The organism is Embleya sp. NPDC020886 (genome assembly GCF_044333915.1).
Lineage (GTDB): Bacteria > Actinomycetota > Actinomycetes > Streptomycetales > Streptomycetaceae > Embleya.
This window is the reverse complement of sequence record NZ_JBIRRX010000003.1, coordinates 461,373-576,163: the sequence shown is the minus strand read 5'-3', so window position 1 is coordinate 576,163 and position 114,791 is coordinate 461,373. Positions and strand designations below refer to the sequence as shown.

Genomic DNA, 114,791 nt, shown 5'->3' with positions numbered 1-114,791 from the left:
GAGGCGGGACAGCCTCCGGGCACGCACCACCGGGTCGCAGGACGCGGCCCGGACACGAGACCGAGAGGCGACAGCCGATGTGCCGATGGCTTGCCTACACGGGAACGCCCGTACTACTCGACAACATCCTGTACAAACCGACGCACTCGCTGATCGACCAGAGTCTGCACTCTCGGTTGGGCGTCGAGACCACCAACGGCGACGGGTTCGGCGTCGGGTGGTACGTGCCCGGCATCGACGCTCCCGCGCTCGTCCGGGACACCGGTCCGGCGTGGAGCAGCCGTACTCTCCGGGAGATCGCCGAGCACGTCAGCTCTCCGCTGATCTTCGCTCACATACGGGCGTCGACCGGGACCGCGGTGCAACAAAGCAACTGTCATCCGTTCCGACACGGGCGCTGGATGTGGATGCACAACGGCGCCATCGCCGATTTCCACCGCGTGAAGCGGGACCTCGCCCTGGCCGTCGATCCGCAACTCTTCCCGGACATCGAGGGATCCACGGACTCCGAGCTGATGTTCTTCCTGGCCCTGACACACGGCTTGGAGCAGGACCCGCCGGGGGCCGTCGCGCGGATGGCCGGTCTGGTGGAACGCATCGGTCACCGGCACGACGTGGAGTTCCCGCTGCAGATGACGGTCGCGCTGAGCGACGGACAACGGTTGTGGACCTTCCGCTACTCCAGCCGAAAAGCCTCACGCTCGCTTTTCTACAGCACTCGCGTGGAAACGTTGCGAGCGTTGCACCCCGATACCGGGTTCCTGCGCGGAATATCCGACGATACTCGCCTGGTCGTGTCGGAACCGCCCGGCGATCTGCCCGGGGCGTGGAACGAGGTCCCCGACGGCAGTTGCGGCATCGTGCAGCCCGGAACGGATGAACTGCTCGAATTCACACCCCTGCCCGCATAGCGTCCACCGCTTCCACCACCAGCGGCGGGCGCGGCCGGGATCGCTACGTCCGCGCCGAGCGGGGTTGGGTCGTGGGGATGCGCCCGGTGAAGAACAGGGCGAGGAGAGCGCTGAGGGCGAGGACGGCGAGCGCGGCCCGCAGGCCGTCGAGTCTGGCTGCCTGGTTCTCCTCGATGGCGGCCTGTTTCACCTCCGGCGTCAGGTGGGCCTTGTCGAGGGCGGAGTCGAGTTGCTCGTCCGACAGGAAGGGCGCGCCGCCTTCGAGTTCCACGGTCGCCCGGCTCGTGACCGACGCCGGAATCGCCGGGTTCCGCTCGATGGCGGCCAGGAACGACGAGGTCATGGCGGCGATCAGCAACGACCCGGCGAGCGCCGTGCCGATCGAGGCGCCGAGGTTGGTGACCGCGTTCTGCACGCCGCCGACCTCCGCGCTCCGTTCGTCCGGGAGCGCGGATACCGTGACCGATCCGAGCTGCGACGCCAACGCGCCCATGCCGAGTCCGATCAGCAGGAGCGGCACGGTGACGATCTCGGGGCCGGCGTCCGCGTCGAGCGCGGCCATCATGGCGACCGCCCCCGCGAGCAGTGCCAGGACGCCGAGTCGCACCACGCGTCGCGGCGAGACGTCCGGGAGGAAGCGCGGGATCAGGATCGCGGCGGCCAACAGCGTGAGCGAGAGCGGCAGGATACGCGCACCGGTCGCCAAGGCCGATAGGCCCAGCGCGATCGACAGGTAGAGCGGAACGACGAAGAACACGCCCATCTGCACGAGGTACTGGAAGAAGAACATCGTCAGACCGCCGGTGAGTTGCCGATTGCGCAGCATCGACGGATCCACGAGCGGATCCCTGCCCCGGGCCGACAGCCGGGTCTCCCAGGACAGGAAGAGCAGGACGAGGGCCACTCCGGACAACATCAGCCACACGACCATCGAGACCCCCAACCAGGCCGGCGCGTCGGGCTTCGGCCGAAACCACCCCCACTCGGCCGACCGGAGCACGCCGAATACGAAGACCCCGAGCCCGGCGGCGGACAACACCGCGCCGACGACGTCCAGGCGCTCCCGCGCGCCGACCGGCGCGTCGGCGACCCGGGCCGCGAGTACCAGGATCACCGCCACGAGCACCACCTCGCCGGCGAAGACCCAGCGCCAGGAGAAGTAGGTCGTCGCCACACCACCGATCAGCGGGCCCGCCGCGATCGCCACGGCCCCCGCCGCGGCAACGAGCCCGTACGCGGAAGGGCGCCGCTCCGCCGGGAAGTTTCCCGCCACCAGCGCCACGATCGCGGGCAGGATGAGCGCCGCGCCGACTCCCTCCAAAAGCGCCCAACCCAGCAGCAACACCGACAGGTTCGGGGCCAGCGCGGTGGTCAGCGAACCACACCCGTAGATGCCGCACCCGATCATGAACCCGCGCCGACGACCGATGAGCCCGCCGATCTTGCCCCCCGGAATCATGAGCATCGCCATCACGAGTGTGTAGGCCGTGATCGCACCCTGGATCCCGGTCACCGTCGTGCCCACGTCCTCGGCCACCGTCGCGATCGACACGTTCATGACGGAACTGTCCAGTGCCATCAGGAACTGCCCCAGGACAAGCGGAATCAACACCAGTCGTGGCCCTGCGGAACGCACCGGTTTGTCCATCGCGGCTGTCATGGCCACATGGTCCCAACGTCGCGCGCGAGGGCCGATCCACCGCGCCGCGACGTCAGCCGGATGGCCGGATGGCGGGCGCCGACCTCGAAGTGTTGTGTAACGAGGCCCGAGGGGTGGTACCGAGTGCGGCGAAGCCTGCGCACGACTCCGCTCCACCATCACCCACGTGAGGACAACCATGGTCCTTGATCTCGTCCTCATCGGAACGGCCATCACCCTGGGACCGATGCACAACTCCGCGTTCATTCTGTTGTTGTCCGCGGACAGGGGGTTGTTGCACGGGCTCGTGTTCACCCTGACCTGGCTCGTGGAACTCGTCGTGGTGGTCGCGGCGGTGTTGCTGCTGACCGGGGGCAGCCCGCCTTCGCGACACAGCGCGCCCTCGACGGCGGGTCTGGTGATCAAGCTGACCGTGGGCATCGCGCTGGTGGTCTACGGCGAGCGCAAACGACGCAAGGGCGTCACCCGTTCCCGGGGGAACCCGAGGTGGATGGCCCGGCTGGACCGTGTTTCCCGGTGGACCGCGGCCGGGCTCGCCGTCCTGCTCCAGCCGTGGGCGATGGTCGCCGCCGGCGGCGCCACCGTGATGAACGCGAACCTGTCCTCGGCCGTCACGTTCGTGGCCCTGATGGGCTATTTCCTGCTCGCCTCGGCCACGCTGCTCGGGATGGAGCTGTACGCGACCTTCGCGCCGGCCCGGGCACAAGACGAACTCGGGCGGCTGCGTACCGCCATCAGTACCCACCAGGACCAGGCGATCGTCATCCTGTCGCTGCTGCTGGGCCTGTGGCTGGCCGCGAAGAGCACGTACGAACTCGTCAAACGCGCATAGCCGCAGCCACCCCGAACACACCGGGGCCACCGGGGCCACCGGGGAGACCGGGCACGGCCGCTTCGCGCACTCGACCGCGTGCGAACCCCCCGGGCGGCGTATCGGCGCGTCGAAACCGGGGGCTCAGCCCTCGGATTCGCGGATCGAAGCGGCGATCTCGATACCCAGGGCCTCGGCGATGTGGGAGGCCGCGGTCATCACTCGCGCGGTGCCGACCACGGGCGCGATCGCCACCAGGACGTCCTGGATCTGCTCCGGCCTCAGGTCCGCCTCCGAGCCGGCCTCGAAATGGGCCACGTAGGACACCGGCGGCGCGTCCATGGCGACGAGAGCGGCGATACGAGTGAGAATCAGGGCCTCCCGCGTCAGGCCGCATCGTTCCACCGAGTCGAGGGTCATGGCGGCCAGGGTGTCCAGGACGGGCGTGTCGGGCGATGTAGTCATGATGATCTTCCTTGCCGAATGCGGTGCCCGGCGGGCGTCACGCGCCCCCATGGAGCGCGCACGCACGCCGGCCTGCGATCCCCCTCTTTCGACCCTAGAACCGCACGTCCCCGAAGGCACCTCGGCGAGACGGCGGTGTCCGCGGGGCCGAACCATCGGGCCGGTGGCATCGTCCGCGCCGGCGGGATTCATGGCGACGCGAACGCGGCGGAAGGCGGCGGGATTTGCTCCCCGGTCTCGTGTTCGTACGGCGGGCGAATCCCTTCGCGATCGGCGCGCATGCGCGTGCGGCGGACACCGACGGCGACGACGCCTCGTCGCCGTGTCGTGCCCGCTTCGCGACTGTTCGTCCCCTAGGCTCGCCTTTCGCGACATGGGACCTTCGACCGGTGGAGGGCGGGAATCGACCGCGAACCGCTCATCCGGACGCAGGCATCCTGGCTGCGTCCCGCCTTGCTGCTGCGTGTCGTCAATCGGTTCCAGAAGATCGCTGGTTTCGATCGTTCGATGGCTCTGGCCTCCGGTGCCCTGACCGCGCTGATCCCGCTCACGGTGTTGAGCGGTGCCGTCTTCGGCAGTGAGGCCGCCGATCGCATCATCAACCGCTACGGGCTCACCGGTGCGGGTGCCGAGGCCGTCAGGTCGGTATTCTCCGCCGAAACCACGAGTACCGGGGTCGGTGTCTTCGGCACGGTGTTCCTGACCATCTCGGTGCTGAGCTTTTCCCGGACCATACAGCGACTGTTCGAACAGGCCTGGGACCTGAAACCGCTCGGTGTGCGCAATACCCGCAACGGCCTGTGGTGGATCTGCGCGCTCAGCGTCTACCTGGCGCTGACCGGGTGGCTCTACGTGGTCCTGGGCGGAGGACGCCTGGGGCTTGCCGCTGCGGTGTGCGAAGTACCACTGACCACGGTCTTCCTCGTCTGGAGCGGCTCGATGCTCACCGCGAAACGGCTTTCGGGGACGGTCCTGCTTCCGTTCGCCGCCGCCGCGGCGGTCCTGACCGCGGCCTATTCGGTGGTCGCGACCATCTATCTGCCGCCCCTGTTCAATTCCTACGCCTCGCGCCACGGCGCGGCCGGCGCGGTCTTCGGGATGGCGACGGTGCTCTTCGGTGTGATGCTCATCCTCGTCGTGTCGGCGGCGGTGGGGCGGGAGGTGCAGGAGGAGCTCGCCCGGATCCGTCAGGGTAAACGCCCGTCTCAGGACGAGGTCCGGCGCCAGTGGGACGACATCGTCGAGCAGACGCGGTCGCGTTGGCGCACCGTGCGCAAACGGCCCCTGCACCATCGGCCCGAGGACTCGGCTCGATGATCATCGCACCGGCGATCGACTGAAAGTCGCGGCCCGAACGCCGGTGGTCACCACGGCCGCCGGGGCCACCGGCGCTCCCCCGCGCGGTGTGCGCCGAACCGGGTCGAACGGCCCTGTCCGCCGGGCAACGCGGCCCTGTCACCGTGCCGACCTCGGCGGCAGGCTCGTGGTGTCCGCCCGAAGACGTCGTCGACGCCGCGGCGACTCGTCGCACAGCAGCCAGGGGGTTCGCATGTTGCACCGGAAGATCGAGGACGTCATGACGCGCGAGGTCGCCGTCGTCGGTCCCGACGTCGAGTTCCAGGACATCGTCGCCGTACTGGACGCCCGCCGGATCAGCGCCGTGCCGGTCGTCGACGACGAGCGGCGGATCCTGGGCATCGTCTCGGAAGCCGACCTGCTGCGCGCCCAGGTGGAGCAGGCCGAGGACGACCACCGCTTGCCCGGCCTGCGCCGGTTGACGAGCCGCCGCACCAAGGGCGAGGGCCACACCGCGCGCGACCTGATGACCACGCCCGTGCTGAGCGTGGAACCCATGTCGAGCACACTGCGCGGCGCGCGTCTGATGGACCGCCACCACGTCAAGCGCCTCCCGGTGACGGACGGCCATGGTCACCTGGTGGGCATCGTCAGCCGCTGCGACCTGCTGCGCACCTTCCTGCGCCCGGACACCGAGATCCGGGCCGAGATCGAGCAGGACGTGTTGCGCACCGCGTTGTGGTTGGAGCCCGGCACGATCGGGGTGGACGTGCGGGACGCCGTCGTGTGCCTGTCCGGGAACGTGGACAACCGCAGCCTCATCGACATCGTGCTTCGCCGGTGTCGGGCCGTCGACGGCGTCGAGAGCGTGACCCACACCCTCACCTTCGACTTCGACGACAGCCACATCAGGCCCGGCCCGGCGCACTCCGTCCGCCGCACTCCGGGCCGTTGAGGAGGATCCCGTGTTCCACACCACCGGCCGGATCGGCCACATCCCCAAAGAACACCTGGACCGGCTCCTGGCCTTCGGCCGACCGGTCACGTTCGAATCGGGCTCCCGCCTGTTCGAGGAAGGCCGACCGGCCCGCAACTTCTGGTTCGTCGAGAGCGGCTCCGTCTGTCTGGACATGCACGTCCCCGGCCGGCACGCGGTCACTGTGGAGACCCTGGGCAGCGGGGAACTCATCGGCTGGAGCTGGCTGTTCCCGCCCTACCGTTGGCATCTGGGCGCGCAGGCCGTCAGCACCGTCCGCGCCCTGGAATTCGACGCCGCGGCCATGCGTGCCGAGTGCGAACGCGACCCCGATTTCGGGCGCGCGATCACCCTCGCGTGCGCACAGGTGATCGCCGGCCGGCTCCGGGCGAGCCGGCTGCGGCTGCTGGACCTGTACGGGCCACAAGCGTCGGCGGAGCAGGACCCCACGCAGAACTGACAGCCGGCAGGGCCCCGGACGACGCGCTCCCGGCGTCCCGGGGCCTGCGGCACGCCCGCGGGCGAACGGCGAGGACCACGCCCGATTCATCGGTCCGGGGGGTAGGCAACCGCCGGTCTCAGGTCCGGTGTCGCTCGTTGCCCTGGTGCAACTCGGTGACGTAGACCGCCGCTTGGACCCGGCGTTCGAGGCCGAGTTTGTTCAGGACCGCCGAGACGTAGTTCTTGACCGTCTTCTCCGCCAGGCCCAGGCTTTCGGCGATCTCGCGATTGGTCTGGCCCTGGGCGATGTGCTCCAGGACCTGCTTCTCGCGCTCGCTGAGTCCCGTCGGACCGGGCTCCGCGGCCGGGCCGTTGCGCACCCGTTCCAGGACACGCGTGGTCACCGCCGGGTCCAGCAACGACTGCCCCGCCGCGACCGCGCGGACGGCGGCGATCAGGTCCCGGCCACGAATCTGCTTGAGCACGTATCCCGCCGCGCCGGCCATGATCGCCGCGAACAACGCGTCCTCGTCGTCGTACGAGGTCAGGATCAACGCGTTGATCTCGGGGAAGCGCGAGCGCACCTCGCGGCACACGTCGATGCCGCTGCCGTCCGGCAGGCGCCCGTCGAGAATGGCGACGTCGGGACGCAGCGCGGGGATGCGCCGGGCGGCCTCGGCGGCCGAGCCCGATTCACCCACGATCTCGATGTCGGGTTCGCCGCCGAGCAGATCGGCGAGACCCCTGCGAACCACCTCGTGGTCGTCCAGCAGGAACACGCGGATGGGCGATGTCGACACGGGCCTCCTCCGGAGGTCGGGGCGTAGCTCCATTGTCGGACGTCGCAGACGTCCGTGCCTGTCACGTTGTCACCGTATCGGGCGGTGCAACCCCGGGAGAACGGTCGACAGGTCACGGTCGGTCGGCCCCTGTTCGGACGCCCCGACCCACGATCACGGATCTTCATCCGGCGAAGACGAAGACCGGTGGGGCGCGGTTTGACACGATGGACAGGAGAAGGGTTTCGACGGTCTTCGATTCCTCGGGAGGGGCTGTGGCGTCGGACGAGCGACCGGCACTGCCGCGCATGCGCCTGGACGAGCTGCTGGACGAGCTCCAGGCGCACGTGGAGGTGGTCCGCTCCACCCGGGATCGGGTCAACGGACTGCTGGAAGCCGTGCTCTCGGTGGGCAGCGATCTGGACCTGGAAACCGTGCTCCGGCGGATCGTGGAGTCGGCGGTGTCCCTGGTCGACGCCGAGTACGGGGCGCTCGGGGTGATCGGCGACGAGGAACGACTGGCCCGATTCCTGCCCGTGGGCATGGACGCCGACACGATCCTGGGTATCGGCCCCTTCCCCACCGGGCGCGGCATCCTCGGCCTGATCATCCGCGACCCGCACCCGCTGCGCCTGCACGACCTCACCGAACACGCCGACTCCTTCGGCTTCCCACCCGGTCATCCGCCGATGAACACCTTCGTGGGCGTACCGATCCGCATCCGCGACACCGTCTTCGGCAACCTGTACCTGACCGAGAAACGCGGCGGCACCGACTTCGACGAGGACGACGAGGCGGTCCTGCGCACCCTCGCCGCCGCCGCCGGCGTCGCGATCGACAACGCCCGTCTGTACGACGACGTGCGCCGTCGGGAACGGTGGCTGGCGGCGAGTTCCGAACTGACCCGGAGCCTGCTCTCCGGCGAACCACCCGCGGACGTGCTGCGCTCGTTCACCACGACCATTCGCGAGATGGCCGACGCCGACCTGGTGACCCTGGCGGTACCGGTGGCCGGTACCGACGACCTGGTCGTCGAGGCCGTTGCCGGACCATTGGCGGACCGGGTCCGCGGGCTGGTCCTGTCCGGCGAAAGCACCTTGATGGGCAAGGTGTTCAGCTCCGGCGAGACCATCACGCGCAGCGACCTGGGTCACGATCCCGGTGCGGTGGTGGCAAGAACCGTGGGCATCGATCTCGGCTCGGCGTTCCTGCTCCCGCTCGGCACTCCCGACAGCATCCGGGGGGTGCTCCAGGTCGCCAACCGGGCGGAACGTCCGGAGCTGACGGAGGCCGTGCTGCGCATGGTCGCCGGCTTCGCCGACCACGCGGCCCTGGCCCTGGAGATCGCCGAGCGGCGCCGCGACGCGGAGTTGCTGACCGTGCTCCAGGATCGCGACCGCATCGCGCGCGACCTGCACGACCTGGCCATCCAGCGGCTGTTCGCCACCGGCATGACCCTCCAGAGCGCGACCCGTTTCATCGACCACCCCGAGGCCCTGGAACGCGTCGAATCCGCGGTGGACGCCCTCGACGACACCATCAAGGTCATCCGCTCCACGATCTTCTCCCTCAAGGCCCGGGACCGCGACACCGGCACCGGACTGCGCTCGCGCTGCCTGCGCGAGGTCGACGCCGCCACCGAAATCCTGGGCTTCGCCCCGACGTTGCGCGTCGACGGTCTGCTGGACACCTCCGTACCCGAGGCCGTCGCCGCCCACCTGATCGCGGTCCTGCGCGAGGCGCTGGCCAACGCCGCACGCCACGCACACGCGAGCCGGGTCGAGGTCCACGTGGAGACCGACGACAAACACGTGCGACTTCGGGTACGCGACGACGGAGTCGGTCCGCCGGCCACACCGACACGCCACAGCGGATTGGGGAACATGCGGGAGCGGGCCGAATCCCTGGGTGGTACCTGCTCGTTCGGGTCCACACCCGAGGGCGGCGCACTGGTGGAATGGCGTGTCCCGCTGGGGTGACGGCGTCCGACGTCGTTCGCCGCACCGCGCGACGAGAAGTCCGACCCGAGGCGGTCGTCCCGGATCCGTCGGGGGCGACCGCCCATTTCGGTGTGGGCCCGTGCGGTTCACCGGCAACGTCCCAACGGCAAGCGGCTGTTGGACCCGCCGGTTCGGGCCTCTCGGCCCTGGGAGGGGTACCGGGATCACGGGACATTGGCGTCACGGCCCAGGAGAGCTCGTTCGTGGCCGAGCGCCGAGCACCGGGCCCGGCGCCACCAGGGAGGGAATCGACATGGCAACCGCACACGATCACCGACGGTCCTCGCGCCTGCACCTGCCCCACCGCTCCGCCTCGGCGCCCCGAATCCGGACCGACGAGACCGGGCCCGACGTCGTGGCCGGCTCCCCGGCGATCGGCGCGGTGCACACCGGCGATGTCGCCGTGGCGGGCCTGCGCGTCCTGCTGGGCTTCGTGTTCCTGTGGGCGTTCCTCGACAAGACCTTCGGCCTCGGCTACGCCACCGCGAGCGGCAAGGGCTGGGTCGACGGCGGCTCCCCCACGAAGGGCTTCCTCTCCCACGTGGACGTCGGCCCGATGGCCGGCACCCTGCGCGGCTGGGCCGGCGAGCCCTGGGCCGACCGGCTGTTCATGCTCGGCCTGCTCGGCGTCGGCGTCGCGCTGGTCCTGGGCATCGGGCTGCGCCTGGCGGCCCTCTCCGGGACCGCCATGATGGCGCTGATGTGGATCGCCGAGTGGCCGCCCGCCAAGCACCTCGACAGCGGCAAGCCCACCGCCTCCACCAACCCTTTCACCGACTACCACGTCGTCTACGCGATCTCGCTGATCGCCCTCGCCGCGATCGCCGTCGGCAGCCGACTCGGCCTCGGCGCACTGTGGGCCCGCCTGCCGATCGTCCGTGGCCACCGCTGGCTGCTCTGATCGCCGGGGGGTCGGCCGGGTACCGTCCAGGTGACGGGCCCGGCCGAGCCACGTGTGGTCCCGCGCCGATGCCGGTGGACGACACACGGGCCACCGCCATTTGCACCGTCGCCGGCCGTCCACACGAGGTGACGGTGACCGTGACGCCCTCCGGGGCGTCGGCGGCGGACTTCCGCCGCGCCGAGCGGTGGACACGCCCAGTCCCGGGTGGGCGCGACGCGATCCACCGGGACAGGGCCGTTCGGCCCTGGTCGAAGACCCGTTCGGGTTCGAAAGTGGAGAAATGAGCGAAGACCTCGTGACGAAACATCTCCTCGACCGCCGGGAGACGTTGGAGTTGATGGCCGGCGCACAGGTGGGACGTGTCGTCGTCAGCGAGGACGCTCTCCCGGCCGTGCACCTGGTGGCGTTCGCCTTCGACGGGGAGTCCGTGGTCTTCCGCGCCCCCGCCGACTCCACGCTCGCCAAAGCCGCCTTGAACGCGGTGGTCGCGTTCCAGGCCGACCACATCGACCCGACCACACGTACCGGCTGGACGGGCACCATCACCGGCCACGCCTCCCGCGTCCACGCCCCCGCATCCGTCGCCCGCCTGGAGCACCTGCTGTCCGAAGCCGGTGCCGAGGAGAACCAGGCGTGGTTCTCGATCACTTCCGAGTTCGTCACCGGCCGGCTGATGCAGCAGACCACAGGCGCCCGTTCGCCTTCGGGGCAGGCGACGGCGCCCGACCCGACGCCCTCCTCGGGCGGGTGAGTTCGAACCGTCCGCCCGACACGGCGATCCGTCAGGCGCTGCGGCCGACCGCTCTGCGGACGCCGTAGGCCGCGGCGCCGGCCGCGATCACGACGGCCCCGGCGAGTACCGAGGCGAGCGGCAGGGCGAAGGCCAGGACCAGGCAGCCGGACGTGCCGACGATCGGCACGATCCGGGCCGGGCGCCCCTCTTCGGGGGCCAGGGTCCAGGCGGCGGCGTTGGCGATCGCGTAGTAGGCCAACACGCCGAAGGAGGAGAAGCCGATCGCACCGCGCACGTCCGTCGTGGCGGCCAGGACCGCGACGACGCAGCCGACGGCGAGTTCGGCGCGGTGCGGCACCCGGAAACGCGGATGGACGGCGGCCAGGGCGTACGGCAGGTGCCGGTCGCGAGCCATCGCCAGGGTGGTACGCGAGACGCCCAGGATCAGGGCGAGCAGCGAACCGAGTGCGGCCACGGCGGCACCGACCCGAACGACGGGCGCCAGCCCCGGGGCACCCGCCGCGCGGACCGCTTCGACCAGCGGCGCGGCGGCGTCGGAAAGTCGGTCCGGGCCCAGCACCAGCAGAACGGCGACGGCGACCGCCGCGTACACCACGAGGGTGATCCCGAGGGCGAGGGGGATCGCGCGGGGGATGGTCCGTTGCGGATCCCGGACCTCCTCGCCCAGCGTGGCGATGCGCGCGTACCCGGCGAACGCGAAGAACAACAGGCCGGCGGCCTGCAACACCCCGCCCGCGGAGGCGTCCGCACCGACGTCCAGTCGACCGGCGACCACGGACCCCGACGCCAGGCACGCCACGACCACCGCGGCGAGCACCGTCAGGACGACGGCGACCACCGCCCGGGTCAGCAGCGCGGACTTCTGCACGCCCGCGTAGTTCACCGCCGTCAGCACCACCACCGCGGCGACGGCGACCGCGTGCGCCTGTTCGGGCCACACGTACGAACCCACCGTCAGGGCCATCGCCGCACACGAGGCGGTCTTGCCGACCACGAAGCCCCACCCGGCCAGGTATCCCCAGAAGTCGCCGAGCCGCTCGCGCCCGTAGACGTAGGTGCCGCCCGACTGCGGGTAGCGGGCGGCCAACCGTGCCGAGGACGTCGCGTTGCAGTACGCCACCACCGCCGCCAGGGCCAGTCCGAGCAGCAGTCCGGAGCCGGCCGCCGACGCGGCCGGGGCCAGGGAGGCGAAGATCCCGGCCCCGATCATCGAGCCCAGTCCGATCATCACGGCATCGGACACGCCCAGATGCCGTTTCAGCTCGCCGCTGCCGGCGGACGCGGACACACCCATCTCGCACTCCTCTACGACGACGGCCGCAGGAGCCGGTGGAAGGGCATTTCGACAACGGTGCACGGTATCGGGCGGGAATGTCGAACGGATGACGAGGAGTGGAACCGCCGGGGTCGGGCACGCGGCCGCGGTGCCCTCCACCAGCCACGGATTCGTGACCGAACCCGGGGACGGTCCGGACGGACCGTCCCCGGGTTCGGTCACCTTCGGGCGATCATCGCAGTGGAGTACCCCGGTTCAGCGCAGGCGCCGCAGGTACGGATCGTGTCCGGGTCGCGGCGCGAGGCGGATGCGGGCGTCGAGCACGGTGACGCCGTCGGGCCGGGCCACCAGTGGGTTCAGGTCGGCCTCCGCGAGTTGCGGCACATCGTCCGCGAGCCTGGACAGGCGGTGCAGGACGTTCTCGATCCCGGCGGTGTCGGTGGCGGACGCACCCCGATGGCCGTACAGCAGCGGTGCCCCACGCGAACCGGCGAGCAGCGCGTGTGCGTCCAGGTCGGTCAGCGGGGTGAGCCGGGCGCCGTGGTCGGCGAGCAGGTCGGTGGTCACGCCGCCGAGGCCGAACACCACCAGCGGACCCAATACCTCGTCCTGGGTCACCCCGGCGATCAGTTCGACGCCGGAGGCGGCCATGGGCTGGACGACCACGCTCTCCATCAGCGCGCCGATGCGATGCGCGAGGTCGGTGAACGCCTCGCGTACCGCGTCGTCGCCGACCAGGCGCAGCCGGACCCCGCCCACGTCGCTCTTGTGCACGATCTGCGGGCCGTACGCCTTGAGTACGACCGCTCCGTCGGCGCCGAGGGGAGCCAGTTCGCGGGCCAGCGCCACCGCCTCGTCGGCGTCGAACGCCTGCCGCCACGGGCTCACTTCGATGCCGTACGCGCCCAGCAGACGTGCGCATTCGCGCGGCGGCAGCCATCCTCCGTCGGGCTCGCGCCCCAGGTAGTCGGCGGCGAGCGAGCGGGCCGCACCACGGTCGACGTCGGGCAACGCCGGTACCGTGCCGCGCGGTCGGGTCAGCCACATCGCGCGCTCGTGCGCGTGGGCGAGGGCTACGGCGGCGGTGCGCGCGTCGTTGTACACCGGCACCGTCCCGCCCGCGGCGGGCAACAGCTCCACGGAGGCGGCGCGTTCGGGCGCGACGACCAAGACCGGGCGCTCACCCACCGCGGGTCCGGCCAACATGTCGCCGAGCGGGTCGCCGAGCGCGGTCGGGGCCAAGGCCAGTACCACCGCGTCCACGTGGCCCGCGGCCATGACCCGGTCCACGCAGCGGCGCAGGGTCTCGCCGTCGACGGTGGCGGTGGTGTCGACCGGGTTGGCGCACGCGGCACCGGCGGGCAGCAGCGCCCGCAGGTCGGCCTCCAGGTCCGGCCCGAAGCGCGGCACCGCCAGGCCCGCGTCCACGCAGGCGTCCGCGGCGAGTACTCCGGCGCCACCCGCGTTGCCGATCACCGCGACCGAGGCGCCGTCCGGCAACGGCTGGGAGTGCAACAGGGCCGCGACGGCGACCAGGTCGCCGAGGGTCTGTACGGCCGTCACCCCGGCCTGCCGGAACAGCGCGCCCCGCGCCACCGTCGGGGTGACCGCGGCGGCCGTGTGCGATCCGGCGGCGCGGCGCCCGGCGGCGGAACGGCCCGCGTCCACGGTCAGCACCGGCTTGGTGCGGCCGACGGTACGGGCGATCCGGGAGAACTTGCGCGGGTTGCCGAACGATTCCAGGTGCAGGATCGCCATCGTGGTCTGCGGGTCGGCCTGCCACCACTGGAGCATGTCGTTGCCGCTGACGTCGTACTTGTCACCGAGTGACGCGAACGTGGACACCCCGATCCCCAGTCGGTTCAACTGCTCCGTCAACGCGATGCCGACCCCGCCGGACTGCACCGCCACCCCGGCGCTGCCGCGAGTGGGGACGGCCCAGCCGAAGGTCGCGTTCAGGGCCGTCGTCGGGTCGGTCTGTGCGATGCCCAGGCAGTTCGGGCCGACCATGCGCATCCCGTGCCTGCGAATGGAGGCGTGCACCCGGGCGGCCTGCTCCGGCGTGCCGCCCGAGGTCACCACGACCACCGCCCGCACGCCGACGCGTCCACAGTCCTCGACCACAGCGGGGACCCGGTCGGCCGGGACGGCCACCACCACCAGATCGGGCACCTCCGGAAGCAGATCCGGCGTCGGGAACGCCGGTACGCCGTCGATCTCGGTCGCCGTGGGATGCAGTACGGCCAACGACCCGGCATAGCCGGCCGCCTTGACGTTGTGCAGCAGCGCCCGGCCGACCGAGTCGGCCCGTCGCCCGGCGCCCGCGATCGCCACCGCGCGGGGCGCGAACAGCGGTACCAGGCTGGCCACATCCGCCAGGGCCTCGCGCCGTGCCACGGCGGTCAGGTAACGCTCGACCGTCGGTATGTCACCGTCCAGCGGAATCGCGCAGCTCAGCACACCGGACACGAGACGGTTGCGCACCGGCATTCCCATGTCCTCCAGGACCCGCAACATGGGCCGATTCCACGGCAACAGGTCCGCCACCAGCGTGCGCATGCCGGCCGCGCGAGCCATCGTGACCACGTGCTCGATCAGCAGCGTGCCGATCCCCCGGCCGTGCCACGCGTCGGCCACCGCCAACGCCAGTTCGGCCTCGCCGGAGCCGATGGCGCCGTCGTACTCGACGACCCCGACCACCTCGTCCCCGTCCGGGGTGAGCGCGACCAGCGCGCCGCATCCGGCCCGGTCGGGCGTACTCACCCGCTCGGCGGTCTCGCGTGCCGCCGACTCCGACGCGCCGAAGAACCGCAGGTAGAGGTTCTCCGCCGACATGGCGGCGTGCATCGCCAGCACCCGGTCCCGATCCTCGGGGCCCGGACGCCGCAGCAGTACCGTCTCGCCATCGGCGGCCAGCGCCCAGATCGCGTGCGGTGTACCGACCTCGTGCATGGTCCCGTTCCCTTCGGCCGAGGCGCGTGCGCGCCGCTCGCCGCCAGCCTCGCGCCGAACCTCCGCCTCCGGCAGGGCCGACCGGTCCGGGGACCCGGGTCCAACGGCCCTGCCCGGGCCCGGCTGGGACGGGCAGTGTTCGAAGCACGGGCCGACAGGTGATCGATCGGCCTCGGGAGAAGGAGTCGACAGTGACCGTGCACGTGGGAGCAACACCGATCGTCGTCGGTATCGAGGACACCGACGCGGGCCGGCTCGCCGTGGTCTGGGCAGCCGACGAGGCCGCCCGCCGCGGCCTGCCGTTGCGCCTGGTGCACGCCCTCGACTGGCCGCTCGGCGTCGACCGTCACCCCGAGTCGAACCCGCACCGTCAAACCTGGGGCGAACGCTTCCGCGCAACCGGCGTCCGGGCCCTGGACGCGGCCCGCGAACTGGTCGCGCCCCGCCACCCTCGGCTGAGCACGGAATCGGTCCTGGCCGATGGAACACCCGTGGCCGCGCTGCGCGAGCACTCCCGGGACGCGGCGATGGTCGTACTCGGCTCACGCCGCCTGTCCACAGCCGCGGAGCTGCTGACCACCGGCGGAATCGCGGTACCGGTCACCGCGCACGCGACATGCCCGGTCGTGGTCGTCCGGGAACCCGAGCACACGAGCGGTGAGCCACCGACCATCGTGGTCGCGGTCGACGGGGGACGGCACTCCGAGCCGGCCGTGGCGTACGCCTTCGACGAGGCCGCCCGGCGCGGCGCCACGATCGTGGCGATCAACGTCCGCCAATTGCCCGGCGGCCTGTTGGCCGGGCTGCGCATGCGCGAGGAAATGCAGGAGGGCCGACTGCGCCTCGCCGAGACACTCGCCGGATGGACCGAGAAGTACCCGACCGTGCCCGTACACCGCGAGGTCGCCGTCGGACACCCCGTCGCGGTCCTGCGCGAGGCCGCCGAGCACGCCCTGTGCCTGGTCGTCGGTACGCGCGGACGCGGCGGCTTCACCGGCCTGCTCCTGGGTTCGGTCGGCCACGGGCTGATCCACCACGCCCGTTGCCCGCTGGTGATCGTCCCCGGCCCGGACGACGAGCGACCGCCGAGCCCGACCGAGCACGACTGAGCATCCGCCGGCCCGGGCACTCGATGTACGGCCACCACGTTCGACGCCTCGACGACCACCTCGAAAGGGATCCCCCACCATGACCCAGGAATCCACCTCCGGCCCGGCTCCGCTCCAGGGGCACGTCGTCGTCGGCTTCGACGGCTCCCCCGGCGCCGAACGAGCCGTGGACCTGGCCGCCGACGAGGCCGTCCGCCGACACACCACCCTCGAAGTGCTGCACGCCCTGGAGTGGGTCGAAGTCGCCGGTGGCGACGACCGCTTCGGACAACAACTGCGCGAGAACGCCCGCGCCATCGTCGAGCGGGGCGCCGCCCGGGCCCGGGCCCGGCACAACCACCTGCCGGTCGTCGCCACGGTCGAACTCGCCAACGCCATCGACGTGTTGGAGGCCACGAGCGACCGCGCCGCGCTGCTGGTCGTCGGCAGCCGAGGGATGGGCGGCTTCGCCGGCCTGCTGATGGGCTCGGTCAGCCTCCCCGTCTCCGCGGCGGCCCGCTGTCCGATCCTGGTCGTGCGCCCCGACCACGACACTAGCCCCGACCGCACCCCGAAGGCGATCGTGGTCGGTGTCTCCGGCGACGACTGCGGCCCCGCCATCGAGGCCGCCTTCGTCCAGGCCCGAACCCGAGGCCTGCCACTGCGCGCCGTGCACGCGTGGCGCTATCCGCCGATGCCGGCCGGCAGCGTCGCGTACGCCCCGGCCGTGTCGATCATGGACGACTGGCGCATGATGGCCGGAACCACGCTGGCCGGCGCCGTCAAGCCCGTCCGCGACAAGTACCCGCAGGTCACCGTCACCGAGGACGTCATCCTGGACACCCCCACACACGCCCTCATCGCGGCAAGCGCCGACGCCGAGCTACTGGTCCTCGCCGCCCACCGACCCACCGGCCGCTTCGGCCCCAACCTGGGCCGCGTCGTACACGCCCTCCTGCACCACGCCAAGTCCCCCGTCCTCCTCGTCCCGATCCGAACCTGACCCACCCGGGAGACCGTCCGCCCTTCTCGACGGGCCCCGCCAGCGCAGGCACCGTCCACGTCCGCGCCCGACCCACCGGAGCCCCACTCGGCCCGACGAACCACCGAGCCGACGCGGATCGTTGCCCGGCTTCGGCCTCGGCAGGCCGCGCCGGCGGCCGGCCGTGGGCCGCCGGACACCGAAGCCCGCTCCGAGCAACTCCGCGCACCGCCCGCACCGCAGAACCCCGTTGCCCGCCGTCGAACCCCCGTGAGAGCATCGATCAACGGTCCGTTTCCTTTCATTTACGCTTCGCAACACAAATGAAAGAGTGCGGGCCGTTGCCATATCCCCGGTTTTGGACAATCCATCGAGATCCGCGAATGGCAGGCAACGTTTGATGCACGCAACAGAGCCGACAGAAGCCTCCATCGAGGATGCGAGCAACATCCTGGTCGCACCATCGATGTTGCAGGACAACGACTTGATCCGGGACTTCTTCGGGTCCACCATCACGCCGGAGGACCTTGCTTCCGGTGCGCCCGACCTCGCGCAGCGGACCGTCTACCTGTGCGGCGACATATCCGGGATCAGCAGCGATCAACTGCGCGCGGCTGCCCGGGTATTCGTCGTCCGGGAGCTTTCCCGCGGCTACCCCGAGGACCTCGACGAACCTTGGGCCCTCGTCGATGTCGGCCGGGTTCCCGTCCGCGTACACGGCGTCGGCGTGTACTACCGCCGGTTCTTCGAACTCGGCGCCGATCACTTCGGGCGGATCCGTGCGGAGCACACTTTCCAGTCCCTGACGGAGTCCACCAAGCCCGGAACGGCCCATCGCAGCGGAATCTATCTGACGCCCGTCACGCAAGACGGTGACGAACTACATTTCCGCCTGCTCCGGTGCTCCACGAATCTCTCGGGGCCGACCGAGAGCTTCCGCGCGACCGACAGGCACATCGTCGAGGCGCTGAACCGCGAGGCCGCCGCCGTTTTCCGGAACCAGGCACCGCTGAATCACGTTCTCGCCCAGATCTACCACAACACCCTTGCCACGCCCGAGCGCAAGCAGTCCAAGGCCAAGATCTCGGCCCATGCCGACAAGACCAAGGACATGCCCGCCAACGGCATCATGGCCTTCTGCACCTTCTATGACGGGCTCGACAAGCTGCAACCCCTGGCCGAAGACGCCTTCGACTACGGCGTGAAGGGCAACAGCGGACTGACAAGACTCCACTTCCGCCTCAAGAATCCGGCCGAAGCACACGACGGGGTCACGCTCCCCGCGCAGTTCACCGTGACCCTCCATCCCGGCTCGGTATTCTTCATGCCGCTGTCCACCAACCGCCTGTATACGCACGCGGTCCGGCCCTCGATGTTGGACGCCGAGTCGCTCCCGACCCGCCTGGGATACGTGGTGCGCTGTTCGAGCGCCGAAGCCGTGCACAAGGACGGCCATACGTTCCTCAAAGTGGCCGGAGATCTGGTGCGGCTGGGGCCACCCACGCCGGAGGGCATGGACGAGCTGCGCAGGCTGTACGCCGAGGAGAACAAAACCTCGTCCTTCATCGATTACGGTGACGATTTTCTCTTCAGCATGAACACGGGAGACTATGGTGCCCCCCGAGTCTAGGATCTCGGACGAGATCCTCTCCTGCGCTTTGTCGACCGAGGAGAATCTCTTTGCGGAGCTGTCCGCGTCGACCCGTTGGGAAGACGTGGGAAGAGGCCGGCGCGGCGCCGTGCTTACCAGGGTCGACGAGGCGGGTGATGTGCCCCTCGTGCGTACCACCACTCGATACGGCAGCCCGGCGCAGCGTTTCCGGGCGGTGCACGAACGGCTGGCGCAACGGGTCCAAGAAAGCGCGGCGCTTGCGGTCGGCTTCAACAACGCTCTCATCGAGAGCTACACGAACGCTTACAAAACCATGGGCAGCCATTCCGACCAAGCCCTCGATCTGGCCGACGATTCGTTTATCGCCGTCTTCTCCTGCTACCGGCATTCCGATGCGAGCCCGCCGAGGAAGCTGATCTTCGAATCGAAGGGGTCCGGCGGCGAAAAGTTCGAGATACCCCTCGCCCACAACAGCATCGTCGCGTTCTCCGTCGAATCGAATCGGCGACTCAGGCACAAAATCGTATTGGATGCCCCCGTCGGCCGGACGGCGGACAACGAATGGCTGGGGGTCACCTTTCGAACGTCGAAGACCCTCGTTCGATTTCGCGGCGGACATGCATACCTCCCGCAGGGTACGCGTCTCGTGTCGGCCGACGATGAGCAGCAGCACGAGTTCTACCGACTACGGCGCCGCGAGAACACGGAATCGGACTTCGTCTACCCGCCGCTGACGTACACCGTCAGCGAAAGCGATCTGCTGCCGCCCGTCTGACCTCGTCGCGTGCCCACGGCCGAGGCGGGCGGCCCGCTCGCCGGCCCGGGCGATGCCATGCGTTCCGGGCGGACACGGTCCCCGGAGTGTGCCGTCGCCCTCGAACTCGATCCCGAGCCCGCCGACGAGGGAAATCGTTTGACGTTCGTCGGAGTTCGGCGGTCCGATGGTGTGCCATGAGCACAGGGCGGATGCATCCCGACGAACACCCCATCGACGATGACCTCGTGCGGCGGTTGGTCGCCGGGCAGTTCCCGCAGTGGGCGGGGATCGGGGTGAGGCGGTTTGCGTCCGAAGGCACGGTCAACGCCATGTATCGGTTGGGCGACGACATGGTCGTACGGTTGCCGCTGGTCGAGGGCGGAGCCAAGGCCGTGTCGATGGAGCAGGAGTGGCTGCCCCGTCTCGCGTCCCGACTGCCCACGGCCATCCCCGAAGTGCTCGGGGTCGGACAACCCGCCGAGGGGTATCCGTGGCCGTGGTCGGTGTACCGGTGGTTGCCGGGCGAGAACCCGGTGGCAGGGGCACCGGACGAGTCCGCGCTGCCGGCCGCGGATCCGGCCGAGGTCGTCACGGCGATGCGGCGCATCAACCTGCCCGATGCGCCGCAGGCCCACCGCGGCGGACCACTCGCCGCACTCGACGCGGCGACCCGGGCCGCGATCGAGGAACTGCGCGGGATGCCGGGGGAGGACGTCGACTGCGATTCCGTGGCCGCCGTATGGGAGGACGCGCTGCGCAGTCCGGGCTGGGACGGGGCGCCGGTGTGGCTGCATGCCGATCTGATGCCGGGCAATCTGCTGGTGAACGGCGGCAGGCTGACGTCGTTGATCGACTTCGGGTGCATGGGGGTGGGCGATCCGGCCTGCGATCTTTTCCCGGCATGGAATCTGTTGCCGGCCGATGCGAGGGAACTCTTCCGCGAGGCACTCGGTGTCGATGACGCGACCTGGACGCGGGGCCGGGGACGGACGCTCTCGCAGGCGCTGATCGCGTTGCCGTACTACCGCAGGACGAACCCGACGATGGCACGTAACGCGCGGCATGTGATCGGGGCGGTGTTGGCGGAGGCATGACGCCGGCGGCCGTGGCCCGGGAGGCCGGGGGTAAGGGCGGAACTCTCCGCCGCGTGGCGTCGCCGAACGCCGATCGTCGGCCGTCCCCCGCCGCCGCATGCACCGCGCGCTTGCCCGTCCGGGTGATATCCCGTGTCGTCGCCCATCGCCGGCGCGGGCGTCGGCAAGACTGGCCGTGCCCCGAGTGCCGAAACCGAAGGATTGAGATGGCGGAAGAGCTGTACGCGACCTTGAAGACCAACAAGGGCGACATCGTGGTCCGGCTGTTGCCGAACCATGTGCCCAAGACCGTCAAGAACTTCGTGGAACTCGCGACGGGCGAGCGGCAGTGGGTGGACCCCGACACCGGCCAACCGAGCACGGCCCCGTTGTACGACGGCACCGTCTTCCACCGCGTGATCGAGGGCTTCATGATCCAGGGCGGCGATCCCCTGGGCAACGGAACCGGCGGCCCGGGATACAAGTTCGCCGACGAGTTCCACCCGGACCTGGCGTTCACCAAGCCGTACCTGCTGGCCATGGCCAACAGCGGGCCCGGCACGAACGGTTCCCAGTTCTTCATCACCGTCGGCCCGACCACCTGGCTCACCGGGAAGCACACCATCTTCGGCGAAGTCGCCGACGAGGCAAGCCAGAAGGTCGTCGACGCCATCGCCACCGCGGAAACCAACCCTCGCAACGACCGCCCCGTCCAGGACGTGGTCATCGAGAAGGTCGTCATCGAAACCCGCTGACCACCGGGCTTCGAGACGACCGGGCTGCCTGCCCTGGGTCGCCGGGCGGGTCGCGGGCGGCACCGGTCGGCACGACACCGGCGCCGCCCGCGACCCGCAAGCACCGGAACACCGGGGGTGGCAACATCGACCACGTTCGCCCCCGTCCGGCCTGCGGCACCGGCTCGACCTACGCGTGACCGGGGCCGGTGTGGGCGGCGAGTGCGCTGCACGGGATCTCCCGTGTGGTGCGCCGGTCGTCGCGAGGGGATCCTCGCGGGCCGGCCTCAGTCGATGTCGCCGCGCGCCGACGCGGGGGTGTCGATCGCCGTGCTCCGCGCGGTCGGTCGGGCGGTGGTCGCCGGGCGTGCCCCGGTACGGGCGAACCGGCCCGGGCTGATGCCGAGAGCGCGCTTGAAGTGACGGTTCAGATGCGACTGGTCGTAGAAGCCGGCGGTCACCGCGACGGTGTGCGGTGGCATGCCGTCCAGCAGGAGACCGCGCGCGAGGTCGACCCGGCGTCCGGTCAGGTACTGGTGCGGGCCGATACCGAACTCCCGGCCGAAAGCACGGACCAGGTGGGTCGGGTGGGCGTGCAGCAGTGCCGACGCCGCATCGAGGGTGACCCCCTCGACGAAACGCGCGTCGAGCAGATCGCGCAGTCGGTGGGCCAATCCGACGTCCCGCAGCACGGCCGGTGCGGCGACTCGACCGAGCAGATGCCCGCGCAACCGCTCGGCGATGAACGCGAGCCTGCTCTCCGCCTCCAACTCCTCGCCCGGTCGCAGCAGCGAGGTGTGCAGTCGATGCACCCGCCCGCGCAGCGCGCGGTCGTCGAACTCCGGATGGTCCACGGCCCGGCCGATCAGGTCGTCGGCCAGATGCGAGGAGTCCAGATAGAGCACCCGCTTGCGGAACCCGGTCGGGGTGGCCGCGCTGCCGTTGTGCGGGACGTGCGGCGGCAGCAGGCTCACCGCGCGCCGCAGCACACCGTGCTCGTGCCGGTCCAGGTCGTACCTGACCATGCCGTCGTCCACGATCAGCAGCGTCCACGCCGCGTGCGTGTGCATCGGATACGTGTGATCCGTCATGTGGGCGTGCAGCACCTCGCTCACGCCGGCCACCGAGGGCCGCCACGCCACGATCTCCGAGCCGGCACCCATGTCAGGATCGTACAAGACGGGCCTCGGCCGCCCGGGGCACGATGCGGGCATGGAAACCCAGCTCGCACCCGTTCGTTTCGACACCAAGATCGCCGTACTCCTGCGCGCGGACCTGGCCGTGTGGCAGCGGTTGAACGTCACCGCGTTCCTGGTCAGCGGCCTCGGTACACGGATCCCCGAGGTGATCGGCGAACCCTATGCCGACGCCGACGACACCACCTATCTCCCGATGTTCCGCCAACCGGTACTGGTCTTCCAGGGCAGCGGGGAACTGCTCGCCTCGGCCCACGGCCGGGCGGTGGGTCGCGACCTGCCGATCGCGGTGTTCACCGCCGACCTCTTCGCCACCGGCAACGACCGGGACAACCGGGCGGCGGTACGGGGGGTCCGGCGGGACCGATTGGACCTGGTGGGGCTGGCCGTGCACGGGCCGCGCAACGTGGTCGACAAGGTCCTCAAGGGGGCGGAGATGCACCCATAGCGAGCGGCACACGCCCGGCCCGTGCCGGCTCCCCCTCACACACGCTTCCCGTGCGTCCCCTCACGGCCCGAAGGCGTGCCGACCTCGCGAGCCCATCCGGCGCCGCAGGTCGGCACGTCCCCCGGGCCCGACCCGAGTCGGCCCCGCAGGGATCACTCGGAGACCTGCACGTACCTTCCGGTCCAGTCGGTACACGGATCCGAGAGGTCGATCTCGACCCCCGCCGGCGTCAACGCCTCGTGCAGGCGCCGCGCCGTCGCCTCGCCGACGAAGTGGTGCCGCAGGTCGAGCCGCTTCAGGTGGGTGAGCGATTGCCCGGCCAGCAGCGCCTCGATCCCCTGGTCACCCAACGTACCCATGGAAAGGTCGAGTTCGTCCAGACGGGCGACGATGGGGGCGTGCGCGAGGGCCGCTGCGATCCCGTCGGTGATCTCGCTGTCCATCAGGCCGAGACGGGTCAGCGCGGGCAGCCGCGCACCGTCCAGGATGTCCGCCAGGTCCTCGACGGTCGCGTCGCCGCCGTAGGAGGCGACGCCGAGCCACATGTCGAGATGGCGCAACTCCGGGAAGACGCTGTCGGCGACGGCCCGGACCACCCCGCGCGGCATCCCGCCGCTCTGGAGGCGGAGCTTGCGCAGGTGCGGGTACGTCCGGGTGGGCAGGGCCAGGCCCGAGCCGCCGCGCACCGCGAGTTCCTCGAGCCGGGGATGGGCGTCGAGGAGCGGGGTGAGGTCGGTCTGTTCGATATAGGCGATGTCCGATTCCTCACGCACGATGTCGCCGACGAACACCGCCCGCAGAGCGGGCAGCCGGTCGGCGAACCGGCTCAGGAGCGGTATCGGGCCATCGGTCGGATCGGGCGGGTCGGCCGCACCCCACTCACCGATGACGAGCGCGGAGACCCGTGCGGCGTCCACCTCGTCCAGGAACCGCGCGAACAACGCGGCGAAGGAAGCCGTCGCATCGTCGCAATCCCAGGCTTCCTCGACCCGCAGTCGCCAGGCGGACTCGTCGGGACGCACCCCGCTGGGAATGCGGATCGTGCCCTGGCCGTCGATCGTCGCCTCGACGACGGGCAGACCCGCGAAGTGCGTCTCATGGTCCTCGACTGTCATTCGGCTGCCTCCGCGTACCGGTCCAACCGCGTTGAGCGCGGCTCCCCTTGAGGATCGCAGACCTCCCCGACAGGTACGCGTGTTCACCCTGTGGGTCCCCGCCCGGCGGCTCCGCCGTCCGCCGCGAGGCGCTCGTTCCCGCCGGGCCCGGGGATGGCGCATCCGGGTCGGCGAGTAGGTGTACCGGGGCCGTGGATCCCGCACCCGGTTTCGCGACACCGAGAGGTGGTATGGGCGCTAGTCCGACGATTGGTCCCGGTACTCGACGCGCCTGGGCCATTGACTGAGGTCAGCGGCACGCGCAGTGCCTGCGGAGACGGAGAACCCGGTCATGCTCAGCCCGCGCGACATCCTTCGGGAGATCCACCGACACGACGAGGCATTCCGCCTGTTCTGCAGCGTCGCGGCCAAAGGCGAGAGCCAGGGCGGCTGGGAGAACGGGCGAATCGCCGCATTGGTCTCCGACCCCCAACTCGCCCCCAAGATCGCGCGGCACGGCGCCGACGAGGACAAGCACGGCCGCATCTTCAACGCCATGCTGCACCGTCGCGGGCTCGATCCGGTCGACGTCCCGCCCGAGACGGACTACTGCATGCTGCTCGAACGCCAGGGTCTCGGCCTCCCCCACGACCGGCTGCGCCGCGACGAGCCGCTGACCGAGGCGGACATCGTCGAATACCTGGTGCACAGCCGGGTCACCGAGCAGCGCGCCGCCGAGGACATGCGGATGTTGAGCCGGTACCTCGGCGACGAGCCCGACATCGGCAAGGGCATCCGGATGATCTGCGACGACGAGGAGAACCACCTCGCCTATTGCCACGAGGAACTGCTGCGCCTGTCCGCGAGCGGTCGTGGGGCGGACATCGAGCGCGCCCTGCGAAGGACCGCCCGCGCCGAGATCAAGGTGAACCGCGACGTGAGCCTCGCGGTGATGGGCCGTATGGGTCACCTGCTCCGCTGGTCGCGCGGTCGACGACTGGCGCTGAGGTTCGGCATCCACGCGACGTACGCCTACGACCGGCTGTGGGGCACCCGCCGCATGGTCGCCCTGCGCCCCCCGAAGCGCGTCGACGCGATGGGCCCGAGGCCCACCGGACCACAAACCGCGTGACCCCGCCTGCCGGAAGGTCGCCCGCCCTGCGGGGCGCGTCGGGGGCGGGGGGTGCGGGCGCACGGTGCTCGGCTCGGCGGCCGTGGTCGGCGCGTGCACACAACGGCTCGGCGTGACAGGGCAGGACTTGACCTGTCACGCCGCCGGGTGCCGGGCCGATACTCGGCGAGCCAACCCATTCGGCGGTGGCGATGGAGGCGGGTGTCCGCCGCCTCCCTCGACGACACCGCCCACCGACACCGTGCGACGCGGCGTCGGCCGGTTCCGAGAGGCTTCCGCATGTCCCGTTCCGTTCTCCGCCCGCCGGCCCGCTGGGCGATATCCGCGGGTGCGGTGGCGATCGCGTTCGGCGCGATGACCGCCGTCGCGGTCGTACCCGCATCGGCCACGCAGGCACCGAAGGCAACGTGTGCCCATCCCGCGCCGGAACCCGGCCCCGAAGGCACCCAGGTGCAGACCGGCACGAACTGCCCTTGATGGGTAACGGACGGGGACCGAAGCACTTCGGTCCCCGTCCGGTCGCCGTAACCGTGGTCGGTCGGGCGCTTCTAGCCCTGCTTGACTGCCGAGATGTCGAACTGCAGCACGATCTTGTCGCCCACCAACACGCCGCCGCCCTCCAGGGCCGCGTTCCAGGTGACGCCGAACTCCTTGCGGGAGATGGTCACCGAGCCTTCCAGACCGACGCGCAGGTTGCCCTGGGGGTCGACCGCGTTGCCGGTGTACTCGAAGTCGATGGCGACCGGTTTGGTGGTGTCCTTGACGGTGAGGTCGCCGGTGACCCGGTAGTCGGTTTCGGACTTCTGCTCGACCTCGGTGGTGCGGAAGGTGATGTCGGGGAAGTTCGGCGCGTCGAGGAAGTCGTTGGTGCGCAGGTGCTGGTCGCGCTGCTCGACGCCGGTGTCGATGCTCTGCGTCTTGATCACCACCCGGCCGGTGGACTTGCCCGGGTCGGCGCCGTCGAGGTGCGCGGTGCCCTCGAACTGGTGAAAGGCACCGCGCACCTTGGTGACCATGGCATGGCGGGCGACGAAACCGATCCGGGTATGAGCCGGGTCGAGGACATAGTCCCCGGTGAGTTCGGAGATGGCGACGGTCATGGGCAGGTACCTCCGTAGGGTCCGGATCCCGACGGCGGCCCGCCGGGATCGTTCCCGCGTCACGCTAGGCGGCCGGCGATTCCCGATCCGGGCGGACGCGCATGGTCGGGGAGAATTGCACCCTGGTGGAGGCGACGCCCACGATCGCCGCTGTCACGGGCCGTCCTGTCCGGAGGCCCGGGAGACACGGACGATGCCTGTTCGGCGTGCCGGGCCTTCGTTCCGGCCGTACGGCTTTCGGCGCAACACCGCGACGTCCCGGTCGAAGGCCACGAACAGGTGATCCGTCGAGCCCCAGGCAAGTGCGGTACACGGCGTGGGCAGGGGGATCCGGTCGATGCACCGTCCCGCGGTCGGGTCCCAGATCCGCACGGTGCCGTCCTGGGAGCCGGTCACGGCGACCGGCCGCCCGTCCTGCACCGTGCACACGATCGCGAACACCGAGTAGGTGTGTCCGGTCATGGTGTCGCGGAGCGCGGGGCTCGGCAGGGCCCCCGTGGCGACGGTGGTGGTCCGGACACCGGCCTCGATCCCGTCGTCGAACGCGCGCGCCGGCGCGGCGGCCCGGTAGCGGACCGCGTCCGTGTACAGGAGTCGACGACGGGCGGCCCCGCGCTCAGCGCATGTCGGCGGTGCGGCCGGCACCGGCGTCGACCGGATCGTGCGCGGCTGCGGTTCGGTCCTGGTTCCGGCAGTGTCGGCCGGCCCATTGGGGAAGCGAGAATCCGTCGGCGGTCGTCTCCGCGCGACGCAGCGGCCGGCCGAAGGCGAGGATGCGGCGAGCCGCGGTGTGGTCTGCCGGTGCGTTGACGGACTCGACGCCCGCGAGGAGTCCGCCCTTGAACAGCAGCACGGAGAACGATCCGCCTGCCGGGTCGCCGAGGACCGTACTGTCCTCGTGGCCCTGCCCGAGGCCGGCGATCTGCAGTTTCGTCGAGAACTGTTCGGTCCAGAACCAGGGAACGGCGGTGTAGGGGGCCGGCGTGCCCGTCAGGCGGGCGGCGACGCAGCGGGCCTGGTCGACGGCGTTCTGGATCGATTCGAGCCGGGTTCGGGTCCCGGTGTGGGTGTTGGGGAATTCGGCGCAGTCGCCGACGGCGGAGATGTGTGGGTCGCTGGTGCTCAGGTAGGCGTCGACCCGGATGCCGTCTCCGACGTCGAGTCCGGCGTCGGTCGCGAGTTCCACGGCGGGTGTCACGCCGACGCCGACCACCACGAGGTCCGCCGGCACGAGCCTGCCGTCGTCGAGTAGGACGCCGGTCACGGCACCGGTGTGGTCGCCGTCCAGGCGTACGACCGTACGTCCCAGGCACAGCCTGGTGCCTTGGGCGCGGTGCAGGTCGGCGACGTGTGTCGAGGTCACCGGGGACACCGCCCGGGCCATCGGACGGTGGAGCGCCTCGATGACGGTGGTCTCGGTCCCCGCTTTCGCCCCGGCGGCCGCCACCTCCATGCCGATGAACCCGGCACCGATGATCGCCAGTCGCGAGGTGGCCGGCAGGCGGGCGCGCAGGTGTTCCGCGTCGTCTCGGGTGCGGACCTGGACGATCCCGTCCAGGGTGACGCCCTCGATCGGCGGGGTGCGGTTGCGGGCTCCCGTGGCCAGCACGAGGTGGTCGTACGCCAGGGTGTGTCCGTCGGTCAGCCGGACCCGCCGGGTGGACCGGTCGATGGCGGCGACTCGCGCGTGTCGCAGTTCGATGTGACGGCGCTCGTAGAACGAGTGGGGGCGCAGCTCGATCTGCGTCCGGGGCTGCAGCAGGAAGTTCTTCGACAGGGGCGGTCGTTGGTAGGGCAGGCCCGGTTCGTCGCCGACGAGGACGACGGGGCCGACGTGGCCGCGTTCGCGCAGCGACGCCGCGACCTGGAACCCGCCCTGGCCCGCGCCGGCGATCACGACGGTGGCGTCGGGCTTCATGTCGGGCTCCCCGGTACGGTCACGACCATCGGTTCGTCGGTGGGGAGTTGGCAACTCAGTCGGCTGTGGGCGGTTCGCGGCGCGTCGGTGCAGGCGAGCATCTGGTCCTCGTCGTCGGTCATCGCCGGGAGTCGGCGGGCGGCCGATTCCTCGACGTGGACGTGGCAGGTCGCGCACATCATGTTGCCGCCGCATTCGCCGACGATCCCGTCCACGTCGCCGGCGAGGGCGGCCGACATGACCGTGTCGCCGGGGGCCGCGTCGACGGTGACGCGGGTGCCGTCGGGTTGGATGTAGACGATCTTCGTCATGACGGTGTCCGAGCGGTGGTGGTGACGGGGATTCCGTATCGGGTGGTGTCTTCGTCCGTGACCCGCTGGCACAGTTCGCCGAGTCCGGTGATGGTGCCGCGGATCTCGTCGCCGTCGACGAGATAGCTCGGCGGATCGAGTTCGAATCCGCAACCACTCGGGGTGCCGGTGAGGATCACGTCGCCGGGGAGCAGGTCCATGGTGTTGCTGATCGACGCGATCAGGGTCGGTACGTCGAAGAGCATGTCGCTGCTCCATCCGTCCTGGCGGGCCTGGCCGTTGACCGACAGCCGCAGGCGCAGCGGCTCCGTGTCGGGGCTCCCGTCGTGCTCGTCGACAACGCGCTCGTCGCGCATGCGCAGCCAGGGTCCGGTGGCGCAGAACGACGGGAATCCCTTGCCGCGGACGAGTTGCATCTGCAACGGCGAGTGGATTCCGGCGCCCAGCGCCACGTCCCGCGCGGTGACGTCGTTGGCGATCATGTGGCCGGCGACGTGGTCGAGGGCGTCGGCGGGAGCGATCCGCCGCCCGGCCCGGCCGATCACGACGGCCAGTTCGAGCTCGTAGTCGAGCGCCGCCGTCTCGGGCGGCTTGATCAGCGGGTCGTACGGCCCGCACACACTGCCCGGCAGCTTGAGGAACAGGACGGGCTCGGTGGGGGCGGTGAGGTGCCCGAGCACGGCATTCGAGTGCATCGGGTAGTTGAACCCGACCGCGATCACCTTGCCGGGGCGCGGGACCGGTGGCCCCAGACGCACGTCCGCGCGGGCGATGTGGTGGCGCGTGTCGTGCAGTGCCGCCTCCACGAGGGGGCGGACCGTCGGCCACAGCGCGAGGATGTGTGTGGTGTCCGCGCCGGGGAGCCCGAAGGGCGCGAGAACCGGTGCCAGAGGCAGGATCGTGTGGTCGTCGACCAGCACGCCCGGCTGTTCGCCGCCGGGTCCGCCGAAGCTGACGATACGCATGTCGTCTCCAGGAAATGGGATGTCTGACGGGATGGCGGCGTCGCCACCGGGGGACGCGTCACCACGCGGGAGGACGCGTCACCACGCGGGAGGCGCGTCGACGTGCGTGGCCCCCGCGAAGTGTTCGGGGTGCGCGCGCATCCATCGCGCGATGTCGGCCGACTGGGCGTGCCAGACACGGTCGTCGGCGTCGAGTCGGTCCATCAGGTCGGCGATGGCGGCGACCCTGTCCGGGGTGTCCTGCCAGAACACGTGGAACACGTACGACACGAAGCCCCCGGCCTCGATGGTCTCCTCGAGCAGTCGCCGGTGTGCGCGGAGCAGGACGTCCGGTCCGACCGGGTGATCGCCCGGCTCCTCTTGGCGCAGCCGGGTGAAGCCGGGGATGTAGTAGGCGCCGTCGACGCCCGTCCACGGGTAGGGCAGCAGTGCCAGCCCGTCCTGGACGCCGTGGACGTCGCCGGCCAGCGAGGCGAACTCGAAGCCGTAAGCGCGCAGCAGCGTCAGCGAGTGGTCGCCGAGCAGGCCCGCGGGAGGGCGAGCCGCGACCGGCCGGATCCCCAGCCGGTCGTACCGGTCGAAGCTGCGGTCCAGGGCCGTGCGCAAGGCGGATTCGTCGGTCCGGGACCACGGTTCGTGCAACCAGCCGTGCCACCCCACGTCGTGTCCGGCGTCCACGATGGACAGCACGGCGTCCGGATAGGTGTCGATGTTCCACGCCTCGACGTAGAACGTCGACCGCACCGGCCGGTCGCGCAGCATCTCCAGAACGTTCGGGAGTTCGGTGGACACACTGTGGTGACCGCCGACCGGGACGTGGGCGGGCCAGGACTGCGTCTGCAGCTCGGCGGCCTCGCCGAGGTGGTCGAACGTGACACAGGCCGCGGCGCGCCGCCCACCGGGCCACCGTCCCTCGGTCATCCCCTACACCCCCTTCGGCGCGACCATCAGCGCGGTCATCGCACGGAACACGAGGTCGTCGGTCCACGGCGGGTTGGGGTCGGTGAGCGTCATCGCGGGCAGACGTTGCGGCAGGAGCCGCAGCAGGATGTCGCCCTCCAGCCGGGACAGCGGGGCGCCGATGCAGTAGTGGCCGCCCGCGGTGAAGGCCAGGTGTCGGTTGCCGGCGCGTCGGATGTCGAACGTGTCCGGATCGGTGAAGCGGCGTTCGTCGCGATTGGCCGAGGCGATCCCGAGCAGCAGTTGGGTGCCCTCGGCGACGGTCTCGCCGTGCAGGTCGAACTCGTAACCGGCGTAGCGGGTGATGAAGTGCACCGGCGACTGCCACCGCAGCACCTCCTCCCATGCCGCCGGTGCCAGGTCCGGGTCGGCGGCGAGCAGTCGCATCTGGTCGGGATGGGACAACAACGCGTGGACGGCACTGGTCATCGCCGTCATCGTGGTGTGGTAGCCGGCGACGAAGAACCCGACGAGCGTCACGATCAGCTCGTCCCGGCTGAGCCGCCCACCTTCCTCCTCGGCGAGCATCAGTGCGCCGACCGGGTCCTCGGGGCCGAGCCTTCCGCGCATCGAGTCGACGATCTCGCCGATGTAGTCGAAGTAGAACTGCGCGGCCTCGTCCGCCTCGGCCAGTTCGTCCGCGGTGATCGGGGCGTGGGTCAGCAGGCGGTTGAGCGCGGGCATCCGCCGCAGCACCGTCCCCGCGTCGGCGGCGGGGGCATGCAGCAGTCGACAGGCGATCTCCGCGGGCACGCGCATGCCGAAGTGCTCGACGAAGTCGACTTCGCCGTCGACGGCGGCGAGCGCCTCGACGTTGTCGGTGATGATCCGCTCGACCCACGAGCGCATGTGCGCCAGCGCCCGCGGCGCGAACGCGGGCGAGGCGAGCTTGCGCAGCCGTGTGTGCGTCGGTGGATCCAGTTCCGGCAGCGACAGTTTGTGGAAGACGGCGCCGGCGCCGGTGCCGATGTCGGCCGGGAACTCGCCGGCCTTCGGCTGCACGCGCATCAACGGATCCTTGAAGATCCGCTCGACGTCCGCGTACCGGGTCAGGACGACTCTCGTGCCATCGGGTGCGACCCGGGCGACGGGGTTGTCGTCGCGCAGCCGCCGGTAGGCCGAGAAGGGATCGGCGCGAAACGTGGGGTCACCGAGGCTCAGGTACTCCGAGGCGGACATGGGGCTCCTCGTCGAGTCGTTGTCGTCGTGGGTGGTGGGCGCCTCTGCTTGCTTCCACCGACGGTACGTTCGACCGAACGATCATGTCTTTGGGAAAAACATGAGCTTGAGCGCCGGATTCCTGTGCTTTACACAAGCCTCCGGACGCGGTGTTCCCCGACGCTCCTCGACCCCGCCGGTCGCTACCGCGGTGCCGACCGGCACCCGATCACGGACCGGGCCAGCCCGGCGAACGTGCGCGGATCGGCGCCGGTGAGTTCGTGCCATCTGCTCAGTCGGTAGCCCATGGTGTTCGGGTGCACGTTGAGCCGCCGGGCGGCGTCGGAGAGGGAGAATCCGCAGTCGGCGAAGGCCAGGACGGCGGCGGCGAGATCGGGATGGTCCCGCTGGACCTGCTGGACGTCGGCGAGGATCGGCATCAGCCGGGACCGACTGTCGAGCAGCGTCGCCTCGAGCCAGGAATCCGCGAAACGCACCGCCGGTTCGTTCCACAACTCCGCCGTCCGCAACGCGCGCTCGGCGTCGACGATGCTCAGATATGCGCCGACCAGCCCCTGCCGGGGCAGCCCGATCCCGACGGCCGACCGGTCGCCGGCGATCCCGTGCACGGTCCGGAGCACGAGCACCGGGTCGCAGTCCTGCGCGATGGCGATCATCACGTCGCCGCGGACTCCGCACTGCACGACACCGGACAGTCGCCGGGTCGCGCGTTGCAGGTTCTCCACCTCGGGCGGGGGCCACGACGCGCGGGTCGCGCAGAACGCCTGGAATCGCCCCTCCACGTCGAACGCCAGCGCACGCGCGCTCTCGGCGACCTGCTCCCCCAGGGAACGATCGCCCAGCTCGCTCAGGAACCGCCGGCGCAACTCGGCGTGCTGCACGGCCGTGCCCGGCGATTCCGTGACGAAGGCGTCGACGACCGCCGCGCTCATGGCTTCCGTCCACCTGCCGATCGGTTCGACCAAACCGAGCAGCAGGTCGTCGGTCGCCTCCGGGGCGGATTGCAGGGCGGCCCACAACTCGCGACGCACGATGTGGAACGAACTCAGCACGTCGTAGGCGGACACGCCCAACTGCGTCCGCCGCACGGCGGCGCGGCGCGTGAACTGGAGATGTTCGGCCACCGGCCCCTGCCCGGACGCGATGCTCGACAACAGGCGGCGGATGAGGTCGCGCACCGTGCGCCGGTGTTCGAGTTCCGGCAGGTGTTCGTACGAGGGCAACTCGGCGCGGATCCGGGCCGTCAGATCGGGATCCTCGTGTTCGAGCCGCAGGGCGACCGCATCACACAACGTGCTCATCGCGGTGGATTCCGACGTCATGATCCCCAGCGTATTCCGGGACCGGCGCGCCGCCGCCGCGCGAGTTCGCGAACCCGCCGTCGCACGTCTCCCGGAGCGTCGTGCGGAACCCCTCGACCCGCTTCACGAGGCCACAAACCCCGGACAACGGGCCGGGGCGTGCGCCAGAATTCCCCTAGCTCGGCCCCGGGACAACCCCCCCGGGAAGTGATGTTCAACCGAGGGACACTCATGAACATACCTTGGCCAAGGCTGCACAGGGCAACAATTCCGACGATTCTCGCGTTACTGCTCGCGTTAACCATCGCCGCACCGGGGATACCCCGGGCGGCCGCGAGCCAGGGCCACTCCACGGACGTCGGCGTCGACAACGACCCGGCCACCTGCCCGTGCACCCTGTGGGCATCGACCGAACAACCCTCCTCCGGCCCCGATCCGGACGATGTCGCCACCGAACTGGGCGTCAAGTTCCAAGCGGACCAGGCCGGTTACATCACCGGCGTGCGTTTCTGGAAGGACGCCACCAACACCGGCACGCACACCGGAACCCTGTGGTCGGCCGCCGGCGATCGACTGGCCACCGCCACGTTCACCAACGAGTCCGAATCCGGCTGGCAACAGGTGAACTTCGCCCAGCCCGTCCCGGTCACCGCCGGCACCACCTACGTGGCCTCGTACCAGGCGCCCAACGGCAGGTACAACGCCGACCAGGGCGGCCTGGCCACGGCACACGTCCGGGGCCCGCTCACCGCACCCGCGAGCAACACCGTCGGCGGCAACGGGGTGTACCTGTACGGCGCCGGATTCCCGACCTCGTCCTGGAACGACACCAACTACTGGGTGGACCCGGTGTTCAACACCTCCACCGCCCCAGGTCCCGCGCCGGTGGTCATCGCGATCTCCCCGACGCAGGGGGAGACCTCCGTGCCGGTCGACACCAACTTCACCGCCACCTTCGACCGGGAGGTGCAGCCCTCCAGCATCCGCTGGGAGGTCTGGCAAGGCGAGAGCGGCGGCCGCCCCGGCAGCACGACCTACAACGCCGCCGCCCGCACCACCACCTTCGATCTCACCTACCACCTGGAGCCCGGCCACGGCTACTTCGTCGACCTGATCGGCGTGAAATCCCTCGACGGCACCCTGATGCCGACCAAGAGCTGGTACATCACCACGGCCGACAGTCCGCCCCCCGTCTGCAACCCGTCCTGCACCATCTGGCCCTCGAACGCGACCCCGGCGGTGCTCGCCGACAACGACACCACCAGCATCGAACTCGGGGTCAAATTCGGCGCCAACACCCAGGGTTACGTCACCGGCCTGCGGTTCTACAAGAGCCCCGGCAACACCGGTCCGCACACCGGGACCATCTGGACCGGCGGCGGCCTTGCCCTGGCCACCGCCACGTTCACCAACGAGTCCGAATCGGGCTGGCAGCAGGTGACGTTCGACCAGCCGGTCTACATCAGCCCCAACTACACCTACGTGGCCTCGTACTTCGCCCCCGCAGGCCGATACTCCTCCACCGAAGGCGGATTGTCGGACGCGGCCGGAGGCGCGATCACCGCCCCCGCATCGGCCGCCGTCGGCGGTAACGGCGTGTACAAGTCCGGCGCCGCCGGCTTCCCGACCAGCAGCCGCAACGACACCAACTACTGGGTGGACGTCGTCTTCACCACCAACAAATAGCCCACCGCGGGTGTCGGATCGCGCCGACGCTCCGACGCCGCAAAGGCACCCGGCGACACCACCACGACAACCGGCACCCGAACACCGGGTCCGACACACGAACCACCGGGCCGCCGGCGGCCACACACCGCCGGCGGCCCGCTCCCCCGAACGGGCACGGCGCCCCGAGTCCCGGCGCAACCACCCGCCGAGGGAGGCCCGTTGCGCGCCCACGGGTGGCCGGTGCGTGCGAGGCCCTCACATCGTGTTGACGATCAGACCGATATGGGTGAAGTAGTTCATGCCGCCGAAGAACAGGAAGGCCAGTCCGGACAGGGCCCAGACCACGCCGACGACGCGCACCGGCCATCCTTTGGGGCGCAGCAGCGCGAGGGGGAAGAGGATCGCGCCGATGCCGACCAGGACGTACAGGCTGGAGATGAAGCTCGCCTCCAGCATCGGATGATCGGCGAACTCACCCGAGATCGGTTCCTCGGGAGGCGCGGAGAACAGCGTGTACTTCCAACCCGCCGCCGCGATCCCGAAGCAGGCCAGGCCCATGCCGAACACGAAGACCGAGATGGGTGAGGCCAGTCCCGCCGTGCGGGTCAATCGGTCCGGGTCCTCGACCAGGGCGGCTCCCCGTTTCCAGAGATAGATCGACGCGCACCCGAGCAACACGCCGAAGCCGAGCGAGGGCTCGCCGAAGACGATGTTGTCGAACGGGAATCCCTGACCGGCCAACGGCCAGGTGAGGGTCATGTGCAGACCGGTCGCGATCAGGACGAACGCCAGTGCCCCGAAGGCCAACGCCCACGCCTCCGGAACGATTCTGCGCCCGGGCGAAAGCAGTTGCCGGCCCAGCGCGACCACGAGCAGCAGTCCGGCGCCGGCCGCCACGGACATGATCGTGTTGTAGGTCGGCATCCGGGTCCAGTCGATCTTCAGACCGGACGCCGCGAGGTTGAACGCACAATGTCTCATATTCAGACAATAGGTACCCAAACGACACCGATTGTTCGATCCTCCGCCCGCCGAACCGGCGTTCACCCGATTGGCCGGCCGACCCCGGGAGGAAGTCGGCCGGCGCTCCGGGTCCGCCTACCCGCTACTTGCCGAAGGTGAGCGATGCGGCCGGCGAGGCGTTGCCGTACGCGTCCACGGCCACGACTCGGGCAACGTAGCGGCCGTTGCGGACCGCGCCCGGCACCGGGATGTCGAGGGTGTTCGGACGGGGCATGAAGTAGTAGTCGGAGAAGACCTTGGACGCAACGAGCGACTTGCCCGTCGACGCGTCGGTGATGTCGACGTTGTAGTGGTGCACCATTTGGTCGTCCGTGGCCTGGGCGATCCGCAGCGCGGTACCACCCTTGGCGTCGCGCACCGAGGACAACGGCTGACGCGTGCCGAACTTCGGCGCCACGGTGTTGCGCGCGGCCTTCGTGTAGGTGAAGTTGTCCTTGATCTGCTGGTTCGTCGAGCCCTTGAGACGCACCGTCCAGGTGTCACCGCTCAGGGTGCCCGCGCCGGCGTACGGCGGCTGCCAACTCGCCGACCACTTGCCGTCGGTGTAGATGTCGTGCTTGTCCGCGGCCATGTTCACCCGCGCGATCTCGGTGCGGTCCTTGTAGACCTCGACGAAGAGCGCCTGCGCGGTCGGCGACTCGAAACGGTTCGCCAGACCGTCGTCGGTGACCATCTGGTAGCCGTGGTCCATCTCGGCGTACGACATCGAACCGTCGTTGACCGAGGTGAAGTCGCGCTGCTGGATTGTCGATCCGGAGCGGACGCCCCGGCGCGACGGTCGGGGAGACGAGCGCGAGGGTGGCCGCGGCGATCACGAGGGGGGCGAGTCTCACAGGTTTCCTGTTCTCTGGTTCCGGTGACGAACGCGGCTTCCCCACGGTTTATAACGTATGGGTAACCGGTTCGGTCCAGAGAGACCATGAGGGCTGCACCGAGCCCTGGTGCGTTCGGATCGACGTCCCGGTGAAGTGATAACGTCCGGCCGACCCGGAGGGCTCGCGCGTGACGGTCGGCACGGGTCGACCCCGGAAGTGCCGCCACGCTCGCGCACCGGACATCCGGGTCCTCGGCGCCGGCGGCACCGGGCGGCGTGGCCGATGACGCCGCCCGGGCATGGTCACCGCCGGCCGGGCGGGGCCGCCGATGCGCCGCCGGCGGGGTTGACCGCTTCGACCGCTTCGACCAGTGGGGCCAACGCGGGGTTCTTGGCCGCTTCGTCGAGGGCCTCGCGCAGGGCGGCGTCGTTGGTCGGCCGGGCCTGCTCCAGGAGTTTCAGGCCCGCGTCGCTGACGTCGGTGTAGATGCCGCGGCGGTCGGTGGGGCACAGGTAGCGCGACAACAGGCCGCGATCCTCCAGCCGGGTGACCAGACGGGTGGTGGCGCTCTGGCTGAGCACGACCGCGTCGGCGACCTGCTTCATCTGTAGGTGACCGCCCTCCCCGTCGTGTTGACGGGCGAGCACGTCGAGCAGCGAGTACTCCCGCACGCTCAGGTCGTGCCCGGCCTGCAGTGCGCGTTCGATCTGCGCGTCGATCCTGCCGTACAGGACGTAGAGCGCGGCCCATCCGTTGGCGAGGGCGGTCAGTGCGGGATCCGTGGCGGTCATGGGCCCGAGTCTCCTTCCGGGGCGACTGGCAGGTGCCCAGGATACTCCATTTTTTGAAATACCGGCTGACGCATATATAGAGCTTGCACAAGCATCTGCAAGGGAGAGATGCCCGCACTTGCATATATAGCGCGCCTGCAACTATTGTCGAGGCTTGCAAGGCGCACCAGCAATCGTACGAAGGGTTTCGTGTCATGCCTCTCGCGCTCCTCGCCCTGGCCATCGGGGCGTTCGGGATCGGCACCACCGAGTTCGTGGTCATGGGCCTGCTGCCCGAGATCGCGAACGACTACGGTGTGTCGATCCCCTCCGCCGGACTGCTCGTCACCGGCTACGCGATCGGCGTCGTCGTCGGCGCACCGCTGATGACCGTGCTCGGCAACCGGATCGGGCGCAAGACGATGCTCATGGCGCTGATGGGCCTGTTCGTCGTCGGCAACCTGCTGTCCGCGCTCGCGCCCACCTTCGGCGTCATGCTCGCGGGGCGCATCGTGGCCTCGCTCGCCCATGGCGCGTTCTTCGGCATCGGCTCCGTGGTCGCCGCCGGCCTGGTCGCCGCCGACAGGAAGGCCGGCGCCATCGCCACCATGTTCACCGGGCTGACCGTCGCCAACATCGTCGGCGTGCCGCTGGGCACCTTCATCGGCCAGGCCGTCGGCTGGCGCGTCACCTTCGCCGGCGTCGCCGCGCTCGGTGTGATCGGCCTGCTCGGCATCGCGAAGCTGGTACCCGCCATGCCCCGCCCCGAGGGCGCCCACCTGCGCCGGGAACTGACCGCGTTCCGCAACCCGCAGGTACTGCTCGCGATGGCGATGACCGTCCTCGGCTTCGGTGGAGTCTTCGCCGCGATCACCTACATCGCCCCGATGATGACCCACACGGCCGGCTACTCGGACGGCGCGGTCACCTGGCTGCTCGTGTTGTTCGGCATCGGCATGTTCCTGGGCAACCTGCTCGGCGGCCGGTTCGCGGACCGCAGGCTGATGCCGATGTTGTACGTCACCCTCGGCGGGCTCGCCGTCGTGCTGGCGCTGTTCACCGTCACCGCCCACGACAAGGTCTTGGCCGCGGTGACCATCCTGCTGATCGGCGCGCTCGGCTTCGCCACCGTCCCGCCGCTCCAGAAGCGTGTTCTCGACCAGGCCCACGGCGCGCCCACCCTGGCCTCCGCCGTCAACATCGGGGCCTTCAACCTCGGCAACGCGCTCGCCGCCTGGCTCGGCGGAATGGTCATCTCGGCCGGATTCGGCTACACCGCCCCGAACTGGGTCGGCGCCGCCCTCGCCGCATCGGCCCTCCTCCTCGCCTTCTGGTCCGCCGCCCTGGAACGCCGCACCCTCACCCGGGAGCCCGAGGCAGCCGCCACCGGACCCGTCCCCGCAGCCACCCCCGCCCCCGTCCCCGTTCACCACTGACACCCCCATCCCCGGACCTTCATCGCCGACGCGACCGACTCCACCGACCGGCCGGCGCACAGGAGCACGGCGGGTCGGGGATCGCACCGGCCCACAGGGCGATCGACGCGTATCGTCCGCCGTCCGCCGCAGCCCACACCACCGCGACGGCGCCGCACGCACACCCGGACGCCGCCGCCGGTCCGAGTCCCCGCCCGGCGTCGGGCAGGGGCTCGGCGGGTGCCCGGCCGCGCTCGGGTCGGGGGTGACGGTGTGGGAGGGGTCAGGGGAGGGCCGGGCGGAGCAGCGGGCGCTGGCTGGTCTTTTCCCGGTCGTAGCCGCGGCGGGCCTCGCCGGTCGTGGGAGTGGTGGAGACCTCGGCCACGGGTACGTCCCACCATGCCTGTGACGACGGGGAGCCGATCAGGGGGTCGGTGTCCACGTGCACGACCGTCGTGCGCGAGGACGCGCGGGCGGTGGCGAGCGCGGCGCGGAATTCGGCGAGGCCGTTCGCCCGGAGTACGTCCGCGCCCAGGCTGGCCGCGTTCGCGGCGAGGTCGATCGGCAGGATCCGGCCGTCGAAGCCGCCGGACTCGCGGTCCCGGAACCGGTATTGCGTACCGAATCGCTCGGCGCCCACCGTCTCGGACAATGCCCCGATCGACGCGTAGCCGTGATTTTGCACGAGCACGATCACCAGTTTGACGTCTTCGGCGACGGCGGTGACGATCTCCTGCGCCATCATCAGGTAGGAGCCGTCCCCGACCAGCACGAACACCTCGCGGTCGGGCGCGGCCAGCTTGACGCCCAGGCCGCCGGCGATCTCGTAGCCCATGCAGGAGAACCCGTACTCGACGTGGTAGCCCAACGGATCGGCCGGGCGCCACAGTTTGTGCAGGTCGCCGGGGATGGAGCCGGCCGCGGACACCACCACGTCCCGGGGCGCCATCGCCTCGCGGACCGCGCCGATGATCTCGCTCTGGGCGGGCAGCGGGGTGTGTGCGCGGGTGAACGCGGCGTCGACCTCGGCGTCCCAGCGCCGCACCGCCTCGGCCGCGCGGGTGCGGTGTTCGGCCGGGGCGGTCCAGCCGGCCAGCGCCGCCGTCAACGCCTCCAGGCCCGCCCGCGCGTCCGCGACCAGCGCGATGCCGGCGTGCTTGGCCGCGTCGAACGCGGCGATGTTGAGGTTGACGAAGCGCACGTCGGGCTCGGCGAACAGGGTCCGGGACGCGGTGGTGAAGTCCTGCCACCTGGTACCGATGCCCAGCACCACGTCCGCGTCGTGTGCCAGCGCGTTCGCGGCGACCGATCCCGTGTGGCCGATCCCGCCGACGGCGGCCGGGTGTTCGTGCGGCAGGGCCGCCTTGCCCGCCTGGGTCACCGCGACCGGAATGCCGGTGGCCGCGGCGAAGGCGGCCAGCGCGGCGGTCGCGTCGGCGTGCACCACGCCGCCGCCGGCCACGATCAGCGGCCGGCGCGCGCTCCGCAGCACCGCGACCGCCGCGGCCAGCGAGTCCGGGTCGGGCACCGGGCGGCGGACGTGCCACACCCGCTTGGCGAACAACTCCTCGGGGAAGTCCCACGCCTCGGCCTGCACGTCCTGCGGCAACGCGAGGGTGACCGCGCCCGTCTCGGCCTGGTCGGTGAGCACCCGCATGGCCTGCGTCACGGCGTGCGCGAGTTGTTCCGGGCGCTGGACGCGGTCGAAGAAGCGGGAGACCGGCCGAAAGGCGTCGTTGACGCTGATGTCGGCGGCGTACGGCAGTTCCAGCTCCTGCAGGACCGGCGAGGCCGCGCGGGTGGCGAAGGTGTCGCCCGGCAGCAGCAACACCGGCAGCCGGTTGATCGTGGCCAGCGCGGCGCCGGTGACCATGTTGGTCGCCCCGGGTCCCACCGACGCCGTGCACGCCAGCGTCGACAGCCGGCGCCTGGTACGGGCGTAGGCCACGGCCGCGTGCACCATCGCCTGCTCGTTGCGGGCCTGATGGTAGGTCAGGTCACCGGGGCGCTCCAGGAGCGCCTGCCCGATCCCGGCCACGTTGCCGTGCCCGAAGATCCCGAAGCAGCCCTCGATCAGCCGGTGTTCGACTCCGTCGCGTTCGCTGTACTGGCGGGAGAGGAAACGCACCAGCGCCTGTCCCGTGGTCATCCGCACGGTGTTCATCGCGGTCCCTCCGCATCGCACATCGGCACCCGGGGGTCGCGTTCGACGCTCTCCCACGACTGCCGGACCCAGTGGTGTTCGGGGTCGTCGCAACAGGCCATCGTGCGCTGCGGATGCGGGCCCGCGAGCACGTTCAGGTAGTACATCGGGTATCCGGGCGGCGCCATCGACGGGCCGTGGTAGCCGCGCGGCACCAGGACCACGTCGCCCTGACGCACCTCCGCGAGCACGTCCACCTCCCGCCCGTCGTAGACGCGCTGGTAGCCGAAGGGGCGTCCGGGGCCGCCGGAGGAGCCGAGTTCGAAGTAGTAGATCTCCTCCAGCACCGCCTCCCCCGGGCGTGCCTCGTCGTGCTTGTGCGGGGGGTACGAGGACCAGTTGCCGCCCGGCGTGAGCACCTCGACCGCGACCAGGCGGTCGCAGCCGAAGCCGTCCGGCGCGGCGAAGTTGTTGACCTGCCGCGAGGCCGCGCCGGCGCCGCGCACCTCCACCGCGACGTCGGTGGCCGGCACGTACGCCGGTGCCAGGCGCCGGTCGCAGCGCGCCGCCGGCAGCGCGAACCGGCCACCACGCTCGGAGGTCACGCTCACCCGCGCCTCGCGCGGGGCGTAGACGAAGTCGGTCACCCGCGCGAACACGTGCTCGCGGCCCGCGAGTTCGTAGCTCGTCCCGTCGACCGTGACCACGCAGGACCCGGCCAGGGGCAGCACGATGGTCTCCGCGTCGCCGGTCTCGAACCGGCGGGTCTCGCCCGGGGCCAACTCCAGCACGCGCAGTGAGCTGTAGGCCCAGCCGGCCGACTCGGGGGTGATCGCCACTCGGAAGCCGTCCGCGGCGGTACTCCCGTCGGGCAGGTGCAGGGGGCTGCTCACCGCGTGGCCCCGCGCACCAGGGACACGGCGGTGTCGACCGCACCGGCCACGTCGCCGTCGTGCGGGAAGAGCATCGTGCGCCCGATGATCAGGCCGCGCACGTGCGGAATCTCCAGCGCGTGCTGCCAGGAGGCGTACATCGCGTCGACGTCGCCGCCGCCCTCGCCGCCCAGGAGCAGCGTGGGCATGGTGGTCGAGGCCATCATGCGCTCCATCTCGTCGACGACGGGCACCTTGAGCCAGGTGTACGCCGAGGTGCGCCCCAGTGCGGCGGAGATGTTGTTGACCTTCATCTGCGCGTCGGGGGTGAGGATGTTGCGGACCTTGCCGTTCTCCCGGACCGACATGAACGGCTCGATCAGCGCCAGGAGTTCGCGTTCGGCAAGCTCGTTGACCGCGTTCGCGGTGCCGATCAGCGTCTCGGCCGTGCCGGCGTCGGCCGGGTCCACGCGCAGCAGGATCTTGCCGCCGTCCAGGCCGCCCTCGGCGATGCCGCGCGCGTCGTAGGAGCCGAACCGGTCGTCGAGTTCGAAGCTCGCGCCGGGGATGCCGCCGCGGTTCATCGAGCCCAGCACCAGCTTGCCGTCGAGCGCGCCGAGCAGGATCAGGTCCTCGACGATGTCCGGGGTGCCCAGGAAGCCGTCCACCCCGGGGCGGGCCAGCGCCTCGACGCAGCGCGCGAGCAGTTCGTGCCGGTCGCCCATCGCGGTGGGGTCGCCGCCGGCGGCGATCGCGCCGCGCGCGGCGTGGTCGGCGGCGAGGATGAACAGCGGACGGGCGAAGCCGGCGCGCTCGAACCTGGGTCGGGCCAGCGCGGCGCGGCGAATCGCGCCGGGGTCGGTCAGGCGGGTGGTGACGACCGAGGCGATGTCGGGGGCGATGCTCACAGCTGTCCTTCGGTAGGGGTGGAGACGGGAATGGAGGCGGGCCCGGAGCCCGAGGCGGCGTCGGCGGTGGAGCGCGCGATCAGGTCGTCGATCTCGGCGAGGGTGGGCATCGCGTCGGCGCACGCGTGTCGCCCGGCGACCAGGGCGCCGGCGGCGTTGGCGATCTCCAGGGTGCGGCGCAGCGGCAGTCCGCCGGCCAGGCCGGCCGCGAGCGCGCCGCCGAACGCGTCACCGGCGCCGAGGCCGTTGACCACCTCGACGGGGATGGGCGCCAGCCGGATCTCCTCGCCGGCGGTGCGGGCCAGGACGCCGGCCGGTCCCTGCTTGACCACGGCCAGTCGCACCCCGCGCGCGAGCAGGCGGTCGGCGGCCTCGTCGGGGTCGCGGGTGCCGACGGCGACCTCGACCTCGTCGCGGTTGCCGACCGCCACGGTGGCGTGTGCCAGGGCCCGGGCGTACCACGCGGGTGCCTCGTCCGGGTCGGCCCAGAACATCGGCCGCCAGTCCAGGTCGAGCACGGTGTCGCCGCCCTGGGCCCGGTCGGCGACGGCGCGCAGGGTGGTGCTGCGGGAGGGCTCGGCGGACAGTCCGCTGCCGGTGATCCACACGATGCGCGCGGTGCGCAGGGCCTCGGTGTCCAGGTCCTCGACGGTCAGCGCGAGGTCGGGGGCGTTGGGTCGGTAGAAGTAGAGCGGGAAGTCGTCCGGCGGGAAGATCTCGCACAGTACGACGGGCGTCTGCCGTCCGGGAACGGTGACCACGTGGCGATCGTCGACGCCGAAGCCGCGCAGCGCGCCGCGGACGAAGTCGCCCAGCGGGTCCTCGCCCACGCCGGTGACCACGCTCGCGCGCAGTCCGTGCCGGGCGGCGGCGACGGCGACGTTGGTCGCGCTCCCGCCGAGGTACTTGGTGAAGGTGCGCACGTCGGCCAGGCCGACCCCGATCTGTTCGGGGTACAGGTCCACTCCCACCCGGCCGAGGGTGATCAGGTCCGGGGAGTCGCTCATCGGGCGTCCGCCGCGGCGCGGTCCACGTACAGGGACGGGCGTTCGCAGGTGACGAGCAGGGTGGCCGGCCACGTGGGGTCGTAGTCGCCGGCCGCGGACAGGCGGCGGACCGCCTCGCGCTTGTGCTCGCCGTGCACGACCATGACCGCGCGCCGGGAGCGCGAGACGATCGTGTGCACGCCGACGGTCACGCCATGGCGGGGGACCTCGTCGAGCGAGGCGTAGTCGGGGAAGGTGCCGAGGTTGTCCCGGCGGGTGCTGTCGGGCAGTTCGACGACGCGGCTGCGGCTGTCCCGGGGCGCGCCGGGCGGGTTGAAGGCGATGTGCCCGTCGGTGGCGCCGGAGGCGAGGATGAACAGGTCGATGCCGCCCGCGTCGGCGAGGCGGGTGTCGTACGCCTCGGGGTCGGCGGGGTCGGGGAACCAGACGGCGTCGGCGGGGATGCCGCGCCCCGGCCCGGCGGCGGCGTCGAGCGGGGCGACGATCTCCTGGGCGGCGAAGCGGTGGCAACTGTTGTGCGCGGTGTGTTCGATGTCGGTGAAGCCGTCCGGGCCGGCCACCACGTATTCGTCCATCATCGCGATCACCACGTGCCGCAGGTCCAGGCCGCGGGCCGCGACCTGTTCGGCCAGCGCGTCGTAGACCGGCTTGGGGCTGCGACCGCCGGGGCAGCCCAGGACGTAGCGCACGCCGGCCGCGTCGGCGGCGGCGATGCCGTCGGCGATCTCGCGGGCGAGCGCGTCGCCGAGGTCCGCCGGTGCGTCGAAGACCTGGAGGGGAAGGGGGGCTGGCATGGGTGTCACTCCTTGACGGCGCCCGCGAGCATTCCGCTGATCATGCGGCGCTGGAGGGCGATGTAGCTGATGAGCACGGGAAGGGCGACCAGGACGGCCGCGGCGGCGGTTACGCCCGGATCGCTGTTGCGGCGGTTGCCGGCGAAGAACGACAACGCGAGCGGTGCGGTCTGCACCGAGCGGTCGTCGGGGACCAGGACCAGGGCGAGCAGGAACTCGTTCCAGGCGAAGAGGAAGAGCAGCGTGGCCAGGGTGCCGATCGCGGGCATCGCCATCGGCAGCAGCACCGAGCGCAGCGTGCGCAGGCGGGACGCGCCGTCCACCGAGGCCGCCTCGCGCAGCGCGGGGGGTGTGGAGACGAAGAAGGTCCGCATCCAGAACACCGCGAAAGGCAGCGACAGTCCGATCTGCGGCAGGATCAACGCCCAGTAGGTGTTGACCAGTTCCCAGTCCTTGAGTTGGTAGTACAGCGGGATCACGGTCGCCTCGTACGGCATCACGAGCCCGATCAGCAGCAGCCCGAGCATCGGGCCCTTGAGCGGGAACGGGAAGAACGCGAGGGCGTAGCTCGCCAGGACCGCGAGGACGATCGTGCCGACGACCACGGCGGCGGCGACGATCAGGCTGGAGGTCAGCGCGTCCGAGAACAGCCCGCGCCGCCACGCCTCGGTGAAGTTGTCGAAGCTGACCGAGGTGGGGATGGAGAATCCGCTGGTGCGCGTGCCGGGTTCGCCGAACGCGAGCAGCAGGACGGACAGGAACGGGTAGAGCGCGATGAGGGCGGCGACCGCGAGGATCGCGTGGCCGATGACGTTCTGTCGGCGACTGGTGAGCATCGGTCAGCCCTCCTTGCCACGCACGACGCGCATGATCACACCGGTGACGACGAGCACCACGGCGGTCAGGCAGACGCTGATGGCGGCGGCGCTGCCCACCTCGTGGGTGAGGAAGGCGCCCTGGTAGATGAACACGCTGGGCACCGTCGTGGACGTGCCCGGGCCGCCCGCGGTGGTGTTCCACACGAGGTCGAAGTTGCGCAGCGCGTAGGTGATGGTGAGCACGAGCGCGATGGCGATCTCGCCGCGCAGCGCGGGCAGGGTGACGGTGAAGAACTCCCGGATGGGGCCGCAGCCGTCGAGCCGGGCCGATTCGTACAGTTCGGTGGGGATCTTCTGTACGCCGGCCAGGAAGAGCACCATGCACAGGCCGTACATCACCCAGGTGCCGACGATGCCCACCGCGGGCAGCGCGGTGGCGTAGTCGCCGAGCCAGGCCCGTGCGAGCGAGCCCAGGCCCACCGCGCGCAGCGCGGCGTTGAGCGGGCCGTCGATGTCGTAGATCCACCGCCAGGACACCGCGACCACCACGGTCGCCAGGATCTGCGGCAGGAACAGCACCGCGCGGAAGAAGCTCAGCCCGCGCACCCTGATCCGCGACATCAACGCGGCCAGGAACAGCCCCAGTGCGACGGGGAAGATCGCGTAGAAGACGACGAAGACGAGCGAGTGCCCGATCGCGGAGGGGATCCGGCCGTCGTCCAGGAGCGCGGAGTAGTTGTCCGCTCCCACCCAGCGGCCCTCGGTGATGCCGTCCCAGCTGAACAGGGACACCCAGGCCGTCTGGCCCAGCGGTCGCAGCACGAACAGCGTGTAGAACACGGCGGCCGGCAGCAGGTAGAGGAACGCGGGCCAGTACTGTCTCGCGCTCCACGCGCGCAGGCCGGTCACGACGCGGCCTTCGCGTCCGCACTCTGCTTGGCCGCGAACGCGTCCCGGTCGTCCTGGAGTGCCTTGGCGAAGCCGCTCGGGGAGGTGTGTTTGGCCAGCAGGTCCTGGGTCTTGGCACCGATGGTGTCGTACATGGTGGTCGAGGCCCAGTCGAGGTAGAAGTTCTGGCCGTCGTCGGCGAGGAGCTTGAGGCCGATCGTGTTGACCTGCTCGACCACGGGGCTGCCGGCCCTGACCTTGCCCGCGCCGGTGACCGGGGTGCGGCCGACGTCGGCGATGGTCTGGGCGAACTCGTCGCTCATCAGCAGGTCCAGGAAGGCCACCGCGGCGGGCAGCTTCGTGGTCTTGGCGCCGATGTGCCAGCCCAGGCCCAGCGAGCCCACCGTCGCGCGGGTGCCGTCGGCGCGGGCGGGCAGGGTGAAGCCGACCTTGCCGTTCATGTTCTCCTGGAGGGACGGGGCGTTCCAGGAGCCGGCGACGAGGAACGCGCCCTCGCCCGCGCCGAACTTGGCGACCGCGTCGTCGGAGCTGATCCCGTTGTATCCGGGGCCGAAGTATCCCTGCGCCGCCCAGTCCTGCACGGTCCGGGCGGCGTCCACGGTGCCGGGGTCGGCCACGGTGGTGCCGGGTACGCCGGTGATCCACGAACGCACGTCGCGGCTGGGCGTGTTCTGGCCCTGGACGAGGCCGATGACCTGGCTCGCCGGATACTTCTCGGCGTTGCCCAGCATGATCGGCTGCTCGCCCGCGGCCTTGACCCGGTCGAGCGCGGCGGTGAACTCGGCGTAGGTCTGCGGCGGCGCGATGCCCAGCTTCGCGAGTTTGTCGGTGTTGTAGAACACGCCGACGTATTCGGTGGCGGGACTGATGCCGTACAGGCTGCCGGAACCGAAGATCGAGCCGTCGGGCGACCAGCGGTACTGCTTGAGCGCGCCCTCGGTATAGGTGTTCTCCCACCCGTAGGTGCGCGTCACGTCGTCGAGCGGGCGGATCAGCCCGGCCTTCACCAGCGGGCCGTCGGTGCCGTAGCCCTGGTTGCCCTGGGCGAGGTCGGGCGCGGCGGAGCCCGACATCGAGTTGACGACGGTCTTCATCAGGTCGTCGAAACCCTTGGTGGCGACCTCGACCTTGACGTTCGGGTACTTCTTCTCGTACAGCGGCACGAGGGCCTTCAGCGTGTTCTCCTCGCCGGCGTCGGCGAGCACGCGCAGCTTGGTGTCGCCCATGGCCTTGACGTCCTCGACGGAGACCCGTTGGGTCACGGGCCCGCCGGCGAGGGTGGAGGCGACGGTGCTGCCGCCCGCGCCGGGGACACCACACGCGGTGGCGAGGATGCCGGTGAGGGCGATCCCGGCGACCGCGGTCCAGCGCAGAGTTTTCATGGTTGCTCCCGTGTCCGACCACCGTGGGTGGTCAAGAGGGACCGAGGGCACGGCCGCCTGGCGGGCGGCGCCCTCGGGATCGGGGTCGGGTCAGACGAGTTCGGCGACCTTGGCCGCGAGCCACGCGTGGTTGGCGGCCTGTTCGGCGGCCACGGTCGGATACAGCTCCGCGGGGGTCGGCGCGCGGTCCTGCTCGATCAGCAGCCACTCGCGGTAGCCGCCGCGCAGGAGGGCGACCAGGAATCGGTCGATGTCGACGTCACCGTGGCCGAAGGGCACGCACACGTTCGCCCACCACGTGTCGAAGTCGGTGCGGCGCTCGGCCTTGGCCCGGGCCAGCACGCTCGTGTCGACGTCCTTGAGGTGGACGTGGTTGATCCGCTCCTGCCAGCGGTCCAGGCACTCGACCGGGTCGCCGCCGGCGAGTTGGATGTGGGCGATGTCCAGCGTCAGACCCACCTCGGTGAGGTCGAGCAGCCGGTCCACCTCCCAGGGCGATTCGACGAAGGTGCTGATGTGCGGGTGGAAGGAGGTCCGCAGCCCGTACGAGCGGGCCAGCGCGACGGCCTGTGCGGACAGGTGCGCCAGCCGCCGCCAACCGGCGTCGTCGAGCGCGAGCGAGCGGTCCTCCCAGGCACGGGCCGGGTTGTGCAGCAGGGCCTCGCTGCCCTCGTCCGCCAGGATCGCCAGCGGCGTCTCGCCGCCGGCTTCGGCGCACGCGGCCAGTTCGCGGCAGGTCTGTTCCATCCGGGCCAGGTCGTGCGCCACCACGTCGTCCCCGAGCGCGTAGTGCACCGGGATGTAGGCCCCGACGGCGGCCAGGCCGTGCCGGGTGAACAGGGCTGCGGTCTCGGCCGGGGTGCCGAAGAACCCGGGCGGGCCCAACTCGCTGCCCGCGTAACCGGCTTCGGCCATCGAGGCGAGCAGGGCCTCGGGCGAGGTGCCGGCGCCGCCGGCGGCTTCACCGTAGACGCCGTAGCTGACGGGGGCGTTGCCGATCCGCAGGGCGCGGTCGGTCGGTCGGATCGTGGTCATCGGGCGTCACCTTCCACGAGGGCGGCCTCGCCGCCGACGGTCACGTCGGCGCGGCGGGCGATCGCCGCGATCAGCGCCTGCAGGCAGCGCACGTCCTCGGCGGCTCCGCTCGCGGTCGAACGCACCGGCGCGCCGTGCGTGATGGACGCGGCGAACTCCGTCAGTTGTACGACGAATCCGGTGTCGTAGCCCGAGCGCACGAGCGAGTCGCGGCTGGCCCCGTCCTGGGCGCGCTCGACCCGCAACGTGCTGCGCACGTCCACGAGGTAGGGCGCGGCCATGTCCAGGCGCAGCCGGCCGTCGCGGGCGAGTACGGCGACCTCCTCGCCGTACTCGGGGTGGTCGGGCAGCCAGTTCCAGTTGAGCACCAGGCGCGCGGATCCGTCGGCGCCCAGCGGCGCGGACGCCAGCAGGCACGGCGGTTCGCCCTCGACCGGCCACGGCCACAGCTCGGCCGCGTCGAACGAGGTCGGCAGGGTGAAGCCGAGCGCGCGCAGCAGCGAGAGTTCGTGGATCACCGAGCCGTTGAGCACCTCGCGGTAGTAGCGGCCGAGTGCGGCCGGGACCTCGCCGAGGGCGTCGAGCGTGCGTTCGGCCTCGTAGCGGATCGCCTCGGCGATCACCGCGCCGTCCGCGTCGTCGGCCGGCGGCGGCATCCGCAGGTGCGCGACCTGGGGTTCGTCGGCCGGATGCAGCACCGTCACCCGCACGGTGCGCGGGGTGTCGAGCGTGTCCAGTTCGGCGGCGGCGAGCGCGGTGATCGGGTCGTACATCTTCATGTAGCCGACCTGGAGGACCAGGCCGCGCTCGGCGGCCAGCGCCCCGAGTTCGTCGGCCTCGGCGACGGTCAGGCACAGCGGCTTCTCGGCGAGGACGTGCTTGCCGGCGAGCAGTGCGGCCTTGGCGTCGCGGGCGTGGGTGCCGGGGGTGGCCAGGAGGACGGCGTCCACGTCCGGATCGGCCAGGACCCGGGCGTATTCGGTCTCGGCCCGCACGCCGGCGCCGGTGTGCGCCGCGACCGACGCGGCCCGGGAGGGCGACAGGTCGCACACGACCGCGGTGGTGAGGAGGTCGCCGAGGCGCCGGATCGCGGGCAGGTGCACCGACTGGGTGATCGTCCCGGCACCGACGACGGCGAGACGGACGGGTTCGCTTACCGGCATTGAGGGTTCCTTGCGCGTCGTGGTTGTGACGTGGATCGTCGATATGGCATGGACCGTCCGTATCGACCGGATGGTCCACATCAAACGGATAGTCCACAGCGGACGGATCGTCCACATCGGACAGGAGGGTGGCATCGGAACGATGCATTCCGCTTGTCGCCTCCCCCGGATCATGACCTACGGCAGACCAGTTAGTCCAGAGATTGGACCAGATCCGCATCTGGTCTGGCCACTGGTTCTTCTGGTATGTTCTCGCGCTGTGACAGTCAGCGACGATCTCCCCGCCTCCGCCGCGGGACCCGCCGTGCAGCTCGCCTACCGGGCACTGGCCCAGGCGTTGGACCGGCGCGAGTTCCCCGCGGGCAGCCGGCTGCCCGGCGAACGCGCGCTCGCCCAGCGGCTGGGGGTCAGCCGCAGCAGCCTGCGCCTGGCCCTGGCCGGTCTGGAGCGCGACGGCCGGGTGCACGCCTCCGCCCAACGCGGTTGGTACGTGTCCACCGACGTGGTCAGCGAACCGCCGAGCGTGCTCCGGAGCTTCACCGACATCGCCCGTGACCGCGGGCTCACCGCCACCGCCCGGCTGCTGACCCGGCGGGTGCGGTTGACGAGCTACGAGGAGGCGGTCCGGCTGCGCGTCGCGCCCGCCTCCGAGGTGGTGGAGATCACCCGGGTGCGCGGTCTGGACAGCGTCCCCGTCTGCCTGGACACCACCGTGGTCGTCCGCGACCGGGCCCCGGTGTTGGAGACCGCGGAGCTGGAGAACCGCTCGCTCTTCGCGCTCCTGGAGGAAGCGGGCGTGCACATCCTGCGCAGCCAGTACACCGCGCACGCGGACGCCGCCGACGCGTTCACCGCCGAGGTGCTGCGGGTGCCTGCGGGCTCGCCCGTGCTGATCGGCGAGGAGGTCACCTTCGACCGCGGCGAGACACCGGTGTTGCTGGGCCGGGCGGTGTACCGCGGCGACGCGTATCGATTCGAGACCATGCTGCATCGCGGCACCGAGTAGGCCCGACCGGTCGGCCCGAGGTCGCGGGCCCGGCATCGCGGGCCCGGCCGCCCGACCGCCCGCACGGCGTACGGCCGACGAGCAACCCACCGTTGGAGACCCCTTGAGCACCTTCGTCACCGCGGCCCTGGACGTGGGCGGCACCAAGATCGCCGCCGCGCTCGTCACCGCCGACGGAACCGTCCTCCACCGCGACGAACGCCCCACCGTCACCGCCGGGCGGCTGCGCGACCCCGGACTCGCCGGCACCCGGGCGGCGACGATCGACCTCCTCGCGGCGGCGGCACGCCTGGGGCTGACGACGACCGGGCTGGGCGCCGGTTTCCCCGAATACGTGGACGCGGACGGCTTGTTGACCAGCCGCGAGGTGTTGGCGTGGGACAAGCAACCGCTCGACGTGTTGTCCGCGCTCGCCCTCGACGTCCCGTGCGCGGTGGGGTCGGACGTGCGCTGCGGCGCGCTCGGCGAGGCCCGATACGGCGCCGGGCGTGGACTCGACGGCTTCTTCTACGTGTCGCTGGGCACCGGCCTGTCCTCGACGTTCGTGCTCGACGGCAGGCCCGTGACCGGTGCGCGCGGCGAGGCGATCGCGCTCGGCGAGTTCGAGGTGCCGGCGTCGGTGGATCCGAACTGGGCGGGCAATCTGGAGAGTTACGCCTCCGGGCGGGGCATCGGCGAACGCTTCGGCGTGGCCGGCACCCGTGAGGTACTCGCCGCGGGCGGCCCCCGCGCGGCCGCCGTGCTGGACTCCGCCGGCCGCGCGTTGGGCACGGTCCTGGCGGCCGTGGTCCGACTGCTCGATCCGGCCGCGATCGTGGTGGGCGGCGGGCTGGGCAGCGCCGCCGGACCGGTGCGCGCGGCAATGGAACGCGCCTACGCCGAACACACGGCCACCCGCCCCGCCGCACCCCCACTGCGCACCGCCACCCTCGGCCCCGACGCCGGCCTCATCGGCGCCGCCGCACTGGTGTAGGCCGACGGCATCGCCCGGCGGCAGCGAGGGCGGGCCCCGGTGGGAAGGGAACCACCTTTCCCTGTCCGCCTCTTGGCTTCGTTCGAAGACGGTGACGCCCGGGCGCTGCGGGCCGACCACGGCAGCGGCGTTCACGGCCCCATCGGTCTTCGCCGACGGGGCTGCGTGCGAGGCTGGTGGTTCTACGGTGGCGGCACGGCGGGTGGCCGGCGAGTCGCCGACGAATCGGCAACCCGCCGGGCGCGACCGCGAGCGGGGTGGATGGTGCGGCGCTCGATCTTCGGGGCTGCTAGGTATTGAGGCTGGTGTTGTTCCACCAGCCCTGGCGGCCGACGGTGAAGGTGACCTCGCGGGTCCCGATCAGGCCCTTGTAGGTCTTGCCCTTGACCAGGGGGCTCTCCTGGACGACACCCTTCGGGTCCTTGATGGTGGGGATGACGACGGCGGCGGCGTGGTCCAGGTCCCCCTGCTGGAAGCCGACGGGTTGTGTGGTGGTGATGACCTCGTCCCAGTTCGGCGGGGCGGCGAGCTGGTGGGCGAGGTGGACTTCGGAACCCTGGCCGAAGGCGAGGCAGGTGAGGTTGTCGGGGTAGGTGGTGGCGTCGAGTGGCTTGTAGAAGACGACGTCCTGCGGGCGGCAGGTGGCGGTGGTCTCGTCGAGGATCTTGGTGAAGGTGCGATTGCCGGCGCTGTCGACGGTCACCCGCTCCAGTTCCACGGGCAGCGAGTCACGGGTACCGTCGACGATCTCCTTGAGAGGCCAGTGGCCCTCGGAGAACAGGGAGTAGTACACCTGCTGGTCCTCGTGGCTCGCGAGGTCGTCGAGGTACTTCGTGCGCAGGCTCTCGGCCAGGCCGAACTTGTTGATCATCTGGAAGGCGTGCACGGGGACGTGGTAGAGCGGCAGGTGGTAGGCGAAGATCGTGCCGGTGCCGATGAGCAGGAACCGGTGGCCGTGGCGGGGGGCGGCGGCGTCGGTGTCGGACCGGGAGATGACGTCGGGGATGGTCATGCGGGCACTCCTGGGGGTGGGATCGGCTCGCGTCGGGTGTTCGCTCGGCCGGCGGCGGGATCCGTCGGGCCGGCGGTGTGGCGGCGGTGCCGGAAGGCGTGCCGGGGCCATCGGTGTTCGAGGCCGCGGCAGGTGCGCCGGTTGCGCGGGTGGGTGGCGGTGATCGTGTCGAATTCGGCGGCGTAGCGGGTGAGTGCGGTGCGATCGCCGCCGAGGTGGTCGTCGACCGCCCGGCCGGCCCGCATGCCGGTGTGCAGGGCGGTGAGGATGCCCTGCGGCGACAGCGGGTCGGCCGCGATGGCCGGACCCGCTCGGCGGCCGGTGGCGTCGGCCGGCCGGCGGCAGCGCACGGTGCGGCGTCGGCGGGGGCCGCACGGTTCCGGCCGGTGCGGCCCGGTCGGGCCGCCGCCGGCGACCACCACGTCGTACTCGGGCGCGGTGGGCGCCGGCCGACCGGTGTGGTCCACCGTCACGAAGGATCCTCGGGGCGGCCGGTGCCGTTGGCGGCGTCCTCCCCGAACGGGTCGAGCTTGTCGATGTAGCCGACGGTGATGTTCTCGGGGGCGATGCCGATGTCTTCGGCGAGGGCGGACAACGCCGCGCCCCAGGCGACCTGGTCGGCGGCGGTCTGCGGGACGTGCAGGGTGACCAGGTTCCGGTCGTCCGGCACCCCTTCGAGGGCGAACCCGGGCACGGACTCGACCTGGACGTACGGCGGGTACTTGTTGTCGCCGACGGTGTAGCGGCGGGTCTCCACCACTCCGAAGTGGTGCCACTCCGCGGCGGCCTGCTTCAACTGCTCCTTGTAGGTGCCGCTCAGACCACGCAGCCAGGAGGCCCGGTTGGCGAACGCCGCTTCGCGCTCGTCCTCCGAGGGCGTCGAGCCGCCCTCCTTGTTGACGACCCGGAAGTCGCGCTCGGCCAGCACGTGGTTGGGTACCCGGGCGGGCCAGAAGGTCGGCAGGTGCGGGTCGTACCGGGGGCCCAGGCCGAGGGTGGACTCGTAGCCGGAGCGGCAGCTCGCGGTGTCCGTCTGCCAGGGGATGGCCATCCACCGGGTCAGACCACCCGGGCCCTGGGCGTGCAGCGGGCCGTCGGCGCCCAGTGCCCGCTCGGGAGTGAGCTCGGCGCCGTAGTCGGGCTCCACCTGCCCCTCGGCGCGGTGCAGGATGCGGAACGGTTCGGCGAACATCGTCGCGTGCCGAATCGGCCAGGTGACCTCGCAGCCGGGGTGGAAGGCGTCGGCGAGGCAGAAGTCGAGGGCCGCCCGGTCCAACAGCCCGGGCTGATCGGCGACGGGTGCCTCCTCCAGGTGGCGCGGGAAGCCGCTCCGGGCGGTGCTGACGAAATCGCCGTCGGACCACTTGAGCAGCATGTCCATCTGGAGGTCGGACAGAGTCATGTACTGCAGCGGCGACTTGGGCCGGCTGGACATGCCGTCGCCGTAGAACCACGGCCAGGTCATCGGCGCCAGGCCGTCCCGCTGGTAGTCGCGCATCGCGGTGTACACCTGGCGGCGCAGCTCGCGGTAGGTGTTGCCGGGCTTGGAGAGGCGCCGCTGCATCTCGGCGGTGGTGAAGTCCTGCGGACCGGCGTAACCGAAGTGGGTGGCGAAGCCCTTGTTGACCCACTGCAGGGTGCTGAAGCGTTCCAGGAGGGGCTTGATGTGCTGTTCGAAGGACACCGGGGTCGGGCGGGGCAGTTGGCCGTTGCCGACGAAGACGTCCAGGAGCAGGTCGTAGACGGTGCGCACGGTCTTGACGTCCGGTGCGTAGTTGGGCGGGCCCACCACGACCCAGGCGGGTTCGACGTCGATGGGGTGGCCGTTCAGGGTGACCGCGGCGGTGACCGGGCCGTCCGAGATGTCGTCGTACCAGCCGTCGTTGTTGCCGAACGAGTGCAGTTCCTCGTTGTTCTTGGCGGCGGAGTGGCCGGAGCCGCCGAGCACCACGAGCCGGCCGTGCTCGTCGGTGTGCATCCGGCCCAGCGGGACGGGGATGTCCTGGAACGTGCCGCCGGTGAACTCCACGCTCTGGCCGGTTCCGGCGCGCAGGGTCTTGCGGCCGGGATCGATGACGAGGCGGCCGCGGTCGATGCCCTTGTTGCGCCGGGGCGTGCTGTGGCCCTGCATGTCGGGGATGTCGAGGGCGAGGCTGAACTCGTACCAGGCGGCCTTTTGGTTCGCGACGTGCACGCCCCACTCGATCGTGATTCCGGCGTCGGCGGCCGTCAGTTCGCGTACGACGTGGCCGGCGCTGTCGTAGCCGTAGAGGCGGAAGCGGGCCGCCTGGCGCTTGAAGGCACCGGTGGCGTCCTTGAGCGAGCCGACCGGCATCGGGTCCGGGTCCGGTGTCTCGGGGCCGTAGTACCAGCCGTCGTCGCGGGTGCTGTTGCCCACCCGGGCCACTCCGATCGCGGGGTGGATCTTCGCGTAGGCGATGTCGTTGCTCATGGGGGTTGCGGGTTCCTTCCGAGACGGCGAAGGTCGCGGGGTCGGCGCGCCGCGCCGGCGGGCGGCCGGGGGACCGGGCGACGGGGTGGGGGGACCGGGCCGAATGCGGCAGCCGACGGGCCGGGAGGGCGCCCACGGCCGGCCGGGAGAGCGCGGCACGTCCTTCAGGTTGACCGATCGACTGCGGTCCATCCCTTTCCGGGCAAGGCAGTTCGTGTACTTCACCCGGATGGCGCGCACCCGCCGTTTCGGTGGCCGACCGTGCGATCCGGGGGTCCGACCGGTCCGGTCGAGTATTCGAAAAGCCGCCCGTCAGACGGTCGTACGGCTACGCGGTACGGCTCGCAGGCGCACCGGTGTGTCGTGGGCACGCCGCCGTCGGCACCGCCCCGCGCTTCCCCGTCCGTCGCCGCCCCGGCGACGGATGCCGTGCGTGCCGACGATCGCCGCTGCCACGAGCCGTCCTCCCGGGCGGTTTCCTGCCGCCCGGTCCCGCGTCGTCTTCGCCTCCCCATCGCTGCGGCGTTTGCGGTATCGGCAACTTTCGTTGCCTCCTCGGCGATGGTTGGATTGAATGCGACGCATGGACGAGTCCTCACCCGTCGCCGACACACTGGCAGGGGTCGGCCCGCGACTTCGCCGCATCCGCACCGAGCGTGGCCTGACCTTGTCCGCACTGGCCGAGGCGACAGGGATCTCCATCAGCACCCTGTCCAGGCTGGAATCCGGCCGACGCCGCGCGAGCCTGGAAATCCTCCTGCCGATCGCGCACGCCCACCGGTTGCCGCTGGACGAGCTCGTCGGAACCCCGGAGTCGGGCAGGCCCCGGATCCACACCAGGCCACGTATGCACAACGGCAGGGCCCGGTTTCCGCTGACCGACCGCCCGAGCCCCCTACAGGCGTGGAAGCTGGTCATCCCGGGCACCCAGAACCGGCCCGAGCCGTGCACGCACGAGGGACACGTGTGGCTGTACGTCCTGTCCGGACGGGTACGGCTCGTCCTGGGCGGCCTCGGACTGGTACTGGAGCCGGGCGACGCCGTCGAGTTCGACACCGGTGTGCCCCACTGGTTCGGTCCTGTCGGTGGCTCGGCCGTGGAGGTCCTCGGCCTCTCGGGCAGCCGGGGCGAGCGCGTGCACGTCCGCACGGGGCCCCGGTCCGGTTGAACACCGCACCCACCGGCCGAACCCGCCGCCCACCCGGCCGGGCTCGCGCGCACCTCGGCGCCCGCACAGGCGTACCTCGTCGGTGAGTTACAAAAGCCCGGGGCTGGGCCCGAGGCCCGGGCCCGGAGGAGTGACGGCGGACCCGGAGGGACCCCGGCCCTCCATGTTCACCACACGCCGGCGCCCCGGACACACCCAGCCGCCGAGGAGAACGACAACTCCCCTACGGGAAGCCCGCGGCGCCAACCTCTACTACTACGACGGCCCCTCGCCGGGATTCGCGACGCCGATCCCCGCAACCCGACGCTGAACACACGGCGGCCTCGGCACTCGCGCCATCACCGCAGACGCGACCCCGGTAGTTGCCTCTCCTGTCAGTCCCGGACGAGACAGAACGGGTGCCCTGCCGGATCCGCGAAGATGCGCCAACTCCGCTTCCCGTCCCCCTCATCGAGCAGTGAGGCGCCCAGATTCAGGACGTCTTCCTGAGCTCGATCCAGGTCCTTGACGCCCAGGTCGAGGTGGAACTGCTGGGGCCGAGCGGGATCCGGCCACCCTGGTGGCTGATGGTCTTCCACCCCCTGGAAGGCCAGTACGAGCCCGTCGGTATGGAGTGTCGCCCAGTCGTCACCGAGCGACCACCGCGGATCCGGCTGGTTCACCACCCCGCCGAGAAGCGACTGGTAGAAGCGGGACAGCTCGACGACATCGACACAGTCCAACACCACACACTGCAGCTTGGCGATCACGAAGGGCAGCCTCTCACGACGCCTGATCACAATCTACAGCCGGAGTCTGGAGTATCAGATCTTTTTGGCCATTCCGCCCGAGATCAGGATGTGGGAGGTTTCCAGGTCCCTCGGGGCGATGGGAGCGGAGGGGCGCCACAGGGCCGTGGAAACGACGCCCGGGTCGACCATTTCCATGCCGTGGAAATAGTGCTCGATCTCGTCCTGCGTCCTGAATCTTCCGCTGCCCAGGCTTTCCTGCATGACGGCCTCCAGGCGGTCGATGCGTTCGTCTCCCGGGCGTCGGAGGAAATGGGACAGGAAGAGGTGACTGCCCGGCGCCATCAGGGACTTGTACTGATCGACCAGTTCGTCCGGGTGTTCCTCGTCCCCGAGGTGGTGCACGACGGAGAGCATCAACCAGGCCACGGGCCGGGTGAGGTCGATGAGCAGTTCGAACCCCGGTGCGGACAGGATGTCTTCCGGCGACCTGAAGTCGGCCTGCACGATCGCGGTCCTGGGATGATCCGCCAAAATGGCCCGCCCGTGGGCGAGAACGATCGGATCGTGATCGACATACACGACCGAACATCGCGGGTCGACCGCGTGCGCCACCTGGTGCGTGTTGTCGGCAGTGGGCAACCCGGAACCCAGGTCCACGAATTGCGTGATGCCGATCCCGGCCAGGTACCGTACGCCCCTCGCCAGGAACTCGCGGTGGATCGGGGCCGTGCGCCTGGTGTCCGGGGCAATGGCGTAGAGACGATCCCCGACCTCCCGATCGGAGGCGAAGTTGTCCTTTCCGCCCAGTAAATAGTCGTAGACCCGAGCCACACTCGGAACCGCTACGTCGATGACGGGCCCCGCCGATTCTTCCTCGCCGGCCATGACGTCTCCCCCAGGGTGATCGAATGAAATTCGCGTCCGTGAAGTACCGAAGAATGGCCACCAAGTGCCGTCGCGACTTTATCGGATGATCGTTCGACGACGCCGAATCCACACGAGGCTCCCCACGGCCCTCGCCCCGAGATCGGGCGCCCGGTCCTGCGGAACCGTCGATTCCCTTACGACAACTTCGACTTCCCGAACGTTTCAGCCGATCCCGATCCCGATCCCGTGGGCAGGCGTGGAGCATGGGCGCGCAGGAAGATGCGTACGCCGCCCGTCACCAACCGGTCGATCTCGGCGTCGTCGAGCCGTACCGCCCCGTACCAGGAACGGTGGTTGACGCGACCGGTGACCAACAGGCCCAGGAACTCGGCGGCCTCGTCCGCGTCGGGGATGTCGAGGAGGCCCTGTTCGCCGAGTTCGGCCAGGCGGGCGGCCAGGGCACGCTGGACGGGGCGCTCCTCGGGTGACGGCCGCAGCAGCGCCGGGAAGTGGGACGCCTCGGCGATCATCAGCCGTAGCACGGCGGCGCGTTCGGCGGAGCGGGCGATCTCGGTCGCGAATGCCCGGCCGAAGTCGGTGAGCGCGGTCTCCAGATCCGCCGTCCGCACAACGGGCTGCCCCAGGGTCCGGTCCAGTAGTTCCCGGAAGGACTCGGCCTGCGCGGCTTGGGTCTCCTCCACGGCGGACAGGAACAGCCGCTCCTTGTCGCCGTAGTAGTCGTAGATGGTGCGCTTGGAGACGCCCGCCGTCCGCGCGATGGCATCGACGCTCGCGCGTGCATAGCCCTCGCGTACGAAGATCTCGAGTGCCGCTCGCACGATGGCGGAACGCTTGGCGGGCGACCCCTGGCGGAGGGTCGAGGTGTCGGGCACGAACGGCTTCCTTCCTGCACGGCTGTTGCTACACCATACAGTGTAGTCTCACTACACTATACGGTGTAGTGTCGTGAGTATGACGAACACGACGACCGGCACACCGGCCTCCGACCGCCTCGATCCCGCCGTACTGAAGCTCGGAGCGGTCATCGCGATCGGATCCATCACCGCGATGTTGGACATGACGATGGTCACGGTCGCCCTCGCCGACCTCACCCGCACGTTCGGCGCCTCGGTGACCACGGTCCAGTGGGTCGGCACCGCCTACCTGTTGGCCATCGCAACGGTCATCCCGGCGACCGGCCGGCTCGCCGAACGTTTCGGCATCCGAGCCATGTGGATGTTCTCGCTCGGCGCCTTCCTCGCCGGTTCGGTTCTGTGCGGGGCCGCCTGGTCGATGGCAAGCCTGATCGCGTTCCGGGTCCTGCAAGGCATCGGAGGCGGCATGATCGTGCCGCTGGGCATGACGATCCTGGCGCAGGCGGCTCGGCCCGAGCAGCGCGGACGGGTCATGGGCATCGTGGCCGTGCCCGGACAGATCGCTCCGATCGCGGGACCGATGTTCGGCGGCCTGCTCGTCGGCACCGTCGGCTGGCGCTGGATCTTCTACGTGAACGTGCCGATCTGCCTGGCCGCGCTCCTTCTCGCCCGGCGTGGCATCCCCGCCGGCGCGCCACACCGGCAGGGCGGAGGCCGGCTGGACACGATCGGCCTGGCGCTGCTCTCCCCCGCCCTTGCCCTGATCGTCTACGGGTTGTCCGCACGTACGGCACGGCTGCCGCTGCTGGCCACGGGTGCGGCTCTGCTCATCGCGTTCATCGTCCACGCGCTGCGCAGGCAGACCGCCGCCCCGCTGCTGGATCCACGGCTGTTCACTCACCGGCCGTTCGCCGCCGCATCGGCGTTGAACTTTCTCTCCCGGTTGTCGATCTTCGGCGTGATGATCCTGCTGCCGCTGTACTACCAGCAGGTCCGCGGCCACAGCCCGCTGACCACCGGCCTGCTCCTCGCGCCACAGAGCCTCGGCACGATGCTGGCCCTGCCCTACGTCGGAAAGCTCACCGACCGAATCGGCGCGCGCCCCGTCGTCCTCACCGGAATCGCCATCACCGCGCTGGGCACACTCGCCTTCACCCGGGTGGACGCGCACACCGGCGACGCGGCCCTGGGTGTGTCCCTGCTCGTGTTCGGCATCGGGGTCGCGGCCGTCGCCGTGCCGGTGTCGGCCGCCGCCTACGACGGACTGCCGCCCACCGCCATCCCGGGCGCGACGAGCGCCATCACCACGGTGCAGACCATCGGCGCGTCATTCGGCGCAGCCGTGCTCGCCGCGATCCTGCAGAGCCGAGAAGCCCACCATGTCGACGCACCGGCACACGCCTTCGCGGACACGTTCCGATGGGTCCTGGCCGCCACCCTGCTGACCCTGATCCCGGCCCTACTCCTCCCCCTCCGACACAAGGCGAAGCCCCACTGATCCGCCACACCCCTCACAGCCGCCCGGCCCCCGCCGGAGCGACGACCCGTCGGACCCACCTCCACGACCGGCCGAACGTGAGCGTGAACCCGAAGTCGGCACCTACCCACTCCGACTTCGACCGGCGGATGGTTTCCCCGCGGCTGCGCCGCCCGCGGCATCGTGGCCACGGGGTTCCGTCCAGTCATGGCGAGATGCCGAGTTCCGCGAGCCGGAGCCGACCGTATTCGCGCAGGAACAGTCCACGGCAGTCAGTGGTCGACATGGCATGCACCAGGACGCGTTGGTACTCCGCCCAGTCTCCGTCGAGCGTGCCGAGTCGCATGACCGTACCCGCGATGATATCGGCGAAGTACGGGAAACGACCGTGGTCCTCGGCGACCATCCGGGCCATCCGCCATAACAGGGCCCGCAGTTCACCCTCGTCCACGCCGCATTCGGCGAGGGCGGCGATGCCCTCGTGCAGCCGGCCGAGCACCCCGCCGTAGGCACGCCGCGAGCGCCACTCCCCCTGCGGATTCACGTACTCGCGTTCCACCCGCGCGACCAGGCGCCGCACCACCGGTCCGAGCAGCGGTTGTTCGACGAGCAGCAGCGCGGCGGCCGGCGAACCCGTGTCGGCACGATCGACGGTCCATCGAGACATGGCTGTTCAGTCCCCGGTCCCATTCCCGAAGCTCCCGGGGATCCGGCGAGCCGGCGACCGGACCCATGCCCTGACGGCCCAACAGGTCCCGGTGGCTCCATCGATACACGACCTGATCGAGCGGATCCCGCTCGTCCGCTCCGGCCTCCGACGCCATCCCATACCCCCACGCGCTCGTCCCGGCCCGATCGAGCATGCCGCACGGCCAGGGGCGGTGCCATGGATTCGAGAACACGACGCGGCCGAATGCCGTCGCACCGACAACACCTCGTCCGATCGGCGAGGTTCGCGCCGCCGTAGGCGCGACACCCGTCCGCACAGCGGCTTTCGGGCGCAGGGCCCACGATCGTCATCGAGTCCCTCCCGGGTCGAGCGTGTCGCGGTCGTGCGAGCCGTTGCACGTGCCGGCTTCGACCGACGGTGCCCCGGGCGAGGGGCGCTACCCGGTGCGGTTCGCCGAGGGTGGCACCGCGTCGTCGGCCTGCCGATCGGCGTCTCGGCGGGTCTCCGGCCCTCGGTCCAGCCGCTGCTCCGCCCAGATCGTCTTGCCGTCGGGTCCGAACCGGCACCCCCAGCGTTCGCTGACCTGGGAAACGAGGAACAGCCCCCGACCACCCTCGTCGGTGCTCCGAGCTCGTCTGATCCGAGGCTGGGTACTGCTGCCGTCGCCGACCTCGCACACCAGCAGATCCTTCCCTCGGATCAGCCGCGCCGTCATCGACTCGCCGCCGTAGCGGACCGCGTTTCCCGCCAACTCGCTGATCACGAGTTCCGTGGCGAAGGCCACCTCGTCGAGTTGCCACTCCGCCAACTGCCCCATCACCAGCCTGCGGAGCTCGGGCACCGCCTCCGCCCGGGCCGGGAACACCCACCGGACCGTGTCTGCGGGGGATATCGAACGCGTCCGGGCGCACAGCAGGACCACGTCCCTCGAATCGCCCTCGGGCGCGGTGTCGTTCACCACGTCACGACACGTATCGGCCAGGGAGGTACCCGCCCGCAACCGCCGAGCGATCGAGCGCCGTAGTCGGCGCAGACCCGCACCGGCCGGATCCTCCTGCCGATCGAGGAACCCGCTGCCGTGGAAGACGAGGACCGAGGCGGGCTCCAATTTCAACTCCGCCGTCTCGAACGGGGTGCCGCCCACACCCAACGGCGGTCCGGGCGGAAGTTCGACCAGGGCCGGCTCGCCACCGGGGGCGACGAGCAGCGGGGGGTGGTGGCCGGCGTCCGCGAGCACGCAGCGCGAGGTGACCGGGTCGTACACGGCGTAGACACACCTCGCGCCCACCGGGTCCGTACCGGGCTCCGCCTCCGCGCCCAGGCGCCGGACGAGGTCGTCCACGTGGGTGAGCAGCTCGTCCGGTTCCAGGTCGAGGTGGGCGAGGGTGAGCATGGCCGCCCGTACCCGACCCATGGTCGCGGTGGCGGCCAGCCCCCTGCCGAAGGCCTCCCCGACGACCAGGCCGATGCGGGTCGACGACAGGGGGATCACGTCGAACCATTCACCGCCGACCCCCGCCCCGTCCCCGGCCGGACGGTAGATCGCTGCGGTTTCGGCCGCGTCGGTGTCCGTGGTGCCCCGGGGCAGCAGCAGGCGTTGCAGCCCGACCGCCGTGGCGTGCTCGCGCGCGTATCGGCGAGCGTTGTCGACGGCCAGCCCACCGCGCAGGGCGATCTCGTGCAGGATCTCGACGTCGTCGGAACGCAGGCCGCGCGTCCGGTTCTGCCATGCGGTCACCACCCCCAGGAGCCGCCCTCGCGCGAACAGCGGGGCGATGATCGCGCGTGAAACCCGGTCGGGCACCATCCGCCACGCCGACTCGACGCCGTGCCGCGAGGTGATGAACGTCCAGGCGTCCTCGATCACGACCACGTTCCCGGCCATCAGGGCCGCGTCGTGCGCGCCTATCGCGAGCGACGGCACCCGATTACCCGCCGTGACCATGCGTTCCGGCAGGTGACCGCGGACCGCGAAACGCTCGACCGCCCCCTGCGGCGGCGGAGCCACGCCCTCCGCGTCCTCACCCTTGGAGACGGCCACGTACAGGTCGACGGTCGCCGCCCGTCCCAGGGCCGGCACGAGCACGTCGACGATGTCCTGCGCCGTCCGCCGCACATCCAGATCGGCACCGATACGCGCCGCGGCCTCGTCCATCAACCGGACCCGCAGCCGCAGCCGTTCCACCTCGTCCTGCGTACCCATCGGAACACCTCCGGGTCCTGTCCACGTTACCCGCGCACCCCCTCCCCTGCCCGGGAGGAACGACGCCACGCGCCGGCCGAGGTGCTCCGCGAACCGTCGTATCGAGGGCTTGTCGTCGACGGCCCCGGACGCGACCGATCGAGGGAACCGTTGCCCGAGTGTCCTATCGGCTGTGGGCCGCCGCGTGACCCGAGGACCGATCGGGCGCTGGTTCCCGTCGTCACCAGGGCGACACGGCCATCGGCGCGTGCCTCCGCGCCGCCGGTTTCGGGAGCGAGGCGTGGTGACGGGATGGACAGGCCCTGCGGGTCATTCGGCCAGGGTCGGGGCGGCGTGGGACCACCGGTGTTCGTCGAGTTCGCGGGCGATGAAGCGGGCGAGGTCGGTGCGGGTCACCTTACGGCCGCCCTTGGGGTTGCTCGCGTCGAGGACGCGGTAGGTGCCGGTGGGGGGTTCGTCCTGCAGGCGGGCGGGGCGGACGAAGGTCCAGTCGACGGCGCTTCGGCGGACGATCGTTTCCATCAACCGCATGTCGTCGTACAACTCCCGAACCAGCGGAGTGACGAGATTGCGGTACCACCAGGGGAAGTTGGGGTCGCGGTGGTGGACCCCGCCCGAGGTGACGGCGATCAGTCGGGGGATGCCGGCGTCTTCCATCGCGGACACCAGGGTCCGCGCCGCGTCGGAGTAGAGCCGGTTCGCCTGCCGCCCCGGCGGGCCGATCGCCGAGACCACGACGTCGTGCCCCTCGACGGCGGAGCGCACGGCGGCGGCGTCGCGCACGTCGGCCCGCACGACGGTCGACTTCCCCGTGCCGGGCGAGTCCTGCGGGGTCGGGGGCTGCCACCGGGCCGGGTCGCGCACCGCGGCGGTGACGTCGTGGCCCAGGCGCAGGGCCTCCCGGACGACGAGGTGTCCGGTGCGGCCGTTGGCTCCGAAGACGATGACATCGCTCATGTCGGGATCCTCACGTGGTCGATGGGTTGGTACGGGTCACTCGTCGGGTGCGCGGGTGCGACCGAAGTACCGGCTGATCCGGGACGGCCCGGGGCGCAGCCGGGGTCGGTCCGCGGGCTACGCGGCGCGGGACCGCGGCAGCAGGAGCACCAGGGCTGCGCCGACCAGGCAGGTCGCGGTCACCGCCAGTGCGCAGACGACCAGGCCGTCCGCTCCCGGGTCGGGGGCGCCGGCGTCGTGCATGGCGAAGTACACGGTACCCAACACCGCGACGCCCAGGGCCGTGGACAGTTGTTGGAGTGCGTTGAGTGCGCCCGAGGCACTGCCCGCCTCGGCGGGTTCGGCCGCCGCCAGGATCGACTGGACCAGGGTGCCGGACACCAGGCCCACGCCCAGCCCCACGACCAGGGTGGGTATCGACAGCACCCAGGCCGGAGGCCCCGACGCGGCCACCGCGGCAAGGCCGAGCGTGCCGAGCGCCTCGATCCCCAGCCCCAGGTGCAGGAGTGAGCGGCCGAGCCGAACGGCCGCCGCCGGAGCGACGAGCGAGGCAAGTCCGATGCCCGCGGCGAGCGGCGACAGCGAGAGCGCGGTCGCCCACGCGGACCGGCCGAGATCCAGGCGGAGGTGGAGGGAGAGCACGAGCAGCAGTCCGCCGAGGCCGGTGAAGAAGGCGGCGGTGACCGCGAGGCCGCCGACGAACGCGGGTTTGCGCAGCAGGCTCGGCACCAGGACCGGTGAGCGGCTGGTGCGTTGACGTCGACCGAAGGCGGCGAACGCCACGATGCCGGCGGCGATTTCCGCGAACGTCCACCACGGCCAACCCGCCTCCCGGCCCTGGATCAGCGGGTGGACGACGAGCGCGGACCCCAGGGCGACCAGGAGCGCGCCGGGCGGGTCGATCCGCACGAGCGGGTCTCCCCGGTCGGCCGGCATCCACCGCAGTGCCCCGACCACGGTCAGCGCGCCGAGCGGAAGGTTGATCAGGAAGATCAGCCGCCAGTCGAGTCCGGCCGGGTCGAGGGCGATCAGGCCGCCCGCGAGGACCGGGCCGCCGACACCGGCGAGCGCCATCACCGGTCCGAACGTGGCGAACGCCCGGCCGCGTTCGCGTTCGTCGAACACCGCGCTCAGCACGCCGAACCCCTGCGGGATCATCAACGCGCCGAGCGCGCCCTGCGCCACCCGGGCCGCGACCAGCACGGTCGGCGAGGGTGCCAGCGCACATACCGCGGAGGCCACCGTGAACCCGGCGGCGCCCAGGACGAACAGCCGCCGACGACCCCACCGATCCCCCAGCCGGCCGCCGACGATCAGCAGGACGCCGAAGGCGAGCGTGTATCCGGCGGTGAGCCACTGCATGATCGCCGCGCCGCCGCCCAGTCCGGCGCGCACCGACGGGGCGGCCACGTTCATCACGGTCGCGTCCAGCAGGTCCAGGGCCTGCGCGAGCAGCACCACCGCCAGGATCCGCCACCGATGCGGATGGGCGGCCGGCGGTGCCGTAGGGACGGCCGACGTCGAAGCGGGAACGGTCACGGGATCTCCCCATCAGGCTTAACAAACACTGTTCGTCAAGCATCGTGCCCTTAACGAACAGCATTCGTCAAGGTAGGGTGATGCCATGCCGCAAGCCCGCTCGCGCTCCCGCCCCTCGAAACCCATGCTCGGCCTGGACGCCGTACTGGCCGCCACCATGGCGCTGGTCGACGAGTCGGGCTGCGAAGCGGTGAGCCTGCGGCGGGTCGCCCAGGCCCTCGAGACCGGTCCCGCCTCGCTCTACGTCTACGTCCGCGATCGGCAGGAGCTGATGGCGCTCGTCCTCGATCACGCGGTGGCCGACGTGGTCCTGCCCGACGAGGGCGCCGGGGACTGGCGCACCCGCCTCGAACTGCTCGTCGGGCGTATCATCACCGCCCTGACCGGCCACAACGACATCGCCTCCGTCGGCCTGCGGGACGCCCTCCCCGGCCCGCACGGCCTGCGCCTGACCGAGGAGGTGACGCGCCTGCTCCGCACCGGCGGACTCGACGACGACGCCTGCTCCTGGGCCATCGACCTGCTCGGCCAGTACATCTACTCGACCGCCCTGGAGTACGCCGGCGACCCACAGCCCCGGCGGGCCCCCGGCAAACCCTCGCCCGGCGCCGGCCCGACCGGACCCGATACGTTCACCGGCCGACTCGACGCCACCTTCCGGGCATTGCCCGCCGAGCAGTACCCCACCCTGCGGTCCCTGGCCCCGAGCCTCACCGGCGGCGACCGGGAGGCCCGGGCCGCGTGGAAACTCCGCGTGATCATCGACGGCCTGCTCGCCCAACCCCCTGGCCGGCCCACATCCCGAGCGTGACGAAATGCGCCGACCGGTCGGTCCGGCGGCCAGGATCATCGAGGAGACGCGCCTTGGATCTTCGTTCTCTCCACTACGCGGTGACACTCGCGGAGGAGTTGCATTTCGGCCGCGCCGCACGCCGTCACTTCATCTCGGAGCAACCGTTCGGGAAACGTATCCGGCAACTCGAGGAGGAACTGGGGGTGCGGGTCTTCGACCGCACCAGCAGACGCGTCGCGCTGACCCCTGCGGGCGCGCTCCTGATCGCCGATGCCCGGCGTCTGCTCGCCTCGGTCGACGACCTTCCCGCCCGTGCCGCGCGCGCGTCGGGGCGCTCGGTGTTCCGGCTCGGGGTGCTCGGGTTCGGTGCCGCCGGTCTCTGGGAGTCGATGCGGTCCCAATTCACGGCCGAACACCCCGAGTTGGCCATCGAGTACCGTGAACTCGATTTCACCACACGGCACTCCATGCTTCAGGACGGCGTCGTCGACGCCGCCATCACCGGTGCGCTGGAACCCGTCCGGGGCGTCACCCACGACCTGCTTTTCGAATCCCCGCTCGCGATACTGGTCCCGGCCGGCTCGCGGCTCGCCCACCGCGACTTTCTGCCCCTGACCGAGGCGGCCGAACACGACCTGTTGCGACTGGACGGGTTCGGCGACGACGAGACCCTGGCCGGCCGGTTCGGCGCGAGCATTCTCTCCGCGCCGCGGATCGCGAATCCCGCATCCATACCGACGGCGGTCGCGACCACCGGCCGGTTGTCGTTCCACAGCATCCTGGCGCAAACGTTCTACGCCCACCCGGGAGTTGCGGTCATCCCGACCACCGGCACCGTCAGCGTCGTGCTCGCGACCCGCACGGGTGACGAACGCCGATCGGTCGTCTCGATCCGAAAGGCCGCACGCCTCGCCGCGAGTCGCGCCTGACCCCGCTGCCCGGCATCTCGCGGACGCCCGCCGGGACTTGGGCCCCGCGCCGTTGTTTCGTCGGGCGGGGTCCGGCCCGGTCACCGCCCTCTCGCCGCGCGCGGGCGCTCCACCGGCGAGCGCCCGCCTCCTGTCCCATCGACCCCTCAGCCGCGGCGAGCGCGGAAGGCTTCGAAGTCGATGCCGGGGGCCCCGGCGACGACACGCGAGATCTGGCTCCCCAGTCCCTCCGCCTCGATCGAGACCACGTCCCCGGGGGAGAGCGGACGCCTGATGTCCGGTCCGTGCCTCCCCCACAGTTCGGCGAGGCAGCCGCCGCCGCACGTGCCCGACGCGAAGACCTCGCCCGCCCGGACATCCGTACCCCGGGACGCGTACGCGATCATCTGGCCGAAGCCGAAGGACATGCTGCTCACCGTGTCCGACCCGATGACCTCACCGTTGATCCGGGCGGTCAGCGCGATGTCGTAGGAGTCACCACGACGCATCGGCGCGAGTTCGTCGGGTGTGACGAACCACGGGCCGAGGCTGATCGCGCTGTCCTTGCCCTTGGCCGGGCCCAGCGGCAGGGCGAACTCGGCGACCTGCAGATCGCGGGCGGACCAGTCGTTCATGAGCATGAATCCGGCGATGCGCTGCTCTGCTTCGGCGGGCGTCAGATCACGCCCGCCGGCACCGAGCACGACGGCGACCTCCAGTTCCAGGTCGAACGCCGTGCATCCGGGTGGGATGGCCACGTCGTCGTACGGGCCGTGCACCGAGTTCGGATTGGTGAAGTAGAACGAGGGTGCCGCGTACCAGACGGGAGGCACCGGGGTTCGCGCTCCCGCCCGGCGAGCGACGCCCTCGAAGTGCCGCTCGAACGTCATGTAGTCGCGCACGCTGGGAGGTTGGGGCAACGGCGCCCGCAGGTGCGCCTCGGCGCCGGCGACCACCAGGTCCGGGTCTCGCATGGCACGCTCGCCGGCCTCCTCCAGCCGCGCACCGTCGGCCCGCAGGAGGTCCAGCAGCGAAACGCCCGCTTCCAGTACCCGAATGGTCTCCCCGTCGACAACGCCCACCCGTTCGACGCCGTCGTGCTCGATCGTGACGAACCTCATTCCTGTCCCTCCATCGCTAGATCAGGGTGTGCATGGGGCCGTCGTTGTAGGCGATGGCATCGTCGAACGCCCGGCCGTAGTCGACCTCGCGCCCCTCGGCATCCGCACACCATCGGTGCAGGTTGAGCACGATGCGCTCGGTGTCCGGCCAATGCGCGAATTCGCCGAGGTCGAGCGATGCGGCTGCCTCCAGGGGCGTGGCCCCGGCCTTCGAGGCCGCCCGGCCGCACGCGTCGACGAAGTCGTAGTACCGGCGATGGGCTTCGATGTGCACCGCGATCTCGTCACCCGTGAGCACCGGCCCATGACCCGGGACGATGACGTCGGCGCCGAATCCTTCGATCCACTCCAGGGCGCGCCGGGCACCGGAGACGGATCCCATCAGGAGGAGCGGCGTCAGGCCGGCGAAGATCAGGTCCCCGACGAAAAGGACCGAGCGGTCGGGCACCCAGGTCACCAGATCGCCCGTGGTGTGCGCGGGATATCCGGGCGAGTGCACCTCGACCCTGGAATCGTCGCCGACGATGTCCAGACGCTCGTGCACGACGAGATTGGGCAGCCGTTTCGTGACGTTGCCCCAGTCCGGCGTGGGCGTCCAGAACGGCGGACAGTTGTCGAGGAGCATGTCTCGTTCGAGGTCGCGTCGCATGTTCTCGTGACCTATCAACGCGACGTCGCGAGGCAGCAGACTGTTCCCGTAGGTGTGGTCCCCGTGCGCGTGGGTGTTCACCGCCCATTGCAGGCGCGAATTCGGCCTGACCTCGGACATGGCCCGGAGCATTGCGCGGGTTCGTTCCTCGTTGGCGCACGTGTCGACCAGGACGTCGCCGTTCGACGTCCCGACCAGGCCCGCGTTGTTGAGCCACCAGGTGCCGTCCGGCTGGATCCAAGCCCACACCTGGTGGGCGACCTCGTGAAGTTCACCGTGCGACATGTGCGGACTCCTCTTCGTTGTCGATGGAACCGGCCAGGACCGCTTGGAACAACCCGCCGGGCGGTGTTCCCGGCAGCCGGCTTCCGCTTGCGGAGACGCGGCCGAGGATCTGCTCGGCGGAGCGCTCCAACCGCTCGTCGAGCGACGCGCGATCGATCCCGACCAGCCGGCCGTCCCGTTTCACCACGTTTCCGTCGACCAGCACGGTCTCGACGTCGCCGGGCGTCGTCTGGAACACGAGGGTCGATTCGGGGTGCGCCGCGGGACGCTGCGAGCGCCCGGAACCTCCGACGAGCATCAGGTCGGCGCGTTTTCCGACGGTGATGCTGCCGACCAGCTCGCTCAGGCCCATGGCTTCGGCCGCGTTCACCGTGACCCAGGTCAGCGCCTCGTGCGCGGTGACGGTGAGCCGAACCGGGTCGATGCCGGCGGCGTTGAGGGCCTTGGTGCCGGACCAGCGCGCGATGGCGATGCCCAGGCGCAACTGATGGAACAGGTCACCGGAGTTGAAGGAGACGACGTCCGCCGACAGCGTCGGCTTCAAGCCGTGCCGCTTCGCCTGCTCGAACGGGGGCAGTCCCATCCCCATGTTGAGTTCCGTTTCCGGCGAGATGGAGATCTTCGCGTCGTGGCGCGCGAGTGCGGCCCAATCGTCGTCGGACAGCGTGTTGCAGTGGACGTGCACCTGATTCCCGTCGAGGAGGCCGCTCTTGTCGAGTTCGGCCACTCCGGCGGGGAAGGCCCAAATGCACCCGGTATGGGTCACGATCAGGGCATTTCGTGAACGAGCGGCTTCGATTTCGGCTCGCGTGGTCTCCAACGAGGCCATTTCGGTGAGTGCGGCGCCGACGCGGATCAGGTCGTCGTCGCCGACGGTGTCGGCGATCCGATGGAAGTCGGCGATCCGCTCCCGGTGCGAGGCGAAGTATCGGGGCGCCTGGGGGCTGGAATCGAAGAACCCGTAGCCGAACACGCCCCTGATGCCGGCGTCGCGAAGGCCGCGGATGGCCGCGTCGCTGTGGTCGGGCGTGTTGTTGCAGTGCGAGAAGTCGAGCAGCGTCGTGACACCCGCGTCCAGCGCCTCCAGCGCGCCCGCGTAGTTGCCCAGGTGGACGTCATCGGGTGCGTAGGCCGGAGAAATCGTGAATCGAACACCGGAGATGTAGTCACCCAGGGTCCAGTCCCCACACATGCCGCGTATCTGGGCCTGCCACGTATGGCGGTGGGTGTCGATGAACCCGGGGGCGACAATCCGGCCGGTCGCATCGATCACCTCGGCGTCGCCCGCGTCGAGGCCGGAGCCGATTGCCGTGATCACGCCATCCTCGATGAGGATGTCGGCCCCCTCGAGAATTCCGAGACGTTCGTCCATGGTGACGATCCGTCCGTTGCGGACGACGGTCCAACGCTTCGTCATCGCAACCTCCTTCTTGTCTCGCCGGACCTCCAGCCGACCACAACGGTCGCGGGCGATCATCAGTCAAAAAGGTTGCGATCGAGCGGCGGCGGCCGGTGCGTTCGGCGCGGTCGGGAACTCCGGGACCGGGGACCGGGAGGTGTCGGTGGGTCGGACGGAACCGGCGTCGCCGCCGGCCGGCGGAGGAGTTGCCCGTCCGTCCCGGGTGGCCAGGTTCCGGGCGTGGGATGCGGCGGCTTCCACGACTTCGAGCAGGTGACGGGCTCGGGCCCGTTCGGCGCGCCGGGGGTTGAGCGGGTGACCCAGCGGGTGGACCGCTCGGCGGAATGCCTCCAACGCCTGGTCGAGGGCCGCCACTTCGGCGTTCGTCCGCGGCACCGGCTTCGGGTCGGGAACATCCCGCACAAGCCGGTTCAGGGCGGCGAGGAACTCGCGCAGCCGGTCGTCACAGGCGTTGCGCAGTGACGTCGGTACGACCAGGACGGCGGCGAGGATTCCGCAGACGGCCCCCAGGGCGGTCTCCTGGATGCGCAGCGCGAGCAGTTCGGGAGAGAACGTGTGCAGGAGTTGGAGCACCATGCTGAGCGAGCCGGTGATGAAGAACGTCACCGCCCAGTAGCGGCCGGCCGGCGTGTAGAACATGCCGAAGACGCAGGCGAGGAGGAAGGCGACGGCCCAGGACGGGTGTCCGGCCGTCGAGAGGGCCAGGCCATAGCCGAACAGCACCCCGGCGATGGTTCCGATCAGCCGTCTGCCGCTCTGCAGCAGGATGTCCCCGGTGTGCTCGGCGTTGATATGGACGACCCAGGCCGTGGCCACGGCCCAGTACCACAGCCGTGGCGAGAGCAACTGCCCGCCGAGGGTGGCGAGTGCGGCCGCCGCGGTGACCTGGAACGCCTGTCGCGTCGTGCGGCGTCGCGGGCCGGCGAAGCGGACCGTCGCCGGGCGACGCGAGGCACGGTCGCGCCCGTGCCGTCGGGCCGGCCGGGCCGGGCGGTCGGCTGGAGTCCGTGCCTCGTCGCCGACGCGGCGAAGAGCGATGGCGGCGAGGCGTTGTGCGTGCGCCTCCGCACCGATGACCCGATCCAGCTCCGCGGACTCGGGGCCGGGCCGGCTCGCCCGGCCCGCTCGCGGCCGGGCCGGCGCGCCTTCGCGTACGAAGTCCTGGATCAGCAGCGCGCCGTCGTGCAGTCGATCGAGGTCGCGCTCCAGTTTGCGTCGGGCCGCACGCGCGGCCCGGCCCGTTGTCGGCAGCTTCGCCGTGCCCCGGAGGACGGTGTCGCGGCGCCGGTCGAAGGCGGTGCGCAGTCGTCCCAGCGTCGCGGACGCCGGCGCGCGCACGAGGCCGAAGCGGGTGAGCGCGGCGGCGGCGAACGCGATCGCCAGTACCGCCGCCAGTTGCGGCAGTTGGTGGGGCCGGATCCTGGCGAACTGGGTCAGGAAGAAGGCCATGAAGGCGAAGATCCCGAGATCCTGCCCCCACCGTTCGAACCGGCGGACGTAGACCGCGGCGAAGATCAGCAGCAGGAATGCCCCCTTGGCCGCGACCGGGCAGGGGGCCAGGAGTGCCCCCGCCGCCATGGCGACGACCGTCACGGGCAACCCGGCCGACAGGGTGTTCCACTGCCGGCGGGGACGGAGCGCACTGATCCCCAGCGACGTGACCACGGTGGTGAAACCCCCGGCCAGCACCATCGTCGGCGGCTGCCGCAGTGCGGTCAGCGCCGCGAGGGTCAGGGAGAGACCGAGCACGGCGCGCAGGGCCGCGATCAGCCGGAGCAGTCCCGGGTCGGCTGCCGCGAACCGGTCCCACGACAGTGCCCTCTTCTCCGCCGACATGGGATGTTCCGCTCCTTCGTCGTGGCCGGACGATCCGTTCCCGTCCGGCCGTGACAGGGGAGCGCCGGCCGCCGACGGACTGCCGGGGCCGGCTCGTTCCGTCCGCGATGGCATCGGGTTGCGGCAGCGGGGAGCAGACGGGAAGGGGCCGGCCGGGAGGTCACCGGCGTCGTCGCTCCATCGCCGTGTTGCCAGTGTGATCCGGCGGCACGTCTCGCGGTATGCGTCAGGTGACTGCTGCTTCCGCCGCGGGACGCCCGGTCGTCGGGGCCGGCCCGGTCAGTCCCGCTGCCCCGAGGGCGCCGGGAGCGGCCCCTCGATGAGGTCGCGTAGTTGCGAACGGGCGGTGATGCCCAATTTGGGGAAGCTGCGGTACAGGTGCGAGCTCACCGTGCGCGGCGAGAGGAAGAGCTTCTCGCCGATCTCCCGGTTGGTCAGGCCGCGGGCGGCGAGTCGGATGATCTGCTGCTGTTGCGGCGAGAGTTCGGCCAGCGCGTCGGGGGCCGTGTCGGTGACGTCCAGGCCCGCGGCACGGGACTCGCCCTCGGCGCGCTCCACCCAGGGGCGCGCACCCAGCCGCCGGAAGGTCTCCAGGGCTGTGGTCAGCAGCGGGCGCGCCTCGGCGATGCGCCGGCGGCGGCGCAGCCATTCGGCACGGTCGAGCAGGGTCTGGGCACGCTCGAACGGCCAGTGTTCGAGGTCGGGGTCGGCCAGCGCCGCTCGGAAGTACGGTTCGGCGTCCTCCGGGTCCGCGAGGAGTGCGCGGGCGCGGGCGATCAGCGCGGTCAGCCGAGGCGACGCGTCGTCCCCGAGCCGGCGGGCCGAGCGCTCGACGATCGAGGCCGCGTCGGCACGGTGGCCGCTGCGCACGGCGGCGGCCGCAAGGTCCGCCAGAGCCGGGTAGGACGCGTGGTAGTGCACCGGTTCGCCGTCGGCGGTGAAGACCGGGCGGAGCTGCTCGTAGGCGATCTCGTACGCGCCTTCCGCCGCCGCCGCGGCGCCCAGTGCGCGGCGGGCGTAGACGAACACCGAGCGGCTCTCCAGCGGGTCGATCAGCGTGAGCGCGTCGTCCGCCCGGGCGCGCGCGGTGGTCACGTCGCCCTGGAGCGCCGACACCACGGCATCGATGGCGGCCGCGCAGGCCATCGCGTGGTCGAGCCCGACGGCCGAGGCGACGGCGGTCATCTGTGCGCAGGCCGTCCGGGCCCGTTCCCACCTGCCCTGTTCCAGATAGGCCCAGGCGGCGGCACCGCCGAGGCTCTCCGGAAGCGGTCCGTGGGCCGGCCATCGGTCGAGGGCCTCGTCGAAGACGCGTACCGCCAGGGGGGTTTCGTCCAGGACCCAGGCCATGATCGCGACGGCGGCGAGCCGGTCGGGCCGGCGCCGTGCGTCGTCGAGCAACCGCGGCAGTAGGGCGACGAGTTCGGCGCGGGCGTGGAAGGGATCCGACACCGCGCCGATCCAGCCGCGCAGCCGGGCGTCGGGCACGTCCGGGGGAATCCGGCCCAGGATGCGCCGGATCTCCTGCCGCTGGGCGTCCCGGCCGGAGTAGAAGTGCACGACGGCGGCGGCGGCAAGCAGGTCGAGGGCGGCGGCGGGCTGCTCGGTGGCCCACCGGTCGGCGGCGTGGGTCAGCCGGGCGAAGACCACGGTGTGGCGCGTGGTCAGCGCGGCGAGCCGGCCGGCGGACAGGGCGACGGAGGCCGACAGCGTGGTGTCGTCGGTGCGTTCACGTGCCGCGGCGGCCAATTCCTCGACCCAGGCGATGTCCCCGGTGAGTACGGCCGCCTCGGCGGCCGCGACGAGCAGTCGGGCGCTGTCCGCGCGCCGGGGCGTGAGGTCCGCGGCGCGCTGGAGCGCCTGTGCCGCCGCCGCGTAACCGCCGCGACGACGGGCCCGGTCGGCGGTCTGCTCCAGCGCGGCCGACACGAGCGCGTCCGGCCCCGGGGAGGCGGACGCGAGATGCCAGGCGCGCCGGTCCGGCTCGTCGCGGAGCATCTCGGCCAGCGCCAGGTGCGCGGCGTGCCGGGCGTCGAAGGTCGCGGCGTGGTAGACGGCCGAGCGCATGAGCGAGTGTCGGAAGCGGAGGTGGCCGCCGCTCCTGCGTACCAGTCCCACCTCCTCGGCGGGCCGCCACGCGGTGTCCTCGGCGCCGGGCAGCCCGGCGGACGCCACGGCCGCCGTATCGGACGTGTCCATGGCCGCCAGCAGCAGCAGCGCATGCGAGGTGGACGCGGGAAGTCCGGTCAGCCGGTCGGCGAAGATCCGCTCCAGATGCTCGGAGAGCGGCAGCGGCCCGGCGGGCGTCTGCGACTCCGTACCGAATGCGGCGGCGGCCCCGGCCAGTTCGACGAGCCCGAGGGGATTGCCCTGGGCCTGATCGAGGATCCGGGCCCGGACGCGCCCGGTGGGGCGCTGCGGCTGCCGATCCAACAGCCGGCCCGCGACGGCGGTGTCCAGCGGCCCGAGGTCGAGCGGCGGCCGGGTGTGCTCGAAACCCGGCAGCGGATCGCCGGAACGGACCCCGACGAGCACCGTGACCGGCTCCGCCTCCATGCGGCGGGCGGCGAAGGCCAGGGCGTCCGCCGACGCCCGGTCGAGCCATTGGGCGTCGTCGAGGACCAGGAGCAGCGGCCGCTCGTCCCCCAGGTCCGACACGAGGGTCAGCAGGGCGACGCCGACGAGCATCGGATCCGGTGCCCGCGTGGCGGGTTCGCGGCCCAGGGCGCCCCCGAGAGCCGCGCGCTGCCGCTCGGGCAGCCGGTCCACCCGGTCGGGGACCGGCCGCAACAACTGGTGCAGTCCGGAGAAGGCCAGGCTCGCCTCCGCCCGGCTTCCCTCGGCGCGCAGCACCCGGACACCGGCGGCCCGCGCTCGCCGCGCCGCAGCGTCCAGAAGCACACTCTTGCCCATTCCGGGGTCACCGGTGAGTACCAACAACCGCTCACCGTCCGGCGCCCGATCCACCGCACGAAACACGCGTGCCAGCTCCGCGTCCCGACCGACGATCGGCTCGTTCGCCGACACCGAATCCGGTCCACCGGCCGGGCCGGAGGCCATTGTGTGCTCGTCCACGGAGACTCCAGGAATTGCGGGTCCGTCCGAGCCTTCCGCTCGCGCCGTCCGACCCAGGCTACAAGCGTCGAAGCCCGCCCCGCCCGCGTGCAGGCAATTGCAGTCACGTTACCGATACCGGTCCTCTGCGGGCCCGCCGTACGGTTTCGAAAAGCATCCGACTACGCAAGGATTTCCAATGGATCAGCTCGATCTCGGAAACGTATCGGTCACCCGGGTATGGGAATACTTCGGCTCCGTCGAAATGACGCCCGACACGTTCTTCCCGGAAAGCCCGCAGGCCACCTGGGACGACGGCGCGGAATGGCTGGCCCCGCATTTCCTGAATTCCGAGACCAATATCGTCAATTCCGCGCTCCAGACCTGGGTGCTGCGCAGCGAGGGCAAGACCGTCCTCGTGGACACCGGAGTCGGCAATCACAAGGAGCGTCCGTACGCGCCGGTCTGGAGCCGGCTCGAGACGGACTTCCTGGCCAATCTCGCCCGCGCGGGTGTCGAGCCCGAGGACGTCGACATCGTCGTCAACACCCATCTGCACATCGACCACGTGGGCTGGAACACCTATCTCGACGGGCGGAACTGGGTGCCGACCTTCCCCAACGCCACGTATCTGATGCCGAAGGCCGACTTCGACTACTGGAATCCGGCGAACAACCACAAAACGCTGTTGGGCCGCGGCAACCAGAACGTCTTCGAGGACAGCGTCGCCCCGGTGCACGAAGCCGGCCAGACGCTGCTGTGGGACGGGACCCACCACATCGACGCCAATCTGCGCCTGGACCTGGCTCCCGGGCACACCCCCGGATCCTCGGTGCTCACCCTCGAGTCCGGGTCGGATCGGGCGGTGTTCGTCGGCGACCTGCTGCACAACCCGGTGCAGATCCTGGAGCCGGACACCAACAGCTGCTTCTGCGAGGACCCGGCCGGCGCCCGCGCCACCCGGCACAAGATTCTGGGCTGGGCGGCCGACCACAACGCATTGCTCGTCCCCGCGCACCTGGGTGGCCACGGCGCCGCCGAAGTGAGCCGCGAGGGAAGCAGGTTCGCCATCAAGGGCTGGGCCCCGTTCACCCCGTACCAGCAGGGCTGACACCCGCAGAAAGGTCGATTTCCGTGAACCACCGCCCCGAACGCGTCGTGACCACCGCACAGGGAGCCGTCCGCGGGCTGCGCCGAGACGACGCCGACGCCTTCCTGAACATCCCCTATGCCGCTCCCCCCACCGGCGCCGCCCGGTTCGAGCCGCCGCGGCCGCACGCCCCCTGGGACGACGTACGCGATGCCACCACCCCGGGGCCCAACGCGCCGCAGTCCGAGCGCAAGCTCGGCAGCGTGGACATGACCCCCTACTTCGGCACCGGCTGGAGCCGCGGCGAGGACTTCCTCACCGTCAACGTCTGGACGCCCCGGGCCGCGGACGGCGATCTGCCGGTCATGGTCTTCGTGCACGGCGGCGGCTTCGTGGCCGGCTCGACGCGGTCGGCGATGTACGACGGCTCCGCCTTCGCCCGCGACGGCGTCGTCCTCGTCACCCTCAACTACCGGCTCGGCATCAGCGGTTTCCTCGACATCCCCGGCGCGCCGGCCAATCGAGGACTGCTCGATGTCGTCGCCGCCCTGGGCTGGGTGCGCGAGAACATCTCCGCCTTCGGCGGTGACCCGGGCAACGTGACGCTCTTCGGCCAGTCGGCCGGCGCGACCGTCGTCGCCGGCGTGCTGGCCACACCGGCGGCCGCGGGTCTGTTCCGGCGGGCGATCGTCCAGAGCGGCAGCGGCCTGGGGGCGTTCACGACCGAGCAGGCCGCCCGGGTCACCGAGGCCGCAGCCGACGCCCTGGGCATCGAGCCGCGCGTCGAGGACTTCGCCGAGATCTCCGACGAGCGCCTGGTCGAGGCCGCGGGCAGGCTCGCGGGCATCGACCTGCGGACCGAAACGCACGGCGACCCGCTGATCGGGCTCAGCCCCTTCAGCCTGGTCCTCGACACCCAGCCCGCCGAGGCGGTCGCCGCCGGCCTGAGCGCCGACGTCGATCTCCTGGTCGGGATCAACTCCGAAGAGGGCAACCTGTATCTGGCCCCCGTGGGCAGGTACTCCACCTCGACCGCCGCCGATGTCGATGCGGCCGCCGCCGCCTCGCACCCGGATCCCGACAGGCTCGTGGAGGTGTACCGCACGGCGCGCCCGGGGGCCTCCTTCGGCGCCCTGCGCTCGGCCATCATGGCCGACGCGCTGTTCGGCGCGGGAAGTCGGGCGCTGGCCTCCGCGCATGCCGCGCACCCCTCATCGGCGACGTACGGCTACGAGTTCGCGTGGCGCTCCGAGGCCCTGGACGGGGAACTCGGCGCCACCCACGCCGTGGAGCTCCCCTTCGTCTTCGACCTCACCGGACTCCCCGGCCTGCACGGGCCCAACGCGCTGCTCGGCCCCGAGAAGCCCCCCGCGGACCTGGCCGCCCGGATCCACGACACGTGGATCCGGTTCGCCAGGACCGGCGACGCCGGCTGGCACCCGTACGACAACGAGCGCCGGGCCACGATGCGGATCGACAGCGAGTGGACGCAGCTCGACGACCCGCACGGCCGGGAACGACAGGTCTGGAGCTGACACTTCGGTCTCGGTCCTCTCCCTGACGGGAGGACCGGACGGACCGGACGGGCCGGATCGGACCGCATGCCGACCCCCGCCACTGCTTCGAGTACTACTTCAAGGACGACACCGTCATGAGCCGAACCATCATCACCACCCCGGACGCCCCGACCCTGCCGGCCCCGCTGTCCCAGGGCGTACGCAAGGGCCCGATCCTGCAAGTCTCCGGCCAACTACCCCTCGACCCCGCGACCGGCGCGGTCGTCGGCGCTCGCCGATCTCGCGGACGCCCTCCTGGAGGTCTCGGAGTCCACACCGACCCCGCTGGACTGGGAGTTCGACGCCACGGGCCGGCGGCAACGCGCCGGCGTCGACCTCGGCGGCATCCGGTACACCGTGTTCGTCCACCGGGACGATGCCGCTCCGCGCGAGGACGCGACGGACCGGCACCATCCCCCGCTCCCGACGCTCCGGGCCGGGTGGATGTGGCGCCTGGACGCCGGATCCCCGGACGGCTCCCCCGACGGATATCCCTCCCACGGCTGCGGCCCCTACCCCTGCGCCCCGGCGGCCCGACACGCCGCCGAGTGCGCGATCACCGCGCCGGCCGCCGGTCGTTGCCACCCATAGGGCTGTGCGGTACGACGGTGGCGGGGTCCTTCCCACGCCTTGGAAGGACCCCGCCGTCACACGAATCCCGCCGGCCGCCGCGTTTCGCGGGTGATGCGACGCCGGTCCTATTCCCGGGTGTTCGTGGCCTCGATGAGGGATTTGGGGCGCATGTCGGTCCAGGTACGGTCGATGTATTCCAGGCAGGCCGATCGGGTGTCCCTGGGGTGGGCGATGCTCCAGCCTTCGGGCACGTCGAGGAAGGCGGGCCACAGGGAGTACTGATTCTCGTCGTTGACCAGCACGAGGTAGGTCGCCTCGTCGTCCTCGAACGGGTTGGTGGTCATGTCAGCCTTTCGGTCGGTGCGCCCCGGAGGGCACTGATCGGCGCATCGCCGGCGGAGTGGCGTGCGGCGATCCGGTCGAGGTGGGCCGCGAGGACGGGTCCGATGTGGGCGAGCGGGCCCGGCTGGGTCATCCGGTCGTGGCGGGTGTCGACATCGTGGCATTCGATCCGGCCGGTGAGATACGGCTGCCACGCGGCAGTGATGTCGGGGAGGTGCGGGGGGCGGTCGACGGTGGCGTTGAACAGCAGCAGGTCGCCGTCGAACACACCGGGAGTGAAGGCGTGTGCGAGTCGGTTGTCACGGGCCAGGTTGGCGGTGACGGCCTCGATGTGGTGTGGTTCCAGGCCGACCGGCGCGCCGCCGTGTTCGCGCAACAGGCGCACAGCCTCCGCACCGGTCATCGGCTCGGGAGGCAGCGCGTCCGGGTCGAGGCCCAGGAAGAGGGCCAGCGTGCCGCGGACGGTGGGGACGGCCGACGCGTCGTAGGGGAGCCCGCACAGGGGATTGACGTCGAGGATCGCCAGCAGCGCGGTGTCCTCGCCGCGTTGGCGCAGTTCGACGGCGATCGCGTGTGCGATGAGGCCCCCCATGGACCAGCCGAGGATTTGGTACGGGCCTCGGGGTTGGATTCTGCGGATCTGTTCGGTGTAGTCGGCGGCCATCTCTTCGACGCTGCCCGGGTGCGGCCCGTCGGGGCGGGTCAACGTGCGGGCCTGGATCGCGTACACCGGGTGTTGCGGGTGGACGTGCTGCAGCAGCCCGCTGTACGACCAACTCAGGCCGCCGCCGGGGTGGATGCACCACAGCGGCAGCCCGTCCCCGTGCGGACGCAGCGGCAGCACGGTCTCGAACGCGCCATCGGGCCCATCGACGTTCAGCCGCTCCGCCAGGCCGGCCGCGGTGGGTGTCTCGAACAGGGCGTGCAGGCCCGGAGTGACGCCGAAGGTCTCTCGCACACGCGTCATCAACCGCGCGGCGAGGAGGGAGTGTCCGCCCAGGGTGAAGAAGTCGTCGTCGACATGGACTCGTTCCCGGCCGAGGACTTCGGCGAACAGGTCGCACAGCAGTTGTTCGTGCGGGGTCCGTGCGGGTTGCCCGCCGGGTCGGGGCTCGTCGTGTTCGGGGGCGGGCAGTGCGGCGCGGTCGGGCTTGCCGGTGGAGGTGAGCGGTACGGCCTCCAGGGTGACGAACGCGGCCGGCATCATGTAGTCGGGCAGAAGCTGCACCAAGTGCCGCCGCAATTCCTGCTGTTGCGGGGACCGTCCGGGGGCCGCCACCAGATAGGCGACGAGGCGCTTGTCGCCGGTCCGGTCCTCGCGGGCGACGACGACGGCCTGAGTCACGTCGGGGTGCGCGGTCAACGCCGTCTCGATCTCGCCCGGTTCGATCCGGAACCCGCGGATCTTGACCTGCTCGTCGACGCGCCCACAGAACTCCAACCCGGCCCCGTCCGTACGCCACTTCACCAAGTCGCCGGTACGGTACATCCGTTCCCCGGACGTCCCCAGCGGGCAGGCCACGAAGCGTTCGGCGGTCAGGGCGGGCCGGTTCGGGTAGCCGCGGGCCACCCCCGGACCGGCCAGATACAACTCCCCCGCCACACCGGGCGGCAACAACTCCAAGCCGACGTCCAGGACATAGGCGCGCATGCCGGGCATCGGCCGACCCAACGGCAGCGGCCGATCGGCGGCGATCACGGCTTCGAGCCGATGGTAGGTGGCGAACGTCGTCGCCTCCGTCGGACCGTACACATGCACCACCGCGGTGCCCGGGCAAGCCTCCTGGACCCGCGCGGCGGCCGACGGCGAGACCACGTCGCCACCGGTCCACACCTCACGCACACCGGCGAAACAATCCGGTCCCTGATCCGCGATCAGATGGAACAACCCACAGGTCAAAAACAACGCCGTCACCCGATGACGGGCAATCACCTCGCGCAGGACGCCCGGGTCCAGGACACCGGGTGGCGCCAGGACGACCGTGCCACCGTTGAGCAACGGCACCCACAACTCGTAGGTGGACGCGTCGAACGCGGTAGGCGAGTGCACCAACACCCGCTCGTGCGCACCACCACGCCAGGTCCGAGCCGACGCCAACGCGACCACGTCGTGATGGGTGACCGCGATGCCCTTCGGCTCACCGGTCGAACCCGACGTGAACATCACATACGCCAGATCACGCGGGTGACAGGCGACGTCCGGGGCGGTGGAGCCGTGCTGCTCGCGATCCAGGGCACTCAACACGTCGGCGGACAACAGCAGCACCGCGTCGGTCCGGCGCCGGATCAGATCGACGCGGGAAGTCGGGAAGCGCGGATCCAGGGGTACGTACACCGCACCGGCCTTGACCACCGCCAACACGGCCGCGACCAGGTCGGCGGAGCGTTCCAGCGTGACGGCGACGGTGTTCCCAGGGCGTACCCCCCGGCCGATGAGGGCGTGTGCCAGGCGGTTCGCCCGCTCGTCCAGTTCCCGGTAGGTCACGGCGGTGCCGTCGCCGGCCACGGCCACCGTGTCCGGCGCGGCCCGCACCCGCTCGGCGAAGAGTTCGGGGAGGGCGCGCCACGGCACGGCGTCGTCTTTCGCGTCGGGTTCCGCGGTACCGGGCCGCAGTTCGCGTCGCTCGTCCGGGGAGAGCAGGTCGATGCGGCCGATGGGTGCGTGGGGATCGGTCACGGCCGCCCGAAGCAGGCGGGTCCATCGTGCGATCAGCGCGTCGACGGTCTGTTGTTCGAACAGGTCGGTGGCGTATTCGACCAGGCCGGCCAAACCGGCCGGATCGCCGTTCGGGCCGTACTGCTCCGCCAGGCTGAACGTGAGGTCGATCCGGGCGGTTTCGGTCGTCACCGGCTCGGGGGCGGTGCGCAACCCCGGCAGGGCGAGGTCGCCCATCGGCGCGTTCTGTAGCGCCAGCAGGGTCTGGAAGAGGGGATGGTGTGCCAACGTCCTGACCGGGTTGAGCTCTTCCACCAGGTGCTCGAAGGGGATGTCCTGGTGTGCGTAGGCGGTCAGCGCGTTCTCCCGGACCCGGCCGAGGAGTTCCGCGAAGGACGGATCCCCGGAGGTATCGGTCCGCAGGACCAAGGTGTTGACGAAGAACCCGACCAGGTCGTCGAGGGCCTGGTCGGTACGCCCGGCGATGGGACTGCCGATCGGAATGTCGGTACCCGCACCCAGACGCGTGAACAGCGCGGCCAGTCCCGCATGCAGCACCATGAACAGACTCGCGCCGTGTGCCGCAGCCAACTCACGCAGACCGTGATGCAGCGCCGCGTCGAGGTGCACCGAAATCGTGTCGCCGCGCAGTGACGCCACGGCCGGGCGGGGGTGGTCGAACGGCAACGCGAGCCGATCCGGCAGACCCGCCAACGCCCGCCTCCAATAGGCGAGTTGACCAGCCGCGACACTCTCCGGATCCGCCGCATCCCCCAACAGATCACGCTGCCACACCGTGTAATCGGCATACTGCACCGGCAACGGACCCCACCCCGGCCCCTCACCACGACAACGAGCCGCATAAGCCACCGACAGATCCCGCATCAACGGACCCAACGACCACCCATCCGCGGCAATGTGATGCAACACCAACAACAACACATGCTCATCCACACCCGACACGAACAACCGCGCACACAAAGGCGGCTCCGCCGAAAGATCGAAAGCATGACGAGCAGCCTCCGCAAGCCGAACCCCCAACTCCCCCACACCCACCTCGACCACCGGCACCCGCACACAACCCCCCACCTCCCCCTCCCCCAACACCCGCTGACAAGGCACCCCCTCCACCTCGTCGAACACCGTCCGCAAACTCTCGTGCCGCACCACCACATCCACCACAGCCCGCTCCAACGCACCCCGATCGAGCACACCCGACAAACGCAACGCCAACGGAACGTTGTAGGTGGGGCTGGGACCTTCCATGCGGTGGAGGAACCACAACCTTCGTTGCGCGAACGAGAGCGGCACCGCCCCGAGCCGCGGCACCGGCACCAACGCGGGACGCACCCGGCCCGCAGTGTCGAGGCGGGCCGCGAGAGCGGCGACCGTCGGGTACTCGAACAGGGTGCGCAGTTCCACCTCGGCGCCGAGGACAGCGCGGATCCGGGCGATGACACGGGTACCGAGCAGGGAGTGCCCGCCGAGAGCGAAGAAGTCGTCGTCGGCACCGACCGCGGGCAGCCCGAGGACCTCGGCGAACAACCCGGCCAGCAACTGCTCGTGCGGGGTGCGCGGGGGTTGTCCGCCGGGTCGGGGGTCGTCGTGTTCGGGGGCGGGCAGTGCGGCGCGATCGGGTTTTCCGGTGGAGGTGAGTGGTACCACGTCCAGGGTCACGAAGGCCGCCGGCACCATGTAGTCGGGCAGCCGTTCCCGCAGGCACACGCGCAAGTCGTCGTGACTCGGGGTCTGTCCGGGGGTCGCCACGACATAGGCGACGAGGCACCGATCGCCGGTCCGGTCCTCGCGGGCGACCACGACGGCCTGAGCCACCTCGGGATGCGCGGTCAACGCCGTCTCGATCTCGCCCGGTTCGATCCGGAACCCGCGAATCTTGACCTGCTCGTCGACGCGCCCACAGAACTCCAACCCGGCCCCGTCCGTACGCCACTTCACCAAGTCGCCGGTACGGTACATCCGTTCCCCCGCCGGACCGAACGGGCAGGCCACGAAACGTTCGGCGGTCAGGGCGGGCCGATTGGGGTAGCCGCGGGCCACACCCGGGCCGGCCAGGTACAACTCCCCCGGCACACCGGGGGGCAGCAGGCCCAGACCGGCGTCCAGGACGTAGGCGCGCATGCCGGGCATCGGCCGACCCAACGGCAGCGGCCGATCGGCGGCGATCGCGGCTTCGAGCCGATGGTAGGTGGCGAACGTCGTCGTCTCGGTCGGGCCGTAGACGTGCACCACCACCGTGCCGGGACAGGCATCCTGGACCCGGGCGGCGGCCGACGGCGAGACCACGTCGCCACCGGTCCACACCTCACGCACACCGGCGAAACAATCCGGTCGCTCATCCGCGATCAGATGGAACAACCCGCAGGTCAAAAAGAGCGCCGTCACCCGATGACGGGCAATCACCTCGCGCAGCGTGTCGGCGTCGAGCGCCCGGGTCGGCGCCACAACGGCCGTGCCACCGTTGAGCAACGGCACCCACAACTCGTAGGTGGACGCGTCGAACGCCGTCGGCGAGTGCACCAACACCCGCTCGTGCGCACCACCACGCCAGATCGGGGCCGATGCCAACGCGACCACGTCGTGATGGGTGACCGCGATGCCCTTCGGCTCACCCGTCGAACCCGACGTGAACATCACATACGCCGGTTGCCGATCGAGCAGCGGCGCACGGAGGTGCGCATCGGCAGGATCGGTGTCGGGGGATTCGGCGAGTTCCCGCTCGGTCTCCTCGTGACCCAGGACCAGGCGCGGCAGGCCCGGGCCGGTGAGGGTGCGGGTCGCGTCGGTGTCCGAGCCGGTGAGCAGCAACGCGGGGTGGGCGTCGTCCAGCATGAAGCGCACTCGTGCCGCCGGGTATCGCGGGTCGATGGGGAGGTAGGCGGCGCCGGCCTTGAGCACCCCCAGGATCGCGGTGACCAGTTCGACGGAGCGAGGCAGGGCGAGCGCGACGACGTCCTCGGGGCCGACGCCGCGGGCGATCAACGCGTGTGCGAGCCGATTGGCACGAGCATTCAGCTCGTCGTAGCTCAGTTCCTCCTCCCCGCTCACCACGGCCACCGCGTCCGGGTTGGCGCTCACTCGCGCCGCGAACAGTGCCGGGATCGTCCCCTCCGGGACCTCCGCCGCTTCCGACCCGGCCGCAACGACCAACTGGTGGCGTTCCTCGGCGGAGAGCACGTCGACGCCGCCGATCGGCGCGTCGGGAGCCTCGGTGACGGCGCGCAGCAGCCGAAGCCACCGCGCGACCATCACCTCCACGGTGGCGCGGTCGAACAGGTCGGTCGCGTACTCGGCCACGCCGGTCATCCCCGCCGGCTCGCCGGCTGCGCCGAACCGCTCGAACAGGTGGAGGCTCACGTCGAACTTGGCGGTGCCCGTGTGTACGGGTGTCGCGGTCGCCTTCAGCCCGGGCAGGGCCGGGTCGTCCCAGGGCGCGCCGTGCAGCACCAGCGCCGTTTGGAACAGGGGGTGGTGTGCCGATGTCCTGGCGGGATTGAGTTCCTCCACCAGGTGCTCGAAGGGGAGGTCCTGGTGTGCGTAGGCGGTCAGCGCGTTCTCCCGGACCCGGCCGAGGAGTTCCGCGAAGCTGGGATCACCCGAGGTGTCCGTCCGCAGGATCAGCGTGTTGACGAAGAACCCGACCAGGTCGTCCAAGGCTTGATCGGTACGCCCGGCGATGGGACTGCCGATGGGAATGTCGGTACCCGCACCCAGACGCGTGAACAGCGCGGCCAGTCCGGCATGCAGCACCATGAACGGACTCGCGCCATGGCAGCGGCCGAGGTCGATCAGGGCGGTGTGCAGCGGGGCGTCGATTTCGATGGCGATGTGCTCGCCGCGCAGTGACGCCACTGCCGGGCGGGGGTGGTCGAACGGCAACGCGAGCCGATCCGGCAGACCCGCCAACGCCCGCCTCCAATAGGCGAGTTGACCAGCCGCGACACTCTCCGGATCCGCCGCATCCCCCAACAGATCACGCTGCCACACCGTGTAATCGGCATACTGCACCGGCAACGGACCCCACCCCGGCCCCTCACCACGACAACGAGCCGCATAAGCCACCGACAGATCCCGCATCAACGGACCCAACGACCACCCATCCGCGGCAATGTGATGCAACACCAACAACAACACATGCTCATCCGCACCCGACACGAACAACCGCGCACACAAAGGCGGCTCCACCGAAAGATCGAAAGCATGACGAGCAGCCTCCGCAAGCCGAACCCCCAACTCCCCCACACCCACCTCGACCACCGGCACCCGCACACAACCCCCCACCTCCCCCTCCCCCAACACCCGCTGACAAGGCACCCCCTCCACCTCGTCGAACACCGTCCGCAAACTCTCGTGCCGCACCACCACATCCACCACAGCCCGCTCCAACGCACCCCGATCGAGCACACCCGACAAACGCAACGCCAACGGAACGTTGTAGGTGGGCCCCGGGCCCTCCAGGCGATCGAGAAACCACAATCGTTGTTGCGCGTACGAAAGCGGCACCACCCCGAGCCGCGGCACCGGCACCACGGCGGGGCGCGCCTGCCCGGCGTCGCGCAAGGACGCGGCGAGACCGGCCACGGTGGGGCTCTCGAACAGATCGCGTAGCTCCGCCTCGACCCCCAGCAGTGCGCGGACGCGGGAGACGAGGCGGGTGGCGAGCAGGGAGTGCCCGCCGAGGGCGAAGAAGTCGTCGTCGGCACCGACCGCGGGCAGCCCGAGGACCTCGGCGAACAACCCGGCCAGCAACTGCTCGTGCGGGGTGCGCGGGGCCCGACTCGAACCCGCCCCGCCGACCGGCCCCGGCACGGGCAGCGCGGCTTGGTCCAGCTTCCCGTTGACGGTCAACGGCACCGCGTCCAGGAGCACGAACGCCGCCGGCACCATGTAGTCGGGCAGCCGCTGTTCGAGATGCTCGCGCAGGTCGACCGGCCGCAGTACGGTGCCGGGCGCCGGCACCGCGTAGGCGGCGAGGCGTTTGTCCCCGGGGTGGTCCTCGCGGGCGACGACGACGGCCCGGGCCACGCCGGGGTGCGCCGTCAGCGCGGTCTCGATCTCGCCGGGTTCGATCCGGTGGCCGCGGATCTTGACCTGCCGATCGGCGCGGCCGCAGAACTCCAGACCGCTGCCGTCGACGCGCCATCGGGCGAGGTCGCCGGTGCGATACATGCGCTCTCCCGGCGGGCCGAACGGGCACGCCACGAAGCGTTCGGCGGTCGGGCCGGCCCGGTTCAGGTAGCCGCGGCTCAAGCCTTGACCCGCGATGTACAGTTCGCCGACGCAGCCGGGCGGGAGGGGTTGCAGACCGGCGTCGAGGACGTGGACGCGGGTACCGGTGATCGGCCGGCCGATCGGCGGTGTCCCGACCGCGTCTGGGGTCAGCGGGTCGCTGATGGTGGCGCAGACGGTGGTCTCGGTCGGGCCGTAGGCGTTGATCATCCACCGGCCGGGAGCCCAACGGGCCACCAGGTGGGGCGGGCAGTCCTCGCCGGCGACGCCGATGTTCCCTGCCGACACCGCGTCCGGGGACAGTGCCGCGAGGACGGACGGGGGCAGCAGTACGTGTGTCGCGTTCAGGTGGGGATCGGTGAACACGGACAGTGGGTCGTCGGCCGGGGCGAGCACCAGCGCGGCGCCTGCGGTCAGGGCGGCGCACAGGTCCCACACGGAGGCGTCGAAGCTGGGTGAGGCCGCATGCAGGACACGGCTTTCGGTATCGATGCCCCACCGCTCGGCCGGTGCCGCGGCCAGGCCGGGAATGCCGATGTGGGTGACGACCACGCCCTTGGGGGTGCCGGTGGAGCCGGAGGTGTAGATGACGTACGCGGGGTGGCGGGGGTCGACGGCCACACCGGGGTCGGTGGCGGCACGCCCTTCGCTCATCGCGACCACCGTCGCCGCGGTGTCGATGCACACGGCGGGGCGGGCGTCGTCGAGCAGGTACCGGATCCGCTCGGCCGGATGCGCCGGGTCGACGGGCAGGTAGGCGGCGCCGGCCTTGAGCACCCCCAGAATCGCGGTGACCAGTTCGACGGAGCGGGGCAGGACGAGGGCGACGATGTCCTCGGGGCCGACGCCGCGGGCGATCAGGGCGTGCGCGAACCGGTTCGCCCGCGCGTTGAGTTCCGCATAGCTCAGGTTCTCCCGGCCCTGTACCAGCGCCACCGCGTCCGGGGCGATGCGCACGCGCGTCTCGAACAGTTCCGCCATCGCGACAGCCGGGAGTCCGACCGCCGGGGCGTCGTGGCCGGCCGACAGTTCGCGGCGTTCGTCCGGGGTGAGGAGGTCGAAGGTGCCGATGGGACGTTCCGGGTCGGCGGTGGCCATGGCGTCGAGCAGGCTCAGCAGGCGCTGCTGGTGGTCGGCCAGGTCGGCGTCGCCGTACCGACCGGGTGCCCCCTGCAGTTCCAGGTGCATGCCGGTGCCGTCACGCCGCTCCACCGCCCCCAGCGACAGGTCGGCGGTCGCTCCGCGGGCAAGGTTGCGGATGGTGCAGGGATGTCCGCCGAAGGTCAGCGGCCTCCCGAACGACATGACGTTGACCGCCAGCGAGAACCAGGTGTCGCCGGCGGCGGGCAGGTCCAGCTCGCGGGCCAGGTCCTCGCCGCGGTAGCGCTGGTGCGGCACCGCCCGCTCCACCGCCTGATCGACCTGGGTGAGCAACTCGGCCAGCGGCATGCCCGGATGCACCGTCAGGCGCAGCGGCACGACGTTGGCCAGCGTTCCCGGAATCGTGAGGAGCCGGCGGTTCGCGCGGCCGGTGACGACCAGACCGATCACCACGTCCCGCTCGCCGGTCAGCCGGTGCAGGTAGACGGCGGCCAGCGCGACGACGAATCGCGACCTCGACACCCGGGCGCGCCGGGCCGCTTCCCGTAGTGCCTCCGGCCGTGCCGGCGGGCGCAGTTCGGTCCTGTGCGCGGTACCCGCGAGCGGATGCCCGTCGCCCGGGCCATCCTCCCCGTGCGCGAGGTCCGGTCGCGCTGGCACCGGCACCGATGCCGGGCGATCGGCGAGCAGCGCCGCCCAGTAGTCGCGGTCCGCGGCGTAGTCCGGCGAGGCCCGGTAGTCCAGGTCGGCCTGCACCAGATCCGCCAGTGCTCCGAAGGGTGACGGTGCGATCGGCTCGCCGGCCACCAGGCTCGTATAGATCTGGGCCAGGCGCTGCACGACGAGCGAGAATCCGAAGCCGTCCATCACGATGTGGTGGCTGGTGCCGTACCACAGCCAGCGTTCCGCCCCCAGCTTGATCAGGGCGCAGCGGAACAGCCGCCCCCGGGGCAGGTCCATCGGGACGGCCATGTCCGCCGCCATCCAACTCCGGGCCGCCGCTTCGGGATCGGCCCGATCGCTGACGTCGACGCCCACCGGTGCCCACTCCGGATCCGGGTCCACGATCTGCACCGGACCGTCCTTCGCGGGCCGGATGCACACCCGGAGCGCCTCCGCCTCGTCCAGCACCTGCCGTACCGCCGCCTCGAACAGCGCCGCGTCCACCGGCCCGTGGATCTCCACGCACTCGGCGACCCGGCCTTCCGAACCGCCGGGCGCACGCTGTTCGGCGAACCACAGTTCGCGCTGGGCGGCCGTCAACGACAACGTTCGGGGCTCGGGATCGGGGGCCGAGGCACGGCCTGTCTCGGCGTTTTCGTCGGTCTCCGGATCGGGGACGAACACGGCTGTGTCACCGGGGCTGGACATCGGAAACCTCCCAGGGGCTCGGACGTGGTTGTGCTCCGGCCGACCGGTCACCACGCCGTGACAGCCACCACACACATGTCCCATTAGAAGTAACTTTGTCCACATTTGTCGGCTGCCGCGCCGAACACGATCGCGAGAGCCGTCGCCCCGACCCGGCCGCTCCCGCGCCGCAACGGGACGCGTCGGGCATTCGGAACCCGCGCACGAAGGCGGCCCGTTCCGCCGGTGCGCCCACCTCCCGACCCGGTCCGGGTCGGCCTGCCGGTTCAAGAAGGCACAGGCCCGCGCCCCGTCACGACGTCGAACGCGTCGTCAGAACCGGTGCGCCCCACACCGACCCCGGACACCACCGGAAGGGCGCCCGACCGAGGCGAACGGGTCGAAGCGCAAGCCGAGCAGCGGTCGTTTCGTCACGAGCCGAGCAGTCCGGGGAGAATGCGGCGCAACAGGCGTTCGAAGAGGGCGTCCCGGTCGGCGGGGCCGTCCGACGGTGCGGGGCCTGCGGTGGCCAGTGCGGCGAGCAGGTGGGGATGGCGTCCCTCGGCGGCGACGGCGGCAAGGTGGGCCGCCTGTGCGGACGGGGTCGCGCCGCCGGCGGTGGTGGTCGCCTCGTGGCGGGCGAAGAGGGTGACGAGGCCGCCGACGAAGCCGATCGTCTCCAGTTTCTGCGAGCTGGTGCCGGGGGCGTGGGTCAGGATCGCGAGGGCGTGGTCGAGGTAGTCGATCGCGTTGGGCCCCAGCACACTGCCGCGCTGCGCGGTCAGTTCGAGCAGCCACGGGTGCCGGGCGTGTGCCGCCTTGGCCTGCAGGGCGAGGGCGGTGAGGTCGCCGATCCAGTCGCCGCCGGGTGCGGCGGACAGGTCGACCTCGCCGGTGACCGCGTCGGCCATCAGGTCCAGCAGGTCGTCACGGCTCGCCAGGTAGCGGTAGAGCGAGGCGGGTCCGGTGCCCAGTTCCCGGGCAAGGGCGCGCATCGAGACGGCGGCCAGTCCGTCGGCGTCGGCCAGGGCGACGGCGGCGGCGGTGATCTGCCGGCGGTCGCGTTCGGGTGCGGGTCCGCGCGTGCCGCGTTCGGGCCGTGACCACACGGTGGGTCGGGGCTCGTGTTCGGTCACTGTCGGAAACCTTCCTCGGCGTGCGGTCCTTGGCCTGCTGTAGTCTAATACTGCGAACACCGATCGCAGTTTTTTCGTCCACCGAGGGAGCCCGCCATGTCCTGGACCGAACGCCGCTTCGCCCACAACGGAGCCGTCGACCTCGCCTACGACCGGTTCCGGGAGGGCGCGGACGGCGAGCCGCTGCTGCTGGTGATGGGTCTGGCGGTGTCCCGGCACTGGTGGCCGGAAGGACTGTGTGCGGCGTGGGCGGCCGCCGGATTCGCCGTCGCGCGCTACGACCAGCGGGACTCGGGCGACTCCACCCGGATGCAGGCGCAGACCTCGTCGGGCAACCCCTTCGCCGCGATCGCCGCCCGCCGCAGCGCGGCCTACACCGCCGAGGACCTGGCCGACGACGCGATCGCGGTCATGGACGGGCTCGGCTGGGAATCCGCCCATCTCTTCGGGCACTCCCTCGGAGGCGTCGTCGCCCAGCGCATCGCCCTGCGCCACCCGGATCGTGTGCGCACACTCACCTCGTCCGCGGCACTGCCCAGCGACGTCGGCGGCCTGGGCGCCTTCCGGTATCTGCGCCTGGGCACCCTCGCCAGGTTCGCCCGGATCAAGCCCGCCGAAAGCCGGGAGGAAAGGATCGCCATGGGCCTCGCGGTCGCCCGTCTGTGTGCGTCACCCGGCTACCCCTTCGACGAAGTGGAGGCGCTGGAGCGGATCAGCGCCGACGTGGACACCGGCATCGCCGACCCGAAGGCCCAGTCGCGGCAGATCGGCGCGAAGTGGCACGGCCCGTCCCTGGCGGAGCTGCGGGTCCCGACGCTGGTGCTGCACGGCACCGACGATCCCCTGCTCAAGCCGTCCGCGGCCCACGCCACGGCCGCTGCGGTCCCCGGCGCACGCCTGGTCCTGCAGCCCGGCGTGGGGCACGACATACCGCGCGAGCGTCATGCCGCCGTCGCCGCCGAGGTACGGGCGCTGGCGGACCGGGCATCGCGATCCGAGGACCACCGGTAGGACGGCCGGGCCGGAACACGGCGGCAACGGCGGCGACATGACGCTTGCGCAGTGACAAGGCCGCGTGCGGTGACCGCACGCTGATCCGCGGATGAGGAAGCGAACGAGCGGCCCCCGGGCGGGGGATTTTCGGGCGGGTCGCCGGTCGTTGCCTGTCAGCGGCTCACGGCTCGGAGCGCGGCCAGGCCGGCGGTGGTGCAGATGGCCAGGGCTTTGGTGCTGATGTTGGTGACGGTGTCGCCCGGGCCGTGGTAGTTGGGGTCGAAGGGCCGCCCGACGGTGCCTCCGAACAGTGCGGCTTCGCGGTCGTCCTTGAGGGCGGCGGGTGCGCTGCGCACGGTGTCGATCCCGGCGACGGGGATCCCGGCGTCGAGGAAGGGGACTTGGTCGGACATCCCGTCGACGGGTCCTTCGAGCCAGGGTTGGCCGATGGCGGTGAAGTGGTCGGTGAAATGGCGTTGCGGCCCGTTGCCGTAGACGCCGATGACATAGTTGGGGGCGGCGACCATGTCCAGGTTGAAGTAGCCGCGGATCGGCTGGAGCGGTTCGGTCTCGACGAAGTGTCGGGAGCCGCGCATGCCGTCCTCCTCGCCGCCCCACCAGCAGAACTGCACGGGACTGCCTGCGGGCTCGACGGCGAGGGCATGGGCGAGGTGGAGCAGCAGCGCGGAGCCGGAGCCGTTGTCGTCGATGCCGGGGCCCCGGGGGACGCTGTCCAGATGCGCGCCGAACAGGTACCTGGCGGCGGAGGCGTCCGGGGGCACGGTCAGCACGCTGAAGGTGTCCACATGTCGCCGGCGCAGCTCCAGTTCGACGCGCACCGTCGTACCGCCGGCGTTCATGTCCTCGCGCAGCGCGGTGGCGTCGCTGGAAAAGACGACGCTCGCCGGCGGCAGCCCGGCGTCCCCGGGAGCATCGAAGACCAGACCGATCGGGAAGTCGACCTGATCGAGGTGGAACAACACCGCCGCAACGCCGGCGGCACGGGCCCGGATCAGGGCCTGGCGGGCCGACTCGGTCTGATCCGCGGCGACCCGTTGCCTCCTGGCCGCCATGCCGCTGTGGCATCCGCCGCCGACGTGCTCCCGACGGGCGCCGCGCAGCAGGTTCGGGCGCAGTTGTAACAGCGCCACCTTCCCGCGGGCGTCGATGCCCTCCCAACTGTCCGCGGCGTCACCGAAGGCATCGCGCGGAATGACCAAGTCCCCGGTGTCACCGCCAGTCGGTGATGCCGCGACTCCGCCCGCCGCGACGTGAAAAACGCTGCGCGCTCGGGGGCGGACCTGTTCGACGGTGTCGCGGATGTGATCGGTTCGGTCGTAGCCGACCGCCAGACGCCGGGTACGGTATCCGGCGTCGCGCAGCCGGGCCTCCACATAGCATGCGGAGTAGTCGAAGCCGGGCAGGCCGGCACCCCGGTTGCCGCCGTGCCGGGCGGCGATCACATCCAACATCGCCAGATCCCGCTTGATCGGCCCGGCCACCAGCTCCGCGGCCGAACGAGCCCCGGCAGGCGAGCCGTACGCCCGCCCGGCCACGCCGGCCGAGGCCACCGCGCCCGCGCCCATCGCCCCCAACATCCGTCTCCGCGACATTCCCTCGGCCACCCGGCGCCCATCCTGTGAAGTCACTGTCCGCTCCTCCCGTTGCCGATGTGCGGGTGACCGGCCTCGGCGGGGAGACCGTCTCGCTCCCGCGCGCCGGAACCTCGTCACCGCTGCCGCTCTCCCGCCCGTCGTCGCACCCGTCGCTCGTGTGGTCACCACCCGCCGTAGCGGCGTGAGAGCAACAACAGGTCTACGCACCGACGGGTTACCACGACGTCACCCGGATCGGTTATCCGGAGTTAACGCAGGCGCGCGTATAACCGATGGGGTTCATCCGAAGCCTGCGAATCGGGCCGTTCGGGCCCATTCGTGCTCCATTCGTTCCCCATCCTTCCCACCCCCTTCCCCGGCTCGAAACGGAGCGACAAACCTTGCAAGTTCTGGTGACCGAGGACGAGGAAATGCCGGAGCGGGTGTGGGACCGGACCGTCGACCCCTTTTCCGACATCGCGCGGGTGACCATGTGCGAGCTGCGCGCCGAACCGGGCGACCCGCAGGTCGTCCGGCCCGTACCCGGCTCGGGATCCCTGAGATGAACAGCCCACGCACACCTCGTGGAAGCGGCCGGAGGGCATCCCGACGGAGCGGCCCGGCGACAGGCGGGCGGCTGCTCTCGGGCGTGCGGCTGCCCTACCGGAGGCTGTTCCGCCGACCGTCGGCGCGGGCCCGACTCACCCTGTTGTACGGCGGCATGTCGCTCGTCGTCGGCACGGTGCTGCTGGGCATCGTGTACTGGTTCGTCGGCCGGCGGCTGTCCGAGCGATTGCCGATCGCGCTGGCGAGGACATTGAGGATCACCACGTCCCCGACCACGGACACAAACGAAATCGCCCCGGTCTGCGTGGGTCGGGCCCAGCCCGCGCAACCGTTGCAGGGTACGCAGACCCCGGACAACACGGTCCCGGCAGAGGCGATCCGGCGGGCCGTCGACACCGGCCAGAACGTGACGATGAGTCAGTTGCTGACCGTGCTCATCGCGGCTCTGCTGCTCCTGGCCGCGAGCTCGATGCTGGTCGGCTGGTGGATGTCCGGCCGGGTGCTGCGTCCGGTGCACAGGATCACCGCGACGGCACGCCGACTGTCCGAGCACAACCTGCACGAACGCATCGCGATGCCCGGCCCCGACGACGAACTCAAGCAACTCGCCGACACCTTCGACGGGATGCTCGACCGACTGGAGAAATCCTTCGACAGCCGACGCCTGTTCGTCGCCAACGCCTCACACGAACTGCGCACCCCACTCACCGTCCAACGCACGGCCATCGAGATCGGCCTCGCCGACCCCCACGCACCACAGGACATCATCGACACCCGCGAACAACTGCTCGCCCTGAACCGACGCACCGAGCACCTGATCGACGGACTGCTGAGCCTGGCGGTGAGCGAGCGCGGGAACGTCCAGACGTCGCCGGTCGCGTTGGACGAGTTGACCGCCGACGTGTTGCGACAGACGCAGCCCGCAGCCGAGCAGGCGGGCGTCCGGGTCGACGCGCTCCTCGCCGAGAGCGTGGTGTCCGGCGACCCGTTGCTGCTGCGCCAGTTGGTCACCAACCTGGTCGAGAACGCGGTACGACACAACCATCCGGGCGGCTTCGTCACGGTCGGCGTCTCGGCCGGTTCGCTCCGCGTCCGCAACACCGGCCCGCTGATCCCCGCCGAACGTGTCCCCGAACTCTTCGAGCCGTTCCGCCGGTTCCGCCCCAACCGCACCGGCTCCGCCCGAGGCACCGGCCTGGGCCTGTCCATCGTCCAAGCCATCGTCCACGCCCACGCGGCTCGGATAACCACCACCGCAAACCACCACGGCGGCCTCACCATCGCCATTTCCCTACCCAAACCGCCCCATGCATCTCCGGAACTCACCGACGCGGCCACCGCTCCGAAACCGTGACCACCCGACCGGCACTCGACCTCCACGCGGTTCGCCGAACGGCCGGGCACCGGTGGGCGGGACGAGTAGTCGTGCCGTACACGAACTGCCGGTAGGCGGGCGTGCCTCGGTCATGCGGACCGGACCGGATATTCGGTGTCCGTCCGCCTCATGAGGACGCAGGATGGTGCGCATGACTTTGGCCACCCCGGTACTGCACACCCCTCGCCTGCGACTGCGCCCCTTCACCGACGCCGACGCGGACCCCCTCTTCGCGCTGCACCGCAGCAGCTACGTGATGCGCTACTGGGACTCCCCGCCGTGGCACGAACGGGCCCGCGCCGAACGGTTCGTCAAGATGTGCCGGCAGATGGCGGACGACGGCACCGGGGCCCGGGTGGCCATCGACCGTGCTTCCGACGGGGCCTTCGTCGGCTGGTGCGGTCTGACCTCCTGGGACGAGAACTGTCGCAGCGCGTCGTTGGGCTACTGCCTCGGCGATGCGATGTGGGGCCACGGCTTCGCGACGGAGGCCGCGCACGCCTTGCTGCGGTGGGCGTTCGACACACTGGACCTGAATCGGGTTCAGGCCGAGACCGATACGCGCAACGTGGCATCCGCCCGGGTCCTGGAGAAGATCGGATTCGTGCGGGAAGGGACGCTGCGGGAAGACTGTGTCGTGAACGGCGAGGTATCCGACTCGTGGGTGTTCGGATTGCTCAGGCGAGAGTGGCGGCCGTCGGCCGGGCCGACTCCGGCCACCGAGAGCGGCGTTGGGTCCGTCTCGGTGGAAGCCTCGTCCGGGCCGGGTGAGGCGGGCCTTGGCGGGTGAGCCGTCCCAGGCGGCGTTGGCGTGGCCGTCGAGATGTGCCGGCGGCGGGGTCGATCTCGGCAGCCACGACTACGACGGTGGAGTAGGGGTCAGTCGTCTGCCTTGAGCCCGGAGGGCTCCTGGGTGGAGGTGTAGTCCGCGACGAGGTCCGCGTCTGCGGCGTGGACGAGCAGGGTGCCGTCGGCGACCACGTTCGCGCACAGGTCGGGATCGTAGTGGTGGTCCGGCAACGTGGGCGGGCTGCCTGCGGAGGGCGCGAGGCGGCGGGTCAGGAGCAGCGGTACGACGACCATGGGAAGACCTCTCGAGTGCGTCGGCTGATGAGTGGTGGTGGAAACTGCTGCGCGCTGCTGCGGTTCGGCGTGCTGACGGCCGGGTCCCATCGCCGTGGGACACGCCGCGCGAGACGACGTCGGGGCGCCGGTGCGGGGCGGACGCCTCGCGCGCAGCCGGCGCCGATACACATGGCCCTGTGGGTCCGCCGCACGGCCGGAACTCCCAACGGCCGGGCGGATGCTCGGCCGTCCGCCGATGGGCGCGGGGAGGTTGGGTCGGAAGGCGTGGGGGCGAGCGGGAACGTCTGGGAACGACAGGCGAATGGCCCGATTCGCAGACTTCGGATGACCCTCATCGGTTATACGCGTGCCCGTGTTAACTCCGGATAACCGATCCGGGTGACGTCGTGGTAACCCGTCGGTGCGTAGACCTGTTGTCGCTCCCTCTCGCCGTCACGGCGGTGACGACGAGGGGTGCACAGGACCGATGGATGCGACGACGGGTGGGAGCGGCAGTGATGACGAGGTTCGGGCGCGCGCGGTCGGGGCGGCCCCTGGCGCTGAGGTTGGCGGTCGGGGTGGTCCTGGCGAGTGGTCTCGCGTTGACCACGGTCGGTTGCGCCGACGAGGGCGGCTCGCCGGAGAGCAAGGTGGCCTCGGGCGGGGGCAGTGGCGGCGCGAAGGCCGAGTCGAGCGGTGGCCAGGCCGGCTCGGGCAAGAGTGACGACGGCGAACGCCGGGACCAGATGGTCAAGTTCGCGGGTTGCATGCGCGAGCACGGGGTCGACATGCCCGACCCGGAGCCCGGTGAGGGCGGCGCGATGCGGATGCAGGCGATGTCCGCGGACGAGGGGTCGTCCAAGACCGAGGAAGCGATGAAGGCGTGTGAGAAGTTCCAGCCGAAGAGCGACTTCGACCCGAACGACCCCAAGTTCAAGGAGTGGCAGGCCAAGCGCACGGACTGTCTGCGCGAGAACGGCGTGAACGTGGGCGACGGCGCGGGTGGCGCGATGGTCACGCTGGACATCAACGACGACAAGGTGAAGACGGCGATGGACCTGTGCAACAAGAAGCTTCCGCCGCCGACGAAGAAGAAGTAGGGGCGGCTCGTGGTTTCGATCGACCCCGCACGGCACTACGGGTACGACGAGGAACCGGCTCCCACGCCGACCGAACCGGACCGAACGGCGTACCCGCGCGGGCGTCGTCGTCGGTGCCGACATGCGCTCGCGGTGACTCTGGTGCTGGCCTCGGCGGGTGGGGCGGTGGCCGTACTGCTCTCCGACGGCGGCGACGGCTCCGGTGCCTCCGTGAATCGCACGAAACTGGACGCGGTCCCGGTGACCCGGGCGGACCTGGTCGACCGGCAGAACGTGGACGGCAAGCTCGGCTATGCCGGCACGTACTCCGTGAACGCCGCCGCACCCGGACCGGACAAGGAGAACACGTCGACCGGCGGGAGCAACGGGAACAACGGGAGCAACGGAGGCAGTGGGAACAAGCCGCAGACCGGCGGAAGCCCGGGGCCGTCGCAGGGCTCGGGCGGCAGCCCTCCTCAAGGCTCGAACTCGGGCTCGGGTGGCGGCTCGAACAGCGGCCCGGGTGGCGGCTCGGCAACCGGCGGTGCGGGTTCCGGCGGCGGTCAGGGCGGTTCGCCCCCCGACACCGGAAACAATGCGGGCCCCGGGACCATCACCTGGCTCCCGAGCGTGGGTGACAGGCTGTCGCAGGGCGATCGGGTGTACGGCCGGGACGGGACGAAGGTGCCGTTGTTCTACGGCGGGACGCCGTTCTGGCGGGCGTTGTACGTGGGTGTCGAAAAGGGCGTGGACGTACGGGAGTTGGAGCAGAACCTGCAGGCGCTGGGCTACGGCGGGTTCACCGTGGACGAGAAGTTCACCGACACGACCGCCGCGGCGGTGCGCAAGTGGCAGAAGGACATGGGCCACAAGCAGACCGGCCGGTTCGACGCCGGCGACGCGATCGTGCTGCCCGACTCGGTGCGCGTCAGCGAGGTCACCGGGGTCCTGGGATCGACGTCGCAGGGGCCGCTGCTCAAGGCGAGCGGCACCGGCCGTCGGGTCACCGTCAACCTGCCGGTGAACAAGCAGACGCTGGCGAGCAAGGGCGCCAAGGTCCAGATCACGCTGCCCGGCGGCACGACCACCGGCGGCACCATCACCCAGGTCGGCACGGTGGCCAAGGAGGGCGACCAGTCGCAGGGCGGCCCACAGGGCCAGGACAAGGCCACCATCCCGATCGACATCGCGCTCGACCAGCCCAAGGACGCGGGCAGCCTGGACGGCGCGCCGGTGTCCGTCGGCTTCACCGGGAAGGAGAAGAAGGGTGTGCTGACCGTCCCGGTCAACGCGTTGCTCGCGCTCACCGAGGGCGGCTACGGCGTCGAGGCGGTCGAACCCGGCGGCGGTACCCGGCTGTTGAAGGTCGAACTCGGGATGTTCGCCAACGGCCGGGTCGAGGTGACCGGCGACGGCGTGACCGAGGGACTGAACGTCGGGGTGCCCAAGCCATGAGGAGACATCGGTCCCGGTGACCCGGCGCGCGTGGTGATCCCGATCGGAAGGACCCACGCGCCCCGTCGGGCATGCGGCGGGGTCCCGGGTCGGGGCCGACGGGTTCGTTCGTGTGACGGGACATCGATGTCGGCGGTTCGCCCGGCGGGGGGCTCGCACCTGTTCGGCTGCCACGCCCGGGAGTTGATCCGGTGGCCCGGATCGCACCGCGGGACGTCGACCGCGGGCATGATGTGGGCCATGACTCACACGCCCCGCCGCATGTTCGAGCTCCTGGAGCCGATCTGCCTGGTCAGTTTCCTCGCCGACGAGTGCAACGAGGAGATGGCCGCACTCGGCCACCGCACCTACTGGGACGGCTACTTCGCCGGCCGCGCCGCGCCGCTGGGGCGGGTGCCGGCAGAGGTCGTGCACGCGGCCTTCTACAACTTCGCCGAGGGGGAGGCCGCGCGGCACATCCCGAGCGCGTGGGAAACGATCCCGCCGGAGGCGTCCGTCGCCGCGCGGGAGCGGGGCAGCGCGGCCTCCCTGCGGCGGATCCTCGGCGACGAGACGGCCGACTCCCCGGGCCTGGCGCGCGCCGCCGACCTGACCACCAGAGCGGCGACGAACGCGCCCATGGAAGGACGGGTGATGTACGCCGGGATGCGCACCCTGCCGATCCCGAGCGACCCGGTTGCCCGGCTGTGGCATTCCGCGACCATGCTGCGCGAGCACCGCGGCGACGGACACATCGCCGCTCTCGTCGGGGCGCGCATCGGCGGCACGGAGGCCCATGTGCTCTCCGCGCTGGCGCAGGGCATCCACCCGCCGGAGTCGTTCGGGCGCATCCATCACCTGCCGAAGGAACGGCTGGCCGCGGTCATGAACGGCATGCGCGAGCGCGGACTGGTCGACAACGACGGCCGGTTCACCGACGCCGGCCGCGAGACCCGGGACCGCATCGAGGCCCTCACCGACGAACTCGCCGCCCCGCCGTACGACGCCCTGTCCCCCGCCGAGCTCGACGAACTGGTCGCCGAGCTCGAACCCATCACCGCGACGCTGGTGGCCGCGGGGTCGCAGTGACGGGCGGCGACTGACGGGGGGAGGAATCCACCGTCCGGCACGTCCGGTTCCCGGCCGCGTTCCCGGCCCGGTCCTCGGCCCGCTGTTCGCGCCCGAGGTGCCCGAGGTGCCCCACTCGACCCGTCGGCTTCCCGGCCGCATCCCGGCGCCGACGAGGTGCCCGGCGCGGTCGCGCCCGGGCGCGACCCGAACCGCCGTCCCTGTGGCGTTCGGGCCGCGCCCGCCCCGGCGGTCCTTCGGGTGCCGGGGGCACAGTATGACCCGAAACCTCGGGTCGCGGGATGCGTCTTCGCGAAGTCGCTCCGCGGTCACCGGGTTCGGCTGTACGGGTGACCCCGTCGCTCGGAAATCCGGTGAACCGGTGGGCGCCCACCCACTCCGCAGCCGCCTCGTTCCACGACCGGGACGGGCACCCGCGCAACCCGTGGCGACGCCGTGGCGGAGGTGGGGGTATCCCCCCGGTGGATACGGCCACGAGCCCCATCGCCGGGGGACTGCCCTGCCCGACAAGCTTGTTGCCAACGGGGGTTCGACCCCGAGGTGCACGACTCGAACGAATCGGGGGCCGGCATGAAGCGCATGCATCGGGTATTGGTGACCGCGGCGACGGCGTTGGCGGTGGTCGCGGTGCCATCCGCCGCGCTTGCCTCGGCGGAGCAGACGGATCGCCCGGATCGCGGCGGGCTGCAGAAGGGGCTGGACGACATCACGGCGAACGGCGCCTTGGGTGCGCTGATCGAGGTGCAGCGCGACGGCCACGTGTGGCGAGGCGTCAGCGGCGTCGCCGAACTGGGCACGACGCGGGAGGTGCCGGCACAGGGCCGGTTCCGCGCGGGCAGCATCACCAAGACGTTCGTCGCCACCGTCGTCCTGCAACTCGTGGACGAGGGCTGGTTGCACCTGGACGACAAGGTCGAGAAGTGGCTGCCCGGCGTGGTCCCCGCGGGTGATCGGATCACCGTGCGGCAGCTCCTCAACCACACGAGCGGGGTGCCCGACTACCGTCGGACGCTGCCGATGCCACCGACGCCGGAGTTCGAGGCCGACCGGTTCCGCACCTGGTCCGCCATGGAGCTGATCCAGCGGGCGGTGACCCAGCCGGCGACCTCCGAACCGGGGGGCGAATACGCTTACTCCAACACCGGCTACCTCCTGCTCGGCGAAATCGTCCACAAGGTGACCGGCCGGTCGTATGCCAGGGAGATCGAGCGCCGAATCATCGAACCGCTGTGGTTGCAGGGCACCTCGCTGCCGGGGACGTCGTCGCGTATTCGTGGACCGCACCTGAAGGGTTACCTCCCGGTACGGCAGGGCAACGAGACCCGACTCGTCGACTTCACCGAGATGAATCCGTCGCTGATGGGCGCGGGCGGCGAGATGATCTCCACGACGGCGGATCTGAACCGATTCATGGCCGCGCTGGTCGGTGGGCGCCTCCTGCCGAGTCACCTGCTCGACGAGATGAAGACGGCGGGCGTCGAAGGGGGGCGGTACGGGCTGGGATTGCGTTGGCAGGACACCACGTGCGGGATTCCCGTGTACGGCAACGACGGCGATGCCCTGGCGTACCAGGCCTGGTCGTTCTCCACCCAGGATCGGCGCCGCCAGGTCACGATCGCGCTCACGCCCGACTTCCGCGGCGACCCCGACGACGCCGTCGAAGCCCTCCTGGACAAGGCGATCTGCGGCTGACCGCCGATCGGCGGGCCGAGGCGGCGGGCGGTCGGTGCGGCCGACTCGTCGGCCTGCGAATCGGCCCCGGGGACGGGCATCACGCCACGTAGGGGCGGGAAACGCCAGGCCACCCCGGCACCGTCCGGATCGGATCGGATCGGTCGAGGTCGGGGTCCCACGCGGCGGTGTGTACGAGTTCCGGCGCAGGTGTCCAGGCCGGGGATGTCCGGGGTCATCGGGTCCTGGAAGAACCCGATCGCGCCGACCACGGCGTCGGCCCACTCCTCCCGCGCCCGACCGGCCGCGGACCGACTGGTGATCCGCCACTGCCGGCGGTCCTGGTGCCACGTAGGCGCCCGGCCGCGATCACCGCCCTCCCCCGACGCACCCCGGCCGGGGCCCGGCACGACCGGGCCCCGGCGACGGCATCGCCGACGCCGCGGCGCAGCGGAAGGCGTCGACGCGGTTCGGCTCGACGGCGGGTGGCTCAGGCCCGCGGGTCTCTCTCGTTGCGCGCGTCGAACTTGCGCACTTCGTTGCGCATGTGCGGGCTCCACTTGGCGAAGAGTGCCCTGACCTCCGGCGTGGCCAGGTGTCGATCGAGCGCCTCCTGGGACGCCCATTGCTCCAGTACCGTGACGGTTCCGGTCGTCGCGTCCTCCACGCAGAACGAAATCGACACGTTTCCGGGGTTCGCCGCGGCGATCGGGTACGTCGCCCGGGCCTCGGCGACGAACGTTTCGATCTCCCCGGCGGGGACGAAGACCCGGCCGGCGATGATGATGTCCGTCCGGGCGGACGGTTCCGTTGCCGCGGTGTCGGCGACCTGGTCCCGAGGCGAATTCATTGTTCCTCCACTCGTCCGCCGCCTCCGTTCAGGCGGTGTACTGGTAGGCCGGGTAGGTGAGGTAGCCCGCGTCGCCGCCCTGGTAGTACGTGTTCTCGTCGGCGGGCGCGATGGGCAGGCCGGTGCGCAGCCGTTCGACCAGGTCGGGGTTGGCGATGAAGGCGCGGCCGAAGCTGATCAGGTCCGCTCCCAGCCCGAGCCAGTGGTCGGCGGAGGTCCGGTCGGTCTGCTTCGGGCCCATCGGGAGCACCGGGTTGACGACGAGGGTGCCGGGCCACCCGCGGCGCAGTCCGACCAGCACCTCCTCCGCCGCGGTCGCCTCCACGTGCACGTAGGCGAGGTCGAAGCGGGCCAACTCCGCCGGCAGGGCCGCGTACAGCTCCGGTACGTCCGTCTCCGCCACGTCCCAGAAGGTGCCGCCCGGGGAGAGCCGGATTCCGGTGCGGGCCGCGCCCACGGCGTCCACCGTGGCGGCGACGGCCTCGACGGCGAACCGGATGCGGTTGCGCACCGGGCCGCCGTAGGAGTCGGTGCGCAGATTGGCGTTGGAGGACAGGAACTGCGAGATCAGATAGCCGTTGGCGCCGTGCAGTTCGACACCGTCGAAGCCGGCGTCGACGGCGCGCCGGGCGGCCTCGGCGTAGGAGCGCGCCTGCTCGGGCACCTCGGCGGTCGCCAGTGCGCGGGGCACCGGCGCGGGCTGCGGCCCGGTCGGGGTGAACACGTTGCCCGCGGCGGCCACCGCGGACGGCCCGACCGGCTGCAGGCCGGTGGTGTCGGGGTGCGAGATCCGGCCGCCGTGCATGATCTGGGCGAAGATGCGCCCGCCGTTGGCGTGCACGGCGTCGGTGATGGGCCGAAAGGAGGTCACCTGCGCGTCGGTGTACAGGCCCGGCGTGCCCGGGTTGGACTGGCCGACGAGGCTCGGCTGAACGCCCTCGGCGACGATCAGCCCGGCGGTGGCCCGCTGGGCGTAGTAGGCCGCCATGGACGGGGTCGCAAGCCCCTCCGCCGCGGCCCGGACCCGGGTCATCGGCGCCATCACGACGCGGTTGGGCAGTTCCAGATCACCGAGACGGTGACGGTCGAACAACGTGGTCATGCCGGTACTCCTCGTACGGCTCGTACTGCCCGGTACTGGTGGCGGGCCCTGGCGAACGGGCCCGGTAGTACGCTAAAACCTCACATCAATGTGAGAGGCAAGTCGTGTGACCGGGGTCACGGACAGGAGTACGAGATGCGGATCGGCGAACTCGCGGCGCGGACCGGGGCCAGCGTCCGCTCGCTGCGCTACTACGAGGAGCAGGGGCTGCTCACCAGCGTCCGCAGCGCCGGCGGGCAACGGCACTACACCGACCACGAGATCGAGCGCGTCGCCTTCGTCCAGCGCCTGTACGCGGCCGGCCTGTCCAGCCGCACCATCGTCGAACTGCTGCCGTGCGTGGACTCGCCCAGCGACGACCATTCCGCCGCCGCGATGGAGCGCATGCTCCAGGAACGGGACCGACTCTCCGACCACATCGAGGAGTTGCAGCGCACCCGCAACGCGCTCGACGTGCTCATGGCGGCGGCCCGGGCCCAGCACGACACCGGTCGGTCGAACTGCACGGCCGCGGCGACTTCGTTCGCCTGAAGCGCGCGGCCCGCTCCGCCGTCTCGGCCGGGGCCGTCGGGCAACGCCGTCGCACCGCCGGGGCGGGCCCGCCGCGGCGGCGGTTACCGGGGGCTTCGGGGCACGGGCGTGGGTGCGTTCTCCGCGAGGTACGCGGCGGCGGCTGCCCGGGGGTTCAGGGCCAGGGCGCGGGCGGCGTTCTCGGCCTCGTCCCCGGGGACCTCGACGACGGCGACGATGGACAGGCGTCGCCCACCGTCGCCGAACAGCCCTTCCGCGTCGAGGCGGGCCATCGCCGCGACCATCGCGCCCAACCGCAGTTCGAACTCGGCCTCCGCCTCGTCGTCGGGGAGTTCGTAGACCTGCGGTCGGGCGTCGAAGAGACCTCGGATCGGGGCGAGGTGCCGCTCCCCGTAGGTGCAGAACGGCGAGTCCGCGTAGGACCACCGCAACAGGTCGGCCTCGGCCGGGGAACCGCCCGCCGCGGCGGCCAGGGCCTGGGTCGACCAGGCCGAAAGCGACGGGCCGAACGCCTCGCCCGGCGTGACCAGCGCGCAGTAGTAGAAGTCGTGCTCCGGGTATTCCCGGAACAGATCCGAGACGGCGGCACCGGCGGCCCGGTATACGGCTTCGGTGAGGTCCGCCTCGGTCGGTATCACGTCGACTCCCTTGTGCACATGCGCTCCCGGCCGGCGCCGCCCGCAGGGACCCGAGGTCAGGTGGTCGCCGTACCTTATCGCCGGCCGGTGACGGCCTGGATCTCCCGCTCGATGATTTCCTGGAACGGCACGTCGTCGTGGTTGCCGAGGATGACACCGACCCAGCCGGTGTGCGGGTAGATGTTCCAACTGGCGACGCTGCCGGGGTTGACGCCGGCGCGTCCGATCAGCGACTGGCCGTTGACGATGCCGACCGGCAACGTGTAGCCCCCGAACGACGCGTCGGCGGGGGTCGCCCGGCCGGCGAACCCGTTCGTCCGAGGACCGTGCGGGATCTTGGCCCCGGTGAACAACTCGGCATAGGGCCGGTCCAGCACCGTGCCGTCCCCCAGCGCGGTCGCGAACCGGATCAGGTCCGGCGCGGTGGCGAAGCCCCCGTCCCCGGGCGGATCGATGAAGTTGCGGCCCGGATTCCTGCCCAGTTGGTACGGGTCCGGGCTGCCCTTGTCCAGGTTGCGGACGGCGTCCACTCGGCTGCCGTCGGCCTGCCGCATGTACGAGTGCGCGATGTGCTCGTCGGTGAGCCACTGCGGTCTGGTGTAGAACGCCGTGCCGGTCATGCCGCAGCGCCCGAAGACGTGTTCCTGGACGTAGTCCCAGTACGTCGTGCCGCTCACGGCCTCCACGATCATCGCGGGGATGGCGACGTCGGAACCGACATGCTCGGTGGGGGTGCCGGGGGGCGACACCAACTTCGCCTGCCGGGCCCAGCGTTCGCAGTACTCGCGCACCTCGTCGCGGCTCTGGAAGACGCGTTCCAGGTCCTCCTCGGGGGAGTTCAACCCGGAGGTGGCGGAGAGCAGATGGTGAATGGTCACCTGCTCGGCGATCTCCGGGGCGAAGCCCTTCAGGTGGGTGCCCACGGTGTCCCACAACTTCACCTTGCCCCGCTGCACCAGTTGCAGGACGGCCACCGCGCCGAACGGCTTGCCGGCCGAACTGAGGTTGAACGCGGTGCCCTCGTGGTTGCGGATCCCCCTTTCCGTGTCGGCCATTCCGTAGCTGCGCGAGAGCACCGTCCGGCCCCGATGCGACAACATCACCACGCCGGAGAACTTGTCCTCGGCGGCCAGGCTCGCCACGTACCGGTCGTAGGCCCCGCCGGGCCGGGTGTCCGGCGGGATGTCGCGACCGGTCGGGGCCGGGTCGGCGTGGCCGGGTGCGGCGCCCACCAGCGGCGCGCCGATCGCCACCGCGCCGGCGGCGGCCGGCCCGCCCCAGCCGAGCAGCCGTCGCCGGTCGATACCCCGTACGGAATCCGGGTCCATGATCACGGTCCTTCCCGATCCATCGATAACCGTTGCTGCACTGTGCGCCGTGCCGTCTCCACCCAAGTCGGCGACCTGTTGCGGTGACATATGCGTTTTTCGATACGCCGCCGATACCCCGAGCCCCGCGTGGCCGGGCACCTGCGCACGTCGACCGCGAGAGGGTCCCGGCGCCGGTGATCGCGACAGCGGGCCGCTGTGGCGGCCGAGGACGCGTGCTCCGACATCGCACCGTCGGACTCGGGCGTCGGGCGACGAACTCGCGGTGCGGGGCGCGGCGTTGGCGGCCTCGGTGTCGTTGGCGCAAATCCGCCGTCGCGGTGGGTTGTTCGGTTCGGTCCCAGGCGCCGGCGTCCTCGGGAGTCGTGCCGGAGGTGGACGAGGTCACGGTCACCGGGCCGGGAAGTGGCGAGAGGACCACCGACACCGGCCCGGTTTGCATGCGTCGGCGATATGCCGTGCCGCTTAGGGTTCAGGCATACGCGTGCTGATCGTGGAGGACGAGCCCTACCTCGCCGAGGCGATCCGTGACGGCCTGCGAGTGGAGGGGATCGCCGCGGACATCGCCGGCGACGGCGACTCCGCCCTCGAACTGCTCGCCGTCCACTCCTACGACCTCGCGGTCCTCGACCGCGACATCCCCGGCCCCTCCGGCGACGAGATCGCCAGGCACATCGTGGCGTCCGGCAGCGGCATCCCGATCCTCATGGTCACCGCCGCCGACCGGATCGACGACAAGGCCTCCGGGTTCGGGCTCGGCGCCGACGACTACCCGACCAAACCGTTCGAGCTTCGCGAACTCGTCATGCGGCTGCGGGCGCTGGACCGCAGACGCGCGCACGCCCGACCCCCGATCAGCGAGATCGCGTCCGACGCGGAACCGAGCGTGTACGCACCGACGAACACGTCGGCCTCGGACTGGCCATCGTGCACAGCATCGTCCGAGCCCACCACGGCACCGTCGACCTCACCCCCCGCCCCGGCGGCGGCCTCCTCACCACGATCCGCCTTCCCGACACCCTGCGGTCGACATCCCCGGCACGGCCGGTTTCCCGCCCCGCCTCGGTGATGTGTACGAGCTTGTGCCGCCGGTCGCTCTCGTCCTTGGCGAGGTCCACCAGGCTCCGTGGTGTGGGCCATGGCCACGCGCCATCACCCCACGACCGGCCACTACGTCCACCCGCAGGCCCGGGAATCCTGGTAGTGGCGGTGGGGGGTGGGGAGTTCGGTGACGACAAGACGTTTCGCCCCCGCCTCCCGAGGCCCCCGCACTCCGCTTCGTCCTTCCGAGTGAACACCCGTAACCCCATGCGGACCTGCGTCGTTGCAAGATCGCAGTGCCTGCCATGTCCCACTCTCGCTGCCATGGCGGACGGCGCACGCGCCCCGCCGTCCCCACCACGGCCGCGTCCGTCTGCGAGGTCGACCCATGAACCCCACGCAACTCCTCGGCAGGGGACTCGCCTGCCTTCCGGCCGTGTTGGTGCTCACCGCGGCGGGCACCGCAAGTCCCGCCGGGCTCACCGCGCCCGCGCTGCCGGTGCCCGTGGTGCAGGTCTGCACCGGGTTCCAGACCGAGGCGTTCGCGCCGGGGTTGAACGCGACGCCGCGTCAGGTCGCCGGCCGAGGCGAGGGCGAGCTGACCTCGTGTCTGCCGTTCGGCGACTCGCTGCCCGCCTCGGGCCGCGTGACCTCCACGATGTCGGGGGTGATGACCTGCGTCGGGGGTACTCGCACCCGGGAGACGACCATCACCTGGGACGACGGCGGGAGCAGCACTCTCGAGGAATCCGGTGGCGTCGAGAGCCCGGTCGGCGGCAGGCGGGCGGCGGTCTTCAAGGGAAAGATCCTCTCCGGACGCTTCGCCGGCGCCACGACCGTCACCACCCGAACCCTCTCTCCCCTGCCGAAACCTCCGTGCGCAACCGAGACGGGCCTCACCGAAGCCGCCGGCCCCCTGACGGTGGAAATCACCCACCTGCCCTGACCCAACGTCGGTCGTCGGGCCACGCGTTGCATCCCATGGAGGCCGGGCGCCCGTCGCTTCGAGCCGAGACGAGGAACGCCGAGTTGGGGTCAGCCCAGGCTCGACGACGTCGCGGGGGCCTGCACGCTGCCCTCCCGAACGGGACCCCCGGGTTCCGGGCGATCCGGGCCGTCGGCGAGGGCGGCGGCACGCAGCGCCGCTTCGACCCGGCGGTTGCCGGTCATGGATGCCGTGACGGCCGTCATCGTCAGGAGCAGGACGGCGGCGGCGTAGAGCGGGGTGCGGACGTCGTAGGCAGTGGCCAGCCAACCGCCGAGGAGGGCCCCGAACGGGGCGGCGCACATGGCCAGCATCCGGGAGGTGGAGGCGACCCGGCCCATGAGGTGGGCCGGGACGATCGCCTGCCGGAGGGAGGGGCCGAGCACCATCGTGGCGCCCATGCCCGCTCCGCAGACGGCGAGCGCCAGGCCGGCGACGTACGGGTTCGGGGCGGCGGCCAGGCCCAGGATGGCAAGCCCCTCGACGGCGGCGGTGCAGGTCAGTGCCGTGCCGGTGCCGAGTCGTCGGCCGAGCTGGGAGGCGATGCCCGCGCCGAGCAGGCCGCCGGTGGCCTCCGCCGTGAGGAGCAGGCCGAAGCCGTAGGTGTCGATGCCGAGGCGATCGTGCGCGAAGAGGGCGAGGACGGTCTCCACGGCGAGGAAGGCGACGTTCCCGATCGCCGGGCGAAGCGCGAGCCCGAGCAACAACCGGTCCCGGAAGACGTACGAGGCCCCGGCCCGCGCCTGCCGGAGCAGCGACTCGCGGGCCTCCGGCTCGGGCCGGGGCATGGCGGGCAGCGTACGTACGAGCAGTGCGGAGAGCATGAACGACACCGCGTCGGCGAGCAGCGGCAGCGCCCGCCCGAGCGCGAGCAGCGCACTGCCCGCAGGCGGCCCGGCGAAGCCGGACGCGGCGATCTGGGTGCCGCGCAGGCGGGAGTTGGCGCGTTCCAGGAGTGCGGGATCGCGGCGGAGCAGATCGGGCAGATAGGCCGTGGCTGCCGTGTCGAAGAAGAGGCCGCCGACGCCGAGCAGGAAGGCGACGGCCGCGAGCAGTGGAATGCTCAGCACGTCGAGCACGGCCGCCGTCGCCGGGAAGGCGAGCAGCACCGCACGTGCCGTGTCCGCGACCCACATCGTGCGCCGACGGTCCCAGCGGTCCACCAGCGCACCGCCGAGCACCCCGAAGAGCAACCACGGCAGCGTGCCCGCGGCCGTGACGACGGCGAGCGCCATCGGGTCCCGCGTCAACGTCAACGCGAGCAGCGGCAACGCGGCATGCGACACCCCGTCCCCGAGCGAGGACACCGTCTGCGCAGTCCACAGCCGTCCGAACCCGGTCGGCAACTTCCTTGCGTCCGAGGTCACTTGGCGTCCCCCTCGGTCTGCTCGCGCACTGCCGGGTGGAACAGTGCGAAGACGAGTGACGCGTCCGGCAGCGACGGATCGGACAGCTCCCGGTACTCGTCCGCCAGCGCATCCAGCCGCGCCCCCAGCTCCGCGAACTGCTCCTCGGTGAGCCGCAGATGCGCCATCCGCACGTGCCGCTCACCGTCCACCGGCGACGCCTCCAGGTCCGCCACCGCATGCCGCATCAGCACATCCGGCCCTCCCTCGCCCGGATCCGGGAGCACGATCGACCGCGCGGCCATCGCGTAATACCGCTCGGTGACCCCCCGCACCTTCCGCGTGCGCACCACCTTCACCAGGCCGGCCCGCTCCAGCAGCCGCACGTGATAGCTGGAACTCCCCTTCGCGAGGCCGACCCGCGAGGCGATCTGGGTGATCGTCGCCGGCTCGAAGCGGAGCACGGCCATGATCCGGTGACGCGTGAGATTGGAGACGGCGCGCAACTGCTCGTCGGTGGTGACGTGAATCGTCTCGGGGAGATCGTCCGTAGGCATGCGAGTAATGGTCAACACTTCTTGACCATTGCGCAAGGGGTTTCGTTCGGACTTTCCGAATCGGCGCCGACGGGGGCCGGCCGCAGCGCGACCGCCCGCCCGGCGCGCCGCCTCCGTGCCGGAGACGGCCCGCCGGGCGCCGGGGCCCGGGAGTGGCTCGGGCGGCTCGGGTTCCGGGCGTTACGTGGTCCTGCTCATCACGTGCTTGATCCGGGAGTAGGAGTCCAGCGCGTGGATCGACAGGTCCTTGCCGTATCCGGAGTGCTTGAAGCCGCCGTGCGGCATTTCGGTCGCGTACACGCCGTGGCAGTTGATCCACACCGTGCCCGCGTCGATGCGCCGGGCCAGTCGGGCGCCCGTCGCCGCGTCACGGCTCCACACGGATGCCGCCAGGCCGAAGGGCACGTCGTTGGCCAGCCGGATCGCGTCGTCCTCGTCGGTGAACGGCTGGACGGTGAGAACCGGGCCGAAGACTTCGTGCTGCACGATCGCGTCGTCCTGGCGCACCCCGGTCACCACGGTCGGCGGGAAGAAGAAGCCGGGCCCGGGGGTCGGGGTGCCTCCGGTGACCACGGTGGCGTGCTCGGGCAGACCCTCCAGGTAGGCGGCGACCCGGGACAGGTGCGCCCGGCTGTTCAGCGGGCCGACCTCGGTCCGGGCCGCGCGTTCGGCCAGCAGCGCGACCAGTCGATCGTGCACCTCGGCGGCGACCAGTACTCGGCATGCGGCAGTGCAGTCCTGGCCCGCGTTGTAGAAGGCGGCTTCCGCGATGCCCTCGGCCGCCTCGGCCAAGTCGGCGTCGGCGAGCACGATCGCGGGTGCGTCGCCGCCCAGTTCCAGGTGGAGCCGTTTGATGCCGGCGAGACCGGCCGCGGTGGTGACCTCGGCGCCCGCACGGGTGCTTCCGGTGAGGGAGACCAGGGCCGTCAGCGGGTCGACGACCAGGGCCCGGCCGGTGTCGCGATCACCGCAGACCACGTTGACCACGCCGGGCGGCAGCACCTGGTTGCAGATCTCGCCGAGCAGGAGGGTGCTCATGGGGGTGGTTTCCGCGGGCTTGAGCACGACGGTGTTCCCCGCGGCCAGTGCCGGTGCGAGCTTGTCGACCGCCGATCCCAGCGGGTGGTTCCACGGCGTGATCAGCGCGCAGACTCCCACCGGTTCGCGGGCCACCTGCGAGGAGTATCCGCGCACGTACTCCCCGGCCGTCGGCCCCGGGACGCCGCGCGCCGCGCCGGCCATGAAGCGCAGCACGTCCACGGCGGCGGGGATCTCCTCCTCCAGCACCTCCGCGTGGTCCTTGCCCGTGTTGCGGCACTCGGCGGCGGCCAGTTCCGGCGCCTGCTCGACGATCGCGTCGGCCAGGGCCAGGAGCACGTCCTGCCGCTCCCCCGGGGTGACGGACCGCCAGGTCTCGAACGCGATGGCGGCCGCGCGGACCGCGTCGGTCGATTCCGTGGACGACGCGGTGGGCATGCGGTGGTAGACCTCGCCGGTGCGCGGGTCTACAACGTCCTGGTGGGTCACAGGGTCTCCTCGATGAAGGCGGCCACCCGCTCGCCGACCACCGTGGTCGGCAGGGCGGGGGTACTACGGGGGATGTCGGGGAAGATGGAGGCGTCGGCGACATGGAGGCCCTGAAGCCCGTGCACCCTGCCGGTGTGGTCGACGACGGCCGACGGATCGTCGGCCGGCCCCATCCGGCAACTGCCCGCCGGATGCCAGTAGTGCTGGTGCTTCGCCTTGATCCAGTCGTGGATGTCGCCGTCGGGGGTGAGCAGCGCCGGGCCCAGGTAGGGGGACAGGTGCAACTCCCTTGTCCAGTCCAGGCCGTGGGCGAGGGCCTGGACATCCTCCGGCCGGGTCAGGTAGGCGTGGTCGACCCGGGCGAGGGCGTACGGGTCGGCCGAGCGCAGTCGTACCGAGCCCCGGGACCGGGGCCGCAGCAGCGCGACCGGCACGATGCAGCGCCAGCCGTGCTCCGTCGTCGCGTCGCGTTCGGTCCAGGGGTAGACGTGCAGGTCGTAGGGGGCCTCGCCGGCGTAGGGCGAGCGGAGCTTGGCCAGGGCCTGTTCGTCCGGCAACATCCGGGCCCGGGCGAACCGGGCCAGGTCGGCGGCAAGTTCCGCCGATCCGGCGAACTCGAGCTGAATCGACGGATGATCGTGCAGGTTCTCGCCCACTCCCGGGAGGTCGTGCCGCACCTCGACGCCGACCTCGGCGAGGTGGGCGGCCGGACCGATGCCGGAACGCAGCAGTACCTCGGGGCTGCCGTAGGCACCGGCGCCGAGCACCACGAGGTCGGCGCGGATCCGGTGCCGGCGGCCGTCGTGGATGACGTCCACCGCCACCGCCCGGCCGTTGTCCAGCACGATGCGATCGGCCTGCACGCCGCCGATCACGGTGAGGTTGCCCTGTTCGCGAACGGGATCGAGGTAGCCGAAGGCCGTGTTGACGCGCACGCCGTCGGGGGTGATGTTGACCGGTGCGCAGCCGATGCCGAGCCCGCCGGCGAGGTCGTCGAAGTCGTTGCGGACGGGCAGGCCGAGCGCCGCGCCCGCCGCGATGAAGTGTTGCTGGAACGGTTGGATCTCGTCCTGCCGATAGGTCCGCAACCGCATGGCCGCGGCGGCCCGGTCGAAGAACGGTCGCAGGGAGGCCGAGTCCCAGCCGGGGGAGCCGGCCGCTGCCCACGCGTCGTAGTCGCCGGCCCATCCGCTGCTTTGTGTACAGCCGTTGTGGGTCGAGCAGCCCCCGATCGCGCGGCAGCGCTCGAAGGCGTGCCGAGGTCCGCGATAGCCCCAGTCGTGCGAGGTCGGCAGGGTGGTGGCGTCCAGCAGGTCGGCGGGCCAGGCGGCGCGGTCCGGCCCGTAGTCGGGGCCCGCCTCCAGGACGAGCACCCGATGCCGGCGGGCGAGGCGGCCGGCGACGACGCAGCCCGCCGTACCGCCGCCCAGGACGATGATTTCGGCGTGGTCGGGGAACTTCAACGGTGGCTCCTCAGCCGGGGAGGGTGGACGTGGCGGGGGAAGCGGACGAGGGCGCGGCGGCGGCGAGGGTGCGGCGATGGCGCGCGCCGAGGGCGTGGAGGAGGCAACCGAGGCCGACGATGAGCACGATCGGGACGAGTTGCGTGGCGGTGTAGGCCGCTCGGTGCCCCTCGAAGCCGGCGGGCAGGTAGTCGGCCGGGTCGCCCGAGGTGCCGAACCACCCGACGCCCAGTCCCGGCCAGATCAGGGCGACCACGGTGAACGACATCGTGCCGACGGTCAGGGCGGTCGCCGTCCGGGCACCCGCGCGACCGCCGGGGACCCGGTAGGGGCGGTGTACGTCGGGGTACTTGCGGCGCAGCACCAGGAAGGAGGAGAACGTCAGCAGGTAGGAGATCGCGGTTGCCGAGATCGCCAGGCCGATGCCGGCGGTGAAGTACTTCTGCGCGTCGCCGTCGCTGAGGCCGATCGCGGCCAGCATCACCACGGCGGCGATCGCGGTGGACAGCAGATTGACCCGCGTCGGAGTGCCGCGTCGGGCGGAGATCGTGCCCAGCCACTGCGGTCCGGCGCCGTCCGCGCAGGCCACCGCCTGGGCCCGGCTCAGGCCCATGGCCCACGCGGTGCCACTGGTGAGCAGGCCGACGATCAGGCCGGCCGCCGCCACTTTGGCGAGTGCGGCGCCGGCGCCGGTGAGTACGACGGTGCCGTCGTCGGCGACGTGACCGCCGTACACGGTGAAGACCGCACGGCAGGCGTCGATGAATCCGGTCAGCGAGCCGAGTTGGTCGCGGGGCAGCACCAGCAGGGTGCCCAGGATCGGGACGCCGTACAGCACGAGGGAGAGCAGGCCGCCGCGCAACAGCGCCGCGGGTACGTCCCGTTTGGGGTCGGCCATCTCGCCGGCGGCCGCGCTGGGCACCTCGAAACCCATGTAGTTGAAGGCGATGACCGGGGCGAGCGCGACCAGACCCAGATAGGTGGGGGTGTAGTCGCCGGGCGACAGCGGCTGCACGCCGTTGCGCAGCGCGAAGACGGTCAGTGAGACGACGAAGAAGCCCAGGAGCACGATCCGGGCGACCGCTCCGGCCACCAGGACCCAGCGGCCGACCACGACGGACGCGTGCACGGCGAGACCGGCCGCCCCGACGAAGAGCGCGCCGGCCAGGTACTGCCAGGCGCCCGGCAGCGGGTGGAAGAAGCTCTCGAACGTGGCGATCGCCGTCACGCACAGCGAGCCGCCGATCCAGACCGGGTTGGAGATCCAGTAGAAGACCTGGTTGAGGCCGGCGGTGAAGCGGCCGAAGGCCAGTTTGGTCCAGACGTAGGGTCCGCCCTCGTCCGGGAAGGCGGACCCGAGTTCGGCGATCAGGAGTCCGTAGGGCGCGAAGAACAGCAGCCCGAGCACGGCCAGCCAGGTCAGTCCCTCGGGGCCGTTCGCGGCCACCGAGCCCAGGGTGTCCAGGCCGACGATCGCGCACAACAGCATGGCCAGCACGTGGAAGCGCCGCAGCACGCGGCGGGATTGGGGTGGGTCGGCCGTCGTCATGCGGCCTCCTTCGTGGTGGGGTGCCGCAATCATGGAGAGTCGCGTTCACAATCGTCAATGACTCATGCGTAAATTGATCGCGCTAGGGTGGTGCGGTGACCACGACCTTCGACAAGGGCCTCGCCCTCCTGCACGCGGTCCTCGCCGCGGAACTGGGCTCGG

The 114,791-nt window shown here is 71.1% G+C and carries 94 protein-coding genes and 1 pseudogene (1 of these 95 only partly in view); 38 read left to right on the top strand and 57 right to left on the bottom strand.

What is annotated here, in order from left to right; translation table 11 throughout:
* Positions 1-77: 77 nt before the first annotated feature.
* A complete protein-coding gene (locus ACH4U8_RS13370) occupies positions 78-911 on the top strand; it encodes a class II glutamine amidotransferase (RefSeq protein ID WP_360319085.1) in 834 nt (277 codons plus the stop codon).
* Between the two features lie 43 nt (positions 912-954).
* On the opposite strand, the gene ACH4U8_RS13365 is transcribed toward ACH4U8_RS13370, so the two are convergent.
* Positions 955-2,571 carry an MFS transporter gene (locus ACH4U8_RS13365; RefSeq protein WP_395777752.1) on the bottom strand — a complete coding sequence of 539 codons (1,617 nt, stop codon included), beginning with the start codon at positions 2,569-2,571 and terminating at the stop codon, positions 955-957.
* Between the two features lie 178 nt (positions 2,572-2,749).
* On the opposite strand from ACH4U8_RS13365, the gene ACH4U8_RS13360 reads away from it, so the two are divergent.
* The gene (locus tag ACH4U8_RS13360; protein WP_395777750.1) at positions 2,750-3,403 is read left to right on the top strand and encodes a GAP family protein; all 654 of its coding nucleotides are present in this window, start codon (positions 2,750-2,752) and stop codon (positions 3,401-3,403) included.
* A gap of 123 nt (positions 3,404-3,526) precedes the next feature.
* On the opposite strand, the gene ACH4U8_RS13355 is transcribed toward ACH4U8_RS13360, so the two are convergent.
* Positions 3,527-3,847 carry a carboxymuconolactone decarboxylase family protein gene (locus ACH4U8_RS13355; RefSeq protein ID WP_360319079.1) on the bottom strand — a complete coding sequence of 107 codons (321 nt, stop codon included), beginning with the start codon at positions 3,845-3,847 and terminating at the stop codon, positions 3,527-3,529.
* 453 nt (positions 3,848-4,300) lie between these two features.
* Here ACH4U8_RS13355 and ACH4U8_RS13350 point away from each other — a divergent pair, with 453 nt between their 5' ends.
* From ACH4U8_RS13350 to ACH4U8_RS13340, 3 genes are all read left to right on the top strand, one after another.
* Positions 4,301-5,164, top strand: a complete 864-nt coding sequence (locus ACH4U8_RS13350) for a hypothetical protein (protein WP_395777748.1) — start codon at positions 4,301-4,303, stop codon at positions 5,162-5,164.
* A 232-nt stretch (positions 5,165-5,396) separates the two neighbouring features.
* Positions 5,397-6,098: a CBS domain-containing protein gene (locus ACH4U8_RS13345; protein ID WP_395777746.1), complete on the top strand. Its 702-nt coding sequence runs from the start codon at positions 5,397-5,399 to the stop codon at positions 6,096-6,098.
* Positions 6,099-6,108: 10 nt separating this feature from the next.
* Entirely contained in the window at positions 6,109-6,579 is a 471-nt protein-coding gene (locus tag ACH4U8_RS13340) for a cyclic nucleotide-binding domain-containing protein (protein WP_360319073.1), read from the top strand.
* 118 nt (positions 6,580-6,697) lie between these two features.
* Here ACH4U8_RS13340 and ACH4U8_RS13335 read toward each other — a convergent pair whose 3' ends face one another.
* Entirely contained in the window at positions 6,698-7,393 is a 696-nt protein-coding gene (locus ACH4U8_RS13335; protein WP_395777745.1) for a response regulator, read from the bottom strand.
* Positions 7,394-7,647: 254 nt separating this feature from the next.
* Between ACH4U8_RS13335 and ACH4U8_RS13330 the strand changes: the two genes are divergently transcribed.
* From ACH4U8_RS13330 to ACH4U8_RS13320, 3 genes are all read left to right on the top strand, one after another.
* Entirely contained in the window at positions 7,648-9,318 is a 1,671-nt protein-coding gene (locus ACH4U8_RS13330) for a GAF domain-containing protein (RefSeq protein WP_395778204.1), read from the top strand.
* Between the two features lie 274 nt (positions 9,319-9,592).
* Positions 9,593-10,240, top strand: coding sequence for a hypothetical protein (locus tag ACH4U8_RS13325; RefSeq protein ID WP_395777743.1), 648 nt, complete (start codon positions 9,593-9,595; stop codon positions 10,238-10,240).
* A gap of 283 nt (positions 10,241-10,523) precedes the next feature.
* Positions 10,524-10,994, top strand: a complete 471-nt coding sequence (locus ACH4U8_RS13320) for a pyridoxamine 5'-phosphate oxidase family protein (RefSeq protein WP_395777741.1) — start codon at positions 10,524-10,526, stop codon at positions 10,992-10,994.
* A 31-nt stretch (positions 10,995-11,025) separates the two neighbouring features.
* Here ACH4U8_RS13320 and ACH4U8_RS13315 read toward each other — a convergent pair whose 3' ends face one another.
* Positions 11,026-12,291, bottom strand: a complete 1,266-nt coding sequence (locus ACH4U8_RS13315; RefSeq protein ID WP_395777739.1) for an APC family permease — start codon at positions 12,289-12,291, stop codon at positions 11,026-11,028.
* Between the two features lie 237 nt (positions 12,292-12,528).
* Entirely contained in the window at positions 12,529-15,225 is a 2,697-nt protein-coding gene (locus ACH4U8_RS13310) for a GNAT family N-acetyltransferase (protein ID WP_395777737.1), read from the bottom strand.
* A gap of 191 nt (positions 15,226-15,416) precedes the next feature.
* On the opposite strand from ACH4U8_RS13310, the gene ACH4U8_RS13305 reads away from it, so the two are divergent.
* The 6 genes from ACH4U8_RS13305 (at position 15,417) to ACH4U8_RS13280 (ending at position 21,492) form a co-directional block, all read left to right on the top strand.
* Positions 15,417-16,334 carry a universal stress protein gene (locus tag ACH4U8_RS13305; RefSeq protein WP_395777735.1) on the top strand — a complete coding sequence of 306 codons (918 nt, stop codon included), beginning with the start codon at positions 15,417-15,419 and terminating at the stop codon, positions 16,332-16,334.
* Between the two features lie 79 nt (positions 16,335-16,413).
* Positions 16,414-17,316 (top strand): universal stress protein, encoded by a 903-nt coding sequence (locus ACH4U8_RS13300; RefSeq protein ID WP_395777733.1) that lies wholly within the window; start codon positions 16,414-16,416, stop codon positions 17,314-17,316.
* Between the two features lie 379 nt (positions 17,317-17,695).
* Complete coding sequence (locus tag ACH4U8_RS13295) at positions 17,696-18,925, top strand: hypothetical protein (protein WP_395777731.1); 1,230 nt, start codon at positions 17,696-17,698, stop codon at positions 18,923-18,925.
* On the top strand, positions 18,909-19,682 hold the full coding sequence (locus ACH4U8_RS13290) for a hypothetical protein (protein ID WP_395778202.1): 774 nt from the start codon (positions 18,909-18,911) through the stop codon (positions 19,680-19,682). The genes ACH4U8_RS13295 and ACH4U8_RS13290 overlap by 17 nt, the downstream gene beginning before the upstream one ends.
* Positions 19,683-19,858: 176 nt before the next feature.
* Positions 19,859-20,758: an aminoglycoside phosphotransferase family protein gene (locus ACH4U8_RS13285; protein WP_395777729.1), complete on the top strand. Its 900-nt coding sequence runs from the start codon at positions 19,859-19,861 to the stop codon at positions 20,756-20,758.
* A gap of 206 nt (positions 20,759-20,964) precedes the next feature.
* On the top strand, positions 20,965-21,492 hold the full coding sequence (locus tag ACH4U8_RS13280; protein WP_395777727.1) for a peptidylprolyl isomerase: 528 nt from the start codon (positions 20,965-20,967) through the stop codon (positions 21,490-21,492).
* 266 nt (positions 21,493-21,758) lie between these two features.
* Here the strand turns inward: ACH4U8_RS13280 and ACH4U8_RS13275 are convergent, their stop codons facing one another.
* Positions 21,759-22,634: an AraC family transcriptional regulator gene (locus ACH4U8_RS13275; RefSeq protein WP_395777725.1), complete on the bottom strand. Its 876-nt coding sequence runs from the start codon at positions 22,632-22,634 to the stop codon at positions 21,759-21,761.
* A gap of 49 nt (positions 22,635-22,683) precedes the next feature.
* On the opposite strand from ACH4U8_RS13275, the gene ACH4U8_RS13270 reads away from it, so the two are divergent.
* Positions 22,684-23,115: a DUF2000 domain-containing protein gene (locus tag ACH4U8_RS13270; RefSeq protein ID WP_360319049.1), complete on the top strand. Its 432-nt coding sequence runs from the start codon at positions 22,684-22,686 to the stop codon at positions 23,113-23,115.
* A 152-nt stretch (positions 23,116-23,267) separates the two neighbouring features.
* Here the strand turns inward: ACH4U8_RS13270 and ACH4U8_RS13265 are convergent, their stop codons facing one another.
* A complete protein-coding gene (locus ACH4U8_RS13265; RefSeq protein WP_395777723.1) occupies positions 23,268-24,230 on the bottom strand; it encodes an STM4015 family protein in 963 nt (320 codons plus the stop codon).
* A gap of 331 nt (positions 24,231-24,561) precedes the next feature.
* Between ACH4U8_RS13265 and ACH4U8_RS13260 the strand changes: the two genes are divergently transcribed.
* Positions 24,562-25,341, top strand: a complete 780-nt coding sequence (locus ACH4U8_RS13260) for a ferritin-like domain-containing protein (RefSeq protein WP_360319045.1) — start codon at positions 24,562-24,564, stop codon at positions 25,339-25,341.
* A gap of 548 nt (positions 25,342-25,889) precedes the next feature.
* Here ACH4U8_RS13260 and ACH4U8_RS13255 read toward each other — a convergent pair.
* From ACH4U8_RS13255 to ACH4U8_RS13220, 8 genes are all read right to left on the bottom strand, one after another.
* Entirely contained in the window at positions 25,890-26,441 is a 552-nt protein-coding gene (locus ACH4U8_RS13255) for a YceI family protein (RefSeq protein WP_395777721.1), read from the bottom strand.
* A 153-nt stretch (positions 26,442-26,594) separates the two neighbouring features.
* The gene (locus tag ACH4U8_RS13250) at positions 26,595-27,086 is read right to left on the bottom strand and encodes a hypothetical protein (protein ID WP_395777719.1); all 492 of its coding nucleotides are present in this window, start codon (positions 27,084-27,086) and stop codon (positions 26,595-26,597) included.
* Positions 27,058-28,359 (bottom strand): NAD(P)/FAD-dependent oxidoreductase, encoded by a 1,302-nt coding sequence (locus ACH4U8_RS13245; RefSeq protein ID WP_395777717.1) that lies wholly within the window; start codon positions 28,357-28,359, stop codon positions 27,058-27,060. Before ACH4U8_RS13245 ends, ACH4U8_RS13250 begins: the two co-directional genes overlap by 29 nt.
* A complete protein-coding gene (locus ACH4U8_RS13240) occupies positions 28,356-28,670 on the bottom strand; it encodes a 2Fe-2S iron-sulfur cluster-binding protein (protein ID WP_360319035.1) in 315 nt (104 codons plus the stop codon). Before ACH4U8_RS13240 ends, ACH4U8_RS13245 begins: the two co-directional genes overlap by 4 nt.
* Positions 28,667-29,635 (bottom strand): fumarylacetoacetate hydrolase family protein, encoded by a 969-nt coding sequence (locus ACH4U8_RS13235; RefSeq protein WP_395777715.1) that lies wholly within the window; start codon positions 29,633-29,635, stop codon positions 28,667-28,669. Before ACH4U8_RS13235 ends, ACH4U8_RS13240 begins: the two co-directional genes overlap by 4 nt.
* A 78-nt stretch (positions 29,636-29,713) precedes the next feature.
* Positions 29,714-30,556 (bottom strand): polysaccharide deacetylase family protein, encoded by an 843-nt coding sequence (locus ACH4U8_RS13230; protein ID WP_395777713.1) that lies wholly within the window; start codon positions 30,554-30,556, stop codon positions 29,714-29,716.
* A 3-nt stretch (positions 30,557-30,559) separates the two neighbouring features.
* A complete protein-coding gene (locus ACH4U8_RS13225) occupies positions 30,560-31,774 on the bottom strand; it encodes a cytochrome P450 (RefSeq protein ID WP_395777711.1) in 1,215 nt (404 codons plus the stop codon).
* 182 nt (positions 31,775-31,956) lie between these two features.
* Positions 31,957-33,096 (bottom strand): PucR family transcriptional regulator, encoded by a 1,140-nt coding sequence (locus ACH4U8_RS13220; protein WP_395777709.1) that lies wholly within the window; start codon positions 33,094-33,096, stop codon positions 31,957-31,959.
* Between the two features lie 210 nt (positions 33,097-33,306).
* Between ACH4U8_RS13220 and ACH4U8_RS13215 the strand changes: the two genes are divergently transcribed.
* Positions 33,307-34,761, top strand: coding sequence for a DUF4082 domain-containing protein (locus tag ACH4U8_RS13215; protein WP_395777707.1), 1,455 nt, complete (start codon positions 33,307-33,309; stop codon positions 34,759-34,761).
* 237 nt (positions 34,762-34,998) lie between these two features.
* Here ACH4U8_RS13215 and ACH4U8_RS13210 read toward each other — a convergent pair whose 3' ends face one another.
* The 3 genes from ACH4U8_RS13210 to ACH4U8_RS13200 all read right to left on the bottom strand — a co-directional run bounded on the left by ACH4U8_RS13210 (position 34,999) and on the right by ACH4U8_RS13200 (position 37,372).
* Positions 34,999-35,724 carry a DUF981 domain-containing protein gene (locus ACH4U8_RS13210; protein WP_395777705.1) on the bottom strand — a complete coding sequence of 242 codons (726 nt, stop codon included), beginning with the start codon at positions 35,722-35,724 and terminating at the stop codon, positions 34,999-35,001.
* 124 nt (positions 35,725-35,848) lie between these two features.
* Positions 35,849-36,472 carry a hypothetical protein gene (locus tag ACH4U8_RS13205; protein ID WP_395777704.1) on the bottom strand — a complete coding sequence of 208 codons (624 nt, stop codon included), beginning with the start codon at positions 36,470-36,472 and terminating at the stop codon, positions 35,849-35,851.
* Between the two features lie 411 nt (positions 36,473-36,883).
* The gene (locus tag ACH4U8_RS13200; protein WP_395777702.1) at positions 36,884-37,372 is read right to left on the bottom strand and encodes a MarR family winged helix-turn-helix transcriptional regulator; all 489 of its coding nucleotides are present in this window, start codon (positions 37,370-37,372) and stop codon (positions 36,884-36,886) included.
* 194 nt (positions 37,373-37,566) lie between these two features.
* Here ACH4U8_RS13200 and ACH4U8_RS13195 point away from each other — a divergent pair, with 194 nt between their 5' ends.
* On the top strand, positions 37,567-38,787 hold the full coding sequence (locus tag ACH4U8_RS13195) for an MFS transporter (RefSeq protein WP_395777700.1): 1,221 nt from the start codon (positions 37,567-37,569) through the stop codon (positions 38,785-38,787).
* 262 nt (positions 38,788-39,049) lie between these two features.
* On the opposite strand, the gene iolD is transcribed toward ACH4U8_RS13195, so the two are convergent.
* The 10 genes from iolD to ACH4U8_RS13145 form a co-directional block, all read right to left on the bottom strand.
* Complete coding sequence (gene iolD / locus ACH4U8_RS13190) at positions 39,050-40,930, bottom strand: 3D-(3,5/4)-trihydroxycyclohexane-1,2-dione acylhydrolase (decyclizing) (protein WP_395777698.1); 1,881 nt, start codon at positions 40,928-40,930, stop codon at positions 39,050-39,052.
* On the bottom strand, positions 40,927-41,802 hold the full coding sequence (gene iolB, locus ACH4U8_RS13185; protein ID WP_395777696.1) for a 5-deoxy-glucuronate isomerase: 876 nt from the start codon (positions 41,800-41,802) through the stop codon (positions 40,927-40,929). The genes iolD and iolB overlap by 4 nt, the downstream gene beginning before the upstream one ends.
* Complete coding sequence (locus ACH4U8_RS13180; RefSeq protein ID WP_395778200.1) at positions 41,799-42,683, bottom strand: deoxyribose-phosphate aldolase; 885 nt, start codon at positions 42,681-42,683, stop codon at positions 41,799-41,801. Before ACH4U8_RS13180 ends, iolB begins: the two co-directional genes overlap by 4 nt.
* Positions 42,684-42,685: 2 nt before the next feature.
* Entirely contained in the window at positions 42,686-43,696 is a 1,011-nt protein-coding gene (gene iolC / locus ACH4U8_RS13175) for a 5-dehydro-2-deoxygluconokinase (RefSeq protein WP_395777694.1), read from the bottom strand.
* Entirely contained in the window at positions 43,693-44,490 is a 798-nt protein-coding gene (locus ACH4U8_RS13170) for a 6-phosphogluconolactonase (protein ID WP_360319009.1), read from the bottom strand. Before ACH4U8_RS13170 ends, iolC begins: the two co-directional genes overlap by 4 nt.
* A gap of 5 nt (positions 44,491-44,495) precedes the next feature.
* A complete protein-coding gene (locus ACH4U8_RS13165; RefSeq protein ID WP_360319007.1) occupies positions 44,496-45,326 on the bottom strand; it encodes a carbohydrate ABC transporter permease in 831 nt (276 codons plus the stop codon).
* Positions 45,327-45,329: 3 nt separating this feature from the next.
* Positions 45,330-46,217 (bottom strand): sugar ABC transporter permease, encoded by an 888-nt coding sequence (locus ACH4U8_RS13160; protein ID WP_360319005.1) that lies wholly within the window; start codon positions 46,215-46,217, stop codon positions 45,330-45,332.
* On the bottom strand, positions 46,214-47,599 hold the full coding sequence (locus tag ACH4U8_RS13155) for an ABC transporter substrate-binding protein (RefSeq protein WP_395777692.1): 1,386 nt from the start codon (positions 47,597-47,599) through the stop codon (positions 46,214-46,216). Before ACH4U8_RS13155 ends, ACH4U8_RS13160 begins: the two co-directional genes overlap by 4 nt.
* 90 nt (positions 47,600-47,689) lie before the next feature.
* A complete protein-coding gene (locus tag ACH4U8_RS13150) occupies positions 47,690-48,634 on the bottom strand; it encodes a sugar phosphate isomerase/epimerase family protein (RefSeq protein ID WP_395777690.1) in 945 nt (314 codons plus the stop codon).
* Positions 48,631-49,797 (bottom strand): Gfo/Idh/MocA family protein, encoded by a 1,167-nt coding sequence (locus ACH4U8_RS13145; RefSeq protein ID WP_395777688.1) that lies wholly within the window; start codon positions 49,795-49,797, stop codon positions 48,631-48,633. The genes ACH4U8_RS13150 and ACH4U8_RS13145 overlap by 4 nt, the downstream gene beginning before the upstream one ends.
* 259 nt (positions 49,798-50,056) lie before the next feature.
* Between ACH4U8_RS13145 and ACH4U8_RS13140 the strand changes: the two genes are divergently transcribed.
* Positions 50,057-50,803 (top strand): GntR family transcriptional regulator, encoded by a 747-nt coding sequence (locus ACH4U8_RS13140; RefSeq protein ID WP_395777686.1) that lies wholly within the window; start codon positions 50,057-50,059, stop codon positions 50,801-50,803.
* Between the two features lie 103 nt (positions 50,804-50,906).
* Positions 50,907-51,776: an ROK family protein gene (locus tag ACH4U8_RS13135; RefSeq protein ID WP_379991137.1), complete on the top strand. Its 870-nt coding sequence runs from the start codon at positions 50,907-50,909 to the stop codon at positions 51,774-51,776.
* A gap of 289 nt (positions 51,777-52,065) precedes the next feature.
* On the opposite strand, the gene ACH4U8_RS13130 is transcribed toward ACH4U8_RS13135, so the two are convergent.
* From ACH4U8_RS13130 to ACH4U8_RS13120, 3 genes are read right to left on the bottom strand one after another with little or no spacing between them, the layout of a single operon-like run.
* Entirely contained in the window at positions 52,066-52,788 is a 723-nt protein-coding gene (locus ACH4U8_RS13130; RefSeq protein ID WP_395777684.1) for a hypothetical protein, read from the bottom strand.
* Positions 52,785-53,261 (bottom strand): hypothetical protein, encoded by a 477-nt coding sequence (locus tag ACH4U8_RS13125; protein WP_395777682.1) that lies wholly within the window; start codon positions 53,259-53,261, stop codon positions 52,785-52,787. The genes ACH4U8_RS13130 and ACH4U8_RS13125 overlap by 4 nt, the downstream gene beginning before the upstream one ends.
* Entirely contained in the window at positions 53,258-55,240 is a 1,983-nt protein-coding gene (locus ACH4U8_RS13120) for a LodA/GoxA family CTQ-dependent oxidase (protein ID WP_395777680.1), read from the bottom strand. The genes ACH4U8_RS13125 and ACH4U8_RS13120 overlap by 4 nt, the downstream gene beginning before the upstream one ends.
* A gap of 574 nt (positions 55,241-55,814) precedes the next feature.
* On the opposite strand from ACH4U8_RS13120, the gene ACH4U8_RS13115 reads away from it, so the two are divergent.
* On the top strand, positions 55,815-56,408 hold the full coding sequence (locus ACH4U8_RS13115; protein WP_360318987.1) for a helix-turn-helix domain-containing protein: 594 nt from the start codon (positions 55,815-55,817) through the stop codon (positions 56,406-56,408).
* A 374-nt stretch (positions 56,409-56,782) separates the two neighbouring features.
* Here ACH4U8_RS13115 and ACH4U8_RS13110 read toward each other — a convergent pair whose 3' ends face one another.
* The 3 genes from ACH4U8_RS13110 to ACH4U8_RS13100 form a co-directional block, all read right to left on the bottom strand.
* Positions 56,783-57,157 (bottom strand): VOC family protein, encoded by a 375-nt coding sequence (locus tag ACH4U8_RS13110; RefSeq protein WP_395777678.1) that lies wholly within the window; start codon positions 57,155-57,157, stop codon positions 56,783-56,785.
* A 54-nt stretch (positions 57,158-57,211) separates the two neighbouring features.
* Positions 57,212-58,024, bottom strand: coding sequence for an SAM-dependent methyltransferase (locus ACH4U8_RS13105; RefSeq protein ID WP_360318983.1), 813 nt, complete (start codon positions 58,022-58,024; stop codon positions 57,212-57,214).
* A gap of 176 nt (positions 58,025-58,200) precedes the next feature.
* Positions 58,201-58,899: a TetR/AcrR family transcriptional regulator gene (locus ACH4U8_RS13100; protein ID WP_360318981.1), complete on the bottom strand. Its 699-nt coding sequence runs from the start codon at positions 58,897-58,899 to the stop codon at positions 58,201-58,203.
* A gap of 79 nt (positions 58,900-58,978) precedes the next feature.
* Between ACH4U8_RS13100 and ACH4U8_RS13095 the strand changes: the two genes are divergently transcribed.
* On the top strand, positions 58,979-60,379 hold the full coding sequence (locus ACH4U8_RS13095) for an MDR family MFS transporter (RefSeq protein ID WP_395777676.1): 1,401 nt from the start codon (positions 58,979-58,981) through the stop codon (positions 60,377-60,379).
* Between the two features lie 184 nt (positions 60,380-60,563).
* Here ACH4U8_RS13095 and ACH4U8_RS13090 read toward each other — a convergent pair whose 3' ends face one another.
* From ACH4U8_RS13090 to ACH4U8_RS13075, 4 genes are all read right to left on the bottom strand, one after another.
* Entirely contained in the window at positions 60,564-61,025 is a 462-nt protein-coding gene (locus tag ACH4U8_RS13090; RefSeq protein ID WP_395777674.1) for a hypothetical protein, read from the bottom strand.
* Positions 61,026-61,464: 439 nt separating this feature from the next.
* Positions 61,465-63,231, bottom strand: a complete 1,767-nt coding sequence (locus tag ACH4U8_RS13085; RefSeq protein ID WP_395777672.1) for a SpoIIE family protein phosphatase — start codon at positions 63,229-63,231, stop codon at positions 61,465-61,467.
* A gap of 309 nt (positions 63,232-63,540) precedes the next feature.
* A complete protein-coding gene (locus ACH4U8_RS13080) occupies positions 63,541-64,188 on the bottom strand; it encodes an NAD(P)-dependent oxidoreductase (protein WP_395777670.1) in 648 nt (215 codons plus the stop codon).
* Between the two features lie 117 nt (positions 64,189-64,305).
* Entirely contained in the window at positions 64,306-65,727 is a 1,422-nt protein-coding gene (locus ACH4U8_RS13075; RefSeq protein ID WP_395777668.1) for an MFS transporter, read from the bottom strand.
* 85 nt (positions 65,728-65,812) lie between these two features.
* On the opposite strand from ACH4U8_RS13075, the gene ACH4U8_RS13070 reads away from it, so the two are divergent.
* Together ACH4U8_RS13070 and ACH4U8_RS13065 are read left to right on the top strand one after the other, a co-directional pair.
* Positions 65,813-66,538, top strand: coding sequence for a TetR/AcrR family transcriptional regulator (locus ACH4U8_RS13070; RefSeq protein WP_395777666.1), 726 nt, complete (start codon positions 65,813-65,815; stop codon positions 66,536-66,538).
* 53 nt (positions 66,539-66,591) lie between these two features.
* A complete protein-coding gene (locus ACH4U8_RS13065) occupies positions 66,592-67,449 on the top strand; it encodes a LysR family transcriptional regulator (protein ID WP_395777664.1) in 858 nt (285 codons plus the stop codon).
* Between the two features lie 146 nt (positions 67,450-67,595).
* Here ACH4U8_RS13065 and ACH4U8_RS13060 read toward each other — a convergent pair whose 3' ends face one another.
* From ACH4U8_RS13060 to ACH4U8_RS13040, 5 genes are all read right to left on the bottom strand, one after another.
* The gene (locus ACH4U8_RS13060; RefSeq protein WP_395777662.1) at positions 67,596-68,549 is read right to left on the bottom strand and encodes a fumarylacetoacetate hydrolase family protein; all 954 of its coding nucleotides are present in this window, start codon (positions 68,547-68,549) and stop codon (positions 67,596-67,598) included.
* A 16-nt stretch (positions 68,550-68,565) separates the two neighbouring features.
* Positions 68,566-69,483, bottom strand: a complete 918-nt coding sequence (locus tag ACH4U8_RS13055) for an MBL fold metallo-hydrolase (RefSeq protein WP_395777661.1) — start codon at positions 69,481-69,483, stop codon at positions 68,566-68,568.
* The gene (locus ACH4U8_RS13050) at positions 69,470-70,960 is read right to left on the bottom strand and encodes an amidohydrolase family protein (RefSeq protein WP_395777573.1); all 1,491 of its coding nucleotides are present in this window, start codon (positions 70,958-70,960) and stop codon (positions 69,470-69,472) included. Before ACH4U8_RS13050 ends, ACH4U8_RS13055 begins: the two co-directional genes overlap by 14 nt.
* Positions 70,961-70,963: 3 nt before the next feature.
* A complete protein-coding gene (locus tag ACH4U8_RS13045; RefSeq protein ID WP_395777571.1) occupies positions 70,964-72,739 on the bottom strand; it encodes an FUSC family protein in 1,776 nt (591 codons plus the stop codon).
* Between the two features lie 279 nt (positions 72,740-73,018).
* Positions 73,019-75,814 carry an AAA family ATPase gene (locus tag ACH4U8_RS13040; protein WP_395777569.1) on the bottom strand — a complete coding sequence of 932 codons (2,796 nt, stop codon included), beginning with the start codon at positions 75,812-75,814 and terminating at the stop codon, positions 73,019-73,021.
* 178 nt (positions 75,815-75,992) lie between these two features.
* Here ACH4U8_RS13040 and ACH4U8_RS13035 point away from each other — a divergent pair, with 178 nt between their 5' ends.
* Positions 75,993-76,904: an MBL fold metallo-hydrolase gene (locus ACH4U8_RS13035; RefSeq protein WP_395777567.1), complete on the top strand. Its 912-nt coding sequence runs from the start codon at positions 75,993-75,995 to the stop codon at positions 76,902-76,904.
* A 23-nt stretch (positions 76,905-76,927) separates the two neighbouring features.
* Positions 76,928-78,418 (top strand): carboxylesterase/lipase family protein, encoded by a 1,491-nt coding sequence (locus ACH4U8_RS13030; RefSeq protein WP_395777565.1) that lies wholly within the window; start codon positions 76,928-76,930, stop codon positions 78,416-78,418.
* A gap of 719 nt (positions 78,419-79,137) precedes the next feature.
* Here the strand turns inward: ACH4U8_RS13030 and ACH4U8_RS13025 are convergent.
* The 3 genes from ACH4U8_RS13025 to ACH4U8_RS13015 form a co-directional block, all read right to left on the bottom strand.
* Positions 79,138-79,356, bottom strand: coding sequence for an MbtH family protein (locus ACH4U8_RS13025; RefSeq protein ID WP_360324221.1), 219 nt, complete (start codon positions 79,354-79,356; stop codon positions 79,138-79,140).
* Positions 79,353-89,729, bottom strand: a complete 10,377-nt coding sequence (locus tag ACH4U8_RS13020; protein ID WP_395777563.1) for an amino acid adenylation domain-containing protein — start codon at positions 89,727-89,729, stop codon at positions 79,353-79,355. Before ACH4U8_RS13020 ends, ACH4U8_RS13025 begins: the two co-directional genes overlap by 4 nt.
* Before the next feature lie 410 nt (positions 89,730-90,139).
* Positions 90,140-90,844, bottom strand: coding sequence for a TetR/AcrR family transcriptional regulator (locus tag ACH4U8_RS13015; protein WP_379991746.1), 705 nt, complete (start codon positions 90,842-90,844; stop codon positions 90,140-90,142).
* A gap of 96 nt (positions 90,845-90,940) precedes the next feature.
* On the opposite strand from ACH4U8_RS13015, the gene ACH4U8_RS13010 reads away from it, so the two are divergent.
* Positions 90,941-91,855 (top strand): alpha/beta fold hydrolase, encoded by a 915-nt coding sequence (locus tag ACH4U8_RS13010; protein WP_379991748.1) that lies wholly within the window; start codon positions 90,941-90,943, stop codon positions 91,853-91,855.
* Positions 91,856-92,010: 155 nt separating this feature from the next.
* On the opposite strand, the gene ACH4U8_RS13005 is transcribed toward ACH4U8_RS13010, so the two are convergent.
* Positions 92,011-93,486, bottom strand: a complete 1,476-nt coding sequence (locus tag ACH4U8_RS13005) for a M20/M25/M40 family metallo-hydrolase (RefSeq protein ID WP_360324784.1) — start codon at positions 93,484-93,486, stop codon at positions 92,011-92,013.
* A gap of 347 nt (positions 93,487-93,833) precedes the next feature.
* On the opposite strand from ACH4U8_RS13005, the gene ACH4U8_RS13000 reads away from it, so the two are divergent.
* From ACH4U8_RS13000 to ACH4U8_RS12990, 3 genes are all read left to right on the top strand, one after another.
* Positions 93,834-93,998, top strand: coding sequence for a hypothetical protein (locus ACH4U8_RS13000; RefSeq protein WP_395777561.1), 165 nt, complete (start codon positions 93,834-93,836; stop codon positions 93,996-93,998).
* 83 nt (positions 93,999-94,081) lie between these two features.
* The gene (locus ACH4U8_RS12995) at positions 94,082-95,353 is read left to right on the top strand and encodes a sensor histidine kinase (protein WP_395777559.1); all 1,272 of its coding nucleotides are present in this window, start codon (positions 94,082-94,084) and stop codon (positions 95,351-95,353) included.
* Between the two features lie 172 nt (positions 95,354-95,525).
* Positions 95,526-96,164 (top strand): GNAT family N-acetyltransferase, encoded by a 639-nt coding sequence (locus ACH4U8_RS12990; protein ID WP_379991752.1) that lies wholly within the window; start codon positions 95,526-95,528, stop codon positions 96,162-96,164.
* A gap of 89 nt (positions 96,165-96,253) precedes the next feature.
* Here the strand turns inward: ACH4U8_RS12990 and ACH4U8_RS12985 are convergent, their stop codons facing one another.
* Complete coding sequence (locus ACH4U8_RS12985) at positions 96,254-96,457, bottom strand: hypothetical protein (protein ID WP_395777557.1); 204 nt, start codon at positions 96,455-96,457, stop codon at positions 96,254-96,256.
* Between the two features lie 500 nt (positions 96,458-96,957).
* Here ACH4U8_RS12985 and ACH4U8_RS12980 point away from each other — a divergent pair, with 500 nt between their 5' ends.
* The 4 genes from ACH4U8_RS12980 (at position 96,958) to ACH4U8_RS12965 (ending at position 101,733) form a co-directional block, all read left to right on the top strand.
* Complete coding sequence (locus ACH4U8_RS12980; RefSeq protein WP_379991753.1) at positions 96,958-97,539, top strand: hypothetical protein; 582 nt, start codon at positions 96,958-96,960, stop codon at positions 97,537-97,539.
* A gap of 132 nt (positions 97,540-97,671) precedes the next feature.
* A complete protein-coding gene (locus ACH4U8_RS12975) occupies positions 97,672-98,973 on the top strand; it encodes a peptidoglycan-binding protein (RefSeq protein ID WP_395777555.1) in 1,302 nt (433 codons plus the stop codon).
* Positions 98,974-99,213: 240 nt separating this feature from the next.
* Complete coding sequence (locus ACH4U8_RS12970) at positions 99,214-100,041, top strand: MarR family transcriptional regulator (protein ID WP_395777554.1); 828 nt, start codon at positions 99,214-99,216, stop codon at positions 100,039-100,041.
* Between the two features lie 570 nt (positions 100,042-100,611).
* The gene (locus ACH4U8_RS12965) at positions 100,612-101,733 is read left to right on the top strand and encodes a serine hydrolase domain-containing protein (protein WP_395777552.1); all 1,122 of its coding nucleotides are present in this window, start codon (positions 100,612-100,614) and stop codon (positions 101,731-101,733) included.
* A 469-nt stretch (positions 101,734-102,202) separates the two neighbouring features.
* On the opposite strand, the gene ACH4U8_RS12960 is transcribed toward ACH4U8_RS12965, so the two are convergent.
* Together ACH4U8_RS12960 and ACH4U8_RS12955 are read right to left on the bottom strand one after the other, a co-directional pair.
* The gene (locus ACH4U8_RS12960) at positions 102,203-102,562 is read right to left on the bottom strand and encodes a putative quinol monooxygenase (protein WP_395777551.1); all 360 of its coding nucleotides are present in this window, start codon (positions 102,560-102,562) and stop codon (positions 102,203-102,205) included.
* Positions 102,563-102,590: 28 nt separating this feature from the next.
* Positions 102,591-103,664, bottom strand: a complete 1,074-nt coding sequence (locus ACH4U8_RS12955; RefSeq protein ID WP_395777549.1) for an alkene reductase — start codon at positions 103,662-103,664, stop codon at positions 102,591-102,593.
* 135 nt (positions 103,665-103,799) lie between these two features.
* On the opposite strand from ACH4U8_RS12955, the gene ACH4U8_RS12950 reads away from it, so the two are divergent.
* Positions 103,800-104,195 (top strand): MerR family transcriptional regulator, encoded by a 396-nt coding sequence (locus ACH4U8_RS12950; protein WP_360322897.1) that lies wholly within the window; start codon positions 103,800-103,802, stop codon positions 104,193-104,195.
* An 83-nt stretch (positions 104,196-104,278) separates the two neighbouring features.
* Here ACH4U8_RS12950 and ACH4U8_RS12945 read toward each other — a convergent pair whose 3' ends face one another.
* Both ACH4U8_RS12945 and ACH4U8_RS12940 read right to left on the bottom strand, forming a co-directional pair.
* Complete coding sequence (locus tag ACH4U8_RS12945; protein ID WP_395777547.1) at positions 104,279-104,833, bottom strand: DUF4303 domain-containing protein; 555 nt, start codon at positions 104,831-104,833, stop codon at positions 104,279-104,281.
* A 74-nt stretch (positions 104,834-104,907) separates the two neighbouring features.
* Positions 104,908-106,161, bottom strand: coding sequence for a serine hydrolase domain-containing protein (locus tag ACH4U8_RS12940; RefSeq protein ID WP_395777545.1), 1,254 nt, complete (start codon positions 106,159-106,161; stop codon positions 104,908-104,910).
* A gap of 478 nt (positions 106,162-106,639) precedes the next feature.
* On the opposite strand from ACH4U8_RS12940, the pseudogene ACH4U8_RS12935 reads away from it, so the two are divergent.
* Together ACH4U8_RS12935 and ACH4U8_RS12930 are read left to right on the top strand one after the other, a co-directional pair.
* Positions 106,640-107,029, top strand: a pseudogene (locus ACH4U8_RS12935) (response regulator); the annotation flags it as partial.
* 561 nt (positions 107,030-107,590) lie between these two features.
* Positions 107,591-108,148, top strand: a complete 558-nt coding sequence (locus tag ACH4U8_RS12930; RefSeq protein WP_395777543.1) for a hypothetical protein — start codon at positions 107,591-107,593, stop codon at positions 108,146-108,148.
* 89 nt (positions 108,149-108,237) lie between these two features.
* On the opposite strand, the gene ACH4U8_RS12925 is transcribed toward ACH4U8_RS12930, so the two are convergent.
* The 5 genes from ACH4U8_RS12925 to ACH4U8_RS12905 all read right to left on the bottom strand — a co-directional run bounded on the left by ACH4U8_RS12925 (position 108,238) and on the right by ACH4U8_RS12905 (position 114,629).
* On the bottom strand, positions 108,238-109,554 hold the full coding sequence (locus ACH4U8_RS12925; protein ID WP_395777541.1) for an MFS transporter: 1,317 nt from the start codon (positions 109,552-109,554) through the stop codon (positions 108,238-108,240).
* Positions 109,551-110,090, bottom strand: coding sequence for an ArsR/SmtB family transcription factor (locus ACH4U8_RS12920; protein ID WP_395777539.1), 540 nt, complete (start codon positions 110,088-110,090; stop codon positions 109,551-109,553). Before ACH4U8_RS12920 ends, ACH4U8_RS12925 begins: the two co-directional genes overlap by 4 nt.
* Positions 110,091-110,270: 180 nt before the next feature.
* Positions 110,271-111,617 (bottom strand): aldehyde dehydrogenase family protein, encoded by a 1,347-nt coding sequence (locus ACH4U8_RS12915; RefSeq protein ID WP_395777537.1) that lies wholly within the window; start codon positions 111,615-111,617, stop codon positions 110,271-110,273.
* Positions 111,614-113,080 (bottom strand): GMC family oxidoreductase, encoded by a 1,467-nt coding sequence (locus ACH4U8_RS12910; RefSeq protein ID WP_395777535.1) that lies wholly within the window; start codon positions 113,078-113,080, stop codon positions 111,614-111,616. Before ACH4U8_RS12910 ends, ACH4U8_RS12915 begins: the two co-directional genes overlap by 4 nt.
* A gap of 10 nt (positions 113,081-113,090) precedes the next feature.
* Positions 113,091-114,629: an APC family permease gene (locus tag ACH4U8_RS12905; protein WP_360322911.1), complete on the bottom strand. Its 1,539-nt coding sequence runs from the start codon at positions 114,627-114,629 to the stop codon at positions 113,091-113,093.
* A gap of 95 nt (positions 114,630-114,724) precedes the next feature.
* Between ACH4U8_RS12905 and ACH4U8_RS12900 the strand changes: the two genes are divergently transcribed.
* A protein-coding gene (locus ACH4U8_RS12900) for an IclR family transcriptional regulator C-terminal domain-containing protein (RefSeq protein ID WP_360322913.1) crosses the window boundary here: on the top strand, positions 114,725-114,791 show its 5' end (the start). Its footprint extends 698 nt past the window's final position; the window shows 67 of its 765 coding nt (coding positions 1-67); its start codon is at positions 114,725-114,727; its stop codon lies off the right edge, out of view.

Bases quoted from the DNA above. Each gene is read 5' to 3' on its own strand.
- ACH4U8_RS13370 (WP_360319085.1), top strand. From the start codon at position 78: ATGTGCCGATGGCTTGCCTACACGGGAACGCCCGTACTACTCGACAAC.
- ACH4U8_RS13365 (WP_395777752.1), bottom strand. From the start codon at position 2,571: ATGACAGCCGCGATGGACAAACCGGTGCGTTCCGCAGGGCCACGACTG.
- ACH4U8_RS13360 (WP_395777750.1), top strand. From the start codon at position 2,750: ATGGTCCTTGATCTCGTCCTCATCGGAACGGCCATCACCCTGGGACCG.
- ACH4U8_RS13355 (WP_360319079.1), bottom strand. From the start codon at position 3,847: ATGACTACATCGCCCGACACGCCCGTCCTGGACACCCTGGCCGCCATG.
- ACH4U8_RS13345 (WP_395777746.1), top strand. From the start codon at position 5,397: ATGTTGCACCGGAAGATCGAGGACGTCATGACGCGCGAGGTCGCCGTC.
- ACH4U8_RS13335 (WP_395777745.1), bottom strand. From the start codon at position 7,393: ATGGAGCTACGCCCCGACCTCCGGAGGAGGCCCGTGTCGACATCGCCC.
- ACH4U8_RS13330 (WP_395778204.1), top strand. From the start codon at position 7,648: ATGCGCCTGGACGAGCTGCTGGACGAGCTCCAGGCGCACGTGGAGGTG.
- ACH4U8_RS13325 (WP_395777743.1), top strand. From the start codon at position 9,593: ATGGCAACCGCACACGATCACCGACGGTCCTCGCGCCTGCACCTGCCC.
- ACH4U8_RS13320 (WP_395777741.1), top strand. From the start codon at position 10,524: ATGAGCGAAGACCTCGTGACGAAACATCTCCTCGACCGCCGGGAGACG.
- ACH4U8_RS13315 (WP_395777739.1), bottom strand. From the start codon at position 12,291: ATGGGTGTGTCCGCGTCCGCCGGCAGCGGCGAGCTGAAACGGCATCTG.
- ACH4U8_RS13310 (WP_395777737.1), bottom strand. From the start codon at position 15,225: ATGCACGAGGTCGGTACACCGCACGCGATCTGGGCGCTGGCCGCCGAT.
- ACH4U8_RS13300 (WP_395777733.1), top strand. From the start codon at position 16,414: ATGACCCAGGAATCCACCTCCGGCCCGGCTCCGCTCCAGGGGCACGTC.
- ACH4U8_RS13295 (WP_395777731.1), top strand. From the start codon at position 17,696: ATGCACGCAACAGAGCCGACAGAAGCCTCCATCGAGGATGCGAGCAAC.
- ACH4U8_RS13285 (WP_395777729.1), top strand. From the start codon at position 19,859: ATGAGCACAGGGCGGATGCATCCCGACGAACACCCCATCGACGATGAC.
- ACH4U8_RS13280 (WP_395777727.1), top strand. From the start codon at position 20,965: ATGGCGGAAGAGCTGTACGCGACCTTGAAGACCAACAAGGGCGACATC.
- ACH4U8_RS13275 (WP_395777725.1), bottom strand. From the start codon at position 22,634: ATGGGTGCCGGCTCGGAGATCGTGGCGTGGCGGCCCTCGGTGGCCGGC.
- ACH4U8_RS13270 (WP_360319049.1), top strand. From the start codon at position 22,684: ATGGAAACCCAGCTCGCACCCGTTCGTTTCGACACCAAGATCGCCGTA.
- ACH4U8_RS13265 (WP_395777723.1), bottom strand. From the start codon at position 24,230: ATGACAGTCGAGGACCATGAGACGCACTTCGCGGGTCTGCCCGTCGTC.
- ACH4U8_RS13260 (WP_360319045.1), top strand. From the start codon at position 24,562: ATGCTCAGCCCGCGCGACATCCTTCGGGAGATCCACCGACACGACGAG.
- ACH4U8_RS13255 (WP_395777721.1), bottom strand. From the start codon at position 26,441: ATGACCGTCGCCATCTCCGAACTCACCGGGGACTATGTCCTCGACCCG.
- ACH4U8_RS13245 (WP_395777717.1), bottom strand. From the start codon at position 28,359: ATGAAGCCCGACGCCACCGTCGTGATCGCCGGCGCGGGCCAGGGCGGG.
- ACH4U8_RS13240 (WP_360319035.1), bottom strand. From the start codon at position 28,670: ATGACGAAGATCGTCTACATCCAACCCGACGGCACCCGCGTCACCGTC.
- ACH4U8_RS13235 (WP_395777715.1), bottom strand. From the start codon at position 29,635: ATGCGTATCGTCAGCTTCGGCGGACCCGGCGGCGAACAGCCGGGCGTG.
- ACH4U8_RS13230 (WP_395777713.1), bottom strand. From the start codon at position 30,556: ATGACCGAGGGACGGTGGCCCGGTGGGCGGCGCGCCGCGGCCTGTGTC.
- ACH4U8_RS13225 (WP_395777711.1), bottom strand. From the start codon at position 31,774: ATGTCCGCCTCGGAGTACCTGAGCCTCGGTGACCCCACGTTTCGCGCC.
- ACH4U8_RS13220 (WP_395777709.1), bottom strand. From the start codon at position 33,096: ATGACGTCGGAATCCACCGCGATGAGCACGTTGTGTGATGCGGTCGCC.
- ACH4U8_RS13215 (WP_395777707.1), top strand. From the start codon at position 33,307: ATGAACATACCTTGGCCAAGGCTGCACAGGGCAACAATTCCGACGATT.
- ACH4U8_RS13210 (WP_395777705.1), bottom strand. From the start codon at position 35,724: ATGAGACATTGTGCGTTCAACCTCGCGGCGTCCGGTCTGAAGATCGAC.
- ACH4U8_RS13205 (WP_395777704.1), bottom strand. From the start codon at position 36,472: ATGTCGTACGCCGAGATGGACCACGGCTACCAGATGGTCACCGACGAC.
- ACH4U8_RS13200 (WP_395777702.1), bottom strand. From the start codon at position 37,372: ATGACCGCCACGGATCCCGCACTGACCGCCCTCGCCAACGGATGGGCC.
- ACH4U8_RS13195 (WP_395777700.1), top strand. From the start codon at position 37,567: ATGCCTCTCGCGCTCCTCGCCCTGGCCATCGGGGCGTTCGGGATCGGC.
- iolD (WP_395777698.1), bottom strand. From the start codon at position 40,930: ATGAACACCGTGCGGATGACCACGGGACAGGCGCTGGTGCGTTTCCTC.
- iolC (WP_395777694.1), bottom strand. From the start codon at position 43,696: ATGAGCGACTCCCCGGACCTGATCACCCTCGGCCGGGTGGGAGTGGAC.
- ACH4U8_RS13170 (WP_360319009.1), bottom strand. From the start codon at position 44,490: ATGCCAGCCCCCCTTCCCCTCCAGGTCTTCGACGCACCGGCGGACCTC.
- ACH4U8_RS13165 (WP_360319007.1), bottom strand. From the start codon at position 45,326: ATGCTCACCAGTCGCCGACAGAACGTCATCGGCCACGCGATCCTCGCG.
- ACH4U8_RS13155 (WP_395777692.1), bottom strand. From the start codon at position 47,599: ATGAAAACTCTGCGCTGGACCGCGGTCGCCGGGATCGCCCTCACCGGC.
- ACH4U8_RS13150 (WP_395777690.1), bottom strand. From the start codon at position 48,634: ATGACCACGATCCGACCGACCGACCGCGCCCTGCGGATCGGCAACGCC.
- ACH4U8_RS13145 (WP_395777688.1), bottom strand. From the start codon at position 49,797: ATGCCGGTAAGCGAACCCGTCCGTCTCGCCGTCGTCGGTGCCGGGACG.
- ACH4U8_RS13130 (WP_395777684.1), bottom strand. From the start codon at position 52,788: ATGACCATCCCCGACGTCATCTCCCGGTCCGACACCGACGCCGCCGCC.
- ACH4U8_RS13120 (WP_395777680.1), bottom strand. From the start codon at position 55,240: ATGAGCAACGACATCGCCTACGCGAAGATCCACCCCGCGATCGGAGTG.
- ACH4U8_RS13115 (WP_360318987.1), top strand. From the start codon at position 55,815: ATGCGACGCATGGACGAGTCCTCACCCGTCGCCGACACACTGGCAGGG.
- ACH4U8_RS13105 (WP_360318983.1), bottom strand. From the start codon at position 58,024: ATGGCCGGCGAGGAAGAATCGGCGGGGCCCGTCATCGACGTAGCGGTT.
- ACH4U8_RS13095 (WP_395777676.1), top strand. From the start codon at position 58,979: ATGACGAACACGACGACCGGCACACCGGCCTCCGACCGCCTCGATCCC.
- ACH4U8_RS13090 (WP_395777674.1), bottom strand. From the start codon at position 61,025: ATGTCTCGATGGACCGTCGATCGTGCCGACACGGGTTCGCCGGCCGCC.
- ACH4U8_RS13085 (WP_395777672.1), bottom strand. From the start codon at position 63,231: ATGGGTACGCAGGACGAGGTGGAACGGCTGCGGCTGCGGGTCCGGTTG.
- ACH4U8_RS13080 (WP_395777670.1), bottom strand. From the start codon at position 64,188: ATGAGCGATGTCATCGTCTTCGGAGCCAACGGCCGCACCGGACACCTC.
- ACH4U8_RS13070 (WP_395777666.1), top strand. From the start codon at position 65,813: ATGCCGCAAGCCCGCTCGCGCTCCCGCCCCTCGAAACCCATGCTCGGC.
- ACH4U8_RS13060 (WP_395777662.1), bottom strand. From the start codon at position 68,549: ATGAGGTTCGTCACGATCGAGCACGACGGCGTCGAACGGGTGGGCGTT.
- ACH4U8_RS13055 (WP_395777661.1), bottom strand. From the start codon at position 69,483: ATGTCGCACGGTGAACTTCACGAGGTCGCCCACCAGGTGTGGGCTTGG.
- ACH4U8_RS13050 (WP_395777573.1), bottom strand. From the start codon at position 70,960: ATGATCGCCCGCGACCGTTGTGGTCGGCTGGAGGTCCGGCGAGACAAG.
- ACH4U8_RS13045 (WP_395777571.1), bottom strand. From the start codon at position 72,739: ATGTCGGCGGAGAAGAGGGCACTGTCGTGGGACCGGTTCGCGGCAGCC.
- ACH4U8_RS13035 (WP_395777567.1), top strand. From the start codon at position 75,993: ATGGATCAGCTCGATCTCGGAAACGTATCGGTCACCCGGGTATGGGAA.
- ACH4U8_RS13025 (WP_360324221.1), bottom strand. From the start codon at position 79,356: ATGACCACCAACCCGTTCGAGGACGACGAGGCGACCTACCTCGTGCTG.
- ACH4U8_RS13020 (WP_395777563.1), bottom strand. From the start codon at position 89,729: ATGTCCAGCCCCGGTGACACAGCCGTGTTCGTCCCCGATCCGGAGACC.
- ACH4U8_RS13010 (WP_379991748.1), top strand. From the start codon at position 90,941: ATGTCCTGGACCGAACGCCGCTTCGCCCACAACGGAGCCGTCGACCTC.
- ACH4U8_RS12990 (WP_379991752.1), top strand. From the start codon at position 95,526: ATGACTTTGGCCACCCCGGTACTGCACACCCCTCGCCTGCGACTGCGC.
- ACH4U8_RS12985 (WP_395777557.1), bottom strand. From the start codon at position 96,457: ATGGTCGTCGTACCGCTGCTCCTGACCCGCCGCCTCGCGCCCTCCGCA.
- ACH4U8_RS12980 (WP_379991753.1), top strand. From the start codon at position 96,958: ATGACGAGGTTCGGGCGCGCGCGGTCGGGGCGGCCCCTGGCGCTGAGG.
- ACH4U8_RS12970 (WP_395777554.1), top strand. From the start codon at position 99,214: ATGACTCACACGCCCCGCCGCATGTTCGAGCTCCTGGAGCCGATCTGC.
- ACH4U8_RS12965 (WP_395777552.1), top strand. From the start codon at position 100,612: ATGAAGCGCATGCATCGGGTATTGGTGACCGCGGCGACGGCGTTGGCG.
- ACH4U8_RS12960 (WP_395777551.1), bottom strand. From the start codon at position 102,562: ATGAATTCGCCTCGGGACCAGGTCGCCGACACCGCGGCAACGGAACCG.
- ACH4U8_RS12955 (WP_395777549.1), bottom strand. From the start codon at position 103,664: ATGACCACGTTGTTCGACCGTCACCGTCTCGGTGATCTGGAACTGCCC.
- ACH4U8_RS12950 (WP_360322897.1), top strand. From the start codon at position 103,800: ATGCGGATCGGCGAACTCGCGGCGCGGACCGGGGCCAGCGTCCGCTCG.
- ACH4U8_RS12940 (WP_395777545.1), bottom strand. From the start codon at position 106,161: ATGGACCCGGATTCCGTACGGGGTATCGACCGGCGACGGCTGCTCGGC.
- ACH4U8_RS12930 (WP_395777543.1), top strand. From the start codon at position 107,591: ATGAACCCCACGCAACTCCTCGGCAGGGGACTCGCCTGCCTTCCGGCC.
- ACH4U8_RS12920 (WP_395777539.1), bottom strand. From the start codon at position 110,090: ATGCCTACGGACGATCTCCCCGAGACGATTCACGTCACCACCGACGAG.
- ACH4U8_RS12905 (WP_360322911.1), bottom strand. From the start codon at position 114,629: ATGACGACGGCCGACCCACCCCAATCCCGCCGCGTGCTGCGGCGCTTC.